This is a genomic window from Glycomyces sp. L485, assembly GCF_022548875.1.
Lineage (GTDB): Bacteria > Actinomycetota > Actinomycetes > Mycobacteriales > Micromonosporaceae > Glycomyces.
In genome coordinates, this window is sequence record NZ_JAKZEW010000014.1 from 269 (window position 1) to 86,786 (window position 86,518).

Here is an 86,518-nt window from a genome sequence, read left to right on the forward strand (position 1 = left end):
GTGACTGGAAAGGCCCCGCCTGTCGGCGGGGCCTTCTCGCTTGCTCAGAAGCTCTAGACGTAGGGGCCCGCCAGGGGCTCTCCTGCGTGCTGGCGGTACCAGAGCCCCCGGTAACACCGCCATGGTTCGGGGCGCAGTTCGGTAGGGGCGAAGATCTGCTCCAGAAGGCTTCTCGCCTCAAGGAAGAAGTCCAGACGCTCGTCCGGGGCCGCCACGTGCTGCGAATCGTCCACCGGCGTCGCCGCGGGGAGGATCGTCAGCGACGGCCACATCGTCGTCTGCTCCGCCATCGGCAGCAGCCAGGCCCGCATCTCGTCGAGCGGTTCGCTTCCCACCGTGTAGGTGAACGACGTCCGATGGCCGGCCGCCCTTGCCGCGGACAGGATCCCCGCCAGGCGTTCCGACGGGTGAAATGCCGCTTCGGCGATCGGGTCGGCCGCCGCGCTCTCCTGCATCCCGGCCGTTTCCGGGTCCGCGTGGTGCTCCTCGAACGACTCGGTCGTCAAGAACAGCAGGACCGGGCCGACCTTCTCGGCCAGTTCCGCGAACGCCGACTCGCTGTGCAGTGCGGGAGTCAGCACGCCGAGCGTGGTCTCCTCCGGCAGGCCCTCCGCCGTCATCGCCTCGCGGACCGCGATGAGGTTCTCGACCACCACGGGCTCGTCGTGCTCGAGGGTCGCCGAGAGCATCACTTCTTCGATCTGGTGGTGCGTCCCATCGTCTGCCAGGTCGGAAGACAAGGCCTGCAACAGGTCCCGGTAGCTCTTCACGAGATCGCCGGCATCCTTGCCGCTTGGCACCACGAGCGTCGCCGCCGTGCCGTCGGCGCGCAGATACCCGCGCACCTCTTCGCCCGGCTCGGCCTCGATGATCTCGGCCACCGGCGTGCCGTCGACGCAGAGCTCGCTCAGTCCGTGCTGCGGAGAGGAGGGATCGACGTGCGCGCGCAGGCTGAACGGCGATGTGGCCCTGTCGGCCGGCAGCACCGTCATGAACTCCTCGTCTTCAGAGCTGATGCGCAGCCGCATCCCCTCTGTGTTGTTGCCGCGCAATCCATACAGGTTCAGCGCGATCAACAACAGTTCGCTCCACTGGAGGTCGTGGCGCACGGCCAGTCGACGCCAGCGGCGTACAGTCGACGAGATCGGGCCGGCAGGTTCTGCTGGCTGTGTTGGCTCTTCCATCACAAATTCCGATCTTTCTTCTCGTCCCCACCGCTGTCCTCCACCGTACAAGAGACTTTGCCGTACAGGTGGACGCGGTCCGCCTCTATGCTAGGTCCGTCTGGACGCAAAAGCACCCGTCGTGAGCACCAGCACTCTATTCGAGCCGCCGCCGGAATGGCGTCCCAGCGGGTCTTGACAATTGTTTCTAGCATCGAATCGGTGCACCCGGGGTGATCTGGAGTCGCGTATGCGGAACGGTGTGGCGCGAGGGCGTGTCCTCAAGGCCGTCGCCAAGACCTGGCCGGGCGTCGTCATGAACGCGGTGGAGGCCCGCGCCCGCGAGTATATCGACGCCGGTCGCTTCGAGGAGGCCGCGGCGGTCCTGGAGCGCGCGGCGGAACGCTATGGGGTGGAGTCGGTCCCGCGGCTGCCCCTCGCCTGGTCGCTGTACAAGGCCGGGCGAGCCGAGCGCGCGCGAGAATGGGCGATGCGCGCCGTCGAGGCCGAACCGGAGAACCCCGACGCGCACTGGGTGCACGCCAACGTGCTGTTCGAACTGGACCGTAGAGATCAGGCTGCCTCGGCCCTGTGGAAAGCCGTGGAACTCTCGCCCGACAGCGGCGGCTATTACATGGAACTCGCCTGGGTCAGCCTTGGGCATCAGGATTTCACCGCGACGCGCGAACTGGTGGAGAAGGCGCTCGACTTGGCGCCCGAAGAATCATGGGTGCATTGCACGGCCGGGCGCATCTTCGACCACCATCTGCGTCACCGGCGCGCGCAGTTCCATTACGAGCGCGCGCTCGAACTCGACCCCGAGAACACCGAGGTCCGCTATGAGCTCGCCGCGATACTGCAGGCCCGCGGGCGGATCAGCGCGGGCGTCCGCCGCGTCTACGAGACCGCCCCTGGGCCGGGCGCCGATGACGACCACGCGGCCGCCTACGACGCGGTGCTGCTGCGATGGTCGTGGCGCTGGTACGAGTGGGCGCTGCGTTCGGCGTTCGTCCTCGGCATCGCCGACTGGATCCTCCCCACGCCGAGACCGGTCGCCCTGACCCTGACGGGGCTGCTCGTCGGCGGCTTCACCGTGCAGTGGATCCGGATGTTCCACTCACTGCCGGCCCGATGCCGGCGCGATCTGCTCGCGCCGGGGCGGCGCGGACACTGGTTCGCATCCCTCGCTCGGACCTGCGCGGTGCTCGGAGGGGTGTCGGCGATGCTCCTGCTCGAGCCGACGGCCTTGCAGCACTTGGGCGTGCTCGCCGTCGTCGTGCTCGGCTACGTCGACTGGTACCGCAGGACGGCCCGCATCGCCGCGGACTGACCATCGCCACTAGCCGCACGGCAAGGTAGAATGCTGCGATGGAAATCGAGCGGCGAGACCCCTTGGCCGGACCAGGTGTCGTGTGCTCGGTCGACCCGCTCGCCAGCGGGATCGGCCGCGACGTGCTGGCATCCGGCGGCAACGCCACCGACGCCGCGATCGCCGCCGGCGCAGCCCTGACCGTCGTCGCCCCGCATCTGTGCGGCCTGGGCGGCGACCTGTTCGCGCTCGTCCACCGACCGGGCGAGGCGGCGCCCGCAGGCCTCAACGCCTCCGGCCGCGCCGGATCCGGCGCCGACCCCGAAGCGCTGCGCCGGGAAGGCCGCGAGGTCATGCCGTTTCGCGGCGATATCCGGTCAACACCGGTCCCCGGGTGCGTCGACGGCTGGTTCGCCCTCCACGAGCGCTTCGGCACGATACCCATGGACGAGCTCCTGGCGCCCGCGATCGGCCTGGCCGCCGACGGATGGCCCGCGACCGCCATGCTCGCCCGGGCCGGCGCCGCCCTCGAAGGCGTCGAGGGCGCCGAGGACCTGGTCGGGCTCGAACCCGGTGCCACCGCCACCCGCGAGCGCACCGCCGCCGCGCTGCGAGCGATCGCCTGCGACGGGCGGGACGGCCTCTACCTCGGCGACTTCGGCAAGGGGCTCATGGAGATGGGCGGCGGACTGTTCACCGAGGCCGACCTCGCCGAGCCGCAGGCGGACTGGGAAGCGCCGCTCGCCGTCGACGCGTTCGGCCACCGGATCTGGGCGGCCGCGCCGAACTCCCAGGGCTACCTCCTGCTGCTCTCGCTCGCCGTCGCCGACCGCCTCGCCCTGCCCGCCGATCCGGCCGATCCGCTGTGGGCGCACTACCTCGTCGAGGCCTCCCGCCTCGCCGGGTACGACCGCCCCGACCGGCTCTGCGAAGGCGCCGACGTCTCCGACCTGCTCGGGGCAGCCGACGAACGCGCCGCCCGCGTCAGCGCCGACACCCGCGTCGATGTGCCGTCCCACCAGAGCGCCGGCGGCACGACTTACATGGCCGTCCTCGACGGCGCGGGCATGGCAGTCTCCTACATCCAGTCCAACGCCGCCGGATTCGGGACCGGCCTGTTCGAGCCGCGCACCGGCATCGGACTCCAGAACCGCGGCACCGGCTTCAGCCTCGTCCCGGGACACCCGGCCGAGCTCGCGCCCGGCAGACGGCCCCCGCACACGCTCGTGCCCGCCCTGGCCACCCGGCCCGACGGCTCGCTGCGCCTCGTCGCCGGCACCATGGGCGGCGACGCCCAGCCGCAGATCGTCGCCCAGCTCATCGCCAGGGTCCTCCACTCCGGACAGGGAGTCGAGGCCGCGGTGTCGGCCCCGCGCTGGCGCCTCCACCCCGGCGAGACGGGCTTCGGGGCCTGGGACGGCGTCCACGACATCGATGTGGAGATCGAATCCGGGGCACCGGACGCGTGGAGGCTCGGGCTGTCGCAGCGCGGGCACGCCGCGGTTTCGACGGCTGCGGGCACCTCCTTCGGGCACGCGCACCTCATCGAGGTCGACGAGGAAGGGCGGGCCGAGGGCGCGGCCGATCCGCGCGCCGAGACCGGGACGGTCGCGACTGTCAGGGGTCCCCAGTAACGTCTGGACCGGGATCGCCGTCGAAAGGACCCCCACCCATGCCGGAGTCGCTCAGCCTCGCCGAGGCCCGCCGCATCGCCGTGGCCGCCCAGCTGCGGCCCAAGTCGGCGCGGTACAAGACCGTGCTCGAACGGCTCGGATGCATCCAGCTCGACACGATCTCGGCGGTCAGGCGCGCGCACGAGCTGGCGCTGCTCGCCCGAGACCTCGACGTCGACGAGGCCGCGCGGAGCCTCGACAAGCGGCGCAGGCCCGTCGCGTTCGAGTACTGGGCGCACGCCATGTCGCTGCTCCCGGTCTCGGCCTGGCCGTACATGGCGCGGCGCCGCCGCAGCTGGCGGGAACGCTACAGCGCCGAGCCCGCGCTCGACGCCCAGGCCGAAAAGGAGGTGAGGGCCCTCCTCGAAGCGCGCGGCGCGATCACCGTCTCGGACTTCCCGAACGGCGCGATGCACCGCGGTGGCGGCCGGGCCGCGAACATGGGCGACAGCTGGAACCACCGCACCGACCACAAGCACGCGATCGAGCGGATGCTGTGGTTCGGCGAGGTCGCCTGCACCCACCGCATCGGCTTCAAGCGCGTCTACCAGCTCGCCGAGAACGCGATCCCCGAGCAGCACCTGTGGGACGCCGACGACCAGGAGTGTCTGCGCCACATGGTCGCCGGCGCGCTGCGCAACCTCGGTGTAGCCACCACCAAGGACATCGCCGACTACTTCCGGATCGCGGTCGCCGACGCCCAGCGGACCCTGCGGGAGATGGAGATCGGGCAGGTCGCCGTCGAAGGCTGGCGCTCGAAGGCCTGGATCGACCCGGAGGCGCGGCGCCCGCGCTCGCCCGGTGCTGACCGGCCGGTCGCCGTGTCGATGTTCGACCAGCTGGTGTGGCTGCGCGAGCGCATGGAGCGGCTGTGGGGCCACGACTGGAAGATCGAGATCTACGTCCCGGCCCCCAAGCGCACTTTCGGCTACTACTGCCTGCCGATCTTCGTCGGCGATGACCTGCCGGGTCGGGTCGCCTTGCGGCGCAGCAACGGCGACCTCGTCGTCGAAGCGGTGCAATGGGACGACGAGCGGGCCGACCGGGAGCATCTTCACGCGGCCGTCGATCGCGTCGCCTCCTGGGTCGGCGCGGAGACGCGCTGGGAGCATGCGTAGTTCTGCTCGGTGACCGCGTCGGCGGCGGTCGCCTAGGCGCCTCCGGGCGATCCGAAGCCGTCCATGCCCTGGTCGGATTCGTTGGCGGCGTCGACGCCGACGGTGATGGTCCCGACGTAGCCGGCCATGGGGTCGGACTCGTCGTCGGCACTCAGCGCCAGGAGCCCGTCGACGACGCCGCCCCCGGTGTAGACGCCGTCCTCGTCGAGCAGGATGTGGCCGCCGGTGTGCTGGGAGTACGGCTCGAGCTCGTACAGAGCGAGCACGATGTCGTCCTCGAAGAAGAACTGGCCGGTGTGGACCGTGCTGCCGCCCTCGTACCGGTCGTCGTCCACGGTCCCGCCTACGTGGACCTTCGTGTGGATGTGCGTGACGCGCCCGGAGTACCAGCCGGGGACGATGGTGGTGAACTCGGCCAGGCCGTCGGCGCCGGTGGTCACGAAGCCCCGTAGGAAGGTGTCGTCGTCGCCGATGCCGTCCTCGGCGGGGACGTTCCCGCCGGGGCTGTTGTCGGTGTAGCTCGAGTAGTAGCCCCACTGGTCGCAGTGCCAGATCTCGACGGCCGCGTCGTCGATCGGCTCGCAGCTGGAAGCGTCGACCACGGTGACCCGCAAGGTCAGGGGCGCGCCGGGCTTGCCCTCGGTGACGTCGGCTCTCTTCGGCGCGTCCTCCAGGTAGTAGGGCCCCTCGGTCATCTCCGTCGTGAGCACGCAGATGTCGCTCGTGGCGCCGCCGTTGGTGGACGTGTCGGACGTGTCGGTCTCCGAGCCGGGGCCGCAGGCGCCGGTCAACCCGATTCCGGCGGCCCCGGCCACGGCCCCGCCGGTGGTGAGGAGGCGGCGTCGGTTCAGCAGTGTCTGTTGCATGGCCCGGACGCTACGGAGCGTCCCGGTGACGGGGCCCGGAAAAGGATGAGAAATCCCCTGGAATGCGTGAGGGGCCTCCCCCGACGCGGGAGAGGCCCCTCACTGACCGGGGGGAGTCAGGACGCTAGCTGGTGACCAGCGTCAGGTTCCAGGCGCTGAGCGCCGGTCCGATGGGTTGGAAGTAGGTCGTGCCGCCCCAGGTGCAGTTCCCCGAGCCGCCCGAGGTCATGCCCTGGGCGCTGTTGCCGGTGATGAACGAGCCGCCCGAGTCGCCGGGCTCGGCGCACACGCTGGTGCGGGTGAGTCCGTTGACCGAGCCCTGCGAGTAGTTGACGGTCTGGTTCAGCGCCTGCACGGTGCCGCAGTGCCAGCCGGTGGTCGATCCGGACCGGCAGATCGAGGAGCCGGGGGCCGCCTGGTTGGCGTTGTAGACGTAGCGCGAACCGCTGTACATGTTCACGATGTTGTAGAGGGTCTCGCTGCTGCCGACCTCCACCCACGCGCGGTCCGCGCCCGGGAAGACCGAGTTGCGGAAGACGCCCGGGGCGGCCTCGCCGCCGGTGACGGAGTCGCCGGCCCGACCGCAGTGGCCCGCGGTCACGAAGCCGGGCGTGCTGCCCTGGCGGACGGCGAAGCCGACCGAGCAGCGCGAGCGGTTCTCGATGATGTAGGCGTCGCCGCCGCGCACGTAGTACGTCTCGGGTGCTTTGACGTCGGTGTCGACGGTGATCATGTCGGTGTCGATGCCGGCGGCCTCTGCCAGGTCGGTCGCGGCGTGGGATTCGGCGGCCTCGATGACGATCCTGTTGGTCTCGACGTCGACGTAGTGGCCGTAGACGTCCTCGGCCTGGACCGAGTCGAGTTCGGCCACGGCCGCTTCGAGCTCGGCCAGGTCGTGCTCGACCAGGACCGGGGTCGCGCCTTCGGCGGCGAGGTCGTCGGCGTCGGCCTTGGAGGTGGTGGCGACCATGATCTCCTCGGCGTCCTCGGAGACCCACAGGCCGGCGTAGGTCTCGTCGAATTCCTCGGGGACTTCGGCGAGGAGGTCGGAGGCGACGGCCTCGACGGCGAGGCGGTCGTAGGCCTCGGTCGCGGTGATGCCGAAGGTCTCCGACATCGCGTCGATCACGGCGGGACTGACTTTGCCGAGCAGTTCGGACCGGGCTTCGTCGGCCTTGAGCTCGAGCGGGTCGGCGTTCGCCGCCGACGAGCCGAGGGCGAGCGCGAGGGTGGTGGCTAGTGCGGTTGCGGCGGTGACCGCCAGTGCGCGTTGACGTTTCATTTTCAAATGCCTTTCGGGTGAGGGCAAAAGACAACTACCGGGGGTAGATGTCATGGCGGTCACAGGTGAGTGATGCCATATGAGGAGATTAGATCCAAATCGCGCAAACCAGAAGACGTCAATAATTCAGTGAATATCCATACAGGTGTTACTTTGTTTCTTATATATGAAGCGCAGTGGTATTAGCGAGATTAGCGGTCATATTGGGACTAACTGGAGTGTCTGAATGGAACCAGAGTTTCGCACGGTGTCAGTGAGGCTTGTCTGTTCGGTTCGTAGAACGGCAGGAGTCGGGTATCGGTCACCGAGGTGTCATCGCCGACTTTTCGGCCGAGCCGGAGATTCAATGTCCCGGAGTCGATCAACTCGGCCGAGGCCGAAGACCCCGCTTCGGAATGCAGCAGAGCCTTTAGGCGTCGTCAGAGGAAAGCGTCGGCGGGGCGGCCCGCTGGGCGAGCAATTCGGCGCCCGGCCGATGACGTCTTCCACGTTGGATACCGCGGTCCCCCCTCCTCGGGAGGGTCGGCGAGCGCCTTGACGAGGAAGGTGATCATGCCCTCGTCCATGACCTCGCAGGCCCACTTCTCGAGTTCGCGGCCGATCATCTCGATCGGCTGTCACGACGGCTGGTCGACGGCCTGGCTGCTGCGGGCGCTGCGAGACAACGGCGGCGGCCGGCTCCACTCCTTCGACCGGAGCGGCCGCGCACGGGGGAACATCCCGGACGCACTCGCCGAGAGCCGCTGGAGTCTCACGACCGGGGACGCGCGGGCGGCCGTCGGGGAGATGCCGCGCCGGATCGACTACCTGTTCCTCGACGGGTCGCCTTCGGCTCGCTTCGCGAAGTGGTACTTGCCGAACCTGGTGGCGCCGCTCGTCTCCGGTACGCCGGTGAGCTTCCGCAACGTGTTCCGCCACCGGGTCCCGCTCCCGCTCAGCGGGGCCTCGCTGATCTTGAAGTGGCTGCGCCACAACCACATGGACTACTTCACCGCGGCACGGGCGAGGCAGCCGGTGATCCACCGGCAGCTCAACCGGGTCCGCTGGGCCCTGGGCTTCAACGACCCCGTCCACACCGGCGACCACGACCCGATGATCTTCTTCCAGGCGGCTTTACGCGGGTTCAGGCGGTGAGGCCGAGGGGGTCGAAGACGAGGTCGGCGCGGTCGCGGACCTTGCGGATGCGCCGGGCGTTCGACTCGTCGACCGTCTCGATCCAGGCGCGCGCCTCCTCGGGCGCCTTCCCGAAGCGCACATGCCTGGCGGCGAGCCGCTTTAGTCGCGTCGCCTCCTCGACGTCGCAGTACCAGACCTCGGTCAGTTCGTCCCGCACCGCGGGCCACGGTTCGTCGAGGTCCAGCAGGTAGTTGCCTTCGGTGATGACCACGTCGGCTTCGGGGAGGACCGGGATCGACCCGGCGACCGGCTCTTCAAGGCGCCGATCGAAGGCGGGCGCGTACACGATCCGGTCGCGCTCGCGGCCGATGCGTCCCAGCAGGTCCCGGTAGCCGTCGCCGTCGAAGGTGTCGATCGCGCCCTTCCGGTGGGCCCGACCGAGCCGCTCCAGCTCGGCCTGCGCGAGATGGAAGCCGTCCATCGGCACCCACACCGCCCGGCGGCCGGCCGGGTCGAGGGAGCGGGCGAGCCATTCGGCGGCGGTCGACTTGCCGGCGCCGGGGCAGCCGGTGATCCCGATGAGCACCCGTTCGCCGCGCGAAGCGAGCGCTCGCACCCGGTCCGGCAGCGCCTCGCCTCCTGGTTCACCGCTGGTTTCCACGCAGCCGAACCTAGCCGAGCCGGACCGTGTCCAACGCGGCGCCCTCGGACGGACTTGCGCCAGGTCCGGTCCGTCACTCGCGGAGATCATGTGAAAACTTTCACAAGTGCAGGGATTTGAACATGTTCAGACGTAGTTTCAAGGGATGTCGGTCCACCAGGTCCTCGCCCAACTCTCCGATGCGGCCCCGTCGATGCTCGCCTCCGCCGAGCCGGCGGGACTGCTCCCGGCGCGCCAGCAGATGGCGCTGTCCCTGGGCTGGCACATCATCCTCGCCTGCTTCGGCGTCGCCTTCCCCGCCATGATCTTCGTGATGCACCTGCGCGGCATCCAGAAGAAGGACCCCGTCGCGCTCGAACTCGCCAAGCGGTGGGCCAAAGTCTCGGCGGTGCTGTTCGCCATCGGCGCCGTATCGGGGACGGTCCTCAGCTTCGAGATGGGCCTGCTGTGGCCCGGCCTCATGGGCGCCTTCGGCGACGTGCTCGGACTGCCCTTCGCCTTCGAAGGCCTCGCCTTCTTCCTCGAAGCGATCTTCCTCGGCATCTACCTCTACGGCTGGGGCCGCATACCGCCGAAGCGGCACGTGCTCATGGTGCTGCCCATGGCGGTCACCGGCGTCATCGGCACCTACTGCGTCCTGGCCGTCAACGCCTGGATGAACGTCCCGACCGGCTTCCGCATCGTCGACGGCGAGGTCACCGACGTCGAACCCTGGGCGGTCCTGTTCAACTCCCACGCCTTCGCCCAGTCCGGACACATGTGGTTGGCGGCCTACATGGTCGCCGGCTTCTCCATCGCCGGCGTCTACGCCGTCGGCCTGCTGCGCGGACGCCGCGACCGGCACCACCGGCTCGGCTTCCTGGTGCCGTTCGCCTTCGCCACGATCGCCGCCCTCGCCCAGCCCTTCGTGGGCCACCTCCTCGGCGAAGGCCTGGACGAGCGCCAGCCGGCCAAGCTCGCCGCGTTCGAACTCGCCGAGACCACCACCGACGGCGCCTCCCCGCTGCGCATCGGCGGCGTCATCATCGACGGCGAAGTCAAAGGCGCCCTTGACATCCCCTACCTCGGTTCGCTCATCGCGCAGGGCTCGGCCACCGAGCCGGTGCCCGGCCTCGATACGATCCCGGTCGAGGACCAGCCGCCGGTCAACCTCACGCACTGGGCCTTCCAGACCATGATCGGCGTCGGGATGCTCCTCATGCTCGCCGTCCTGCTCTACTGGTTCATGCGCTGGCGCGGCCGCGACCTGCTCGACAACCGCTGGTTCCTGCGGTTCGCCGCCCTCGGCGGCCCCCTGGCGGTGCTGGCGCTCCAATCAGGATGGGTCGCCACCGAGGTCGGCCGCCAACCGTGGATCGTCCACGGCGTCATGCGAACGACCGACGCCGTCGGCGACTACACCTCCGGCCTCTGGTGGCTCCTCGCCGCATCCACAGTGCTATACGGCGCCATGACGATCGGCGCGGTGATCGTGTTGCGGTCGATGGCCAGGCGCTGGCGGGCGGGCGCGGGCGACCTGCCGAGCCCGTACGGACCGCGGCCGGCCGAGGCGGTGGAGCGATGACCCTGGAGACCGCGGTCGCGGCCGCCCTGTTCGTCGGTGTCATCGCCTACGCGGTGCTCGGCGGCGCCGACTTCGGGTCGGGCTTCTTCGACCTCACCGCCGGAGGCAGCCGCCGCGGCGCGCAGCTGCGCACCTTGATCGACCACAGCATCGGGCCGGTCTGGGAGGCCAACCACGTCTGGCTCATCTACGTGCTCGTCACGTGGTGGACGGCGTTCCCCATGTCCTTCGCTGCCGCGATGACGACGCTCATCCTGCCGTTCCTGCTGGCGCTGCTCGGCATCGTGCTGCGCGGCGCGAGCTTCGCGTTCCGCAAGCACGCCGAGACGCTGGGCCAGGCCCGGCTGTTCGGCGCGGTCTTCGCAGTCTCCTCGGTGCTCGCGCCGTTCTTCCTCGGCACGGTCGCGGGCGCCCTCGCCTCGGGCCGGGTGCCGGCCGACGGCCACGGCGACCTGTGGTCGTCCTGGCTGAACCCGACCTCGCTGTTCGGCGGTGTCATCGCCGTCGGCACCTGCGCGTTCCTGGCGGGCGCCTTCCTGACCGCCGACGCCGCCCGAGGCGGCCAGAGCGGCCTGGCCGACCGGCTTCGGACCCGGTCCCTGCTGGTCGGTCTCGTCACCGGCGCGGTGGTGTTCGCGGCCCTGGTGCCGCTGCAGCGCGACGCCCCGACGCTGAGCGCCGGCCTCACCGGCAGGGCGGCCCCGCTCATCGTCCTCTCGGCTGTCGGCGGCGCCGCGACCCTGCTGCTGTTGGCTCGCCGACGATACGGTCCGGCGCGCCTGACCGCCGTCCTCGCCGTGTCCTCAGTGGTGTCCGGGTGGGGGCTCGGCCAGTTTCCGTGGATCCTGGTCGACCAGGTGACGATCGCCGAAACCGCGGGAGCGAGGGCCACTCTGCAGGGACTGCTGGTCGCCGTCGCGATCGCCGCCGCGGTGGTGGGCCCGGCCCTGCTCTACCTCTTTCGCCTCACCCAGTCCAAGGAGTGGGCCCACCAGAGCTGAGGCGGCCTATCGGATCCCGGCCACGATCGCGTCGAGGGTGGCGAAGTCGATCGCCGCGGGATCGTCGGTCACGAGCCCGACTCCGACGACCCAGCCGTCGGCGGAGCGGAGTTCCAACGACGTCAGCTCCGTCCCCCCGTCCTCCACGGTGCGGTGGATCAGCTCGGTCGACTCGTCCAAGGGCGAGTACTCGCAGTCGGCGGCGTACGAGCACTGCGCATAGTGCTCGGCGGCGATCCCGTCCGCCGCCCCGTCCTCGGGCGCCTCGATGGGGGTCACCTGGAGGAAGAGCGTGGCGCTCGTGCCGTTCAGGGTCACCTCCGCGGCTGCGACACGGGTGTCGTCCTGCCCGTAGTGGTAGTCCTCGCCCGTGTCCGTGAACTCGATCGAGTCGGGCGAGGTGAAGGGCGAGCCGCCGAGAGTCGACGAAGCGGCTTCGACGAAGTCGTAGATGAGCTCGTCGTCGGTCGGCGCCGCCCGCCGGTCGGTGTCCTCGGACTCCTCGATGTACGGAACGTCCTGGGCGACCGGGATCGCCGCCGCGAGAGAGCTGAGCTGCTCGGGCGTCGTGCTCAGGGAACCCGGTCCGTACTCGACCGCCATCTGGACGTGGACGATCGTGCCGTCCTGGAGGGCCAGCAGAGCGCTGTTGACCGGGACGAGCTCGCCCTCGGGCCGCTCGTCGTCGTCGATGACGATCCTGCGCTGCTCCTCGACGAGCAGCAGCGATCCTTCGGGGACCTCCTCGCGACCGCACGCCAAGTCGAGGGCCTCGCATCTGGAGAGCTCCTCCAGGCGCGCCTCCACATCGCCGTCGAGCGGGTCGTGCACGTCGACTCCGAGCGTGACGCGCTCTCCGCTGTCGGGGAAGACCACGACCTCGGCGAACCGGTATCCGCCGAACCGTTCGTCGTAGTGGAACCCGTCGTGGTTCACCTCGCCTTGGACGCACGAATCGGCGACGCTGCCTCCGATGGAGGCCATGTATTCGGTCAGCGCCGTGTCGTAGGCCGCGGCGACTCCGGCCTGCCACCCGGTCGGCTCGTCGCTCGGAGGAGGGCACACCTCGACGGGCCCCACGGGCCCGACGTCGTCCGGTGCGCCGTCCGTGGTCGCGTCCGCCGCGCCCCCTTGAGCGAACACCAAGGGGGCGATGGCGAACAGTGCCACGGCGGCGATCGCCGCCAGTGATCCGGACCCGGCCTGCGCGACGCGTCGCCGCCGTACTCTGCGCCGACCGGCGGCGACGATGTCGTCGGTGCCCGCGCACGCGACCGACACGGGTTCCGCCAGTGCGTCCTTGAACAACTCGCGCATTTCGTCTGGCTTCATGATCGGGCTCCTTGGCCTGCGAGATCGGCGTTCTCGTACAGGTCGCGCAGCGTCTGCAGCCCCCGCGCGGTCTGACTCTTGACGGTGCCGGTCGAGCAGCGGAGTATCCGCGCGGTCTCGTCGACCGACAGGTCCTCCCAGTAGCGGAGGACCAGCGTCGCGCGCTGCCTGGGCGGCAGCTTCGCGAGGATGGAGACGGCCGTCAGGCGGTCGTCGGGGGTGCTCGGTCCGGCCGGGCCGTCGGGCGGCACGGCGTAGGAGCGTTCGCGTCGGAACCAGCCCCGCCGCGACATGTCGATCAGCGAGTTGGCGATGATCCGACGGGTGTAGGCGTCGGCAGTCTCCTGCCGCGTCTTGGACCACCGGCCGTACAACTTGATCAGCGAGGTCTGCACGGCGTCCTCGGCCGTGTGCCAGTCGCCGCACATCAGGTAGGCCGTCCGCAGCAGCGCGCCGCGTCGGGCCTCCACGTATTCGCGGAACTCGGCTTCCAGCTGTGGGGTCATGGGGGCCTTTCGTCGCGTCTCCGTCTCCGTGTCTACGGAATCGGACCCCCGCGCGGTTGCATGCCGGTCCGATCAGGCCGGGTCGCAGAGCCGCCAGTACTGCTTCTTGTCCTTGTCGCGCACCACCACGTCGATCGCGGCGAGTTCGGCGCGCAGTTCCTCCAGGTCGTCGCCCTTCGACTTCTCCAGGGCGTGCTGCCGGGTCTTGAGCAGTGGGTCGGCCCCGGACGGGAGTCCTTCGGAGTCGGGTACCCAGCGGCGGTACTCGCCTTCGTGGGGATCGCCGTCGGGGTGCCAGGCGTAGCCGTGCCTCCGCAGCGCCGTGGCCACCTTGTCGCGGTCGAGGTCGAACGCTATGCGCGCTAGCTCCTGGTGGCGGCGGCCGAGGACCACGAGCTGCCGGTCCTCGACGAACACCGCCGCGGCGTCGGACGCCTCGACGGTGCGCCGGTAGTCGCCGCGCTCCAGGCCCAGCCGTCGCGAGTCGACGGTCATGGTGAGCTGGTCGGCGACGGCGATGAAGGCGAGGACGAGCCCGGCGACGGCGCCGAGCCCGGTCGCCGCCGTCAGGCGGAGGAGGTCGGGGAGCCGCGTGAACAGTTCGACGGGGCCCTGAAAGGGGAACCAGGACAGGTCCACGATCCAGTCGGACGCGAGGTCGAGTCCCCAACCGGCGGCGGCGCCGAGCATCGGGAACGCCACCAGCAGGACCGGTCCGATCCACTTGGGATCGGCCACGATCGTCCGGTCGCCGTTCGCTTCCATGACGCTCCTTCACCTCCGGTGGGGGCCAACGGCTTCACTGTAACGAGAGCCTCGCCGCCCCGAGAACGCCGTACTTCGGTACTAGTACCGGGGTCTTCAATGTGTACGTGGAGCGGCCGCGTGGCCGTCCACGCCCACCTGACGAACGGCCCCGACGACCTGCGCATGGCGGTTTACCTGGTGCGGGACGAGCGCATCCGGGAGCACTGGGACACGCTCCAGCCGGTGCCCGAGGAGTCGGCGAACGACAACACGATGTTCTAGACCCCGACGGGTCGGCCGCGGCGGCGGAGCCTCAGGCTCCGCCGCCGCGCCTCGTCTCGCCGGACCTGCGCCGACCCGACGAGGTTTTGGCAGAACTGGTCCGGGGGAGCGTCGGTTCGCCTTAGACTCGTGTGAAACCGGTCAACATGTCCCGATTCGACCCAGGGAGCGCCGATGGCATATACGCCCGACCCGGCATCAGAGCCCGTCCCGCAGCGGACCAACGGTCATGCGGTCACCGCGCTGGTCCTCGGCATCCTAGCCCTGGTCCTGGCGTTCATTCCCCTCGTCAACGTCGTGTCGTTCGTACTCGGTCCGCTCGCGATCATCTTCGGCATCGTGGGACTGGTCGCCGGCCGCAGGCGCGGCACCGGCAAGGGCATGTCGATCGCCGGCATCGTCATGGGCGCGCTCGCGCTCGTCATAGGCATCGTCATGTACGTGCTGGTGTTCAACGTCGCCAGCGAGGCGTGTGAGGACGAAGGCTACTCGGGGAACGTCGAGGAATGCCTCGAGGAGCTCCAGTCCGAACTGCCGGATTCCGACAACGGTTGACCCGGCGCTCGCGTGCTAGAACGGCCATTCCATGTCCTGGGGTCTGACCGAATTGAGTTCCCCGCGTATGTTGCGGGCTTCGACGGTGTGGCCGATGCGGGCGAGACATTCGGCCAGCAGCTCCAAGGCCAGGCAGAATTCCTCCAGGAACTCCCGGTCCAGCCGATGGAGTTTCCGCAGTAGCGTGACCGAGCGCCGCGCCGCCGGTGCGGCGGCGCGCCAGTCGCCCGCATCGTGCCGCAGGACTGCGCAATTGAGCAGTGCGAACGCAAGCAGCCCTTCGACGTCCACCGAGGGGTCGATCCGGTGGAGCCGCTCGGCGATGCCCACTGCCCGCTCGATCAGGTCCAAGGCGTCGTCCTGGCGCCCCTCGGACCAGACGGCCTTGGCCTCCTCGACAAGGTCGAAGGCCTCGACCGGGTCGGTCGAGTCGGCCGCGCCGGTGTTCGCGTCCGCGTCGAACGAGCGCTGGAACAGCTCGCCGTGCAGTTTGAGCGTCATGGTGTGCTTGCCGCCCATCGTGCCGTGCTCGCCAGGTTCCGACAGCGCCGCCGACACCTGTTCGAGGTTCAGTTCGGCGACTCGTCTGAGAGAGGTGAACAGGCCGGGGTTCCGGGGTTCGAGCATCTCGCAGATCTCGACGACCTTGGTCAGAGGCCCGTGGGCCTCCTCGAAGCGGTCGGCCTCGCCCGCGATCGCGCCGAGGTTGAACAGCAGTCTGCTGAGGACGACCAGGCTCTCATCGTCGTCCTCGTCGCGGTCGCGTTCGATCCGGTCGCACAGGTCGCGGACGATCTCGATCGCCTCGTCGAGGTTCCCTTGGGCGCGCAAGGCGAGGGCTCGGGTCATCGCCAGGTTCGCCACTGTCCCCAGATGTTCGGTCTCCCCTTCCGGCAGGTCGATGACCAGCGACTCGCCCTCGTCGGCCAGTCCGCGGGCCTCCCCGGTGCGGCCCGCGGCATGCAGCAGCGCCGACCTGACCGAGAGGACCCGGGCGAGGTCGGCCGGGACCAGCGGACCGTCGGGTGCTTGGAACCTCCGGCAGAGCCGCTCCGACTCGTCGATGGCCTCGAGCGCCTCCTCGAAGTGGAGCTGCATCGCATGCGACTGGGCGAGAACGCCGAGTGCCGCGCACAGCGGCGGGCCGTGCCGCTGCGGGTCCTCGTCGGCGAGCGGGCGGAGGTACGAGACGGCCGCGGTACCGGCCTTGTTGGCGCCCTTCGCGTCCGCGATCTGGAGCCGCCGTTGGGCCATCTCCGCGAGCAGATAGGCGCGGCCGGTCGCGGACTGCGTGGATTCGGCCAGGCGGCGATCGGCGATCGCGGAGATGATCGCTTCGGCGCCGGGGACGAGGTCGAGACCCAACTTGCTCGGCAGGTGCTCGGCCACCTGCTCCAATACCTCGGTTTCGAGCCCGGGCGCGGTCGCGACCGCGTGGAGCGACGCCCCGCCGCCCAGGACTCCCAGCGCCGGATCGGATTCGAGGACTCGAGCGAGCGTCCGGTTCAGGTGCGGCCAGCGGGTCGCCGCGGCGGTGAGGAAGATGAGCGTCTGGGCGGTGTGCGGGAACGGCTCTGCGCCCGGTTCACGGCGCACGAGGTCCACTGGGGCGACCGCAGCCCAGGGATTGGTGTAGAACGACACGCCGTGCCCGGGCGTCAGCAGGCCGAGGAAGTCCTCGGCGAGCCGGTCGGGGTAGAGCGGTTCGAGGCTGTGCCGGTCGTCGGCCGGCGGGTAGATCGCCCGGTGGTCGTCGAGCAGCTGGTCGAGGTTGTCCCCGATGCCGGCCCGGTGCAGCGCGGCCTGCGCGTCCCGGTAGTTCGGATGCGGTCCGGTGAGGACGGCGGTGAACACGGCCTGGGTGAGCGCCCGGTAGCCGCTGCGGAAGTCGCGTTCGGCGAGGCGCAGCCGCTCCCAGTTGCGGATCTCGCGTGCCAGCAGGAACGCCGCGACCTCGTCGACCTCCTCCGGTGGGCGGTCGGTCTCGCCTTCGGCGGGCACCGCAGCCAAGGCGGCCATGTGGACCGACAGGATCGAGGCGTACTGCTCGGCGTCGATGGTGCGCGGCACCGGCGCGGTCTGCTCGAGCGGCATCTCGAAGAGGGAGGCGAACTGCGCCTTCGCCGCCTCGAACAGGCCGGCGCGCCCGCCGGACGCGTTGATCGGCTCCAGGCCCAGGTCCGCGTAGTCCACGTCGAGCTCGTCGAGTTCGCCGCGCAGCGCCCACCAGCCGCGCAGGGTGCGGGAGACCAGCAGCAGACGGACGCCGTCGCCGGGGTCGCTTGCGGCCGTGGCGCACAGCGCGTGGAGCGACCGGTGGCTCCAGCGGTCGGCGTAGTCGGCCACGACCAGGTGGCGGCCGCCGGTGGAGCCGACCGCGAAGACGGGGGCGCCGCGTTCGGCCGGATCGTGGGCGTGCCGAGCATGCCAGGTGCGCCAGCCGGCGCGGGCCGAGTCCCGGGTGAACTCCAGCGCCAGTCGGGTCTTGCCGTGCCCGCCCGGGGCGTGGAGGAGCATGACGCGGGATGGAACGGCGGCGTCCCTCCATCGGCGGAGCCGCTGCATCTCCGTCTCGCGCCCGGTGAACTCGATGAAGCGGTGCCGGGCGTGGAGCAGACGGCTGGGCTGGCTGCGCAGCGTCGCCGGATCGGTCCGGTGCCCGGCGTCCGCCTCCTCCAGCCAGTAGGGCGGCTCGCCTTCGTACATCGACACGTCGCCGAACACCGGGGCGATGATCCGCCCCGCGTTGTTGTACTGGCTGACCGGTTGCGTGAAGGTCACTGCTCGGGCTCCTTGTCCTCGGGCTCGGCGCCGACGTTGACGTCGCCGATGATCGGCGCGATGACTCGGCTTTGGTCGTTCGCCCGGATGTCCTGGCGGATCACCGGGCCCGGGGCGCTTCCCTTCTCAGGTGCGGGCTTGTCGCGTCGGCTCCGCCGCAAGAGCCAGGCGAGCGACCGCTTCAACGCTCGCCAAGCCGCGCCCGCGACGCGTTTGGCGAGCGCGTCGGTCACCGGGTCCGGGACGCTCACGGTTCTTCGTCCCCTCTGCTGCGGGGCCGGTTGACCACGACCTGGGCGTGGCGGACGACCGTCTCGCCGCGGAGGTAGCCCCTCGCCCAGACCTCCAGAACGGCGCCGGGTTCGGCGTCGGACCGGTCCTCCACCCGCACCACCTCGTGGAGGGAGGGGTCCACGGGCCCGTCGCCGCGGATCGGACGGACACCGTGGAGGGCGAGCAGTTCGAGCAGTTCGTCGCGCACCGAATCGGCGGCGTCCGGATCGGGGCCGGTGTACGCGTCGAGCCGGTCGACGATCGCGGAGATGCCGAGCACCAGGGGCAGTTGGTGCAGTCCTTTCTGGGCTTCCTTGAGACTGCGGGACAGCTCCCCGATGAGCGACTGCTGGCGGTTGCTCTCCAGCCGGTGCTGGCGCAGCTGATCTTCGAAGCTCGCCACGAGTCGGCGCAGGTCCTCGCCTGATGCGGCCTTCCGGTTCTCGTTCATGCCGGTCCGGCCTCCAGTTCGCACAGCAGCCGGCGGCTCGCCGCCTTGGCCTCGCGGGTCATGTTCTCGGGCCGATGGAGCTGGTAGCGCCCGAGGAAGCGGTCGTTGATCACATCGAACACTCCGATGTACATGGTCCCGTCGACGTCGAAGCACATGCCGATCCGCAGCGGCGCGCCCTCGGGAAGGCCGGCCGGGAGCGCGATGAGGTCGATCTCGGTCGCATCGACCTCGGTGAGGGCCTCCGAATCGCCTTCCGTGACCTCGAACCGAAGCTCTTTCTGATCGGCGACGACCGTGCCGAACACCTCCACCTTCTCGCAGGGGATCGGCGTGTTGCGGGGGATGATCACCGTGTTCGCCATGACGCCGAAGTCGTTGCGGGCCACGGTGCCCATGCCGTGCGAGGTGACGTCCCGGAACGCCCCCGTCAGGGGTCCGGCCGGTTCGAGCGCGCCGGCCTGGGACGGGAGCCGGTCGGCCAGGAGCGCCGCGCCGAGCGCCACGGCCTCGTCGGGGTTGACCTCCATCGACGGCCTCCGGCCCGAGAGCCGCTCGACCATGTCGGCGACCATCGGCATCCGACTCGACCCGCCAACCAGCAGGACCTTGTCGATCCCGGCCCAGTCGAGCCCGGACTGGGCGAGCACGTCCTCGACGACGTCCTCGGTGCGGGCAAGCAGGCCCGCGGTGAGCTCCTCGAACCGGCGCCGCGTCACCGGCACCTGGTGGAGGCGCTCGGGGCCGGCGACGCGGATGACCGTCCGCTCCGCCTGCGAGAGCCGCCGCTTGGCGTCCTCGCAGGCCGCCCGCAGCCGCGCCTCGCACTGGCCGCCGTCGCGCAGCTCCGGGCCTCCCGTCGCGGTGACCTCCAAGGCGGCGTAGGTGATGAGGATGTTGTCGAAGTCGAACCCGCCGAGCGAGCGGTTCCCGTCGGTGGCGATCACCTCCAGTTCGCCGTCACCGACCCGCATGACCGTGACGTCGAAGGTGCCGCCGCCGAGGTCGTAGACCAGGAACGTGCCCGACTCGCGCTTCAGCAGCCCGTAGGCTATCCCGGCCGCCGTGGGCTCGTTGAGGATGCGCAGCGGATGCAGCCCGGCGATCTCGGCGGCGTCCTTCGTGGCCTTCCTCGCGGCGTCGCCGAAGTACGCCGGAACGGTGACCACCGCCTCCCGGACCTCGTCGCCGAGCGCTTGGCGGGCCCCGGCCGCCAAGTGCGCCAGGATGATCGCCGAGATCTCCTCGGGCCGGTACTCCCGGCCGTCCTCGTCGATGTGGACCGGCTCGGGCATCCCCATGCGGCGCTTGACCAACTCCACGTAGTCCTCGGGGCCCACCGCAGCCATGTTCTTGGCCGGCGCCCCGACCACCGGCCTGCCGTCCTCGAAGTAGACCGCCGAAGGCGTCAGCCGCGAATCGGGGCCGTCGACGATCTCGGCGGCGCCGCCGCGGACGGCCGCGACCGCCGAGTACGTCGTTCCCAGGTCTATGCCGACGCGCATCAATACACTCCCCGTTCGGTGCCGCCGGACCCCGCGAGGTCGAGCGCCGAGGAGGACTTCCCGCGGGTGATGATCGCGTTGACCTCCCACTGGACCTTTCTGCGGTCGTTGACGACCCAGGACATGTAGGCGATCGCGATGCCGATCGCCAAGAGGCCGAGCACCACGAAGCCCGGCTGCCCGTTCCCGGCGCACACGAACGACAGGATCGCCACCAGGGCGCCGATCCCTCCGGCCTTGAACAGCTCGAAGCCCGGGTATTCCGGCCAGTACTTCTCCTCTTCGCAGCTTTTGAGGTAGACCTCCTTCTCGCGGGCCGCCGCCCGCAGTTCGGCGTCGTCGGTGACCTTCGGGATCCGGGCGAGCAGACGCCGCATCGCGGAGATCTCCTCGGTGCTGGTGACGATGTAGCCGCCGGCGATCTGGATCTTCGGGACCTCCTCCACGCGGCACAGCAGCGCGATCGCCAGGTAGCGGCCGGCCACCTCCTTCACCCCGCCGCCGGTCGACTCGTAGAGGCGGTCGAGGATCTTGATCGCGTCCTGGTAGCGCCCGGTGCTGATGTAGGCGTTGGCGATGCCCATGTCGGCCTCGTCGGCCGCGCCCGGCATCACCCGCACCTGCTCGTAGACCCGCACCGCGTCGCCCCACTTGCCCTGCGACTCCAGGACGTCGGCGACGAGGAAGTGCCGCTCGGGGTTGCCCTGGTCGAGCAGCGCCGCCTCCTGCGACTCGTACAGCGCGTTGTCGAGCCGGTTGAGCCCGATGCTGGCCCTGGCGAGCGTCTCCCACACCTCGCCGGTCTCGCCGATCTCCTTGCGGGCCTCACGGGCGGCGTACGCGGCAGAGTGGTAGTCGTTGCGCCCCAAGTACTCCATGGCGCGGCTCAGCCAGTCACCGCCTCCCGCCGCCGTGGGCCGGGGCTCGGGGCGCAACGCCCCCTCAGCGTTCAGCCTGCGGTCGTACTCGGCCCGCTTGGCGTTGTCGAGCAGGACCTTCCTGGCTTCGGCCAGGCGCTCGACCATCGTCTCGGCCTCCTGGCGCCGACTCAGGTCAGCGCTGTTGACCTTCTTGTTCCAGAGGCGGAACTTCTGCTTGACAGCGGTCTCGATCTCTTCTTTCGGCGCGGTCCGGCTCACACCGACCGCGAGGTAAAGATCTTCCATCGGAGTGTTTCCTCCATTCGAGGGAAATCGAAGTTTCCGAAACAGGATCGCATGAATTCACGCAGTCCCGATAAAGGCAAAACATGACATACACCGGCAATATCGGCTCATTCCTTCGAGTTGCCTGTTGCCACTTCTATTGACCATGGCAACGCGGCCGATGGAGACTTAAAGGCAGTTCGGAGCGACCCCTCGTCGATCACTCGCGAAGCATTCGAAGAACTCCAGAAGGACCCCGCATTGGATCACCCACCGCACGAATTCGGAGCCGCAGTCCGGCGCCGCCGACTCGATATCGGCCTGTCGCTCGCCCAACTCGCCGGCAAAGTCCACTATTCCAGGGGGCACCTGAGCAAAATCGAGACCGGAAAGCGCATTCCGTCTCCGCAATTGGCTTCACTGATCGACACCGCACTCAAAGCCGGCGGCGAGATAGCCGGACTGCTCGACAACGACACCGACGGAGACGACCTCGACTGCTACTGCGACCTCCCCATCGACCAGGGCGAGGCCGCCATCGGCAACGTCGACCTCCCGCCCGACCTCGCCGGAGCCACCGCCGTCCACGGCGACGCCATCGCGATCGCCTTCGAGCACAGCCTCGTCCAGGTCCGCAAGCTCGGCCAGACCACCAGCCCCGGCGCGATCTTCCCGATCCTCGACGGCTCCCTGCGCTCACTGCGGGCCCTGCTCAACAACACCTCCGGCCCCGGACGCCCACGACTGCTCATGGTCGCCGCCCGATACGCCGAATACTTCGGCTGGATGAAACAAGAAGGCGGCAGCGACGCCGAAGCCCTCGCCTGGACCGTCCGCGCCGTCCGCCTCAGCAAAGACAGCGGCAATCCCGACATGCACGCCTACTCCCTGGTCCGCCAGGCACTCATCCGCCTCTACCGCGGCGACGGCCCCGGGACCGTCGGACTGGCTCTCCAAGCCCAGGCCGACCAGCAGATACCCGCCCGGATCCTCGGCCTCGCCGCCCTGCGCGAAGGACAAGGACACGCCCTCAACCGCGACTACGAGCGCTTCCGAGACGCCATGACCCGCGCCGCCGAACTGCTGAAGGCGCCCGGACGCGAACCCACCGACGCCCTGTACGGCTCCTACACCGTCGGCGACCCGGCCAAGACCGCCGAAGGCTGGTCCCTATACCACCTGGGCAGGCCCGCCGACGGCGCGGCGATCCTCGCACAGGAACTGCCCCGACTGCCCCGCTACGCCGCCCGTTCCTACGGCCGCTACGCAGCCCGCTGCGCACTCCAGTTCGTCGTGTGCGGAGAGCTCGACCGGGCCTGCGTGATCGTCGAGGAGCTGCTCCCGCGCATCACCGACGTCGTCTCGGCCACCATCCTGTCCGACCTCCGCGAGCTCAGCCGCCAGCTTGCCCGAAGACGCGAGGACCGCCGCGTCCGCGGCCTCCTGCCAGACCTCACCGCAGCCATCCACCACCAGTCCAGCATGATCGGAGCGACCGCGAATGAATGACCTCAAGGTCTTCGTGAACTTCCGCAACGGCGACGGCCAACAGGCCGCCGCCCACCTCTACGACGCGCTCGTCGACCGGTACGAACCCGAGCAGATCTTCCGCTCCAGCGAGACGATCCCGGCCGGGGACGACTACATCAAGGCCCTCACCGCAGCCCCCGCGACCAGCGAGACCACCCTCTCCCTCATAGGCCCGCGCTGGCTGCTCGCCGAGGACTCGCGGGGCAGACCGCGCCTGGCCGACCCCGACGACTGGGTCCGCCGGGAGATCCGCACCGCCCTGGAAGCGGGCAGGCGCGTCATCCCGGTGCTCCTCGACGACGCCCGCCCGCTCAACGGGGACGAATTGCCCGACGACATCGCGGCGCTGGCGCGCAACCAGTATCTGCGTTGGTATTCGAGGGACACGAGTGGCAGTTTCCGGACCATTGCCGAACGGCTCGAAAGCCTTGTTCCCGGTCTGCGGAAGAGTCCCGCCGCACAGGAAAGCGGCGTCGCCCAGTACAACAGCCCTTCGAATGGGGGAATCGTGATGGCGCCGATGTTCGGCGACAACAAGACGAATTGGCCGCCCCGGACCGAAAAATGATCTTGAAGGAATCGGTCGGCCGCATCAAGCGGACTCCGCGCAAGATCACCGCGAACCGAGTATCAATCGCACACGAAAGGCATGATCATGAAATGCAATAAATGCTATCGACCCCTGCACGACTGCCAATCCTGCAACGGCAAGGGCGGAAGCGGCGGGGCCTTCGGCAGGGTGAACTGCTCCAGGTGCGACGGAGGCCAGGTCTGCCCGACCCACGGCAAGCACTGGAAGTAGTCCCGCCCGGGACCGAGTCGCTCCTCAACGCGCTGGGCGGCAAGCCCTTTTCAGTTCCTGAAGGGTTCGATTGGTGGTTGATGCCCGACCGGGGAGAGCGTTCGAGCGGCGCTGGAGGCTCTGGCGGTCGCGGCTCCTCACTGGCTGGCTCAGGCTGTGGACCTGGTCGAGTTCGACCACCGCTACGGGCGGCGGATCGATTCGTGGCGCGGCCCGTCCTCCTAGGCCGTGAAGGACCGCCTCGCGCAGGTCTATGGCCAGGACGCGCTGCGGCTATGCGCCGCCGCCGATCCCGACGCCCTGGTCTGGCTGCGCGAGATCGAAGCGGTTGACGTCCGGCGTGTCCGACATCGGTGCCAACAGCGGATCTTCTACGGCCCCTTGGCTTCAGCGTCGCTGCGGCCCGATCATGAATCCCGTGTCTGCTTTGCTATGCGCCACAAACCCTACCCGCCGACCGGACCGGCGGGCCTCCGCTCCACGCGAACAGCGCGTCGGCCGGCGTCCGCCGCTTCCTTGGCAGGAGCAGCAGATCCCCTGCGGTGCCCGCGATGTCGGCCAAGGCTCGCCTGAGACCGGGACCTGAACCTCAGTGCGTCCCGCTGGGTCACCGCGGTTGCAGTGCCTCGTCGATGTCGGCCAAGAGGCGACGTTCAGAACGGACACCGTGCAGGACCCGTTCGAGGATGCCGCTGCGCAGGATCAGGATGACGGGCAGGTGATCACCGACTCCCCAGGCAGCTGCGGCCTTCGGGCATGCGGCGGTGTCGGCGGTGACGATCGTGAGCCGGCTTCCGAGTTGCCGGTCGACCGCGAGCAGGACTGGTCCGAGGACCATGCTGCCGAGATCGTCGACGGTCCCGAACACGATCATCAGCGGGCCCGTGAAGTCTTTCGCGTGCTGGTTGTAGTCGGCGTCGGTGACGTTGACGATCATGCCGCACCGGTTCCCCGACGCCACTCCAGCAGAGTTCGCCAACGGTTGTCGCCGTAGAAGTAGCTCTTGAAGGCCTCGGTCATGAGCTCGCGGCTGCACGCGAAGTCCACGTGGTAGTGCCGTTCGTCGGAGCCTTCACGGAATTCCATTTCGAACAGGCCCTCATCGTTGATGTGGGCCTGCAGGTAGTACATCCGCTTCTGCTTCAGAATTGCGAACAGCGGGCCGTCCTGGGCCAGTGAATCAAGATAGGCATCGACATCGTCCCATTCGGGATGCTCGATTACCGTTCCGTCGTACTTCTTGAGCATCATGCCGTAAGTTCATTCCCTCCGTGAGGAACCGTCGCACGAATTCGACTGTATCGCCGACCGTGAAGCGAGTGCGATCCTCGGTGCCCGGGTCCACCAGTTCCGCGGTACCGCCGTGCCATTCGACGCGGCGCACTTGTCCACGGAAATTCTCGGCCTCGACCCAGCCGTCGCCGACCTGGTCGGCGACTCTGATCTCCCGGTCCAGTCGCGCCGCGTCCGCGAGCATGCGGTGACCTGCCTTACTCGCGCGCAAGCCGCTCCGAGGGTTCTCATAGCGCATCCTGACGAACGGCTGCACTTCTCGCCGGTAGTTCATCGGATCCAGCTTGCCCGTGAACCGGGCCTTCGCCTCTGCTTCGCTCTCGTCACCGGAGAATTCACAGGCCCAGGCAGGGAACACATCGAAGACGCGCTGCTCCCAGTCCAACGTGTGGGAGTCCGTAGCGGCGGGCAGCGCGCTGGCCACACAGTCGAAGCCGCGGCCGGGGAGGCGGAAGCCCGTGGCGACCCCGAACGGCGTCGCGTTGAACAATGCCGCTTCATGGCGGCGGGTGAAGTGCAGCACCGCACCGGCGGCCTCATCGGAGAAGCCGTTGGAGCAGGCGACCTGAAAGGCATAGCCGTCGTTGGAGGCCAGGGCGATCGCACGCTGGAACCGATTGCGCGCCGCGGGGAACGTCCAGGCGCGATCCACTCCCGGGAGCGGCCGCACATCGGGGAAATTGAGGACTTCGGCGGCTATGGTCATCGCATTCCTTTTCGGCTAGTCGTACTTCGAGGTGTAACCGCTGCTGTGATCAGGAGCGGCGTCTGAATAACTCCAAGGCAATTCGGCTCCACTCTTGGAGTTCGGCCCCCTGCCCATCGGCACCAGGTTATCCGCATTGCCGTCCGCGCCATTGTGCCAGTCTCGGCGCTTATCGTATTTTTGCGCATGTCCCTCGGTCACCCAGTGCTCCACTACCGACATCTTATGTTCATAGGTCAGATAGGTGTTGCCCCTCTCGTCGTAGTAGGGGACTATCTTGCCAAGCCCGTTGTTCGCAGTCGAGTCGTCTCTCCAGGTCAACTCGTTCCTGGGAACGCGCTTCCCCGAGGGGTCGACGATGGCGTCCCGACTGTCGATCGACAACTGCACCGTGGTGGGCGGATCGCCCCGTGTGATCGACGTGGGCTTGCCGGTGGACGTGCTCGATCAGCCAACCCACGCCCGCCGAGGCGAGGGTGCCGATGGGGTCGATGACCGCCCCGACGGTCTCCATCGCGACGCCGAGCCCGGCGACTGAGGCGTTGATCCAAGAGCCGGAGTCGATGGTCATCGCGAGGCCGGTATAGGACTCGATGATGCCGCCCCCGGCGACGTTCGCGCCGGGTTGGGACGGGACGTCCGATTCGGTGGCGACGAGGTCACTCATGAGAGCCCTTCCTGCTCTTACAGTTCGTTCTGGAGCTGATCGTGCTCCTGGGCGGCTGCCTTATCGGCCGCGTCATAGTCTTCGGCGGTGTCGCGCAGTGCTTGGGCGAGTAGTTCGAGGTTCTCCTGCGCCATCTCGACCAGTTCTCGCTGGTCGGCTTGGCGTCCGGCGAGGACCGGGGGCAGGAACTGGCAAATGATGCCGTACGCCTCGTTGTCCTGCTCGACTGAGTCCATGGCTGGCAGGATGGCGCCGAACCGTTCCCGGAGAATGTCGATGTGAGAGGCGTGGGTGACGAGGTCTTCGGTCACCACGTCGATGCCGTCGGCCATGTCAGTCGACGTTGAGACCGGAAGACCCCTGGGGCCCAAGCGGACCGATCTTCACCGTCTGGCAGGGCTTGTGCAGGTTCCGGGGGCGCGCAGAGGGGGTCCTGGGTGAGACGGTTTGGGGTGCATAGCAAAACAGTGAGGTGTATCAAGGATGTTAGACAGGGATCCTGATCTGAGAGGATTCCGATCATGTCCGCGAAGCGCGGGAAGTTCAGCCCGCAGTTCAAGGCCGAGGCTGTGCAGATGGTCGTCCAGACCGGTCGAACAGTCGCCGAGGTCGCCCGCGATCTCGGGATCAACTCGACCACCCTGGACAACTGGGTCAACCCGGCCCCCACCGCATCACCACCGAGGACCGGCTCAGAACACTCACGAGAGACAGCAACGGCCCCAAGCAATTCGAGGACTAATTCTTTGACGGCTCCCCGGCTGGGCGGCCGTCGTCACGTAGATCGCCGAGGAGCGTCGCCAGGAGGCTCTCCTCCATGACCGCGCGACCCGCCGTGTCCATGAGGTCGCTGAGCCCCTGATCCCAAGGAGCCTCGGTGCGTTTGCCGCGCAAGGCGATCCCAGGGGCGCCCTTCCGGTAGTCCGCGGCCGACATGCGCCAAGGCTCGGCGTTGCCGAACCGTTCGAGCCCGCGCCTGACGATCCGGACGCCGGTCCAGTCGAAATCGGCCCGCCACAGCACTCGCGTGCCGTCCGCGGCTTCCAGCAAGCGGTACAGGGCCGCGGACGGCACGCCCTCCGTGCACACCAACGGCGGGCAGTCGGCTCCGAGCGCATCGGCGGCGGCGCGCAGGATCGACGGATTCTCCACGACCCGGACGACCGGCGCGGCGACGGTGAAGGGCTCAATCCGCAACTGCTGGAGCGTGAGCCGAAACGGAACGCCACCGGCCGAGCGCATCCACTCGCCGACGACTCCGCCCTCGACCGGAACGTTCAGGACGAGTACCTGGCTGGCGATGTCGTCCGAGACGATGCCTCCCCACTCCAGGAGCTCTCGTTCGGCTTCGGCGTCCTCAGGATGGTCGATGTCCCGCCATGCGGCCAAAGCGCGCAGCAGCATGGTGCGGCGGCGTCCAGAGGCCAGCGCCTTGGTGTCGCCGAGGAGCCGCTCACTGAGGACCGGCAGCGGCTCGTCTTCTGCGGGAAGGGCTTCCAACATCCGAACGACGGGCCCGAGGCTCTCCCCGTCGGCGGCGAGAGCAGCGAGGGTCCCGTTCGCGCGCAGCGATTCGAGCCAGACTGCGAACCAGTCGAAGCGGGCCAGCGGCGAGGCGCCCGCCTCCGACAAGAGCCGCTCGATGCCGTCGGCTCGTTCGAGTCGCCGTCGGCGCGCGGCCCCGATCTCGACGCCCAGCTCGGAGCGGATGAGCTGAGCCAGTTCGACGTCGAACGCCTCCCGGACGTAGTCGCGGAGCACCGACACCGGCACCCGCAGGGTCTTCACCGAAGCGCGCCGGTGGCTCCCGGTGATGCCGCTGACGAGGTGGCGCTCCGCGGTGCTGGGGGCGCTGATCGAGAAACTGCGCTGCTCGCGTTCCATCGCAGCCGCGGCCGCCTCCAGCAGTCGCCGCCATTCGGGGCCCGGACCGGTCACGACGGCGCGTTCCTGGTGCCGGGCGATCCGAGCGAGGCCGCCAGGGAACCGTCGTAGTCGTAGGCCTCGGTGTTCTCTGCGCCGTTCCAGACCATCAGCATCGCCGAGACCATCGCGGTCGCTTCGTCGTGGCTGAGCGAGTAGTGGGCGGCGCCCGCGACTTCCGGCACGGTCGCCCACAGGTCGAATCCGGTCATGATCAACCGCAGGTCGAACTTGGCGGCCAGGCTCATCAACTCGCCGCGTCCCTTCTCGTCGACTCCGGCGAACGCCTCGTCGAGCCCGATCATGCGCGGAGCGTGTTCCGCGGCCGAGCTGAAGACGGCGTTGGCCGCCGCGAACAGCGGCAGATGCAGCGCCACCGACTGCTCGCCGCCCGACAGCTGAGAGTGGACGCGCTTGGTGAGCCGCTGCCGGCTCCCGTCCGGGCGCACGAGCGTGAACTCGAACTTCCTCCACTTGCGGTAGTCGAGGACGTCGGCCAGCAGGTCCCGGTAGGTCGTCTCGGACTTCGATCGGGCGCGTTCCTGCTTGATCCGGTCGGCGAAGTACCTCCGGATCTGCGGCATCATCGTGGACAGCTTCGCCGGGGCGGCGTTGAACAGGGAGAACAGCTCCCGTTCGGCCGGGTCGAGGTCCTTCAGCAGCCACGACACGCCGATGCGCAGTCCCGATGAGGTCCGGCGCTCGCGCATGGCGAGGTCCATCTCCTCGACCAGGTCCTTCGATTCGAGGACGCGCTGGTGGATCTGCCCGGTCAGCGAGGTCAGCAGCGCGTCCTCGAGCACATGCTGCTCCTTTTCGGTCAGCAGCTGCTCTTGTTCTTCGCGTTGCTCGTGCAGCCATGCCCCGTACCGGCCGATGGCGCGTCTGCCTTCGTCGGTGTCGACCTCGACGGCGATGATCCCGCTCGCGTTGTCCCACCGGATGTGATGGTCGAGACCGGTCGCGGGAAGCTGCGCCATGATCTCCTGCAGGGCGTTGTTGACCCGCGTGACGGCGGCCTTGGCGCTGTTCTCGGTGGCCTGCACCTCGGCCGTCGCCGACCGCAGGTTCTCCAGCAGCGATGTCACCGCGCCCGGCAGTACGTCGGACCCGGGATCGGCCTCGGCGCCGGGCCAGCGGTGTCCGGTGCGGCAGCCGATGACGCCGAGCAGGTCGTCGTCGCAGAACGGCCGCAGATCGGCGCTCGCCACGCGTGCCTCGCCGATCGCGGCGACGGTCCGCGCTCGGGCGTTCTCGACGGCGTCCTCGGCGCGGACATCGTCTTTCACGGCCGCTTCACGGCGCTCGCCTGCGGCCTTCGCCTCCCGCTCGGCCTGTCCGGTCTCGCTTTCGAGGGTGTTGATCTGCTCGAAGATGGTCGCCGCGTCGGCGTCGAGGCTCCGTTCGATCGATTCGAGCCGGGCCCGCAGCCCCCGGTGCGACTCCTCGGCATCAGCGGCCTTCGAGGACATCTCCGCGGCGGCCGAGGCGAGCCGTCCGACCCTTGCGCGCTGTTCGCCGAGCCGTTCACGAAGGTCGGTGCGGTCCTTGAGGGCGAACCGCAGATCCCGGACGGACCCTTCGAACTGCGCCAAGGCGGATCGGACGGTCTCGATGTCGCTGTGGAGCAGGGCGCAACGCCGTTCGATCTCCTGGAGGCGCTGCGCCGCCGCGTGCTGCCGCGCCACCGCCTCGTCGAGCCTGGTGCGGGCGGTCTCCAGGTCGTCCTGGCGGGCCGAGCACATCAGTTCTTTGCCGGCGACATCGCGCAACGCCTTGAGCAGTTCGACGCCCCCGGGCATCGCTTGCAGGGCACCGTCGAGCTCGAGCGCCTCGGCTTCGCACCCTCTGACACCGTCGCCCAGCGCCCGGGCTTCGCCGCGCAGCCGGTCCAGGTCCGCCTCCAACTCCCGCATCCGCTGCTCACGGCGGCGTCGGCGGGCGGTCGCGCCGATGTATTCCGGGGCGTCCTTGGCGGCCCGTCCGGCCACCGACCCGTGGGCGAACCGCCCGTCCAGGTCCACGATCGAATAGGCGGCTCGATCGTCCCCGGCCTCCGCGCTGCGCACGGCGATCGAGCCGAGTACCGGCGAGACGACCGAGGGCTCGGCGTCGTCCTCGCACTCCAGGTAGTCGGCGAGCGTGCGCTGTTGAGGCCGGTCGGGTTCGGGCAGGGCCCGCAGTGTCTGGTCGGAGGCGTCGCCGATGCCGCCGACCCAGGCGTCGAGGATGCCCGCGGCCTCCAGCGCTGCCTCGACCGCGGCCGCGTCCCGGTCGCTCACGCTCTGCTGGAATCGCACCAGCTTCCACAGCGGAGCACCGTCCCGGCCGGCCCTGCCGTCGTCGCGCCAGCGCGGCGCCTCGGGAGCGTCCTGGTGTTCGTCGCGGACCGACTCCCACGCCGCCTGCGTCCGGGCGACGGTTTCCTCTACACCGGACAGGTGGACCGACAGTTCATGTCTGCGGCGCTGGATGTCCTCGCGGGCCGCACGGGTGCGCTCGGTCGCCCGCTCCCGCAGGCTCGGCGCGGACTCGGCTTCGACCGCCGCTACCCAGCCGGCGATCTCCTCGCCCAGGTCCGTTCGCAGCGCTTCGCGGTGCTCGCCGGCCCAGAGCCGCAGCTGCTCTTCCAGCGTCTCGCGTTCGGCATCGACCGACCCGTGCGCTGCCGTCAGCGCTGCGAGCGCTGACTCGAGGGCCACTTCGGCGGCCGAGGCCGACTCTTCGGCGTGCCCGCGCCTGGCGGCCTCGGCGTCGAGCGCCGAGACCGCTTCGCCGACCAGGCGCATGTCCGTGCGGCGCTGCTCGGCGGCAGCGGCCGCGCTGCGGCGCAGGACTTCGGCGTCGTCGTGGAACTCCCATGCCGTGCCCGAGCGTTCCGCGTGCGCGCCGGCCTCACGGACCAGCCGTTCGACCTCATTGGAGACCCGCTCGGACGCCTCGGTGAGCCGTTCGGCCTCGCCTTCGGCCTCCTCCAGGTTCTGGGCGCTGCTCTCGGCGACGCCCGCGAGCGTCGCCGCCTGCTCTTCGGCCGCTCCGACCGACTTGCGCAGGTCTTCCAGTTCCAGACGGGAGCGGTAGGCGTCGGAGTCCTTGAGTCCTTGGAGCGCATTGCCCAGTTCAGTGACCCGTTCGGCCGCCGCCTCGGCGGCCTCGGTCCGCTGTTCGAGCGCCGAGCGGGCCTCCCCGGCGGCCCGCTCGGCGTCGGCCTCCTGCTGCAGCGAGGACTCGACGGCCGACATCCGAGCGTCCACTCCCGTCACCGCGAGTCTGGCCTGCGCCCTGGCGTATGTGCCGTAGAGGGTCAGGAACCTGGCGACCTGCTCGTCGGCGGCGCGCAGGCTGGCCAGCGTCCGCGAGACCTCCTCCATGTCCTCGAAGGACTTGGCGGCGTCGACGATGAGCCGCTCGTCGAGCGGGCGCAGCCCCTCCGCCAGAGTGTCGGAGAGCGACTCGGGGTCGAGCTCCTTGGCCAGCTGGGGCCTGCGCAGCGTGAGGATCAGTTCGAGCATCTGCTCGTAGCGTTCGGTCTCGAGCCCGAACAGGGCCGTGTTGACCCGTTCGCGGTACTCGCGGACCGCGTCGGTCACCGTCCCCTCCGGCAGCTGCGCGATGAGCTCCTTGCGGTTGAGCAACCGGTCGTCGGCGCCGATGAGGCCGAAGTCGACACCGAGGCGCCCCTCGACCACGAAATGCCATCGTTTCACCGCGTCCTGGTGCTTGCTCGCGCGCAGCCCGATCCCGATGGTGACGTGCCGTTCGCCGTCGGAGAACTCCATCCACACGTAGCCGAGGCCGTTCTCCTTGCCGCGGAACAGCAGATTGGACTTCATGGTCCGGTCCTGGGAGGCGAAGGGGTTGAGCCTCCTGGGGGAGATGTTGCCGTCCAGCAGGAACGGGAACAGCAGCTCCAGGGCCTTGGTCTTGCCCGAGCCGTTGGGGCCGCGCAGGACCAGCCAGCCGTCGGCGAAGACGAACTCCTCGTCCGCGTAGTCCCACAGCCCGATGATGCCGGCTCTGGTCGGGGCGAAGCGTGTCATGCGGGAGTCCTTCATGCGTGTCGTGAGGTCTTGCGGAAGACGGTGTTGCGGTAGCGGCCTGCCAGAGGCTCCAGCACGATGCCGCCTTCGACGCGGCGGACGAGGCGGAACCTCTCGAGCAGGTCGATCGCGTCGCGCAGCAGCCGCATCGGGGCCTCGTGGTGGTCGCGCCCGAAGTTCTTCGCGAAACGGGTCAGGATCTGTCCGAACGCGTCGTGTACGAACTGGTCGCTCAAGAACGGACGGGAGACCCTGCCGTCGAACGGTCCGGTCGCCGGCGCGGGGTCGCCTTCGGCCGCGAAGCGCGTCTCGTCGGGGATCGCCTCGTCGAGCGCCCGCCGCATCGCCGCCTCGGTCTCCGCCGACACTTCCCGCTCCTCGGTCTCGGTGTCGGGGTCGGTGAATTCGTCACCGCAGGCGACGAGCAGCAGCAGCGCCGCGTTCGCGACCGCGCCTTCGCGCGGGAACGCCTCCACACTCGTGCGGGCCGTGTCCACCAGCAGCACGCCTTCGCGGCGGCGCTCGAAGACCAACCCGGTCAGTCGCTGCAGATCCTCGCCGATCGCGCTGCCGCGCAGGTGGTTCACCACCGTCTCCGGATACTCGGCGAAGTAGGCGACCGGTTGCTCGGCGACGGCCCGGCGGGCGGCCTGACCGGCCCGTTCGGTGAGCACCGACTGGGAGTCCGAGGCGACGCGCTCGCCCAGCAGATCGGCCACCCCCGACACCGCTTGGAGCATGACGCGCGAGCGCCACAGCGCGAACAGGGCGTCGCGGTCGACGTCGAACAGCGCGTCCTGCTCGTCGGGGTCGGACACCCAGGCTTCGGAGGAGCCGTCGGCGGCGTGGAGCACACCGCGGTCCTCCAGCCAGCCCACCACGTCGACGAAGGCCCGCCGGTGGTCGTGGCGGTCGTCGTCGAAGCCGAGCGTCCCGATGCGGTTCGCGTCGCCCTTCAACAGCTCTGCGAGCTCGCCGACGGTGGTCTGGACGCCGCAGCGCGCGAGCAGGGCGGTGATGAGCGACAGGAAGGCATAGCGGCGGCGGTCGAACTCCCGCCCGGTGCGAGTCCGCGCCGGCTGCCGGGTATCGAGGCGGTCCTTGATCCGCAGGAGCCGAGCGGTGTCGCCCCGCACCACCAGCTGGTATCCGAACGCCTCATTCAGATCCCGGGCCAGTGTCTCGGAGAACTGCCGCACCCTCCCTATCGCCTTGCGGTCGGGATGGGAGGCGGTCACGAACGGGTGCTTCAGCAGTGTCCTGACCGCCTGCTGGTAGTCGGCGAGCTGGTAGTCGGAGACGTCCTGGGCGTAGCGGCTCACCGCGTCGCCTCCGAACGCTCGACCGACAGCGAGACTCCGGCGATGCGCATCGTCCCGGCCTTGCTCGCGACCACCGCGTCGACCTCTGAAGGTGACAGTGATAGCCGGATGCCGTTCGCGGTGGCCGAGACGGTGTGCCGCAGCGGGCCGCGCCGTTCGGCCACGGCCTTGTCGATCAGGCTCAGCAGCAGCTGCAGCTGGCCCTCGTCCAGCACGGTTGCCTCGAACCCGGCGCGCGCCTCGTCGGCCATCGCCAGCGCCGACTCCCGCTCCCGGCGCACGGTCTCCATCTGGTGTTCCTGGAGCCGGCGGCGGTTCGCATCGTCGCGCTTGACCTTCGCGCCCCTGGTGTCCCGGTTCCCGGTCGAGCGGCCGCTCTCGACGAGCGTCTTCGACAGTTCGACCGCCTCGGTCTTCCACCACGAAGCGGCGGTGGAGTGGATCTCGGGTTCCTCGTAGGGCCGGTTGACGTGCAGTGGGCCGCTCAGGTCGAACGCGACGTCGAACAGCGCGTGCGCGGCTTCAAGCGACGGCGTGTTCACGAACCAGCCGGCCAGGTGCCGAAGCTGCGATTCGCGGCTGACCCCGCCCCTGCGAGCGTCGGCCAGCTGCCGGACCATGCCGGTGATGTCGGAGATCGCGTTGAAGGTGGCGTGCGAGAGCCGGTCGACTTCGCTGCCGAGGTCGACCGAAGGCGGGGCGAGCCATGCCTTCACGCCCTCCCAGCGGCGGCGCCAGTCGGCGAGCCGGTCGGCGAAGGTGGCGAACGGCCGGTCGTCGAGCTCGGCGGCGGTCTCCACCAGACGCTCCACTCCGGACTCCTCCACTGCCGAGGCGGCCTCGAACAACAGCGGCGAATACCGCTGCAACTCGTTGTGGAAATCCCTCAAGTGGGTGATGAGCGCGTCCTTGTGCGCCTGGAAGATCGCGGTGTCGACCTCGGTGGTCCGCGTCAGGTCGCCGAGCATTGTGTAGAACCGGGCGGCCCGCTCGGCGACGTCGTTCAAGGACCGGTCGATGCGCCCGAACCGACGCAGCACGGTATCGCCGTCGCCGCCGCGGTTGGCCTCGGCCAGCTGCCCCAGGTCCTCCAGCAGGTCCTGGAAGACCGTGCGCGACAAGGAGGCTTCCTCCATGGTCGCGCCCAGTACCGACTCCACGGCGGTGAAGGCCCGGTGGCCGGCCTCGGTGAACTGGTAGACCGAATGCCTGCGCCGGTACTCGGCCAGTGTCGCCGCCCGTGCGGCGTCCTGGGTCCGGTCGAGCACGCCCCACTCGTCCAGCGAGTCCAGCCGGGCGGCGAGCTCCACCTCATCGCCGCGCGGGCAGCCCCCGTCGCGCTCGGCGAGCGCGTCGAGCGCCCGCGCCACGGCCTCGGTGGAGAGCACGACCTGGTAGTTCGCGCGGGCCATGTCGATGGCGCGCAACACCCACAGGTAGTCGTGGCGCTGGTCGGCGGTGATGAAGCTGAACAGCCGCATACGGTCGTCGAGGCCGACCGCGTCCAGGCCGAAGGTGTGGATCTGGGGATCGGTCACGGCTGTCTCGAAGTCTTCCCGTCACGGAATGGAGGCGAACTTCAATAACGGTAGCAGCGGCGGCGGGACGATCGCATCGCCGACAGCGCCGGTGAGCAGGCGCATGCTACCTGATCAGGGCCGTGCCGACCGATTTTCCCGAAGACCTCTGTGAACTCCGCGAGACCACGAATAATCGGGCTCAAGGAGGTGCGAGGCAATGGGCCGAGCCAGAGATCTGATGGACAAGCTGACCGACACGGCGATCGAAGGGCACGACATCGACGCGGCGGTCGACCTCTACGACGACAACGCCGTGCTCTCGACCCCGGACGCGGGGGAGATCAAGGGCCGCAGACAGATAAGCCAGTACTGGCACCAGTTCATCGACGGCTTCCCGGACAGCCACTACGAGCCGATCAGCAAGATCGAGTCCGACAATAAGGCCGTCGACGAGGGCTACTTCATCGGCACCCACACCGGGCCGATAAAGATGCCTTCGGGCGAGACGATCAAGGCGACCGGAAAGAAGGTCAAACTCCGCAGCTGCGACGTGGCGACTGTCAGTGATGGCAAGATCACCGAACACCATCTCTACTTCGATGAGGCGGAGTTCATGAACCAGCTGGGGCTGACCCGCTAGCACCGCGTCTGCCGCAGCTCGATCGAACAGTGGCGGGGCGTTTCGTACCTAGACGAAACGCCCCGCCGCTTCGTCTGCCCGCTCCGGTCGGCCACGGCGCTCACCGGCGGCGCCTCCGCCCCCGAGCCCTCAAGGAACGCGGCGGCAGCCTGGCGCGGCTGTGCCCGTAATAGGCCTCATCGTGCGGCAAGCCCCGCCGCAACCGCGTCGCGTTGCCCGCCTCCAGTGCGGCGTGCCCGTTTCAGCGCCGTGGAGTCGGTGCATCGAACTTCTAGAGGTAGGGGTCGTTCTCCTCGTCGTACGCGGTTCCCCAGACGTCCTCGTCCTCAGTCAGCCAGGTGCCGGTGGACTGCTCCTCGCCGCCTTGACCGGTGCCGCCTCGACCCGCGCCGCCGCCCATCATGCCGCTGGCTCCGGCCCGGCCCGCAGTGGCGCCGCTTCCCGCCGCACCGGCTCGTCCGCCTGCCGCTCCGGTGCCGCGGCCTGCCCCCATGCCTCCACTGCCGCCGACCATGCCGCCCATCCCGCCGGCACCGGGACCGGCCCCGAGGCCGGTGCCGCCGAGACCGGCCGCGCCGCCCATGCTGGACGCGCCGCCGAGACCGGTGCCTCCGCCGAGAGCGCTGCCTCCGGAGGCGAGACCACCGGAGAGGTCGTCGGAATCGTCGCCTGCGGTGGACCAGGGGTTGTGGCTGTCCAGGCCGGTGCCACCGGTGCCTGTCGATCCGGCGCCCGACAGGGTCGATCCGCCACCCGAGAGGGAGGCAGGGGCGGTGGGGGCGTTCATACCGCCCGTGCCGCCGGTGCCGGTGACGTCGGGTGCGCCTCCGTAGGAGCCGGAGTCGAGTCCGCCTGAGGGAGCGAATTCGGTGTTGCCGTCGTTGAAGGTGGTCTTCTCGGGCGGCTCGTAGTCGGGGTTGATCGTCGAGACCTCGGTGGAGGCGGAGTACTGGCGGTCGGTGATCTCGCCGTTGACCTCGGCGGCGCGGGCCTGGTAGTCCTCTTGGCCGATGTTGCCGGTGTTCTGGGCGTACGCGTCGGTGTCCTCCTCGGCGCGCTGTGTGGCCATCGCCTCGGCCTCGGCCGGTTCCATCCCGGCGGCGGTGTATTCGTTGTACCAGGAGGTGTACTGCTGTTCGCGGTACCCGTGGATCTCGTCGATGACGTCCGGCTCGAACCCGGCCAGTTCGATCGCGTGCGAGGTCTCGTTGTCCTTGTGGATCTCGCAGGTGTCGAAGAACGGCGCCCTGATGTGGATCTGGTGGAAGTTGCAGGAGGTGTTCTCCAGCCAGAACTTCGGGGCGGGGTAGACGATCGCCTGCTCGCCCTGCTGGGCGTAGATCGCATCGGACTTCTCGCGCAGCAGCCCGATGATCCCGTCGGAATCGGACTCGCCGATGTCCTTCACGAGCGTGGCGACGTTCCGCATGACCGTAGAGATCTCATCCTCGAACGCGTCGTAGTCCGAACCGGTCCAGTCGTTCGCGAGCTCCTCCAGGCCGGTTTTCAGCGCCGCTCTGATCTCGATGAGAGGAACTCGAATATCCATCCAGTGTTCGGCGATCCTGTCCAAGGCAAAATCCGGCGCGTTGGCTGGTCGGATGGAGGCGACGATCGTGTTGATGTCCTGGTCGTTCGGCAGTGGTATGTCGTCCCGTTCAGTCGTCAGACCGTAGGTCCCGTCTGCTTTGGGCACGGCTGACATGAGGTTGACCCAGGCAGGCTCGGCGGGGTCCTGCTCGTGGTTCGGGCAGTCGCCGTTCTCACACCAGGCGTTGACCAGCAATGACTGGCCGCCCTGATCGGATACTGATCCGGCGTCGGTCTCGCCGTAAGGGGTGGCAGTGAACTCGGGCTCTTCGCCTGTCATGGCTACTGCTCGCTTTCGATCTTAGAGAGAACGCCGATCTGTGTTTGGGGCATGTAGTCGTCGACTACCCAGTTGACCAATTCATCCTCGGTGAACGGGTACGCCGCCTCCTGACTGGACTCCAGGCCAGGGTCATGGCTGACATACATGGAGATGTAGAGAATCCAGTCCCCGGTACGTCCTTGGGCGAGAATGTACTTGGCCTGATCGTCGCTGGAGGCTTCGTAGAAACTTTCGTCCCATTCGCCCCCGAGCTGGCCAGTCTCATCGCTGACGTGGTTTGTGCCCCAGTTCATCTCTTTGTCGAACTCGTGATCGTCTAGGCGATCGGCGTAGTTCTCGGAGGCGATCTCTTCGGTCTCCCAAGGGACCACGCCCATCTGGACTGTGGCATGGCCGGTGTGTTCAACGCTGAGGTCGTCATCGCCGATAATGACCGTGGCGAGGTTGAGGGTGCCCGCTGAGCAGGTGAGGGCTTCGCCGTCGCGGCCTTCGCCCATGGCGGCGTCGATCAGGCCGTCGCCGCCGATAGATTCGGCTCCCAGGTAGTCCTGGAGGGGTTGGAGGTCGTCCAGGGCCCAGCAGCCTTTCCAGTCCTCCATCGTGGCGACCATGCCGGTCCCGGTCTCAGCAGCTGAAGTGCTGCCTTCGGGGGTTTCGCCGCCGGAGCAGCCTGTTAGGAGTATCGACGCAGCCCCGGCGATCGCGGCTATTTTGGGAAGGGTCGAGGTACGCGTGTTCATGGTGTGGTCCTTCATTACAGCTGCGGTTCGGGGCCTTCGAGATTACTGTCGACCGCGTCCATGTCGGCAGCGGCGACCTCGTCGGACTCATCGGACAGGTCGCCGGAGTCGTTGAGGGTGTTGATGACACCGTTCAACGCCTCGCGCAGTCCTTGCAGACTGTTCCAGACGCCTTCGTGGAACGCGGTGTAGTTCGTGCGGGCCGCATCGGCGCCGTCCATCGTGCCGAATGCGGGCATCTTGCCGAGCTTGCCGCTGCTTTCCAGCTGCGGAACCACTTCTTCTTCAAGCTTCTCCAGTTGAGCCTGGACGATGTCACGATAAGCGCGCAGGGCCTCGGAATCCAGTTGTCTTGCCATGGGGTGGGGAATCCTCCTGGGACAGGCAGGTTTAGGACAATGATCCGCATAGTAACCGTTCCCCGTCTCCTCGTGTGGCCCAAGTCCTCCCGCTAGGTCGGAGTCATTCAGCTTCCTTCGTCGTGTCCGAGACCGTGCCGTGTCGAATCCTGGGCGCTCGGCGCGGTAGCGATGACTCGTTGAGGTGGACAGTCCTCGCCGTTCGTACCGCCGCCTCTCCTGCCCGTGGCCGCAGCTTCGGTTACGAGTCACGACGAACCCGTCACGGGCGCCGCGCGGCCCCGGTCACCAGCGCGCTGCCCATCGACAGGCCGTAACCTGCGGCCCGTACCTTCGTTGAAACCGGTGAAGGCATCACGATCGGAGCGAATGTGGGAACGACCTCCGCCGCAGAGGACGCGTTCGAGGCGGCGTTCATACCGGACGACCCGCCCCGCGCTGGCCTGGTCGCCTTCTACCGGCTTGACAAAGGGCCGCTGCCCACGGCACCCGGCGATCCGGGCACGGTGTCCGTGGTGACCGACGCATCCGGGAAGCGCCGAACCGTCCCGGCAGCCCTGTGCTGGCCCGAACGGGCCTGCGAGTTCCTTCTGGCCTCACCAGGCCGCACCGACTCGGCGCGCTTCTGGGCGCTCGCGGCCCGCAAGGCGCTTGAGCTCGTCTCCCGCGGACTCATCGCCCCCGGGCTTGACGCCGGCGGCGCCGGCGCATGGCGGATCGCCGGGATCGACGGAGCCGACGCCGACTGGCTCCACCGCCTCGCCGCCGCGATGCCCGTCCCCGCCTATGCCGCGTCCGCCGACGGCCGCCTGCCCGACCCGTACCGGCTGCTGCGGGCCTTCCTCGACGCGGTCGCCGACTCCTGGACCCGCAGCCCGGCGGTGACGGCGCTGGCGGGCGAGCACGCGCTGACCGACGAGGCGCCGATCGACGCTCCCGAGTTCGCCGCCGCGGCGGCCCGGATCGCGGTCGGCCGCGACGCGGGCCGCGGACTGGCCCTCGCCGTCGAACCGGCCGACCCCGCCCGCATGCGGGCGATGCTGTACGACCGCGCCGACCCGTCCCGCCTCGTCGAGCACGGCAAAGCCGGGATCGGCGACGCCGACTTCAAGGCGGGCCTGTCCTCGATCGCGCGCATCACCGGTTGGCCGCGCCTGGCCCAGCTCGCCAGGAAGCGAGGCCGCTTCGAGGTCGCCCTTGACGCCGACGACCTCGGCTTCCTCCTGTTCGAACAAGGTGCGGAAGCCCTAAGCGATCTCGGCGTCGAGGTCCGCTGGGACGCCACGGTCGACCGCGGCCTCACCGCTTCGCTCGCCGTCGAAGGCCCCGAACAGCCCGAGACCGAGAGCCTGTTCGGTCTCGACGGCCTGCTGTCGTTCCGCTGGCAGGCGGCCCTCGGGGACCGGGAGCTGACCGAGGCCGAACTCGACCGGATCGCCGACGCCCACTCAGCGCTGGTCGACCTGGGTGACCGGTGGGTGCTGGTCGACGACGCGCTCCGCGAGCGACTGCGCCGACGCCTTGACCGGCCCGCGCCGCTGGAGGCGCTGCGCGCCGCGCTCACCGGGACCGTCGAGGTCGGCGGCGAAAGAGTCCCGGTCGCGGTGACCGGTCCGCTGAGGACACTGCGCGACCGGCTGCGGGAGGGCGACCGTGCCGAGTCGGTCCGCCAGCCCTCCCAGCTCGCCGGGCACCTGCGCGACTACCAGTTGCGCGGACTGTCCTGGCTCACCGGCCTGGCGCGGCTCGGGCTCGGCGCGTGCCTGGCCGACGACATGGGCCTCGGCAAGACCATCACGCTCATCGCCCACCACCTGAACCGGCAGGCCGACGGTGCGAGCGCCGGTCCGACGCTGGTGGTCTGCCCGGCCTCGCTCATGGCGAACTGGGCAGCCGAGATCGCCCGCTTCGCCCCCGACGCGGCAGTGCGCCGCTTTCACGGGCCCGGCCGCACCCTCGAGAACATCGAGAAGAACGAGTTCGTCCTCACCACCTACGCCACCATGCGCCGCGATGCCGAGGCTCTCAGCCACATCGAGTGGGGCCTGGTGTGCGCCGACGAGGCCCAGCACGCCAAGAACCCCGCCTCCGCGACTGCGAAGGGCCTGCGCGCCATCGGATCCGGAGCCCGCGTCGCGCTCACGGGCACCCCGGTGGAGAACAACCTGACCGACCTGTGGTCCATCCTCGACTGGACCACACCTGGGCTGCTCGGCAGTCTGGAGGGCTTCCGCACCTCCTACGGCCGTGCCGCCGAGCGCGGCGACGCCGAGACCGCCTCCCGGCTCGGGGCGCTGGTGCGCCCGTTCATGCTCCGCCGCCTCAAGACCGACCCCGGCATCGCGCCCGAGCTCCCGGCGAAGACCATCACCGATCAGCACGTCGCCCTCTCCAAAGAGCAGGTGGCGCTGTACAAGCGGGTGCTCGACGACACCATGGCCGCGATCCGCGCCGCCGAAGGCATCGAACGGCGCGGCCTCGTGCTCGCCATGCTCACCCGCCTCAAGCAGGTCTGCAACCACCCCGCCCAGTACTCCGGCTCGACCGATCCGGCCTCCGCCAGATCCGGGAAGCTGGACCTACTCGACGAACTGCTCGACACCATCACCGCCGAAGGCGAACACGCACTCGTCTTCACCCAGTACGCCCAGATGGGCAAGCTCCTCGCCGCTCACTTGGAGCGCCACGGCATCGCCGCCGAGTTCCTCTATGGCAAGACCTCGGTCAAACGCCGCGAGCAGATGGTCGCCGACTTCCAGGACGGCAGGACGCCGGTGCTCGTCCTCTCGCTCAAGGCCGCCGGGGTCGGCCTCAACCTCACCCGCGCGACGCACGTGATCCACTTCGACCGCTGGTGGAACCCGGCCGCAGAGGATCAAGCCACCGACCGGGCCTACCGCATCGGCCAGACCCGGGCCGTCCAAGTCCACCGCCTGATCTGCGAGGGCACCCTCGAAGAGCGCATCGCCGGGCTCCTCGAGCAGAAGCGCGACCTGGCCGAAGCGGTCGTCGGCTCCGGCGAGGCAGCCCTGACCGAGCTGACCGACGACCAGCTTCACGACCTGGTGCGCCTGGAGGAGCGATGAACGAGTTCGCCGATCGATTCGCTGAGTACGTCGAGGCGTTCTTGTACGACACCGACTCCGGCCGCATCGCCCGAGGCCGCTCATACGCGCGCTCGGGAGCCGTAGGCGAGTTCGAAGTGGACGAAGGCTTCGCCGCGGTCCAGGTACGAGGCAGTCGCGGACGCCGCTACAGCGTCGCACTCCGGGTGACGGAGTTCGGGGACATCTCGGGACGCTGTGACTGCCCCGACGGGTCCTGGATCTGCAAGCACATCGTCGCCGCACTGTTCGGACTGATCGACGAGATCGACCGCAACGGCCGCCTCCTGCGAGTCCTGCACGGCATGGAGTTTCCCGAATCCGCCGACATCGATCCCGCCCCCGAAGACTCCGGTCGCACCCGATGGGCCGCCGAAGCCTACGAGAATGGACCGACCCCGGCCGAGGCTTTCGCGCGCACCCCGGCCGCGTTGCCCGAACCGCCGCCGGTCCCGGCCGAACCCGAGCAGCCGTGCTTCCACCTCGGCCCGTACGACCCGGGACGCTTCACCGACGAGATCGACGCCGACGGGCTCGACCTCCAAGCCGCCGTCGCCGCCAACAGCGCTTACCTCGCCCTCGACGCGGCCGAACACGAGCGCGAGATCCACCCCCGCCCGGACGACCCGAAACTCGACGCTGCCAGGGTCGCGTCCTTCACCGGCGGTCTGATCTCCGAACTGGCCGCGATCGCCGGATGCCCGACAGCCGAGATGCACGACCACGCCCGCGCCTGGTACTGGGGCGGAGCCGAAGGCGTCGCGGTACTGACCGGACAGTGGAAACCCGAACCGGCGGCCAGCAAGGCCGCTGACGAACGCCTCGCCGGCCTGTTCGGCACGTCGAACCGCCGCCTCAACCGCTGGACGATTCCGAGCCTGAACTGCCAGCTCCGCCTGGCCGAGGACGGCCGCTGGCACCCCTACACCAAGACCGGCAACCGCTGGGCCCCCGCCGGACCACCCGCAGCCGACCTCGAAACGGCCGCAGAAGCCCTGCAACGTCAGTGAAGATCGAAGAAGGATGCGAGGAAGGCGATGAGATCCCCGTCAACGGCGAGGAATTCACTCTTGACCTCTACCTGTACGTGGACTTCCACCTCTGGGGAGAGGACGCCGACGAGAACGCGGAAGAACTTGTCACCGAATTGTTCGGAATGATCTTCACCCGACTCGCGGCGCAGATAGACCGCGGGTAATCAAGTGTCTGGTTGTGCGGGTACCCGTGAGGGCGGGACGTGTACGTCCCGCGGCGGTTGGAACGCCCGCTCGGTGCGAGTGCGCTGAAGATCGTGCGAGTCAGGCCACCGGCGCGGAAGGTGTCGGGCCCGGTCGAGACCGGGCCGGTCAGCGCTTCAGTGTGCGTGCGTGCTGCTGTGCCCGCAGCGCCGCGAACATCGGCTTCCTAGATGGGGACTCCGCCAGGCCGCCGTAGAGGACCGCGGTGACGGCGGCCGATGCCGCGGCGTCGTCTGCCGCGGAGATGCCGGCGGCGAGGATGTCGAGAATTTCGTCTGCCGCGGCCGCCACGAGCTCGGGATCGGCCGTCTTGGCCGCGTTGGAGAACCCGAAAGCGAGGTCGTTGTCGCCGATGACGCGGCGGGCGGCGCAGGTATGCACGCGTTGCCCGTACCCTGTGCCGTCGATCCAGGTCTCGACCTTGTATACGAGTTGGCCCGCCGACTGGTCCCACAGCAGGTCGCCCTTGAGGAGGGCCGACAAGGCGGGGAGCTGCTGCTGCGCGTGCTCGGGTTTGGCTTCGAGGACGGCCGCAGCGTCGTCCTTGGAAAGATAGCTGTTGGACATGTATCAACCGTAACCGGCCGAGACGGAGATTCCGCACCGATCGGATCGCGACTTCGAAATATCGTCGCGGCAGCAGGCGCTCACCCGGCCGAGGCGGAGGTCCTGGAGAGGCGGCGATGCCCTCGAAGATCGTCTCGATCCACCGTCGCGTCGAGTCGCTCGCGGTGAAACATGCTGCCTTACCTCCGAGCCGCGGCTACGCACCAGGCGGCCGATCGCACGCTGCCGCAGATGTCTAGGCTTGCTGCCGTCCAGAAGCTGTCCGGCTCCGGCCGCAAGGAGGATTCTCCTCGATGAACTCAGTCCAGCTGACGATTTCGCTGCGGAACCATCGCCCCTCCGTCAAGCGGACCGTCGTCGTACCGTCCGATGCCTCGCTGTACCTGCTCCACCGGGTGATCGAGCTCGCCTTCGACTGGGACGGCGATCACCTCTACCTTTTCGAGACCCGCCGCGGCAGGTGGGGCGACCCGATGCTGGACGACGTGATCGACGACGAGGCCGCGTCGGTCGCGACCCTCGCGACCAGGGAGGGCGCGGCATTCACCTACGTGTTCGACCTGGGAGACAAGTGGGTCCATGACATCAACGTGGACGGCCTCGCCGAAGGCCGCCGCCTCGCCTGCCTGTCCGCTTCAGGGCCGAACCCGATCCAGTACCACGGCGACGAACCGGTCCCGTTCGACCTCGACGAGTTGAACCGGTGGCTTGCCGAGATCGACCTGACCGAGTTCGAACCCAAGCCCGCCGAAGCGGCCGAACCCGAGTGGAATCTCCCGGCCGAGTCCGCCGCTCGCTTCGCCCCGGAAGTGCGCGCACTGCCCGTGATAGCCGCCTTCACCGACCTCGCGCGCTGGGCCGCACCGGGCCGGTCCACCACCCCGGTCGGCTACCTGAAACGGGCTGAGGTCCCTGCCGCCCACGAGGTGCTCGGGCTGCCCGCTCCTCAACCGAAGTTTCACTCGGCGCGCAACCTCACCCGCTTCAACGGCTGGTGGCAGACCGCCATCGAGACCGGATTCATCGACATCGGCACCTCCACGGCAGTGGACGGACCAGCACCGAAAGAACTCGAGGACGACCAGTCAGCCGTGGGACTCTGGCTCGACCTCGTCCGCCGCTCACTGTTCTCATGGCGGGCCGAACACGGCCTGTTCCACAGCGAGCCCTTCGACAACTACGGCTCGAAACTCCATGCCCGCCGCCTGCTCGACCAGGCGGCTGCGGCCGACGAACCGCTGCCCGTAGCCGAGTTCGACGGCGGCGACAAGGAGTACAATCGCGAACTCCTCGCCCAGCTGAGCGACCTGGGGCTGCTGGCATCGGACGACCGAAACCGCTGGCAGCTCAGCGAGCTCGGCCGAGCCGCCGTCAGCGCGTTCGCCTACCCTGTTGCGTGGCTGCTCCGCGACCAAGGCGAGGACCCCGACGACGATGCTTGAGCCCTCGATTGAGGCGACCCACACCGCACTTTCTCGGCGGAACCCATAACCGCACGCCGGTTCGATCGTCATACAAGCAGACAGGAGAGGAGACCCATGGGCAGGAACAACCGGCAGCGTCGCCAAGCGAAGGCCAGAGCCCGCAGACAACGAGCGCAGCAGCACGAAACCGTCGACTCGATCCCCCACCAGCCCCGCCCAGGCAGCGCCGAGCAGCGTGCCGAAGCCCGCTACGCCGTCCAAGCGGGGCTCCGGAACGGCTCCTGCGACTGCGGCGAGTGCGGTGCCGTCACCTGGGAAGTCATCGCCCGAGAACTGGCCGCGCGTGTCAAGACACCAGGGTGGCGGGAAGCGGTGGGCCATGCATTCGTCGACCTCGGCGAACAGGTCATGTCCCAGCTGTGGAAGCACGGCTGGATGCCCCGGGACCTGCAGTGCGTGTTCGACAAGCGCCTGAACCGGGAAGCGGCCGGGATCGCGACGGCCCTCGCGTGCGGACAACTCCGCCAGTTCTCCGACGCGCGGCTCAGCGGCCTGTGGCGCGCCCAATACGCGGCGATGTCCGACGCCTCCCCGATCGAGGACCTGCGCACGCTCCTGTCCGAAGCCGAGCCGAAGACACTGCCGGGCCGGTGGGAGCTCCTGCTCGAAGTGCTGGACCTCCTGTCCCACCTGCCGGTGATCCCCTTTGTGCAACCCGAGCCGGGCGCCGCGAAGGTCGAAGCCGCGATGAGCCGGACCGCCGAGGGCTCGCGCGTCTACGAGAAGGTGCGGGCGCTGCTGGCGAAGGCCGAGTCGACCGACTCCGACGCCGAAGCCGAGGCGTTTACCGCCAAGGCCCAGCAGCTGATCACGCGCTACTCCATCGACGAGGCCCGGCTTGACGCCGAGGGCGACCGCAGGAGCGAGCCGGCTGCGGTCCGCGTCCCGGTCGAGCGGCCCTACGAAGGCCCGAAGGCCGAACTGCTCGACTACATCGCCGCGGCCAACCAGTGCCGGGCGGTCTACAGCCCGAAGCTCGGGTTCTCGACGATGTTCGGCGAGGCATCGTCGCTGCGCTCGGTGGAACTGCTGTTCAACTCGCTGCTGGTGCAGGCGCAATCGGCGCTGACCCGAGAGGGCTCGCGCCGCGACTCGTACGGACGATCCCGCACCCGCTCGTTCCGGCAGTCGTTCCTGGCCTCCTACGCGGTCCGCATCGGGGAGCGCCTGCGCGAATCGGTCGACGCCACCGCCCGCGAAGCCGGGGCCGAAGCGGGCACCGACCTGGTGCCGCTGCTGGAAGTGCGCATGGAGGCCGCCGACGCCAAGGCCGAGGAGGAGTTCCCCACCATGTACGCCCGCCAGGCGACCAGAGTCACCGACTACGAGGGCCACATCGCCGGCCGGGCCGCGGCCGACCGCGCCAGACTCCAAGGCGCCGAAGCCATCGCGAGTGAATCGCCCCGGCGGTGACACGGGATCCGCTCCGTCGATGAACGGTCCGGTCTCAGCCGGCTCGCCGCCGTCCAGGTCCCCGGCCAGTCGCAGCAGCCGCTACAGCGTCGAACTCCGAGTGCCGAGGCCGGAGCGAGCCCCGGTCACCGCGACCAATCCGATTCCGCCCACACGCCTGACCCGGTTGGCCTAGCCTCTAGCGATCGAGGGCTCGGTCGGCGGGGACGCGGCCGAGCTGCGTAGAAGCGCCTTCGCGGAAGCGCGCGGGCACGCGGCATCGGGAGCGGAGGAGCGCATGGACTTCGAGACGACGGTGGAGGCCATAGGCACGGCCGTGGACGCGGCGGGAGTGGCGATCATCGTGGTCGGGGCCCTGGCGGTGACGGTGCAGTTCGCTCTGGGGCTGACCGCCCGAATGGAGATCGCCTCGGGCTATCGCCGCTACCGTCAGGGCCTGGGTCGGGTCATCCTGCTCGGCCTGGAGTTCCTGGTGGCCGGTGACATCATCAAGACGGTCGCGGTCTCTCCGACCTTCGTCAGTGTCGGCGTGCTCGCGGTCATCGTCCTGGTCAGGACGTTCCTGAGCTTCTCGCTCGAAGTCGAGTTGGAAGGCCGCTGGCCCTGGCAGGGCAGGCGGAACGACTGACGAACCCGGATCGGCATCGACACGCGGCCGACCCGATCCGAAGCGGCCACAGCCCGCGAGCCCCTGCGACCGGGAGGCGGCCGGGGGCGAGCTCGAGGCTCAGGGCGGATCGCCCGTCTTCTGCCGGTCGCGAGACAATGGCCGTGTGAGTTCGATGAAACGTCGCCGTCGCAGGCGAAAAGAATCGCAATCGCAGCCCGACCCGGCTGTCGTGGCCGCACTGATGCTCGATGAGACCCTCGCCGCGTTCGCGGAATTCTCCACCTGGTCGACCCCGAACGAAGCGGAAGCAGGGGGATTCTCAGTCCTGGGACCGCTCCTGCTGAACGGAGAGTCGGAACCGGTCGTGCTCCAGCTGATCGACTCGGCGCTGGCCGAACCGAAGCCCGGCGCGGTCACGTTCCTGGGAATCCTCGCCTCACTGGGGAGGCGACACACGCAGGTCCGCGAACGTGCGACGAACGGCATCGCGACGCTGAAGGCCGCCGGGGAGCCGGCGCCGCCGTGGATCGACGTCCTCGCGTCGGATGTCGAGGGGATCGAGTGCCGCCGGATCTCCCATCCCCTGCTGGACCTGGTGATGTTGACGGCCGAATGGACCCGAGGCGACGTCCGCGAGGGCGCGACGGTACTCCTCGACGACACCGAGGACGCCGTGCAGGCCGGAGTAGGCTCCGCCGACGAAGCCGATGCCATCGCGACGCAGTTCATGGCGGAGGTCAAGCAGCACGGCTTCGAAACCGAGGCGATCTCCGTGTCGCCGGGAGTCTTCCGCGCGGAGGCGCTGGAACCATTGCGCACCTTCGTCGAGGAGACGGTGGAGAACCTCGAAGGTGTCACCGATCTCGGAGAGGAGGAGTTCACCGACTTCATCGGAGCGGTGATGCTCATGCTGAGACTCGAGCAGTTCCCCGAGCCGACCGAAGCGGATGAGGCCGCCGTCGACAGCTTCTACGCCCCACCGACCCTCGGCGACCTGGAGGTCGCGATCGGCCGACTGGGCGAGAACCTCCTCGGAACCGGGGATCCGGTCAGCTACCTCACGACGATGCCTCCGCGCCCCGAGTTGCCTCCGGCGCGGCAGCCCGGCTCCGGCCCCGCACCGGTCTACCGGCTGCGAGTGGACCTGCGGCATGCCAAACCGCCGATCTGGCGGCGTCTGGAGGTCACCGGCGACACGACGCTGGAGACGCTGCACGAGGTGCTGCAGGTCGCCTTCGACTGGAACAACTCGCACCTGAACTGCTTCACCACCGACTACGGCGAGTACGGCGCGTCCACGTTCTTCGGCGGCGGAGACTCCCTTGAGGACGCTTCGCAGGTGACCGTGGAGCAGGTGCTCGGCGGCGTCGGCGACAAGATCTCCTATATGTACGACTTCGGCGACAGCCACGATCACCTCATCAAGGTCGAGGCGATCCTCGATCCGGCACCGGGCAACGCCTATCCCCGCTGCACCGGCGGGCGGCGCATCCCCCCGCCCGAGGACACCATGGGCTTCGGTCTGTGGAGCGAACAGGTCGAGGCCCTCGCCGATCCGAAACACGAGCACCACCAGGATGCGCTGGGCATGCTGGGGCTTGAGCCGGGCGACGCCGAAGGCGAGGAACGCAGGCAGTACTACCTCCAGATCCTCACCGCCCCCTTCGACGCGGCCGAGATCGACAAGTGCCTGGAGGACCTCCGCTGATCCGACCTTGCCTCGCCTTACTCGCCCGCGGTGGGGATGGCGCGCTCGTCGAGCCTGCGCTGGAACGCAGGCCGACGGGCGTACCGGGCCCGTAGCTCGACCAGGCGGGGCAGGACGGCGTCCTGGTGTCCGTCGCGCTGCGCGAGCGTCCACAGGTCCTCGACGATCTGCGCGGCCTCGTCGTACTCGCCCGACCGGCCGACCTCCACGAGCTGCCCGACCCGCTCCCACGCGGCCTCGGGGTCGCGCGCGAGCGCCCGGAACCTGCGGTCGCGCTCGATCCGCGCCCGCTTCGCCTCCTCGGCGGCGTGGGCGTCGGCTTCGGCCGCGGCAATGAATCGTTCGCGCTTCAGGCGCTGTTCGCGGTGCTCGGCGGCGGCATCGAGGAGTTCCCCGACGGTGCGCAGCCGGTCCGGGTCGCTGACCGCGCCCGACCGCTCACCCGCCGCGAGACGGGCCAGTTCCATGCGGACGGCCTCACCCTCACCGGCAGCCACCCTGGCGAGCAGGTTGTCCTTGTCGCTTTCGGACAGACTGCGAATCGCCTCCTCCGCATCCTGACCTGTGGAGCCGGTGCGTTCCGGGCTGTTCCCGGCTGCGACGGCCAGCAGGTCGCGGTCGAGCCGCAGGAAATCCGCCAGCGCCCGCTGCGGCCCGGTCAAGCGACCGAGCCCGGCCGGGACGGGCGGCTCGAGCCGGTCTTCGTCCTCGGGCGGGAAGGCCGCCTCGTCGACTTCCCAGCGGCCGTATGCGGCGAGCCAGGCCAGGTAGAGCCCGCGCAGGTCGCCGGTGGCGATCTCGTTGCGCACCCTGGCTATGACCGTCAGCGCGACCCCGAGGTCGCCTTCGTCCCAGACGTCTTCCCACTCGCCGCCGTCCTCGAAACCGGGGGAGAAGTCGAAGACGACAGTGCCTTTGCCCCGGCTGATCGAGCAGCCGGGGTCGGCGAAGTACTGCTCGCACAGCTTCATGTCGACCAGCCGCGAGGGCAGCTTCACCATGACCTGCCGCGAGCCCCAGTTGGCGAAGTAGAGGTGTGCGTCGTAGTAGCGCGACAGGAGCCGCCGGGGATCGCCGGAGAAGTCACCGTAGTGGTATTCGTTGACGAAGCCGGTCGCGCTGATCTTCGCCCGCGTCGAGGTCTTGCGGACCTCCGCCTGCTCCTCGGCTGTCAGCGGCCGGTCGACCGCCAGGAACTCGTAGTACTGGTAGGTGCTCATGCGTTCCCGCTCCACTGTCGATAGGCCGCGACCCATTCGGCTCCGACTGGAGGAGGATCGGGCAGCGGCAGGTCGCTCATGGCAATGCGTTGGCGATGCCCCGCAGCGACACAGACGGCGAGCGCCTCCTCGATGAGCGCTTCGAGCTCGGATCGATTCACGCCCAGAGTCTAAAGGGCCGCAGCGCGATGAACCGGTCGAGGCAGCGGCTGGGGACCGATCGAAGGGGATTCAGCGGCGACGAGAAGGATCCCGTGGGTCGACGGCCTATGCCTGAGGTCGCCGGGCGCTGAAGGCGAGCATGTACGGGATCGCATGTTCACGGGGTTCGTGGACGTGCGCAAGCAAGAGTCCGGCATCGAGCGTTCCGTTGATCAGGTCGCTCAGCGGCAAGTGACGCATCCCCACTTGGCGGCGGACGCCGCCGTCGCTCCACCATGGTGCGGCCTCGTGCCTGCCCGTCTCTCGGTAGACGGGATGGATGATGCGGGCTCCGTCGTCCCTGTTCTGGACGTGCGGGCCGTTGAAACAGGGATGAACTCCGTAGAAGACGAACGGTCACCGGGCTGAAGTACCCGCGCCGCCTCCTTCATCACCTGCGCCCAATCGTCGACATCGGTCGAGGCCCACAAGGAGACCATCGTTGGGAACGTCGCATCAGTCACTTCAGGCCCAGGCCGTCGGCGAGCGTGACGATGCCGTCAATGAGAAGCGGGCCGCTGACGAGCTCGGGATCCTCGTGGCCGAAGGCATCGATCTCCACCGCTGTGACTTCGACTCCGAGGCCTTCCGCGGCGGTCGCGACCTCGATGCTCTGTTCGGCGGGCACCACCTGGTCGTCCGGGGCATATGCGACCAGTACCGGCACCGAGCTTTCGCTCAGGTACTCGGTGACCGGATAGCGGTCTTTCAACAACATGCCGACGGGCACGAACGGCATGTGCGAGCGGCCCGCGTCGGCCATGCTCGTGAACGGCGAGCGCAGCACGATGCAGGCCGGTTCGACCTCGGTCGCCAGTCTAGTGGCGACGCCGGTGCCGAGGCTCTCGCCGAACAGCACGATCCGGTCCGGCTCGAATCCGGCCTCGTCGGTCAGATAGATCCACGCGGCCCGCGCGTCCGCGTACAGGCCGTCCTCGGTCGGTGAGCCGGGGTTGCCGCCGTAGCCGCGATAGTCGAACAGCAGCACGGTGAACCCCTCCCCGGCGAGTGCGCCGGCGAGCGGCATCCCTCCGGTCCGGTTGCCGGCGTTGCCGGGCGCGACGAGGACCGCTGCCGAGCGGTCGGCGCCGACCGGGTCGATCCGCCACGCGGACAGCTCCAGCCCGTCTTCGGTGCGAAGCAGCACTTCGACCGCGTCGTCGGGAACGGTCGGTGAGGAGGTGTTCGGGAGGTAGATGAATGAGCGCTGCGCGAACCACAGGGTGCCGAGCAGCGCCGAGACCACGAGCACGAGCGCCAGCGCGATGATCAGAGCGAGTCGGGGCATCCCGTTCCAGGTCATGACGCGGCTGTTTCTCCGGGGTGGTTCGGGGGTATCTGCTTTCGGGGTCTCCGACAGCTTACCGCCCTTTCGCCTCTCCGACATTTTTCACGCTATCGGCTGTCCCGCAGGAGTCTGGCGCGCCAGGACTTGAGAGCGTCTTCGTAGCCGAGCGCCTTCCAAGTGGCCTTGCCGACCAGGAACCGCAGTGCCTTCGCGGACAGGCCGACCAGTGCGGCGAACATCTTCTGCAGCGAGTACTTCAGGTCGTGGTACGACTGATCGTGAATGGCCACATAGAACACCCAGAACATGGCCCAGGGGAGGAGAACGGCCAGCGGAAGCAGATTCGGGAGGATCCCTGCCCAGTCGACCGGCGGAGCGTCGACGAGCGAGGACCACGCGTAGGAGGCCGCGACCATGACGCTTGATCCGAGGCCGTACCTCGCCCATCGCGACCGTTTCGTCTTGCCGCTTGCGACGAGAACGGCGCTGCCGGCCGACACCGTTGTCAGCAGCGCGACGAACGGGAGCGCCACTTCGCCGCCTCGGCTCAGCATCGCTCCGAGTGCGCCGCCGAGGCCGGCCGCGACTATGAACGAGGCGTTCCACGGAGTCCAGAACCGGTAGCCGTCGGCCAGGGCGTCCACTCGTGAACCGTGGCGTTCCGCGCGGGTCTTCCCGGCTTCATAGGGTCTGTCGATCGGGTGCACGTATGACAGCAGCACGGACAGGTGCGGCTTGGCGACCAGCTCTTCGGTGTGGTACCACCGGCGCATCAGGTCGATACGGCAGTAGCTGGCTGCGTCGAGGACCCAGGGCACCAGCACGAACATGACGCCGAGGAAGTAGTAGAAGGCCACCGCGGTGCCGCCGACGGCGGTGGTCAATGGAGCACCGGCCATGGTGACCGCCAGCCCTCCGCGGACCGCGTAGCCGAGTCCGGCCGCGAGCCAGATCATCACTACCCGCGGCGTCGGCGACGTGATCAGCTCGGTGGGCGCTTTCGAACGCAGCCACTCGTAGCAGACGCTGATCAGTGCCACGGTGCCGAGCAGCCAGAACGCCTCGGGCAGCAAGAAGAAGCCGACCGCCGCCGCGATGAGGAGCCGGACCAGCGCTACCGCCAGGCTCCAGTGGACGTATTGGCGGCTCGTCGCCGGATCGCTTCCCTGCGGAAGGCGGCCGCGCGCGTGGCTTTCGATGTGCCGCTGGTCCAGCGAGGTGTCCCTGACGTCGTTGTACTGGTATCGCGCTTGGTAGATCAGGAATTCCAGCACGACCAGGAGGATGAGGAAGTCGAGCCATCGCGTGAAGTCGCCGACGAGCAACGCCACCGGAATGTAGAGGACCGGCGCGTTGAACAACTTGGACCAGTCTTCGGGCCGCGGGAAGCCCAGGTAGGAGAGGATCGACCGCTGCCTGGACCGTTTCCGGAACTCCTCGACCGTAGGGAGGTAGTCGCGGTTGCCGGCTCTCGCCGATGCGGCCAGGACCGCCTTCATGAACAGGCTGCGACCGCCCAGGCCGGCGGCGATGTACTCGTAGACCACGAGTGCGAACAGCGGACCGTAGAAGGCCGCCATGAGGATCTGCACCCATTGCTCGACGTTGAGCCCGATGAAGAAGGTGATGCCCAGGAACGCCACGGAGGCCGAGACGACGACCAGTCTCGCCAGGAGCCGGTGGCTGATTCTCCCGCGTCTGAGGCTGGTGAGTTCGGTGGTCAGTGTCATGTACATGCCTGGACCGGGCGCGGTTCCGGGCATTTCCTCGAACGGCCGGTGAACGTATTCGCGCAGTTGCCGTTCGACGGCTCGCAGGTAGTAGTTGCGGACGGTTGCCAGGGCGCCGAGCATCAGCAGGAACGCCGCTGTCGCCGTGGGAATCAGCGGCGCGCCGGCCAGGACGAGTGGCGGCAGCTGTTGGCATTCGCTGGGGTCCAGGTCCGGCTGGAAGTTGCAGGTCTGCATGAGCATCGCGCCGAGCAGGCCGATGAGTGTGATGACCAGGCCGACGCCGGCGGACTGGACGGTGAGCAGGGTCCGGTCGTCTTCGCGGCCGGACTGGTAGTCGGCGAGCAGCAGCTGGAAATGCCGGTCGGAATCGGGATCGGGTGCAGAATCTTCGCTCATGAGGGGTGTCAATCGTGGATTCGCGCTAGTAGTCCGATGAGGACAAAACGGCGGGACGTTCTCTCCTGTTCGAGGATTCGCTTGTCCGCACAGGGGTTCGCGTGGGGCGAACCAGCAGCCTAAGGCGTCTTCATCCTATCAGCACAGAGTGATTGTCGCCACAATCTCGACCTTCGAGCAGCGGCCGACGCCGCCGAAGCGCTGTGGCGTCGCATGATCGCCCGCAACCGGCACAGGCGGGGCTGGAAGTCGTGCAGACAGTCCAACATGCGCCATCTTCAGCGGGCCGGTACGAAACCGAGATGCTCATCCGGCCGGGGCCGATCGTGGGATGCGTCAGCGCCAAGGCCACCGGAATGCCGACGTCTCAATGCTCGATCAAGCCACCCACCGGGACGGGAGCAACGTGGCCGGTTACCGGCCGCGTGTGCGCCAGGGCGAGGCCGACATCGACCAGTCCTGAGCGGCGCAGGTCGGCGACCTCGCGGATCGGGGTCCAGACCGACTCGGCGATGTCACCGTTCGGCTCGGGCCGGAGCTGCCCGCCGGCGATGCGAACCTGGTAGAAGACGCCGACATTCTGGTGCTCGATGCCGCCACCCGCGGCTGCCGCGGGAATCACCCTCGAGTCCACGCCCAGCAGTCGTTCGACCACCGCATAGCAACCGGTCTCCTCCGCTACCTCCCGAACCACCGCGTCGAACGGATCCTCCGCATGCTCGACCCTGCCGCCCGGCAAGGTCCAGTGGTTCTCGCCCGTCGCTGGGACACACCGGGCGAGCAGCACCCGATCGTCCTCGACGCACACGGCATACGCCGCCAGCCGGAAACTCATTCCCGCCACCTCCCACCGGACCCTATCGCAACCTCCGAGATCCACCCATCGGCATAAATGCGCAGTGGAGCCACATTGATATCGCATACCTTGGCGCACTGGAGGTTTCGGCACCGCTTGACGAATAGGAGGGAACCCGCAAGACGTTGCCCGACGCGCCGACCAACAGCGCGGGCTCCTCGGTGCCCACTTCGCGACTCGGCCAGGGTGGTCCAGAGCTGACCGTTCCAGCCGACGTACTGCCGCCGCCGTGAACGAGAAGGGACACCGTCCACTACGGACGGCGTCCTGTCCTGGGCTTTCTACATGATCCCCAAGGCGATGGCGACGACGCCGACCGCGGTCATGAGAAGGGCAGATCCAGGGTGCATCCAGATGGACGCCCGGATGTCGTGCTTGCGCCAGACGAACCAGACGCCGGGGAGCAGGAAGACGATCTTCGACAGGACCGTCCAAGGAGCCCAGAAGTGGTACACGGAGAACAAGACCGTGTTGAACAGCGGCGCCCACTTGCCCAGCTGGGGCAGGCGGGGAAGCAGGAAGCCCCGGAAGTAGTACTCCTCGATGAGCGGCAGGGTGAATCCGGTGAAGGGCAGGCAGATCAGCATGGTGATCAGGATGAACTGCCGCGAGTACGCGTCGAGGTAGGCGGTGGCGGAGCCGCCGGCGCCCTCATACGGGATCCAGGTGAAGAACGTGTCGAACATGAAGGAGTCCAGCGGAATGAGCGAGAGCGCCACCACGGTCATGTACACCAGGAAGCCGATGCCGATGGCTGTGATCTTCCCCCGGGAGAACGGCTTCTCCCGGTAATGCGCCACTCCGCCGCGCATCGTGTAGCGGCCGGTGCGCTTCTTTCCCAGCCACAGCAGGCCGAACTGGAGCGGGAAGAGCACGATGGCGAGTGCGATGGCCCAGGCCAGGAAGATCGGGTAGCCGACGGCCCGGGTGAAGGGTGCGGCGATCAACGCGTAGACGGCGACGATGAGGGCGCCGGGGACGAGATGGAGGGCGATGGACAGGGGAACCGAGTGACGGTCGGCGAGCAGCTTCTCGACGAATCGGTTCGGCCGGGAGGTCTTCGCGGTGGCCGCGGGGTTCTGCGTGTCGTTCATGACGAGAATGTTCGGGGAAGCCCCTGTCAAAGCCCTGACATGGCGCTGTCACGGCGACAACCTGGAGCCCACAGTGGTCCTTGACTGTCTCGACCGCGCCGGTTGCGGTTAGCGCCAACGAATCTCAACCGATCGGCGGTATCGAATTGCGGGAGAACGCGGGGCGAGCAGTGAGCGGATAACATGCGGTGTGGCCGGTGTACTGATCACCGGAGCGAGTCGCGGCATCGGATTTGCGCTGGCTCGCGAGTATCTGCAGCGGGGTGCCCGGGTATTCGCCGGCGTCCGCGACCCTGACCGCGCCTCGGCCTTGCACGACCTGGACACAGGCGAGCTCGTGGTCGTGCCTCTCGACGTCAGATCACAGCGCGACATCGAGGACGCCGCGGGTCTCGTCGCGTCCTGCGGAGGACTGGATCGCCTCGTCAACAATGCAGGCGTCCTTGAGTCGAGCTCCGGGCTCGCTGAGGTCGACGGCCCGCGGACGCTCGAGGTGTTGCGCGTCAACACTCTCGGCCCGGTGCTGATGGCCCAGCGGTTCCTCCACCTGCTGCGGCCGGACGCTCGACTGGTGAACCTCACGATGCCGACCAGACCGATCGGCACTCTCACCCGCACCGAGAACCACGCGTTCGTCGCCAGCCGCTACGCGCTCAACGCGCTGACGAAGATGATCGCCGTTGAAGTCGCCGACACCGGACCGATCGTGGCGGCCCTGTGGCCCGGATATCTGCAGACCGACATGACCGGCCATGCCGAGGCGGCGACTCCGCTGGAGGAGGCGATCCCCGGCGTGGTCGACCTCATCGAGCGACTCGGCCCTGCCGATCACGGATCATGCCTGCTGCCCGACGGCGCACACGCCCCCTGGTAATCGAATGGCGTGGCGCTGAACGATGGTGCCGCGCGTTCCGATTCGGACGCAGTCAGCAACGGAGCAGCTCGAGAGCGGCCGCATCCCCGACGAGTTGATCAAGCGGCACCTCACAGGCCCCGTGGGAACTCATGGTCCCGATTCTGCCACCGGGAACGCCCGCAGCGCCCACCTGCCTCGTCCTTCCCACCCCTGTCGAGCAGGCGTTCCGAACTCGGTTGCGGCCCGGCGTTGCGGTGGTGTCTGATCGGGGCATGGCGATCACGTTGAGGCAGCCCGCAGTCGACGATCTGAGTGAAGCCGCCGGCGTGCTGCGCCAGTGGCAGTACGACGGGGCGCCGATGCAACTGCACCCGGGAGACCTGGGCTGGTTCTGGCGGTTCGGCGCGGAGGAGACCGCCGCGGCGATCCGGACGTGGAGCCGAGACGGACGCATCCTCGCCGTCGGACTGCTGGACGGCGCGAGGCTGCTTCGGATGACGATCGCGCCGGACGCACACCGGGACGAGGAGCTGGCGCATCGGCTGGTCGAGGACATGACCGACCCCGAACGCGGCGTACTGCCCGAGGGGAGGGCGAACGTCGAGGCGCCGAAGGGCGCACTGGTCCGAGATCTGCTGCCCAAGTACGGCTGGAACACCGACGAGCCGTGGACACCGCTGCGCCGCGGCCTCACTGAGCCGGTGCAGGATCCGGGTGTGCGGATCGAAGTGGTCGGGCCGGAGCAGGTGCATGCGCGGGCCGCCGTGCAGCGGGCCTCGTTCGAGGCTTCGACGTTCACCGAGGAGCGCTGGCACGCGATGGCGGCCGGGCCGCTGTACGCCGACGCCCGGTGCCTGGTCGCGTACGACGACCAGGGCGAGGCGGTGGCAGTGGTGACGGTCTGGTCGGCCGGTCCGGACAGACCCGGGCTGATCGAGCCGATGGGCGTGCACCGGGACCATCGCGGTCACGGCTACGGCAAGGCGATCACCGTCGCCGCAGCGGCCGAACTCCAACAGCTGGGCTCGTCGAGCGCGATCGTCTGCACCCCGAGCTCCCTAGTCGGCGCCGTCGCCACCTACAAGTCCGCCGGCTTCCAGCCCTTCCCCGAGATCTGCGATCTATACCGAGACGGCTGACTGCGGCCTCCCACCTGGATCGCTCTGTCGTGCAAAGCGTGAAGCGGGACGGGTCTGAACTAGCCGCTCTTCCAGGTGAAACCGGCTCGGTCGAAACGACCTGGATCGGCCACGCTGCACTGATGGTGTGGCGAACCTGGGGTACGGCGGCGTCGGGCACCTGGACCCCAACTTCGGCGGCGACGAGCCCGAGCAACCGGCCTCGGACGCTCCCGGGCCTGCCGCGTTCGCCGACCCCGATCGCCCCGCCGCCGTCAGCGGTTGTGGATGTCGACGCCGGAACCGTCATGGAACCTGATACGCAGATAGACCGCGCTGAGTCCGCGCGTCACGGTCCCCTCGTATTCGAACCGGGTCGAGGGGACGTCGATCACGGTATCGAGATGCTCAGGTCACCCCGCCGCAGTGCGCGAGGGTGCTGATCGGTTCCGGCCGTCGCGATGCGGTCGGCGACGAACCCGAACCGGTCATGGGAGAGCACCCAGATGCCGCTTCGGTGCGGGCCGGTGCCTAGCAGGCGCGCGGCTTCGCACTCCTTGCCGTGTCCGAACGCGACCAGTCCGGGCGGGCGGCCTTCGAACCTGCGTATCTCGTTCCAGTACGGCACGCCGCCGGTGACGATGCCGACCGGGCTCACGATCTTCAGGGCCGCCCAGCCCACGATGGTCGTGGCTTTCCATGCGACCGACGGGTGCCCGCGGATCTCGGATCGGTAGTTGCCGCGGCCGGTCGCCGCGAGCGTCCGCAGCCGCTCACCCTCCCTGAGCCACTGCCCGACCACCAGGCTTCGCGCGTCTTCGCGCAGATCGTACTCACGGTTGGACATGGACGCCTCAGAATTCGCTCAGGAGCTTGTTCAACGCTTCCGCCTGCTCTTGGTCGCAGGCGGCGTAGTCGTCACGGCACGCGCCGATACGCATCGCGTGGCCGTCGAAGGCCGCCACGATCTCGGAGACCGCATCGTCGAGGCCCTCGGCGGTGGACATGTAGTGGCCCTCCAGTTCTATCGCACCTGGCACGCCCCAGGCCATCTCCTCAGCCATCGTTTCGGCCGACTGGGAGTGGATCGGGTCGGCCTGCCCTTTGAGGCCTTCGAGCGCGGACTGCAGGCCGTCCAACTCGTCCAGGTCGACTGCGATCGAACCGTCGGTGCTGCCGGCCGAGGGAATCGACGCCGTCATCGCCTCGAGCTGATCGGCGGCCGCTTGCGGCACGTTCCCCGCCAGGCTCGTACCCGCGCCGATGGCCGCCTTGAGGAGAACGCCCTTCCACAGTGAGTAGTTCAGGCCGTCGCGGACACCGAGGACCTGACCCGAGGTGACATGGAACGGGCCTTTCCGGTTGAGCCCCTGGTCGACGAGGACACGCATGATCTTGCCGAAGATTCCCGTCGCCTTCTGGATCTTGTTCATGACCCGCAGGAACATCGAGGTCGCCTTGTAGAACGCCGAGAGGGCGAACGTGGCGACGCTCGCGGCGAACGACTACGGCCCTGCCGCCAGCGCGATGAGCCCGCGGGTGATCAGCCATGAGACCAGCTCGGCGAGCATCCTGCACCAGCTCACGATCTGCTGCACGTTGGACGCCTCGTGACCGGCGGCGGCGATCGCCGCCGCCAGCGCCTCCACCTGCTCGATCGCGGCGTCTGCATCCGCGCCCTGCCATTGGTTGAGGTTGGCGCTGAGGGTGGAGCTCGTGTCGGACGCGAGGGTTCCGAGCGAGCTCGACACCTCGCCCCAAGCATCTTCCACGCGCTGCATGTCCTCGGGGGAACCGGAGACGAGTTCGATAGCGTCGTTGAACGGCTCCACGAGCTCCAGGACGATGCCGAGCCCGGCCGACGACAGCGCGAAAACCGGGTCCTTCATCGCGAACAGTGCTTCGGTCCCGAGTCCGAGGATCTCCCCTGGAATGGCGGCGGCCGATGATAGCCGGTCGTCGCCGGCGATCGTACCCCAGATGTTCTGGGCCAGACTCGAGGCAAAGCGGCGGCGTGGAGGAGGCCGATGATCAGGTTGCACAGGGCAGCCAGGGCTTGGGGTGCTGAGCCGCTTCGGGTGGTGCAGGCGTCTTCGGTGAAGGTGCGGTCGCGGACGTGGTGGCTGGAGTTCTGTAGGGTAAGGAGAACGGCGCATTTTCCCTGTTCAAGGGCATGTTTCTGGTCTCCTTCCCTCCGAACCGGACGTGCGCGCTTTCCGCGCATCTCGGCTCTCCAGTAACAGCTGGTGTCAGAGACTCGCTGTCAGTACTCCGGTCTGTCGGATGTGGCGGTAGCAGCCAGAGCAGAGCATGACGATGATGCGGCGTAGCCGTTTCATCGTCTTGGCCCATCCTAGGTGCTGTCCGAACTGGTCGAGGGCTTTCAGCGACCGCGCTTGGTGCACGATCGTCTTCTCCGCCTGTTCGCAGGTCTCGCAGACACGTTTGCGCAGCCGCCGGATCAGCTCCGGATCGATGAGCTCACGCCGGGTCCCGCCGTTGCGATATCGTCTGGCTGGTTGCCAGCAGATCCGCTGGTCGGTGTAGGTGACAATGGCAGACACGGAACCCCTTGGGCGAGAACTGAAGACGTAAGCAACTCCAGTTTCTACCAGGGGGTTTCGTTGTACCCCAACGACTCTCGATCACGCTCCCTACTGACCACCTTGCCGGGAATACCTCACTGATCTGTTGTCCAACTCAAGCAGATTCTTCGATGTGCAGTGCCCTGTCAATCTGCTGACCAGAAGGCGAGCTCGCCCCCAGCCATGCAAACGATGCGTTCTTTTCTTGGGCCGACGATATTCCATGATTCGAAGTCGGGATCAGGTTCCACCATGAGTTCGATTGAGCCTCCGAACTCCAAGTAGAGACGGCCTCCCGTGATTTCAACGGCAGCAATGCGCTCGCCTGTCAGTGCATGCTTGAGAATATCCACAGTCTTCGGATCCTCGGAACTGAGGGTCCCTGCTTCAGGAAGAGATCCTGATGCGCGGAAATCCGACTCAGAAGTGATGATCCAGCCATTGCTAGTGGTAATGATGATGGGAAATCCATCAGAGACTTTCTGTACCACTGAGTCGACAATATCGATGTCAATCATTCTTCCCATCCCTGTGGAGTATCGTATGCGCCGTCGTCATTGATAGGGATATGTGTCTCGGATTTCGGCCCCGGCTTTCCATTCAAACCGATCGGTTGCCCGTGCTCATTATAGAATCGAACATATCCATTCGGATACCTGGGAGTCGGGTCCATGACGCGCAGCATGTCGGCGTTGCCCGTGGTGTTCGGATTCTGGTACACGGTGCCCTTGCCATTGTCGGCCTCGCGAGACGTCCAGCCGTCCGGGACACCGGCGGGTCTGGCGTCCGTGGTCGGCTGATCCGACGTGTCCGAATCGGCGGTCGCGTCCGTGTCGGTTTCGGACGTCTCGGTACTGGAACCGCCGTCACCCTCGGATTTCTGGCTGCGACCTTGATCGAACTCGGCTCGGACCGCTTGTTGGGCGCTGCCGGTGCCTTGGCCGGCGTTGACCCTGCCGTGGCTCTGTGATGGCCTGCCGGAGCCGCCGTCGCCTCCGTCGCCGGGGCGGCCGGTGGTACCGTCCCCGCCGCCGCTGGTCCCTCCGGTCCTTCGTAGCGCGAAGGTCACGCCGAGCAGCAGGAGGAGTTTCAGGGTTCGTCTCATGCTTGGCGGCCCTTAGTCGTTGAGGAGCTTGGAGAGCGCGTCGATGCTGGTGATCAGGGAGGAGATGAGCTGCATGATGATGCCGGCCCACTTGACCACCGCGGCCACGATCTGCGCGGCGATCACCGGGATGGTCACCACGAAGATCGCCTCCACGGCCCAGACCACGACGTGGGCGACGAGGTCGGCGATCAGGTCTCGTACGAGGTCGCGGGTCATCTGCACGAGCGCGCCGGCGCCCTCGGTGGCCGCGCCGATCGCCGAGGCCACCGCGCCGAGCCCGCCGATGCCTTCGACGTTGTGGCCCATCATGTTGTAGTAGGCGTCCGAGGCCGCGCCTGACCATTCGTCGAGGTCGTTGTTGACCATCGTCCCCAGGTCTGCGGACATCGCGAACAGCTCCTCGGCCATGTTGTACCAGGTCTGCGCGTGCGACATGACCACGTCGGGCTTGCCGGTGAGCCAGTCGAGCATCTCCCGCAGTGGCTCGAAGTACTCCATGGCCCAGCCCAGCCCGTTGGCGAGCAGCGCCGAGAACGGGTCCATGACGGTGCCCACGGCCTCCAGGCCCAGGCCGACGCCCGCCAGCGTCCCTTGTACCCACGAACCGCTCTCGATGGCGGTGGCCAGGCCCTCGATGCCGTCGGCGAGGCTTGAGCCGGTCCACGGCTGCCGAGTCGACTGGACGTTGGCGATCAGCGAACTGTCGGACATAGCGGTGGCCTATCCGTTCATTTGCGAGGAGAAGTCGTCGAAGCTGAGTGCGGAGTCGTTGTCGGACTCCTCATAGGCGTCGGCTGCCGCGCGGATGCTCTCGGCGGCGAGGGCGATGTTCTCCTCGCCGAAGTCGACCAGGCCGTCCTGGCGCACGTGCCGTCCTTCTAGGATCCCGGCGATCCAGCCGCACAGCTGCCCGTACGCCTCGTCGTCTTGGGCGATGTGGGAGCTGGCCGACCTGATCGACTCGAAACGCGCCCTGAACTGCTCCAGGTTGGCCGCGTGCGATCGCAACTGCTCGGGATCGACCACGTATCCGGTCATCAGTGCTGCCCTCCCTGCTCCGGGGCCTGGCCGAACTGTCGGGCAAGGCCCGACATGAACGCCTGGCCGGCCGGTGAGTCCTCGCCGACGGTCGCCTCCACGATTTCCTGCGAACGCTCCGCCAGCGCCGCTTTCGCGGCCTGGATCGCCCGCAGCACGGCCCGGGCCGACTCCTCTTCGGGGATGCGCCTGACCCGGCTGCTGAGGACCAGGTCGACCAGGCTGCCGGTGTGGTCGACGGTGGCCTCCGCGATCTGGTCCGGATCGCTCGCGCTCACTCGGACGGCCTGCACCTGCGCGGCCAGCGCCTGGGTGTCGGCCGCCATCTTGTCGGTGCGTTCCTTCCAGTTCGCCAGGCGCGCTCGCGCCGATGCCGGATCGAGGGGCGGGAAGTCCATCACACGCTCCAGAGGGCTCGTTCGTCTTCGTGGCCGTCGCTGGAAACCGGTGGGGTAGTCTCCGATCCGACGTGCCTCCTGAGGGGAACACGGCCACGTTGCCGTGATGTGAGGCTCAATCATGTTACAAGGCAAATGCTTTCAGGAGGAAGCATGGATGCGCCTCGAGTGGGCCTCCGGCAACCTTCAGAACGTGTCGGACAAGCTCAACGAGGTATTCGATGCGGAGTATCTGGAGAAGAACAGTCCCGCTCTCGGGCTTCCAGGTCGGCCCTGGCGTCAGACGGCGAACGACGCGGCCCAGGAGGCTAGCGGCTGTCCGGAGCCTTTGGAGTCGCCTTGGCGGCGGTGTGCGCATTGGCGGTCGCGATCGCGACCGTCGTATTGAGCGCCGCGTCGGCCGCTGCCGCGGACACCACCTACTACGTGAGCGCTGCCGGCGATGACGGCAATGCCGGAACCAGCGCCGAGCAGCCCTGGCGGACGCTGGACAAAGTGAACAGCACGTCATTCGGCGCCGGCGACAAGATCCTCCTGCGGTCCGGCGACACCTGGACCGGGCAGCTCTGGCCCAAGGGCTCCGGATCCGTCGGCTCCCCGATCACCATCGACAGCTACGGAACCGGCGTCAAACCCCGGATCGTCGGCGCCGGGCTCGTCGCCGAGGCCGTGCGCCTGTTCAACCAGGAGTACTGGGAGATCCGCAACCTCGACGTCTCGAACACGGCGCCGTCGACCAGTACACCGGGGGAGAACCTCGGCGGCTTCCGCGGCATCGGCGTCCACAGCGGCAGCCTTCGATCGATACATCGATAATCTTGACTTAAGTTGTCGTTCCGTTTAGGATTCTGATACCGATTCCTGTTACCGATCACACAAACCTCGCCACCGTGACCGGCCTCGTCGTCGGCCCACGCCGCCTTCCATATCGCCCGACTCCTCGAGAGGAACCCCCCCCAGATGAAACGCTCGAGTGTGAGCCGCCGGAGACTGTTCCAGACCGCCGGTGCGGCCGCGATCGCCTCCGCCGTCCCGATCGCAGGCGGGAGCGCGGCGTCCGCCGCGCTCGCGCCCGCCCGGCCCGACTTCGGCGTCGCGGCCCATCCGTTCGAGCTCGGCGAGGTCAGACTGACCTCCGGCCGGTGGATGGACAACCAGGAACGCACCCTCAACTACCTGCGGTTCGTCGATGTCGACCGGCTGCTCTACAACTTCCGCGCCACCCACGGCCTGTCGACGGGCGGCGCAAACTCCAACGGCGGCTGGGACGCCCCGAACTTCCCGTTCCGGTCCCACTTCCAGGGCCACTTCCTGACCGCCTGGGCGCAGGCGTGGGCCGTGCTCGGCGACACCACATGCCGCGACAAGGCGAACCAAATGGTCGACGAGCTCGCCGCGTGCCAGGCCAACAACGCCGCCGCCGGGTTCAACACCGGATACCTCTCCGGTTTCCCCGAATCGGAGTTCACGAGCCTGGAGTCGGGGTCGCTCTCGAACGGCAACGTGCCGTACTACTGCCTCCACAAGACCCTCGCCGGACTGCTGGACGCGTGGCGGTACATCGGCAACACCCAGGCCCGCGACGTGCTGCTCGCATTCGCCGGCTGGGTCGACTGGCGCACCGGGCGGTTGAGCGAGAGCCAGATGCAGTCGGTCCTGGCCACCGAGTTCGGCGGCATGAACGCGGTCCTGGCCGACCTTTACCAGCAGACCGGGGACGAGCGCTGGTTGGCCGCGGCGCAGCGGTTCGACCACGCCGCGGTATTCGACCCACTGGCGGTGAACGAGGACCGGCTGAGCGGACTCCACGCGAACACGCAGGTGCCCAAGTGGGTCGGCGCGGCCCGCGAGTACAAGGCGACCGGCACCACGAGGTACCTGGACATCGCCGCGAACGCCTGGGGCATGGTGGTCGACGCGCACACGTACGCCATCGGCGGCAACAGCCAGGCCGAGCACTTCCGGGCGCCGAACGCCATCGCCGGGCATCTGGTGGACGACACCTGCGAGGGCTGCAACACCTACAACATGTTGAAGCTGACCCGGGAGCTGTGGTTGCTGGACCCGGAGGACGCGGCGTACTTCGACTTCTACGAGCAGGCCATGCTGGGCCACATGATCGGCTGGCAGAACCCGGCCGACTCCCACGGGCACATCACCTATTTCACGCCGCTGGAGCCGGGAGGCCGCCGCGGCGTGGGCCCGGCCTGGGGCGGAGGGACCTGGAGCACCGACTACGACTCGTTCTGGTGCTGCCAGGGCACGGCGCTGGAGACCTTCACGAAGCTGATGGACTCGGTCTACGCCCACGACGACACGACCTTGTTCGTCAACCTGTTCACGCCGTCGGTGCTGGAGTGGGCCGACCGGGGCATCACGGTCACGCAGACCACGGACTACCCGGTCGGCGACACGACGACCCTCGCGGTCACCGGCGCCGCCGAGGGCACGTGGACCATGCGCGTCCGCATTCCGGGCTGGGCCGAAGGCGCGACGATCAGCGTCAACGGCGAGGCGCAGGGCATCGCCACCGACCCGGGTACCTACGCGAACCTCACCCGCGCCTGGGTCTCCGGCGACACCGTGGCGGTGCGTCTGCCGATGAGCGTGGTCATGCGGGCGGCCAACGACGACGCGAACGTCTCGGCGGCCGTCTACGGTCCGGTGGTCCTCTCGGGCGACTACGGCGACACCTCGCTCAGCGAGCTGCCCACCTTGGACGTGGCGTCGATCGAGCGGACCGGCTCGACCTCGCTCGCGTTCACCGCCACCGCGAACGGGTCCGCGGTCAACCTGGGGCCGTTCTACGACGCCCACGGCCACAACTACACCGTCTACTGGGACGCGCCTGGCGAGGGCGGGCAGGCGGTCGAGGCAAACTTCCGGCTGTTCAACGCCGCCAGCGGCCTCGTACTGGGCATCGAGGACATGTCGACCGCCGACGGAGGTCTCGCGATGCAGTGGGGCGACACCGGCACGCTCGACCACAACTGGGTGCCGGTGGTCGACGGCTCGTACTTGAAACTGCGCAATCTCAACAGCGGCAAGGTCCTCGGCGTCGAGGACATGTCCACGGCCGACGGCGCGAGCATCCTGCAGTGGTCGGACAACGGCACCGACGACCACCTGTGGATCATCGACGACGCCGGCGACGGCACGCACGAGATCCGCAACTTCCACACCGCCAAGCTGCTCGGTATCGAGAACGATTCGACCTCGCAAGGCGCCTATGCGGTCCAGTCACCCGACGACGGCAGCGCCGACAACCGGTGGCGGTTCGTGCCGGACGGGGCGCGTCGCCTGCAGAATCTGCACAGCGGGCTCGTCCTGGGGATCAACGACATGTCGACCTCCAACGGGGGCCTGGCGATCCAGTGGGGCGACAACGGCACGGCCGACCACCTGTGGACCGCCGAGGTCGACTCCGGATTCTTCAAACTGCGCAACAGCCACAGCGGCAAGGTCCTCGGTGTCGAGGACATGTCGACCGACGACGGCGCGCGCATCCTGCAATGGGACGACAACGGCACCGACGACCATCTGTGGCGGTTGCGCTACGGCGCCGACGGCTACTTCCGGATCGAGAACGCCAACAGCGGCAAGGTCCTCGGCGTCGACGGCACGTCCACCTCCGAAGGAGCGCAGATCGTGCAATGGGGGGACAACGGCACCGACGGCCACCTCTGGCGCTTCATCTAGCCGCAGCGGTACGGACGAGAAGGGCTTCTGGAGGCTCGACCGCGATGCGGCGGGCCACCGCCGGGGCCTCATGGGGGTCGCTGTTCGCCATGTCGATCGTGACGCTCGTCCCGGTGTTCATCGTGTTCCTGCTCGGCCAGCGATACCTCGTCAAGGCATCGCCACCACCGGTCTGAAATAGCCCGACGCCGCCCGCTCCGGATCTCCGGAGGGGGCCGCTTCTCACATTACATATCTACATATTCGGATCAAGCAATCGCCATGCGACGAAAGGAGTGCGGGATGATGTCGTCCGTACCCAGAAAACGACCGAGGAGATGGGGCGCGCTGCTGGCGACCCTGGCCATCGCGGCCACCTCCCTGACCGGAGTAGTCCTCGCCTCGGGGCCCGCGACCGCCCAGACCCAACCGGTCTCGAAAGTCGACACGACCACTTACGACAAGGAAGTCCTGCTGGTCGACGGCAAGCCGTTCTATCACAGCGGGGTCCAGTTCCGATACGAGCACCAGCGGTACCAGAAGGGCTGGACCGACGCCGAGCTCAAGCCGATCTTGCAGATGATCGCCGAGGACGGCTTCAACGTCGTCAACATCCCGATCTGGTGGTCCCAGGTCGAGCCCTCGAAGAACAACTTCGACTGGACCGACCTGGAGAAGTACATCGACTGGTGCGAGGAGTACGGGCTCAAACTGGAACTGCTGTGGTTCAGCCACGAGTCGACCGGCCACTCCATCCCCATGCGCGTCCCCGACTACGCCTGGAACGACTACCAGCTCGTCGTCGACGAGAACGGCGACCCGCTCCAGAGCGGCGACAACTTCCTGTTCGACAAGACCGACCCGAACCTGCTCGAGCGCGAGAAGTTCGTGCTCGGCGAGGTGATGGACCACCTCGCGGCCTACGACACCGCGCACACGACCGTCGGCATGCAGGTCACCAACGAGCCCAACGTGGCCCAGCTCCAGTGGGGCGTCTCCTCGGACCGCAGCTACTCCGACTACAGCAACGCGCTGTGGAACGACGGCGGCTACACCGACGCCGCCCAGTTCCGGCGCGATGTGCTGCTGGACTACCTGACCGAGCTCGGCCAGGTCGTCAAGGACTCCGACTACCCGATCTACACCCGCGTCAACACCGTCGGCGACGCCCGACCGGTCGCCGAGAACGAGCAGCTGCGCGCCCAGGGGCAGAACACGATCGACTTCATCGGTTATGACCCGTACACAACGAACATCGACACCTTCTACGACTACGGCCGAACCTCGACGTGGGCGCAGGGCCAGAACCTCCCGATGGTCATGGAGACCTTCGCGGGCAGCGGCAACGCGCACGTCATGAAGTTCAACTCGATCGCCGGAGGCGCGGTGCACAACCTCTACGCCGCCACCGACGGCTACTCGGACACCGGCAGCTCCAACTTCGGCCTGTACGACTTCGACCCGGACACCCACGAGGTCACCCGCAAGCAGGTCTCCTACGAGATCCGCGACCTCAACCACACCATCAACAAGATCAGCGTCGACCTGGCGACCAAGGCGCCGGTCGAGGCCGGAGGCTCCCACCTCCAGACGTACAACCGCACCGCGTCCGCCTCGGTCGACGTGACAAAACCGCTGGCCGACGTGAACGTGAACTACGCGACCTCCACCGGCGGCCAGGGCATCGCGGTCCAGCGCAGCGCCACCGAATTCGCGCTGATCAGCATCGACAACGGCGGGACCTACTCGTTCCCCGAGGAATACGGGGACGTGAGCTCCGTCGAGGTCGGCTTCTACGACGCGAACGACGACTGGGTGAGCGAAGGCAGCCGGTCCCACGACGTGAGCGGTGGGAACATCGACATCACCGTCAACGAGGGCGAAGCCGTCCGCGTGGTGTTCGCGAACACCGATCCCTCCACCACCACCGAGATCGTGGCCCGGCACTCCGACAAGTGCCTGGACGTCGTCTCGGCCTCCACCGACAACGGGGCCGACGCCATCCAGTGGGACTGCCACGGCGGCGACAACCAGCAGTGGCGCCTGGAGAACGCCGGTGACGGCTACTTCCAGATCGTGGCCTCGCACTCCGGCAAGTGCCTGGACGTCGTGGACGCCTCGACCGACAACAACGCCCGGATCGAGCAGTGGGGTTGCAGCGACGGCCTTCACCAGCAGTGGGAGCTGCGCGATACCGGTGACGGCTACGTCGAGATCGTGGCCCGCCACTCGGGCAAGTGCCTGGACGTCGTCTCGGCCTCCACCGACGACGGCGCCCGACTCCAGCAATACGACTGCTGGGACGGTACCAACCAGCACTGGAGCCTCTAGCTCTGTGATGTCCAGGGACCTTGTTCCGCCTGGTGATGGCGGTTCGCCTGACAGGTGAAGGCCTCCGGTCGTGAAGTGGAGCTGTCTAGTGCACCGCTTCACGACCAGGAGGCCTTCATGTTCCACGCTAACGCAGCCCTGACCCCGCGCGCCCGGCTCCGGCTGGCCGAAGCAGCGGCGAAGATGCCTTTCGATACTTGCAGCGCGGCAGTGGTCGCGCTTTGATTCCTTCGCTCGAGGCCACTTTCATCTGCGCTTCGGCTCGGCCATGGCGATGACCGGGTGCTGTCCCGACAGGCTGACCTGACGGCTCTCGAGGAGCTTCCAATCTGATCGCTCGGCTTCGAAGCGACGCAGGAACTCCGGCGGTACCAGGCACACGAGCCGCCCGTCTTCGGCGATGATGCGCCGCCACGCTGCCAGGAGTGCGGGGAAGTGCTGCAGTGTGGCGACTTGGCGTCCCCAGGCCGGATTGGTCACGATCCGGTCGACGCTGCCGGTGGGCATCGGCGGCCGCGCGGCATCAGACTTCGCGAACGCGATGCCGGTGAGATGCTGCGCGTTGCGCGCTGAGGCGGCGAGTGCATCCGGATCCACTACTTGTCTCACAGTTCGGTCTCGTAGTCCACTTCGTCGTTGGCGCCGGGCTCGACCCCGCCCAAGGCGGGGTGACCAACGCTCTCTGCTCGAAGGCGCTACTCCAACCCGAGGCTCGGCCGGACCGGTCATTGGAGTTCGGCGAGGATGACTTCCATCGAGGCGTTGAACGCCGCGACCGCCTGGCTCCGGTACTCGGGCCGCAGCTCGCCGCTCACGTCGGTGGTGATGTAGTCGAACTCCGCGATCACGGTAATGTCCTCCGCCACGGTCTCGAAGCGGAAGTTGTACTGGTAGCCGTGGATGCCGTCCGCGCACGGCTCGTCCGCGCACGGCAAGGTCTCCGCGGGAAGATGCTCGGCCTGGTCAAGGGTCAGCAACTCCTCGGGGGCGCCGGGGTCGTACTCCGGGAAGTCCACCTGGTCGAGCTGTTCGTCGGGGACCATTCCATACTCGAAGTAGGCCCGCCCGAACGATGCGGACTCGCCCGCCACGTCGTAGTACTCCCCGTCCGGCTCGATGCGGCACGAGGGCGAGTTCCAACCGGTCTGCTCGGGGTATTCCACGGTGTATTCGACAGCACCACCTCCCGGAAGCGCCGCCGCCGCGACAAGCGCCTCGCAGACAGCGGCGACAGCGATCTCCTCCGGCTGCTCTGTCGGTGACGCCGGGGTGGTCGGCGATTCCGAGGTGTCCTCGTCGGGGTCCTCCGCAGCGCAGCCCCCCAACAGAAGCACGACGGCCGCCACCGCCGCAACGATTCTCATTCCCCACTCAACTCCGTCTCATATTCCGGTCCGCCGGTGTCGTTGCCGCCGGGCGTCGTGTCCTGGACTTAGGAAGGCGCTCCCGGGATCGGCCTCGACCAGCCACTGCGGTCGGTGTCCTGCGACCAGTCGCCGGCGTGACTCAGAGCTGAACCTTCGTCCCAGTCCTCCATGACCGCGTCGAAAGCGGCTCTGCGATCTCCTCCGAGGCGTAGGCCTCAGCGGCAGCCTTGATCTGCTCGCCTGCCGTGTAGAGGCGCCCGCACGCGGTCTTCAAGTACTCCCGGTACTCCTCGACCAGTTCCTTGACTTTCGGGTCCGCGAATCCCTCCGAGACATCATCTATGACACGAGCTTCTACTCCACCCTCGAGGCGACGGAGCAGTCGCATTGTGCGCCAGTAACACTACTTGGATAAGCTGAGACTCATTCATGACGGTTGATGCGCAGTTGGAGGTCAGGGTGTTCGGAGAAGACCAGATCGCACAGCAGCTGGCGGACGCGCGTGCGACCCTGCAGAACGCGATCGCCTCCCCTGAAGACAGCCAGGTCGAACCAGTGACCGCCGAGGCGGCGGACGGCCGCCTGCGGGTGACGGTCGGAACCGAAGGCCGCATCGAACGGTTCGAACTCGACCCCAGGGTCCTCAAGGAAGGTTCCGAGTATGTCGCCGAGCAGCTCAAGCTGGCAGTGAACGAGGCACTTGACCAACGGGCCGAAGCGCTCGGGACCGATGAACCGGTGCCCGATCTGGAGGCGGTCAACGACTCGGTCGCCGAGATCCAAGACCGGTCCCTGCGCCAGTTCCAGGCCATGAGCGCCTCGATCAGCGAGGTCATGGGCAAACTCCACGGGGGGCGATAGACGTGCCCGGTTTCGACATCGACCCTGAGTCGATGCGGCAGGCCGCCGACAATCTCGACGCCTCCGCCGAGGAAGTGCAGGGCCTGCTCGACCAGTTCACCGGGGCGTTGGAACAGTTCGCCGACGCCTTCGGCGGCGACGAGATCGGCATGCTGGTGGGCATCGCCCACCAGGCCTGCACAGACGGGCTCACCGAGTGCTTCTCGACCAATATCGAGGAACTGAGCGACTACGCGCAATCCCTGCGCGAGATGGCCGACAACCACCAGACCGTCGACGACGAGACCACCGCGATCTTCAACAGCCTCCTCGACGAGCTCGGCGGCTGACCCCGCTGCCCCACTCTCCCTTCCCGACTCTGCAACCAGAAGAAACACCTCATGGGCATCCAATTGCCTGAAGAGTTGACCGGCCTGCTGAGCATGATCGGCTACGACTTCCCCGAATCCGACGAGGAATCGATCTTCAACCTCGCAGGCGCGTGGACAGGTATGGCCGACCAGATCTCCGGCAAGGTCGAATCATTGAACACGGCGGCGAAGACGCTGCTGGAGAACAACGTCGGCGCCGAAATCGACGCATTCGCCTCGGAGTGGGGCGACGCCGAGTCGGCGGTGCGTAACATCGCCGACGCCGCCGATCCGACCAACATCATCAACATTGGTTTGACGATCGCCGCAGGCGTGGTGCTGGCACTCAAGCTCCAGGTGATCGCCCAGTTGGTGATATTGGCCTTCCAGATCGCTCAGGCGATCGCGACCGCGGCGGTCACCTTCGGTGCGTCCCTGGTCCAGATCCCGATCTTCAAGACCATCACCGGCATCATCGTCGACCAACTCATCGGCATGGCGATCGAGATGGTGCTCAATGGCTAGAGCTCGCAAGAATCCCCCACGCCAAGCAAAAGCCGCAGGCGGGAAGGTTGTCGCGAAAGTTCTTGACGACGCCAAGGTATTTCGCACAGCCAAGGGCGGCGGCAAGAAACCTGACATCGACAAGCCGAAGGACACCGATGTCACGCCGAGCCAGACGCCGAAGCGGAAGACCGACGATGAGCTTCGGCAGGACGCTCAGACTATCCATGACACCGTCAAGGCCGACAGACGCCGTCACAACGGAACGACGGTGGCGACAGCCCAGGACGCGGACGGCAAGCTGTATTACTCGGTCAGCGGGAACCGTACCGCGCCTGCAATGGAAGCTAAGGCGCAAGAGCTTGGATACGAGCGGATCTTCGGCAAGAAATACACCAGCGTCGATCCAAAGCAAACCCACGCCGAGCAGATCATGTTGAACGCGACCGACCAGGGCCGTCTGAAACCGCCGCTTCGCCTATCGCCGTCGCGGCAGCCATGCGACCGAAGCAACTCAAGCCCAGACTCGAAACAGTTCTGTGAGGACCGCACCGACAACTACGATGGCGCCGACCTGGCGGGATGGTAGCAGGGGAGAATACTGCCATGTTCTATTGGAACGAAGAGATGGACCAGTTCGAAGCCACGATCGGCGCCATCAGCGCCGCTGGGCGGCTCAAGCTGGCGGTCGATGCCATCACCTGGACGCTGGAGAACATGTCGCTGCCGATCGAGGACGGTTCCGCTCAGTCGTTCATCTCGGCCGGGCTCGAACTGGCTCGACGGGCAATGAGGCAAGGGATCGTGTACCCGGCAATGTCGCCGGAGTATGAGGCTGAATTCGACCGGCTCCTCGAAGATGTTACCGAGGACGGTGTCGGCAGTCTTGTGATGGCCGTCGGCACGCTCTTCAGCGCTGGAGACGACGTCATGCACCCCCAGGTCGCCTTCAACATTCTCTGGTCGTGCTATGAGGCGGTTCTGCTGCGAGAATTCGACGTTCCGACCCCTGAACTCGAGGCCGACAGCGGCCGCTGTCTAGCTGTGATCGACTACCAGAAGGCACTGATCGAGCAAGCCAGGTAGCGAGAGATGGAGGCACTGCGGGGCCTCGCTGCCGCTGTGTACCTGGCGTCACAGCACAGCATCCGCAGTGTTCATGGAAGAGAATCTGACCGAGCCAACGCCTCAGTAGTGTCTAGGATTCACGTTGAGTCATTCGTTGAGTACGGCGGGCGTGGTCCATGCGGTCCGCTTCAGGTCCTGTTGCCGTGGAGCTCTTCGGCGAGGAGCGGCGCCACCACCCGCAGTGTTTCGGCAGCCGACAGGTGTATTCGGGCGTCATCGGCGATCGGGCCTCCCGCCGCGATCGTCGCCCCTCTTGCTCTCAGGTCCGCGAATGCCGGATCTCCGGCGAGGGCGCTCCAGGCGTCGAGCGGAAACCAAACCAACGCTGCGATGTCGGGATCATCTGGTCGGAAGGCGGGCTCCTCGTCGAGGAACTCGGCATGGAAGATTCCGGAATACGTGAACGGTCCCGCTGGCAGACCTGGCCGAAACGGCCTGGTGGCGTCTCTGTTCCGTCGCCGTTGCAAGGCGAATGGTCCGGGCTGGTTCGTCGAGCGCGTCCGCCGAAGCTCATCGCTGTCGCCGTCATGCAGGTAGGTCTCGGTTGACGAGGTGAGCCGGAGCGGCACCCCCAGCTCTTCTAGGCCCTCGCGCCGAGCACAGGCCCATATATCTTCGCCCGGTTCCTGGCCGCCGCCGACACCGCCGACGAACCAGTCCGTTCCGCTGGCCTCTCGGGCGCTGATGTCTTCGGCGCTCAAGGTTGTGAGCAACTTGCCATCGCGTACCAGCAAGATGCCGGCGCAGAACGGACGTCCACTGGTGAGACGACGCACTTCCAGAGTGCCGAGGGAGCCTTCCTGCCACAGCTGCTCTTCATCCGGTTCCGAGCGTTCGAGCGCCATTCCGCATTCCTCTCATCGGCCGGCTGCAACGGGTTCGGGTGCGGCCTGAACGGTCAGGTGTTGTGGGAGGTGACCGTGGAGATCTTGAGTCAGTTGATCATCGAGAGCGCACGTGCGTCCTCCCATAAGCCATCATGAGCTTCGGTGACGCCTCGAAGCCCTGGCGGACGTACATCGGGATCGCGCGGCTGCCGGAGTGCACGGTCACCTGCATCAAACCCGCTTCCTCGGCGTGCGTCATCACCGCCTGGACAAGGCGGCTCCCCAATCCGCTCCCGCGTTCCTCGGATACCAGGTATACGGACTGCAGGTCGCCGACGGCTCGTTCCAGTGACATCGGTGTCGGGACCCGCGCGGTCACCGCCAGCCAGGCCATGCCGATGACCGTGCCTTCGCGGACCGCCACCAGGCAATGATGCGAGTCGGCATTGAGTCTCGACCACCTGACGAAGTACCGCACGAACTCGTCTTCGGGGACGAGCGGCTCGGGCGTGTGCTCCAGTTCCCACCGCCAGCGGAGTCCGGCGACCGCCTCCAGCTCGTCGGCGCGAACAGGGCGGATTTCCACGTCTGTCATGAGGAATCCAGCCTGGTTACCAGTTCCGATAGTGAGCGAAGATCGCACTGAGCTGGTCGGCCACGAACCGGCGCTTGGCCTGTTCATCGTCCGTTTTCGGGAGCGCCCCGAGACGATCGGCCAACTCGAAGAATCCCAGGCCGGGCAGGTGAGTGTCGCCCCTGTGGACGAGTGCCGAGATCATGAACGGCAGACCCGTCGTGGCGTCATGGTGGGCGTTGACGTCGTCGCAGAGCCGTCCGATCTGGCCGGGGAAGTTGCCGCCGTGCTTGAACGGGCTCCCGAGTTCCCGGTTCAAGGCTCCGTAGGTGAGCGTCTCGCCGCGGGCCGAATATTCGCGGAGCACGGCCAAGCCTGCTTCGGTGAGTTCAAGGGGTGTGGACATGATCGGCATTCTCCCAGAGAACGTTGGACTGGGAACCAGCCACATCGCTCAATCGTCAGCGCATCGGCTTGTTCAGTCGCGCTCTCGCGGTATCGATTCTGCGAGAAGGTCGAAGACTTCTCCGTACATCGCCGCCGCCTGCTCGGACAACGCCTCGGTATCGGCCGCGTTGTAGAAGTTGACGTGGAACTCCACGTACAGATTGCCGTAGACCGCCCAGAACTCGAAGTATTCCGCCTGAACGGTCGTTTCGTCCCCGGCGGCGCAACCCGTAGCATCCTCCGCGCAGTCGACCGGAACCTCACGCTGGCCCTGATCCTTGAGGTGGAGGAGCCAGTCCCGGGGGTCGAGTTCTGTTGGAGCGGCGGCCAACTGTTGAAAAGAATCGGGGTTGGAAGCCGAGATCGCTTCCGGGGCGATCTCCACATCGACCTGGAACCAGAAGAAGGGCTCACCGGCTTCTGCCATGGCGTACTCGTTCTCGGCCTGGAAGGTGCACCTGGGCGCGATCGAAGCTCCGAACTCGTTGATGTGCTCGTAGGTGGATGCCGGCCCGACGTGTTCGGGCGGCGCGAGGATCTCGGTCACGTCGTCGCACTGGCCTTCGGGCCAGGAGCTGCGCGATACCGGTGACGGCTACGTCGAGATCGTGGCCCGCCACTCGGGCAAGTGCCTGGACGTCGTCTCGGCCTCCACCGACGACGGCGCGGTGAAGGAGGAGCGACTAACGACGAACTACCGCCCAAGGACACTAGCCCCGCTCCACCTCCTCCGCGAACCGCCCGAAGACTGAGCCGAAGATCTCGGATGCGAGCGCTTCGGCATCGTCGTCGGCGGCGTCTCCCCAGAGGTTGACGTCCGCGTAGAGGTAGAGGTTGACATAGGACCCCTCCAGCACGAACTCCTCGCCCTCGGCGCCGATCTCGGCACCGTCTTCGCATCCCTCATTGAATGAGGCCCGGCAGGTGAAAGTCGCCTCGGATGCCTCATGATCGGTGATGAATCCCGCCCAGTCTGAGACGGAGAGCTCCGCCGGGGGGACTTCGAGCGTCTGCCAATCGTAGTCGTTGCCTGTGACGTCCTCCTCGGCGCGCTTGAAGTTCAGCTTCAGATGCGCGGTGCCGCCCAGCGTGGACATGTCGCTGTACCCAGAGGAGACCGGGGAGATCCTGCACTCGTATCCGAGGACCGGATCGAGCCGCCCGGCATCGCCGTCCTCCTGGTAGACCTCGTAGGTGAGGACTTCTGCGTGTGGCAATGGAAGCGTCTCGATGATCGAATCGCAGAACGCCTCGGGCATGGACTCACCGAACAGCGGCTCAGATGGCGACGGTTCGACCGTCTGTGGCTCAGACGTAGCCGCCTGTGATCCGTCTTCCGACGGATCGTTGGAAGCGGTGCAGGAGGTGCCTACCGCTAGCAGCGCGGCAGCCGCGAGAGCCGACCAGGCCCTGGTTCGGTCCATTGTTCGACTCCTCAGTACCTGGACGAATTCTCTTCGGTGTAGTAGACGGTGCCGTCACCGGTCAGCGCACCATCGTACGGATTGTCGTCGGCGCCCTCTGCGCGCTCGGTGTCCTCTGCCGCCGCTTCCACGTCGATCCCGGGTTCGGCGGTCCCGACGCCGTCTCGCCCCCAGCTTTCCATGGTGCGGTCGAAGGACCCGGCGGATGTGTCGTCGGCGTCGGCGTAAGCTTCGGCCGCTGCTTTGATCTCCTCGAAGGCGAGGTAGTAGCGGGCCGCGGTGGTCTTGAAGAAGCCGTGAAGCTCTTCGCACATCGCCGCCAGGTCTTCGTCTCCCGTAGTCGGATCCCCGTTCTTGTCGGCCAAGTGCGGAGCCGCATCGAGCAGATCGGAGAAGTTGCTGAGCAGGTCCTCGTACGCCACTGCGGCCGCCTCGCAATGTTCGGCGAGCGTGAGGACATTGCTGATGTTGACGTCGTATCCGTCTGCGGCCCCCTTGTCTGCGACGCCGCCGGAGGAGTTCTCGGTGAGGTCGTACAGTTCCAGATCGAAGCTGCTGGCGTCATTGACCGCCCCACGAGCGGAAGAGACTCCTGCGGAGTACTCCTGTTCGTGGGTTTCGAGATTCTCGTTGAGGGAGTCGATCCTGTCGGAGAGATTGACGACGAGCTCCTCCATCTGCTCGGGGAACGAGGAGGTCTTCCACTCTCCGAACAGGTTCTCGCCGAGGAAGCCCAGCAACGAGACCGCGCCGCCGGTCGCAGCCGCGGGAGCCGCACCGGGACCGGTTCCGGCACCGTACAGGGCGATGCTCGCTCCGATACCCTGCACGGCCTTCCAGCCGGGGACGAGGTCGGTCGAGTCCTCGGACATCGAATGATCGTCGAGTTTGACCGTGGTCTGCTCGATCCAGTAGATCCCGTTGTTCCGGCCTTTCTCGATGATCGCGGCTCGCTGGCTGATTAGGTTCGCCAGCGCTGTCGCGATCAGGGAGTGGTTGATCAGCGTCGGGCCCGTCGAGGTGCAGAAGTTCCCCTTCACGTGCTCTGCCGCCAGGCCCGACCACTCGACCCACCAGTCTCGGCTGTCGCTGTCCTTGGACCAGATCTTGGCGACCGTACCGGAAAGGTCGCTGCTTCCCGCCAGGTCATTGTGTTCGCCCTGGGTGATGTCGACACCACCGTAGTCGGACAGGGTGGCAGCGCGAAGGGCTTCAGCGGCTTCGTAGGCGGCCTCGAGCTTCGACACGTCGTGGCCGTCGAACTTCGGCAGCTTGTTCTTGATCGTGAGTCGCTCTCCCCAGGCCCAGTCTTCGATATCGGACATCAACTGTCCGATCGGGCAGTCGATGTTGAACGGCATCTCTACGACCCGCGGCGGGTCGTAGGCGTAGTCGTACATCAGTTGGTTGTCGCCGGGCATGAGGCCGGTCGCGCCGTCGCAGCTGACCGAGCCGAGATCACCGTCCTGGCCGTTCATGACCCAGTCGATGAAGGCGCAGTGCGCCTTGTGGTGCTGGACTTCGAGCGTCATGTATGGCGAGACGTCCGGCGCTCCGTACGGGCCGCTGCTGCGTGCGAGGAACGTCTTGACCGGTTCGCGCCGGTCGATCTGCTCGACGGCCTCGCGTCTCCAGCGCCGTGTGAGCGCCCGCTCGAACTGGTTCAGCTTGCTTTGGAGGGTGGCTGAATGATCAGTCTCGGTGATGTAGTCGTCGAGAGATCGGCTCATCGAGGTCGACTTCCTGCTTTGGATGGTGGGGTAGATTCGGGCACACTCTGTGAGGGAATGCGTTCGCCCATTCCATACCGTACAGGTATTCCGGAATCAAAGGGGTACAAGACTGCCCGTGGGTGCCTTGAGATCAGGCGATACTCAGCGCGAACGGTTCAGCTGTTCAGCGACCGTCGTGGGCTGCGCTTGCGTACTACGAACTCCGACAGGTGCTGAACTTGGGACTCATAGAACCCCAGCGCCGAGGAGGCGCGGAGCCACGACGGCTCGGAGGCTTCCTAGGCTTCGCGGCGGATTCGGTACAGGCGCACCGCCGCCGTCAAGATGCGCGACTCGCGGTTCTCATACCCCAGCCAGTCCAAGTGCCCGGGCTGGGCGACGAACACCGGCTCGGGCCTGCCGTTGAAGAGCGCGGTGCCGATCCGGCGCGGCTCCACGTCCCGGAAGTCCGCCAGGACCGTGTCCGAGAGCCTCGACCACACCAGTTCCACCGCGAGGCCGTCGACCTCCACGCAACCCAGCAGCGTCATGAATGGGGGCCGGACCGGCCGCCGCGCCGGATCAGCGCTTGGCGCGGCGGCCGGTCCCGCCGGGAGGCGGTCGTGTCGAGCGTTCAATCGACGGCCTTCCCGGCGCTCGGGCGCAATCGGGACACCAGGCGCGGTCGTGGAGGTGACCGCCCGGTGTGTATCGCCACCCGGCCGCCTCGGCCCGGCGCGCCATCTCCCCGTAGCCCGAGGCGGAGAGACGCAGTACGCGCGGGCAGCGGCAGCATGACACCGTGACGCGGCGCCCGGACCCCACCAAGTCCAGGCCGTCACCGGTGTCGGTGTGCGGCGGATCGAAGACGACGGCCCGGTAGGCGCCGCTTCGGCTGGGATTCGACGCGGCCGCGGCTGCGGGAGGAGCCGGCATCTGGTCAGCCGCGGCCGCGTCATCGGGAGCGGGCGGCGCGCCGTCGCCGCCCGGTCCCGGACCGCCGTCGCCACCATCGACGGCGGAGCCCTTGTTGATATGCGGGAGCCGAAGCGCGAAGACGCTGCGCGCCAGCAGCGCGGAGAACCCGCTCACGACCGGGCCTCCTCGGAGGGACGGGCGCGGAGCACGCGGTCGATCGTCCCGAACGCCAGGTCCTTGACCTCCTGTTTCCACTCGTTCGTATTCGAGGACCACAGGAGCCCCTGCCAGCGGATGAGGCGCTGAGCGGGATCTAGAGGCAAACAGACGACCGCGATTTCCGGGCCCTCGTCGTGGTGCAGGCGCACGCCGACGCGGTGGCCGCCGGCGCTGGCCCGGAGGACGAAGGTCGCGCCGGACGCGTTGGCGAAGGTGCCGTAGACCTTGCCGGGTTCCAGCGGTGGCCGCTCTCGTGTCATCGCGTTGCTCCCTGATGCCGTAGTGCTGTCGCTTATGGATCTCAGTCGGTGGCGACCGGCTGATGCGACAAGCCTAAGAGCAGGGAAAACAGCGACACAAGCATTGATTCTGGCAGGCGGGTCCGTCAGGCGGACGGGTTCGCCAGGCGGGATGGACACGGGGTGGCGGACAAAATGTCCACGCGGAATGTCCCGAGTGGTGCCCGGGATCTGGTCGGAGGAGTCGGCTACGCGTCGTCTGCGTCTGCGTCTGCGTCTGCGTCTGCGTCGGTGGCGTTGCGGGCGTCGGCGGCGAGGACGCTCAAGTCCATCTCGCCGTCTCGGACGCCGCCGACGAACGCCTCCCACTCCTCGGGGGTGTATATCAGGATCGTGCCGCTGGGGTCGTCGGCGCGGCGCATGGCCACGAGACAGTCTGGGGCGAAACCGATCTCGAGTTCGCCCGGGGTGCCGTCCTCGGCGTCGGGGCGCACCCAGCGGGCGGCGTCGACGTCGAACCGCCCTTTGAGGGGATGCTCGCGGGCCTGCTCATTCATGCCGCTCCTCGGGGTGCTTGGGGGAGTGGCGACGGGCGGCGGGTTCTCGGGTTCCGCCGCCGTCGCAATCGGAGGCGGTGCTGTCGGGTGAGCCGAGGCCCGCTCGCCTCCACGCCGGACCGACGTGCTCCCTACTGGGCGGGGGAGTCCTTCACCCAGGCCAGCAGGGCTTCATAGCTGCTGGTGCTGACTGTGAGGATGGGGCGGTCGTCGGCGAGCTTGCTGTCCGAGACCTGCGGATACTCGCCGTTGAGGCGCACCTCGACACAGCTGTTGTTCTGACCGCCGCCGCGAGAACGCTCGCGTAGTGGCTGCACCAGTCGTTCGCCCTCGACGCTTCCGCGAGCATCGCGATGCGGTCGACCAGACCGTGCGGTGTCCGGTAGAAACGGAGCAACGCGAGCACGGTGCCGACCTTGAGGTCCCGGTACTTCCCCGATTCCAAGCGGCTCAAAGTCTTCGGCGAGCAGATGTCGGGGGAATCTCGGTCTTCTCGTATCCCTTGGGACGCCTGGGTCGAGCCCGGGTCCGTTCTGAGAGGAGCTGACGGGCCAGCTCCATGAGCGGGGGCGGGCCGGGGATCCCGTCGTCGCTTTCTGTCATGGAGTCGAATTGTAGAGAGCGTGAGCAGTTCGTTACAAGATCATCCTGTGTGTCGCACGCGTGTCGGATTGTGTCAGATATCCGACCAAGTGTCAGAGTGTCTGTGCCCGTGTGGGTCTCGGGCTTGGTGAATGCAGCCGCTCTTCCTCGCTGTTGGAATGAGTCACCTGGCAGCGATGGGTATCGCTACCTTGAACGGTTCCAAGGTCATCGGTAGATGTCAGCCGGGGTGACGAGGTTCAACTGAGTGTCGTTCTCAGCGTGCTTCCGGAGTCGTTCGGTGAAGCCGCTGCGGGAGAACAGGTACCGGACCGGCGAATCCACCCGGCGCTCGATATGCGGGATAAGGCGATCGAGCAGATTGAGCTCGTCGAAGTCCACCTCGAAGTTCGTCCACTTGCACATGCCGACCACCGCGGCACGGCCGTCGTGGTCGACACCGGCCACGTCGATCTCCCGCATCTCGACCCGCCTGCCCTCCCCGGTGGGAACCTTGCCCCACCAGCGGCCGACCTTGTACAAGCCCGTCTCCCGCCGGAGGGTGTAGTCCTGGCAGATCTCCTCCCAGGTCTCGGACACGAAGTGGTCGAAGGCCGGGAGCACGGAATGCTCCAAGTAGTTGCGCGCCAACAGGTCGGTGCCGAGCCTGCCGCTGCTGGGGTCCACGAAGCGGAAGTGGAAGCGCATGAACTGGTCGGCGATGCGGTAGGCGGTCTTCTTGGAACCGATCGGTGCGGTGATCGGCTTCATCTCCTCGACCAGACCGAGGCGTTCGAGCACTCGCAGGGCCTTGGAGATCGCGGAAGGTTCGAGGCCGGTCCGGTCGGCGATCGCCGAGTTCCGGTTGTGCCCTTGGGCGATCGATTTGAGGATTGCGATGTAGTGGGCGGGGTTCGCAAGCGACTGACGCAGCAGCAGTTCTCCCTCGTTCCGGAGGAAACCGGTCGGTCTGAGCACCTCGCTGAGAAGGTGCTCGGCGACGGGCGCGTCATCGGTGAACCTGTCAAGGTAGTAAGGGATCCCGCCGCAGACGGAGTAGGTCCTGATCCGGTCTTCGAAGCTGTAGGCGGGGTGGAAGAGCGCTGCGTCCGGGACTCCGAACGGCTCAAGTTTGAGCTGGCCGGTGCGCCGCCCGTACATGGTCCCGGCGAGCACTTCGTCTTCGAAGAACGAGACTTCACTGCCCGAGACGATGAAGGTGATCGGCAGGTGGCGGCCTGATTTGCGCCACCAGATGTTGATCAGGCTCTCCAAGCCTTTCGACTGCCTCGCCAGGAATTGGAACTCGTCCAGGACCACTAGCGTTCGCTGGGCTCCCACGAATTCGGAGAGCCGGTCGAGCGCGGCCCTCCAAGAGGGAAGCGGCTCGGCCGTGGCAGGGTCGGCGCCCTCGGCGAGCGCCAGCTCCGCGGCGAACGCGGCGAGCTGGTCGGTCTCCGTGGTCTCGGAGCCCTCGAACACCAGCGACCGCACCTCGTCCGCGAGCCGGTTCAGCAGCTCGGTCTTGCCGACGCGCCGGCGTCCGTAGACGACCAGGAAATCCGCACGGTCGGACTGGACGCGCTCACGGAGCAGTTGCAGCTCATACGTCCGGTTGAGAAACCTCATCCCCACAGCTTACAAAAGATTTTCTGTTGGAGGCAAATAATACGACTGCTGGTGAGGCAGCGCGGCGCATGTCTACTCGTCCGGAAGGCTGCCGACCACCGCCCTCGGTCCGCAACCCAATAGGGACGAACACAAACGAGCCGAACGAAGTGAAGACCCGGTCAGGTGAATGGCTTACGAGGGAGCACTTAGAATTCCCATGACCTGACGTCAGGTCCTGGCGAGCCGATCCTCGATATTCTCATGCACGTTTGGAAGATATTCTTCTTCCATCCACGATTCCAGTGACCGACGTGAGTCTTCCGGGATCAGACAGTTCGGTGCATTCAAACTCAGCCTGATGATATAGAAGTCCGCCAGTCCAGATGCCCGGACGTCAGTCCCCCTGCTATCGGAGCTCGTATCATCCATCCACACGTCCAGCCAACCGCCGATAGGACGCTGTTCAGGCGGATCATCGAAGAACTCCTGATGTCCGGACCCCGGAACATCGTAGTACGAGAGGGCCGCGAGTTGATCACTACGATACGGACGCAACGAGATTGCTATCGTCGCTTCCCGCGAGTCCATGGAAGAATCGTCTTCGCACTCTACCTCGACTGAGAAGACGCACTCCTTTGACCCGACCAGTCCCGAAGGGTCCTCCTGGATCTCAGGATTCTGTTCGCTAATCTGAGCGGTCACAGCTTCGTACGCTAGTGTCGAGCAGATCGTTTCCCAGCCATCCATCTCCATTTTCCACTGGCTCATATCAGTCGGTTCAGGCACGCCTTCCGATGGCGGCTCATCGTCACTGGTGCATGCCGCCGTCGCGGCGATCGCAATCCCGACGAGAACCCCGACCGCAACGCGGCGACCTTCGGTCAAGACTTCCAATGATTTCCGCATCTACCCGCCGCTTCCAGGTATGAACTCCGGGCTTCCGACCAAACTCTGGAATGGAGTGCTCTCATTCCAGAACTTGGCCGAGTCGGACGAGGCTTCTTCCATACGTTGATCACGCGCATCATATGCCGCTTGTTTGAGGCTGGCAGCGATGTTCGCCGCAGCGTTCGCGTCCTGGGGCGCGTCGAACTTCACGACGATCTCGGCGCCGGCCGCGAAGGTTGCGAGAAGGCCGAGCGCGAAGCCGGTCGCGTTCAACGTCCACGGTATGCCCGACCAGACCAGCCCAAGGGCACCTACCGCGATCGAGAAACCCGTGAGTTCCTTGGCTTCCACGGTGAATGACGCTAGGCCGCTCGACGCGGCGACCTCTTGTGCCTGGTCGATCGCGTAGTCGAGAGCCAGGTGGCTATTGACGGACAGGGCCAACTGCGACGCCGCCGCTTCAGTCAGGTTGCGGGAAAGCTCGGCCTTGTTCCTGCAAGCCGTCTGAAGCTTCCCGTACCGGTCCTCGGCCGCAGTGGCCGCGTCATCCTTCCAGGAGTTCTGGAACATGTCGTTGATCTTGTTGTAGCCGTGCCATCCGCTACCGCCAGGCCTGTATTCCGACCCGCCGGACCAGGAGTCGAACCTCTGGAAGATTTTCTCCGTGTTCACAGTTGTCCAGTAGGCCTTGTTGAGCTGGCCGTCCAGCAGGACGGTCTCCTCGAAGGTCAATGTCAGGTCAGCGATGAGCGCTTCCGCCGATGCCAGTGCCTGGTCTCGAAGAGCCTGTTCCGTACTTTCCTTAGCATCCTCGGGAACCGGGCACCGCAGGTAGCCAGACCAGCGGAGTCCTACCGGTGTGTACCGGGTGACGTGGTCGTTCTGGTACTGCGTGGTCTCGTACTGGGACGAGATCCCAGAGAGGATGGAGCTCGCGTGATCGGGCCAGGTCTCAGCTGCCAGCCGGCGCGCCTCCATCATCGAGAACGGGTCGTGGAACCACTCGAGTCGTTCCAGGAGCCGACCTCGGGTCGGAAATCCGGCTACATCTTCCGGAGGGTTGCCAGGGCCGATCTCGTCTGAGCCCGCAACTTCTTCCACTTCCCGCTCGACGGTCTCCTGCTCGACCTCGCGTCTGGAGTCCGGGTCGTTGGCATACTCGTCGTACATGCCGGGCAGGTCGTCGTACGGGTTGTATTCACCGCTGTCACTCATCTGGTCTTCACCTCCTTGCCTTCACGCTCAGACGGGATCGCTGCCGCCCTCGATGTGCTGGCGGCCTTGCTCGTCTCGGATGTCGTCGCTGTCGTACTCCTCCTGGCGCACCTCGCCGGTCTGTTCGGTCTCGTAGGCGGGATCCGAGGGCTCGACTCCCCGGAACTCGTCGCCATCCGAATAGGTCAGGTCGTCGTACTCGGTCGCGTTCGCCGTTACTTGGAGCTCATCCGCTCGCTCGTCATAGCGCGTTTCGGCATCGACATATCCATCGGGAGCCGCGTTGTCGGCCATCGTCTCCGAGGTCTGGTCAAACAGAGTGCCGAAGTTGGAACTTTCAAGTTCGTTTTCTGTCTCCGCCATCTCGGTGACGGTGATGTCCTCTTGCTCCTCGATGGCCTCGCACACCGCTACAAGAGCCGGGCCGAACCCCCTGAGGTTGATCACGGTCTCGTAGGTCGCGTCGCGCAGCAGCAGATACATGCCGTTCCAGGTATCGAGGAACTCGTCAGTGAAGGCTGATTCTCGCACCGCACCAGCGGTCTCGATCGCTTGAAGCTGGTCTTCATAGAACTCGACCAGGTCAGGGCAGACGTCCTTTGCAACGCTGTAGATCGCCTCGAGATCGTATTCCTTGCTCATCTCAGCGCTGCTCGCCCCCTCTCGCCAGGAGATCCGGGTACCAGCACGTCCGAGACGCAGGGTGATTGCGATGTTTCAAGAAGGGGGTGATCGTCATGTTCAGGTGTCGGCTTTCATGACATTCATGAGGGTAAGGGCTCTAACGGGTAGTCACTATATCAGTGACGCGACACTACTGTGGGACATGAAGAGTGATGCGAGCCGCTCCGAGGAGGCCTGGAAATGTGGGACGGCTAGCCCCAGTTATTCTGCGGCCAAACGTCCTTGATGGATTCCGATAGCGAAAGGTGCCCGTTCACCTGCGAAGATACGTGTGCTTAGGACGTATTGCCGCGGTTGAAGGAGCACCGTTCGGGTGAGTGCGCCGTGTGGTGCGGATGTTCATCCTCAGCTGAGCTGGGAATTGACTCAGGAGGGGGTCGTTGGCCCTGATGGCTGAACTCGATCTGGAAACGGGGGGACCGTAGTATGCCGGGAAGCCCCGGCAGCCCTACCGGCCGCCGAAACCAGATAGCCAGGCCTCCAAGAAATCCGAGGCGATTCAGAATCGAGGCTAGTTCTTTGACGGATCCCTGGCTTCTGAGTCGGCGACCACTGAATAGCTGAGGTTAAAGACTCCTGGCATACGCGGCGATGCGGGCGTTTCTGGTGTGGATGAACTCCATGCTCGTCTCCATGTAGCGACGGTACGTTGCCAGGTCCCGAGGCACTGACGGCATCGCGAAGTCGTCGAACGGCATCGCGAACCGGACCCGGTCGCCGTCGAGCAGGTCTTGGAGGAGGAAGTGGTCGATGAACCCTTCGAATGTTTCGAACAGGGCGAAGAAGTCAGCGTACCGGGCGAGAACGTCGCTGAGTGGACTCCGCTGGCCTGCGTAGTGGCGCCGGACGCACTCGACTGTGAGGTCGAACCGGTCGGCGATCCGTGGGTGGAAGCCGCGGGCGCCATTGATCGTCTGCTTGGTTCCGACCCTGTTGCCCGGCCAGATCATCATTCCAGCGATCGTGTAGCCCAGGTTCCAGAATGCCTCGAACTCGCCGTCGTCGAGCTTGGCGACGATGGCTTCCGCCTTGTGCGGGAACGTGGGGATGACGGCGTCGCTGCTGAGCCAGAACTGTCCTTTGTCTGACTTGTGGACGAGGTAACTCCCAGGCCTTCCATCGGCGAGGTCGAAGCGTGTTCCGTCTGGAAGTTCTTTGCTCCAGAGCGCTCGGTGGTAGCGGTGCAGTGTGTCGCTGTACGCGTCGGGGTCTTTGCCCGGGGGAGTGTCGGTCTGGAAGTCATACGTCGTGTCGATCATGCCCGTACACCTCTCCGATTGAGCGCGCTCAGCATACCGAGGAGGGCAGGGAGCGGTCAAAGAACTCGCCTCAGTTATTCTGCGGCCCAACGTTCTTGATGGAACCTGAGGGCGAAAGGTGCCCGTTCACCTGCGAAGATGCTTGTGCTTGGCCGCTCGCTGCTTTATACCGGCCCCACCCGCCGACCCGCCGCTGAGAGGAGGAACCGCGGCTGCCACCAGGCGAGCAACACCGCTGGCGCCACCGGAACGCACCCCGGCCCGGCATCTCCTCCCTTGGTCGAGGACAAACCGGGAGAACCCAGACCATCACTCAAACCACACAGGACACAGACGAATCGAGGCTATTAATCCGGAACTGTCAGGTTGGGTTGTGGGTCCTA

General features: G+C 67.3%; 90 protein-coding genes. 31 read left to right on the top strand and 59 right to left on the bottom strand.

Annotation, left to right across the window (positions count from 1 at the left end; all coding sequences use genetic code 11):
- Positions 1-53: 53 nt before the first annotated feature.
- Positions 54-1,079, bottom strand: coding sequence for a hypothetical protein (locus tag L0U85_RS09230; RefSeq protein ID WP_241377469.1), 1,026 nt, complete (start codon positions 1,077-1,079; stop codon positions 54-56).
- Between the two features lie 334 nt (positions 1,080-1,413).
- Between L0U85_RS09230 and L0U85_RS09235 the strand changes: the two genes are divergently transcribed.
- Genes L0U85_RS09235 through L0U85_RS09245 form a run of 3 tightly spaced genes read left to right on the top strand, consistent with a single transcriptional unit; the run spans position 1,414 to position 5,263 of the window.
- Entirely contained in the window at positions 1,414-2,493 is a 1,080-nt protein-coding gene (locus L0U85_RS09235) for a tetratricopeptide repeat protein (protein WP_241377470.1), read from the top strand.
- Between the two features lie 38 nt (positions 2,494-2,531).
- Positions 2,532-4,106, top strand: a complete 1,575-nt coding sequence (locus tag L0U85_RS09240) for a gamma-glutamyltransferase (protein WP_241377471.1) — start codon at positions 2,532-2,534, stop codon at positions 4,104-4,106.
- 38 nt (positions 4,107-4,144) lie between these two features.
- A complete protein-coding gene (locus L0U85_RS09245; protein ID WP_241377472.1) occupies positions 4,145-5,263 on the top strand; it encodes a crosslink repair DNA glycosylase YcaQ family protein in 1,119 nt (372 codons plus the stop codon).
- Between the two features lie 32 nt (positions 5,264-5,295).
- On the opposite strand, the gene L0U85_RS09250 is transcribed toward L0U85_RS09245, so the two are convergent.
- Together L0U85_RS09250 and L0U85_RS09255 are read right to left on the bottom strand one after the other, a co-directional pair.
- On the bottom strand, positions 5,296-6,129 hold the full coding sequence (locus L0U85_RS09250; protein ID WP_241377473.1) for an intradiol ring-cleavage dioxygenase: 834 nt from the start codon (positions 6,127-6,129) through the stop codon (positions 5,296-5,298).
- A gap of 124 nt (positions 6,130-6,253) precedes the next feature.
- Positions 6,254-7,411, bottom strand: a complete 1,158-nt coding sequence (locus L0U85_RS09255; RefSeq protein ID WP_241377474.1) for a S1 family peptidase — start codon at positions 7,409-7,411, stop codon at positions 6,254-6,256.
- 552 nt (positions 7,412-7,963) lie between these two features.
- Between L0U85_RS09255 and L0U85_RS09260 the strand changes: the two genes are divergently transcribed.
- On the top strand, positions 7,964-8,545 hold the full coding sequence (locus L0U85_RS09260) for a class I SAM-dependent methyltransferase (RefSeq protein WP_241377475.1): 582 nt from the start codon (positions 7,964-7,966) through the stop codon (positions 8,543-8,545).
- On the opposite strand, the gene L0U85_RS09265 is transcribed toward L0U85_RS09260, so the two are convergent.
- Positions 8,535-9,188 carry a nucleoside/nucleotide kinase family protein gene (locus L0U85_RS09265; protein WP_241377476.1) on the bottom strand — a complete coding sequence of 218 codons (654 nt, stop codon included), beginning with the start codon at positions 9,186-9,188 and terminating at the stop codon, positions 8,535-8,537. The genes L0U85_RS09260 and L0U85_RS09265 overlap by 11 nt on opposite strands.
- A gap of 145 nt (positions 9,189-9,333) precedes the next feature.
- Here L0U85_RS09265 and L0U85_RS09270 point away from each other — a divergent pair, with 145 nt between their 5' ends.
- Together L0U85_RS09270 and L0U85_RS09275 are read left to right on the top strand one after the other, a co-directional pair.
- Positions 9,334-10,752, top strand: coding sequence for a cytochrome ubiquinol oxidase subunit I (locus L0U85_RS09270; RefSeq protein WP_241377477.1), 1,419 nt, complete (start codon positions 9,334-9,336; stop codon positions 10,750-10,752).
- Entirely contained in the window at positions 10,749-11,753 is a 1,005-nt protein-coding gene (locus tag L0U85_RS09275) for a cytochrome d ubiquinol oxidase subunit II (protein WP_241377478.1), read from the top strand. Before L0U85_RS09270 ends, L0U85_RS09275 begins: the two co-directional genes overlap by 4 nt.
- A gap of 6 nt (positions 11,754-11,759) precedes the next feature.
- Here the strand turns inward: L0U85_RS09275 and L0U85_RS09280 are convergent, their stop codons facing one another.
- The 3 genes from L0U85_RS09280 to L0U85_RS09290 all read right to left on the bottom strand — a co-directional run bounded on the left by L0U85_RS09280 (position 11,760) and on the right by L0U85_RS09290 (position 14,356).
- Positions 11,760-13,085 carry a hypothetical protein gene (locus tag L0U85_RS09280; RefSeq protein ID WP_241377479.1) on the bottom strand — a complete coding sequence of 442 codons (1,326 nt, stop codon included), beginning with the start codon at positions 13,083-13,085 and terminating at the stop codon, positions 11,760-11,762.
- On the bottom strand, positions 13,082-13,591 hold the full coding sequence (locus tag L0U85_RS09285) for a SigE family RNA polymerase sigma factor (RefSeq protein WP_241377480.1): 510 nt from the start codon (positions 13,589-13,591) through the stop codon (positions 13,082-13,084). Before L0U85_RS09285 ends, L0U85_RS09280 begins: the two co-directional genes overlap by 4 nt.
- Before the next feature lie 72 nt (positions 13,592-13,663).
- Positions 13,664-14,356, bottom strand: a complete 693-nt coding sequence (locus L0U85_RS09290; protein WP_241377481.1) for a hypothetical protein — start codon at positions 14,354-14,356, stop codon at positions 13,664-13,666.
- A 120-nt stretch (positions 14,357-14,476) separates the two neighbouring features.
- Here L0U85_RS09290 and L0U85_RS09295 point away from each other — a divergent pair, with 120 nt between their 5' ends.
- Positions 14,477-14,620: a hypothetical protein gene (locus tag L0U85_RS09295; RefSeq protein ID WP_241377482.1), complete on the top strand. Its 144-nt coding sequence runs from the start codon at positions 14,477-14,479 to the stop codon at positions 14,618-14,620.
- Positions 14,621-14,794: 174 nt separating this feature from the next.
- Entirely contained in the window at positions 14,795-15,175 is a 381-nt protein-coding gene (locus tag L0U85_RS09300) for a DUF4190 domain-containing protein (protein ID WP_241377483.1), read from the top strand.
- A 15-nt stretch (positions 15,176-15,190) separates the two neighbouring features.
- Here L0U85_RS09300 and L0U85_RS09305 read toward each other — a convergent pair whose 3' ends face one another.
- From L0U85_RS09305 to L0U85_RS09325, 5 genes are read right to left on the bottom strand one after another with little or no spacing between them, the layout of a single operon-like run.
- Positions 15,191-17,956, bottom strand: coding sequence for a hypothetical protein (locus L0U85_RS09305; RefSeq protein ID WP_241377484.1), 2,766 nt, complete (start codon positions 17,954-17,956; stop codon positions 15,191-15,193).
- Complete coding sequence (locus tag L0U85_RS09310) at positions 17,953-18,207, bottom strand: hypothetical protein (RefSeq protein WP_241377485.1); 255 nt, start codon at positions 18,205-18,207, stop codon at positions 17,953-17,955. Before L0U85_RS09310 ends, L0U85_RS09305 begins: the two co-directional genes overlap by 4 nt.
- Positions 18,204-18,680, bottom strand: coding sequence for a nucleotide exchange factor GrpE (grpE, locus tag L0U85_RS09315; protein WP_241377486.1), 477 nt, complete (start codon positions 18,678-18,680; stop codon positions 18,204-18,206). Before grpE ends, L0U85_RS09310 begins: the two co-directional genes overlap by 4 nt.
- Positions 18,677-20,185: an Hsp70 family protein gene (locus L0U85_RS09320; RefSeq protein WP_241377487.1), complete on the bottom strand. Its 1,509-nt coding sequence runs from the start codon at positions 20,183-20,185 to the stop codon at positions 18,677-18,679. The genes grpE and L0U85_RS09320 overlap by 4 nt, the downstream gene beginning before the upstream one ends.
- Positions 20,185-21,351: a tetratricopeptide repeat protein gene (locus L0U85_RS09325; protein WP_241377488.1), complete on the bottom strand. Its 1,167-nt coding sequence runs from the start codon at positions 21,349-21,351 to the stop codon at positions 20,185-20,187. The genes L0U85_RS09320 and L0U85_RS09325 overlap by 1 nt, the downstream gene beginning before the upstream one ends.
- Positions 21,352-21,591: 240 nt before the next feature.
- On the opposite strand from L0U85_RS09325, the gene L0U85_RS09330 reads away from it, so the two are divergent.
- Positions 21,592-22,839: a helix-turn-helix transcriptional regulator gene (locus tag L0U85_RS09330; protein ID WP_241377489.1), complete on the top strand. Its 1,248-nt coding sequence runs from the start codon at positions 21,592-21,594 to the stop codon at positions 22,837-22,839.
- Positions 22,832-23,428, top strand: a complete 597-nt coding sequence (locus L0U85_RS09335) for a toll/interleukin-1 receptor domain-containing protein (protein ID WP_241377490.1) — start codon at positions 22,832-22,834, stop codon at positions 23,426-23,428. Before L0U85_RS09330 ends, L0U85_RS09335 begins: the two co-directional genes overlap by 8 nt.
- 841 nt (positions 23,429-24,269) lie before the next feature.
- Here L0U85_RS09335 and L0U85_RS09340 read toward each other — a convergent pair.
- Genes L0U85_RS09340 through L0U85_RS09355 form a run of 4 tightly spaced genes read right to left on the bottom strand, consistent with a single transcriptional unit; the run spans position 24,270 to position 25,982 of the window.
- Complete coding sequence (locus tag L0U85_RS09340; protein ID WP_241377491.1) at positions 24,270-24,599, bottom strand: hypothetical protein; 330 nt, start codon at positions 24,597-24,599, stop codon at positions 24,270-24,272.
- On the bottom strand, positions 24,596-24,913 hold the full coding sequence (locus L0U85_RS09345) for a hypothetical protein (RefSeq protein WP_241377492.1): 318 nt from the start codon (positions 24,911-24,913) through the stop codon (positions 24,596-24,598). The genes L0U85_RS09340 and L0U85_RS09345 overlap by 4 nt, the downstream gene beginning before the upstream one ends.
- The gene (locus tag L0U85_RS09350; protein WP_241377493.1) at positions 24,843-25,661 is read right to left on the bottom strand and encodes a hypothetical protein; all 819 of its coding nucleotides are present in this window, start codon (positions 25,659-25,661) and stop codon (positions 24,843-24,845) included. The genes L0U85_RS09345 and L0U85_RS09350 overlap by 71 nt, the downstream gene beginning before the upstream one ends.
- A gap of 15 nt (positions 25,662-25,676) precedes the next feature.
- On the bottom strand, positions 25,677-25,982 hold the full coding sequence (locus L0U85_RS09355; protein WP_241377494.1) for a hypothetical protein: 306 nt from the start codon (positions 25,980-25,982) through the stop codon (positions 25,677-25,679).
- Positions 25,983-26,019: 37 nt separating this feature from the next.
- On the opposite strand from L0U85_RS09355, the gene L0U85_RS09360 reads away from it, so the two are divergent.
- On the top strand, positions 26,020-26,199 hold the full coding sequence (locus L0U85_RS09360; RefSeq protein ID WP_241377495.1) for a hypothetical protein: 180 nt from the start codon (positions 26,020-26,022) through the stop codon (positions 26,197-26,199).
- Positions 26,200-26,345: 146 nt separating this feature from the next.
- On the opposite strand, the gene L0U85_RS09365 is transcribed toward L0U85_RS09360, so the two are convergent.
- The 5 genes from L0U85_RS09365 to L0U85_RS09385 form a co-directional block, all read right to left on the bottom strand.
- Complete coding sequence (locus L0U85_RS09365; RefSeq protein ID WP_241377496.1) at positions 26,346-26,660, bottom strand: type VII secretion target; 315 nt, start codon at positions 26,658-26,660, stop codon at positions 26,346-26,348.
- A gap of 406 nt (positions 26,661-27,066) precedes the next feature.
- Positions 27,067-28,266 (bottom strand): DUF2399 domain-containing protein, encoded by a 1,200-nt coding sequence (locus tag L0U85_RS09370; protein WP_241377497.1) that lies wholly within the window; start codon positions 28,264-28,266, stop codon positions 27,067-27,069.
- Entirely contained in the window at positions 28,263-32,291 is a 4,029-nt protein-coding gene (locus L0U85_RS09375; RefSeq protein WP_241377498.1) for a TIGR02680 family protein, read from the bottom strand. The genes L0U85_RS09370 and L0U85_RS09375 overlap by 4 nt, the downstream gene beginning before the upstream one ends.
- Positions 32,292-32,302: 11 nt before the next feature.
- Positions 32,303-33,613, bottom strand: coding sequence for a TIGR02678 family protein (locus L0U85_RS09380; protein WP_241377499.1), 1,311 nt, complete (start codon positions 33,611-33,613; stop codon positions 32,303-32,305).
- Entirely contained in the window at positions 33,610-35,151 is a 1,542-nt protein-coding gene (locus L0U85_RS09385; protein ID WP_241377500.1) for a TIGR02677 family protein, read from the bottom strand. Before L0U85_RS09385 ends, L0U85_RS09380 begins: the two co-directional genes overlap by 4 nt.
- A 199-nt stretch (positions 35,152-35,350) precedes the next feature.
- On the opposite strand from L0U85_RS09385, the gene L0U85_RS09390 reads away from it, so the two are divergent.
- Complete coding sequence (locus L0U85_RS09390; protein WP_241377501.1) at positions 35,351-35,773, top strand: ester cyclase; 423 nt, start codon at positions 35,351-35,353, stop codon at positions 35,771-35,773.
- Between the two features lie 271 nt (positions 35,774-36,044).
- On the opposite strand, the gene L0U85_RS09395 is transcribed toward L0U85_RS09390, so the two are convergent.
- From L0U85_RS09395 to L0U85_RS09405, 3 genes are read right to left on the bottom strand one after another with little or no spacing between them, the layout of a single operon-like run.
- Positions 36,045-37,643: a hypothetical protein gene (locus L0U85_RS09395; RefSeq protein ID WP_241377556.1), complete on the bottom strand. Its 1,599-nt coding sequence runs from the start codon at positions 37,641-37,643 to the stop codon at positions 36,045-36,047.
- Positions 37,644-37,645: 2 nt separating this feature from the next.
- Complete coding sequence (locus L0U85_RS09400; RefSeq protein WP_241377502.1) at positions 37,646-38,386, bottom strand: hypothetical protein; 741 nt, start codon at positions 38,384-38,386, stop codon at positions 37,646-37,648.
- A gap of 14 nt (positions 38,387-38,400) precedes the next feature.
- Positions 38,401-38,745, bottom strand: coding sequence for a hypothetical protein (locus L0U85_RS09405; RefSeq protein WP_241377503.1), 345 nt, complete (start codon positions 38,743-38,745; stop codon positions 38,401-38,403).
- Positions 38,746-39,116: 371 nt separating this feature from the next.
- On the opposite strand from L0U85_RS09405, the gene L0U85_RS09410 reads away from it, so the two are divergent.
- Genes L0U85_RS09410 through L0U85_RS09420 form a run of 3 tightly spaced genes read left to right on the top strand, consistent with a single transcriptional unit; the run spans position 39,117 to position 43,047 of the window.
- The gene (locus tag L0U85_RS09410; protein ID WP_241377504.1) at positions 39,117-41,831 is read left to right on the top strand and encodes a DEAD/DEAH box helicase; all 2,715 of its coding nucleotides are present in this window, start codon (positions 39,117-39,119) and stop codon (positions 41,829-41,831) included.
- On the top strand, positions 41,828-42,859 hold the full coding sequence (locus L0U85_RS09415) for an SWIM zinc finger family protein (RefSeq protein WP_241377505.1): 1,032 nt from the start codon (positions 41,828-41,830) through the stop codon (positions 42,857-42,859). The genes L0U85_RS09410 and L0U85_RS09415 overlap by 4 nt, the downstream gene beginning before the upstream one ends.
- Positions 42,856-43,047 (top strand): hypothetical protein, encoded by a 192-nt coding sequence (locus tag L0U85_RS09420; RefSeq protein ID WP_241377506.1) that lies wholly within the window; start codon positions 42,856-42,858, stop codon positions 43,045-43,047. The genes L0U85_RS09415 and L0U85_RS09420 overlap by 4 nt, the downstream gene beginning before the upstream one ends.
- 148 nt (positions 43,048-43,195) lie before the next feature.
- On the opposite strand, the gene L0U85_RS09425 is transcribed toward L0U85_RS09420, so the two are convergent.
- On the bottom strand, positions 43,196-43,654 hold the full coding sequence (locus tag L0U85_RS09425) for a hypothetical protein (protein WP_241377507.1): 459 nt from the start codon (positions 43,652-43,654) through the stop codon (positions 43,196-43,198).
- 293 nt (positions 43,655-43,947) lie between these two features.
- Between L0U85_RS09425 and L0U85_RS09430 the strand changes: the two genes are divergently transcribed.
- The 4 genes from L0U85_RS09430 (at position 43,948) to L0U85_RS09445 (ending at position 48,869) form a co-directional block, all read left to right on the top strand.
- Positions 43,948-45,096 carry a plasmid pRiA4b ORF-3 family protein gene (locus tag L0U85_RS09430; protein WP_241377508.1) on the top strand — a complete coding sequence of 383 codons (1,149 nt, stop codon included), beginning with the start codon at positions 43,948-43,950 and terminating at the stop codon, positions 45,094-45,096.
- Between the two features lie 96 nt (positions 45,097-45,192).
- Positions 45,193-46,551, top strand: coding sequence for a DUF2786 domain-containing protein (locus L0U85_RS09435; protein WP_241377509.1), 1,359 nt, complete (start codon positions 45,193-45,195; stop codon positions 46,549-46,551).
- Between the two features lie 277 nt (positions 46,552-46,828).
- Complete coding sequence (locus L0U85_RS09440; protein WP_241377510.1) at positions 46,829-47,179, top strand: DUF1622 domain-containing protein; 351 nt, start codon at positions 46,829-46,831, stop codon at positions 47,177-47,179.
- Between the two features lie 154 nt (positions 47,180-47,333).
- Complete coding sequence (locus L0U85_RS09445; RefSeq protein WP_241377555.1) at positions 47,334-48,869, top strand: plasmid pRiA4b ORF-3 family protein; 1,536 nt, start codon at positions 47,334-47,336, stop codon at positions 48,867-48,869.
- Between the two features lie 17 nt (positions 48,870-48,886).
- On the opposite strand, the gene L0U85_RS09450 is transcribed toward L0U85_RS09445, so the two are convergent.
- The 6 genes from L0U85_RS09450 to L0U85_RS09475 form a co-directional block, all read right to left on the bottom strand.
- The gene (locus L0U85_RS09450) at positions 48,887-50,089 is read right to left on the bottom strand and encodes a hypothetical protein (protein ID WP_241377511.1); all 1,203 of its coding nucleotides are present in this window, start codon (positions 50,087-50,089) and stop codon (positions 48,887-48,889) included.
- Complete coding sequence (locus L0U85_RS09455) at positions 50,086-50,250, bottom strand: hypothetical protein (protein ID WP_241377512.1); 165 nt, start codon at positions 50,248-50,250, stop codon at positions 50,086-50,088. The genes L0U85_RS09450 and L0U85_RS09455 overlap by 4 nt, the downstream gene beginning before the upstream one ends.
- Before the next feature lie 500 nt (positions 50,251-50,750).
- Entirely contained in the window at positions 50,751-51,593 is an 843-nt protein-coding gene (locus tag L0U85_RS09460; protein WP_241377513.1) for an alpha/beta fold hydrolase, read from the bottom strand.
- A gap of 92 nt (positions 51,594-51,685) precedes the next feature.
- Entirely contained in the window at positions 51,686-53,707 is a 2,022-nt protein-coding gene (locus tag L0U85_RS09465) for a hypothetical protein (RefSeq protein WP_241377514.1), read from the bottom strand.
- Positions 53,708-54,074: 367 nt separating this feature from the next.
- Positions 54,075-54,542: an NUDIX domain-containing protein gene (locus L0U85_RS09470; RefSeq protein WP_241377515.1), complete on the bottom strand. Its 468-nt coding sequence runs from the start codon at positions 54,540-54,542 to the stop codon at positions 54,075-54,077.
- A gap of 302 nt (positions 54,543-54,844) precedes the next feature.
- The gene (locus L0U85_RS09475; RefSeq protein ID WP_241377516.1) at positions 54,845-55,657 is read right to left on the bottom strand and encodes a CPBP family intramembrane glutamic endopeptidase; all 813 of its coding nucleotides are present in this window, start codon (positions 55,655-55,657) and stop codon (positions 54,845-54,847) included.
- A 190-nt stretch (positions 55,658-55,847) separates the two neighbouring features.
- Here L0U85_RS09475 and L0U85_RS09480 point away from each other — a divergent pair, with 190 nt between their 5' ends.
- Positions 55,848-56,531 carry an SDR family NAD(P)-dependent oxidoreductase gene (locus tag L0U85_RS09480; RefSeq protein ID WP_241377517.1) on the top strand — a complete coding sequence of 228 codons (684 nt, stop codon included), beginning with the start codon at positions 55,848-55,850 and terminating at the stop codon, positions 56,529-56,531.
- A gap of 254 nt (positions 56,532-56,785) precedes the next feature.
- Positions 56,786-57,652 carry a GNAT family N-acetyltransferase gene (locus tag L0U85_RS09485; protein WP_241377518.1) on the top strand — a complete coding sequence of 289 codons (867 nt, stop codon included), beginning with the start codon at positions 56,786-56,788 and terminating at the stop codon, positions 57,650-57,652.
- 370 nt (positions 57,653-58,022) lie between these two features.
- Here the strand turns inward: L0U85_RS09485 and L0U85_RS09490 are convergent, their stop codons facing one another.
- The 9 genes from L0U85_RS09490 to L0U85_RS09530 all read right to left on the bottom strand — a co-directional run bounded on the left by L0U85_RS09490 (position 58,023) and on the right by L0U85_RS09530 (position 62,760).
- A complete protein-coding gene (locus L0U85_RS09490) occupies positions 58,023-58,478 on the bottom strand; it encodes a hypothetical protein (protein ID WP_241377519.1) in 456 nt (151 codons plus the stop codon).
- A gap of 7 nt (positions 58,479-58,485) precedes the next feature.
- Entirely contained in the window at positions 58,486-59,079 is a 594-nt protein-coding gene (locus L0U85_RS09495; RefSeq protein ID WP_241377520.1) for a hypothetical protein, read from the bottom strand.
- Positions 59,080-59,136: 57 nt separating this feature from the next.
- On the bottom strand, positions 59,137-59,520 hold the full coding sequence (locus L0U85_RS09500; protein WP_241377521.1) for a hypothetical protein: 384 nt from the start codon (positions 59,518-59,520) through the stop codon (positions 59,137-59,139).
- A 360-nt stretch (positions 59,521-59,880) separates the two neighbouring features.
- Positions 59,881-60,195 carry a hypothetical protein gene (locus L0U85_RS09505; RefSeq protein WP_241377522.1) on the bottom strand — a complete coding sequence of 105 codons (315 nt, stop codon included), beginning with the start codon at positions 60,193-60,195 and terminating at the stop codon, positions 59,881-59,883.
- Positions 60,196-60,362: 167 nt separating this feature from the next.
- On the bottom strand, positions 60,363-60,734 hold the full coding sequence (locus L0U85_RS09510) for a DUF6188 family protein (protein ID WP_241377523.1): 372 nt from the start codon (positions 60,732-60,734) through the stop codon (positions 60,363-60,365).
- Positions 60,731-61,321, bottom strand: a complete 591-nt coding sequence (locus L0U85_RS09515) for a hypothetical protein (protein ID WP_241377524.1) — start codon at positions 61,319-61,321, stop codon at positions 60,731-60,733. The genes L0U85_RS09510 and L0U85_RS09515 overlap by 4 nt, the downstream gene beginning before the upstream one ends.
- A gap of 12 nt (positions 61,322-61,333) precedes the next feature.
- Positions 61,334-62,035 (bottom strand): hypothetical protein, encoded by a 702-nt coding sequence (locus L0U85_RS09520; RefSeq protein ID WP_241377525.1) that lies wholly within the window; start codon positions 62,033-62,035, stop codon positions 61,334-61,336.
- A 9-nt stretch (positions 62,036-62,044) separates the two neighbouring features.
- On the bottom strand, positions 62,045-62,362 hold the full coding sequence (locus L0U85_RS09525; RefSeq protein WP_241377526.1) for a hypothetical protein: 318 nt from the start codon (positions 62,360-62,362) through the stop codon (positions 62,045-62,047).
- Positions 62,362-62,760 carry a hypothetical protein gene (locus L0U85_RS09530; protein ID WP_241377527.1) on the bottom strand — a complete coding sequence of 133 codons (399 nt, stop codon included), beginning with the start codon at positions 62,758-62,760 and terminating at the stop codon, positions 62,362-62,364. Before L0U85_RS09530 ends, L0U85_RS09525 begins: the two co-directional genes overlap by 1 nt.
- 339 nt (positions 62,761-63,099) lie before the next feature.
- Between L0U85_RS09530 and L0U85_RS09535 the strand changes: the two genes are divergently transcribed.
- From L0U85_RS09535 to L0U85_RS09545, 4 genes are all read left to right on the top strand, one after another.
- On the top strand, positions 63,100-63,576 hold the full coding sequence (locus L0U85_RS09535; RefSeq protein ID WP_241377528.1) for a hypothetical protein: 477 nt from the start codon (positions 63,100-63,102) through the stop codon (positions 63,574-63,576).
- A 144-nt stretch (positions 63,577-63,720) separates the two neighbouring features.
- A complete protein-coding gene (locus L0U85_RS09540) occupies positions 63,721-66,459 on the top strand; it encodes a beta-L-arabinofuranosidase domain-containing protein (RefSeq protein WP_241377529.1) in 2,739 nt (912 codons plus the stop codon).
- Between the two features lie 44 nt (positions 66,460-66,503).
- A complete protein-coding gene (locus L0U85_RS20630) occupies positions 66,504-66,635 on the top strand; it encodes a hypothetical protein (protein WP_277605603.1) in 132 nt (43 codons plus the stop codon).
- A 106-nt stretch (positions 66,636-66,741) separates the two neighbouring features.
- The gene (locus tag L0U85_RS09545; protein WP_241377530.1) at positions 66,742-68,769 is read left to right on the top strand and encodes an RICIN domain-containing protein; all 2,028 of its coding nucleotides are present in this window, start codon (positions 66,742-66,744) and stop codon (positions 68,767-68,769) included.
- 246 nt (positions 68,770-69,015) lie between these two features.
- Here L0U85_RS09545 and L0U85_RS09550 read toward each other — a convergent pair whose 3' ends face one another.
- The 3 genes from L0U85_RS09550 to L0U85_RS09560 all read right to left on the bottom strand — a co-directional run bounded on the left by L0U85_RS09550 (position 69,016) and on the right by L0U85_RS09560 (position 70,524).
- Positions 69,016-69,378, bottom strand: coding sequence for a hypothetical protein (locus L0U85_RS09550; protein WP_241377531.1), 363 nt, complete (start codon positions 69,376-69,378; stop codon positions 69,016-69,018).
- A 116-nt stretch (positions 69,379-69,494) separates the two neighbouring features.
- Complete coding sequence (locus L0U85_RS09555) at positions 69,495-70,133, bottom strand: hypothetical protein (RefSeq protein WP_241377532.1); 639 nt, start codon at positions 70,131-70,133, stop codon at positions 69,495-69,497.
- Positions 70,134-70,275: 142 nt separating this feature from the next.
- A complete protein-coding gene (locus L0U85_RS09560; RefSeq protein WP_241377533.1) occupies positions 70,276-70,524 on the bottom strand; it encodes a hypothetical protein in 249 nt (82 codons plus the stop codon).
- A gap of 41 nt (positions 70,525-70,565) precedes the next feature.
- Between L0U85_RS09560 and L0U85_RS09565 the strand changes: the two genes are divergently transcribed.
- The 5 genes from L0U85_RS09565 to L0U85_RS09585 are packed head-to-tail and all read left to right on the top strand — an operon-like array spanning position 70,566 to position 72,937.
- Complete coding sequence (locus L0U85_RS09565) at positions 70,566-70,997, top strand: YbaB/EbfC family nucleoid-associated protein (RefSeq protein ID WP_241377534.1); 432 nt, start codon at positions 70,566-70,568, stop codon at positions 70,995-70,997.
- 2 nt (positions 70,998-70,999) lie between these two features.
- The gene (locus L0U85_RS09570) at positions 71,000-71,326 is read left to right on the top strand and encodes a WXG100 family type VII secretion target (protein ID WP_241377535.1); all 327 of its coding nucleotides are present in this window, start codon (positions 71,000-71,002) and stop codon (positions 71,324-71,326) included.
- A 51-nt stretch (positions 71,327-71,377) separates the two neighbouring features.
- The gene (locus L0U85_RS09575) at positions 71,378-71,872 is read left to right on the top strand and encodes a hypothetical protein (RefSeq protein WP_241377536.1); all 495 of its coding nucleotides are present in this window, start codon (positions 71,378-71,380) and stop codon (positions 71,870-71,872) included.
- Entirely contained in the window at positions 71,865-72,440 is a 576-nt protein-coding gene (locus tag L0U85_RS09580; protein WP_241377537.1) for a hypothetical protein, read from the top strand. The genes L0U85_RS09575 and L0U85_RS09580 overlap by 8 nt, the downstream gene beginning before the upstream one ends.
- Positions 72,441-72,457: 17 nt before the next feature.
- Positions 72,458-72,937, top strand: coding sequence for a hypothetical protein (locus L0U85_RS09585; RefSeq protein ID WP_241377538.1), 480 nt, complete (start codon positions 72,458-72,460; stop codon positions 72,935-72,937).
- Between the two features lie 170 nt (positions 72,938-73,107).
- Here the strand turns inward: L0U85_RS09585 and L0U85_RS09590 are convergent, their stop codons facing one another.
- The 4 genes from L0U85_RS09590 to L0U85_RS09605 form a co-directional block, all read right to left on the bottom strand.
- Positions 73,108-73,824 carry an NUDIX hydrolase gene (locus L0U85_RS09590; RefSeq protein ID WP_241377539.1) on the bottom strand — a complete coding sequence of 239 codons (717 nt, stop codon included), beginning with the start codon at positions 73,822-73,824 and terminating at the stop codon, positions 73,108-73,110.
- A gap of 97 nt (positions 73,825-73,921) precedes the next feature.
- Positions 73,922-74,401 carry a GNAT family N-acetyltransferase gene (locus L0U85_RS09595; RefSeq protein WP_241377540.1) on the bottom strand — a complete coding sequence of 160 codons (480 nt, stop codon included), beginning with the start codon at positions 74,399-74,401 and terminating at the stop codon, positions 73,922-73,924.
- A gap of 16 nt (positions 74,402-74,417) precedes the next feature.
- Positions 74,418-74,786, bottom strand: coding sequence for a hypothetical protein (locus L0U85_RS09600; protein ID WP_241377541.1), 369 nt, complete (start codon positions 74,784-74,786; stop codon positions 74,418-74,420).
- Between the two features lie 72 nt (positions 74,787-74,858).
- Positions 74,859-75,374 carry a hypothetical protein gene (locus L0U85_RS09605; protein WP_241377542.1) on the bottom strand — a complete coding sequence of 172 codons (516 nt, stop codon included), beginning with the start codon at positions 75,372-75,374 and terminating at the stop codon, positions 74,859-74,861.
- Between L0U85_RS09605 and L0U85_RS21265 the strand changes: the two genes are divergently transcribed.
- Positions 75,328-75,579, top strand: coding sequence for an RICIN domain-containing protein (locus L0U85_RS21265; protein ID WP_347177407.1), 252 nt, complete (start codon positions 75,328-75,330; stop codon positions 75,577-75,579). The genes L0U85_RS09605 and L0U85_RS21265 overlap by 47 nt on opposite strands.
- On the opposite strand, the gene L0U85_RS09610 is transcribed toward L0U85_RS21265, so the two are convergent.
- From L0U85_RS09610 to L0U85_RS09665, 12 genes are all read right to left on the bottom strand, one after another.
- On the bottom strand, positions 75,538-76,251 hold the full coding sequence (locus L0U85_RS09610; protein ID WP_347177408.1) for a hypothetical protein: 714 nt from the start codon (positions 76,249-76,251) through the stop codon (positions 75,538-75,540). The genes L0U85_RS21265 and L0U85_RS09610 overlap by 42 nt on opposite strands.
- An 11-nt stretch (positions 76,252-76,262) precedes the next feature.
- Entirely contained in the window at positions 76,263-77,981 is a 1,719-nt protein-coding gene (locus L0U85_RS09615) for a hypothetical protein (RefSeq protein WP_241377544.1), read from the bottom strand.
- Positions 77,982-78,262: 281 nt separating this feature from the next.
- Positions 78,263-78,514: a hypothetical protein gene (locus L0U85_RS09620; protein ID WP_241377545.1), complete on the bottom strand. Its 252-nt coding sequence runs from the start codon at positions 78,512-78,514 to the stop codon at positions 78,263-78,265.
- Between the two features lie 31 nt (positions 78,515-78,545).
- On the bottom strand, positions 78,546-79,055 hold the full coding sequence (locus tag L0U85_RS09625; protein ID WP_241377546.1) for a hypothetical protein: 510 nt from the start codon (positions 79,053-79,055) through the stop codon (positions 78,546-78,548).
- Positions 79,052-79,360 carry a hypothetical protein gene (locus tag L0U85_RS09630; RefSeq protein WP_241377547.1) on the bottom strand — a complete coding sequence of 103 codons (309 nt, stop codon included), beginning with the start codon at positions 79,358-79,360 and terminating at the stop codon, positions 79,052-79,054. The genes L0U85_RS09625 and L0U85_RS09630 overlap by 4 nt, the downstream gene beginning before the upstream one ends.
- A 227-nt stretch (positions 79,361-79,587) precedes the next feature.
- Positions 79,588-79,896, bottom strand: a complete 309-nt coding sequence (locus L0U85_RS09635; protein ID WP_241377548.1) for a DUF397 domain-containing protein — start codon at positions 79,894-79,896, stop codon at positions 79,588-79,590.
- Positions 79,897-80,027: 131 nt separating this feature from the next.
- Complete coding sequence (locus L0U85_RS09640) at positions 80,028-80,213, bottom strand: DUF397 domain-containing protein (protein WP_241377549.1); 186 nt, start codon at positions 80,211-80,213, stop codon at positions 80,028-80,030.
- Between the two features lie 493 nt (positions 80,214-80,706).
- Entirely contained in the window at positions 80,707-82,107 is a 1,401-nt protein-coding gene (locus L0U85_RS09645; RefSeq protein WP_241377550.1) for an ATP-binding protein, read from the bottom strand.
- Between the two features lie 210 nt (positions 82,108-82,317).
- Complete coding sequence (locus L0U85_RS09650) at positions 82,318-82,974, bottom strand: hypothetical protein (protein ID WP_241377551.1); 657 nt, start codon at positions 82,972-82,974, stop codon at positions 82,318-82,320.
- Between the two features lie 21 nt (positions 82,975-82,995).
- Positions 82,996-84,192, bottom strand: coding sequence for a hypothetical protein (locus L0U85_RS09655; RefSeq protein ID WP_241377552.1), 1,197 nt, complete (start codon positions 84,190-84,192; stop codon positions 82,996-82,998).
- Between the two features lie 27 nt (positions 84,193-84,219).
- A complete protein-coding gene (locus L0U85_RS09660) occupies positions 84,220-84,834 on the bottom strand; it encodes a hypothetical protein (RefSeq protein WP_241377553.1) in 615 nt (204 codons plus the stop codon).
- A gap of 608 nt (positions 84,835-85,442) precedes the next feature.
- Positions 85,443-86,135, bottom strand: coding sequence for a hypothetical protein (locus L0U85_RS09665; RefSeq protein WP_241377554.1), 693 nt, complete (start codon positions 86,133-86,135; stop codon positions 85,443-85,445).
- Positions 86,136-86,518: the final 383 nt, after the last annotated feature.

Coding starts and splice junctions, on each gene's coding strand:
- L0U85_RS09320 (WP_241377487.1), bottom strand. CDS start 20,185: ATGCGCGTCGGCATAGACCTGGGAACGACGTACTCGGCGGTCGCGGCC.
- L0U85_RS09485 (WP_241377518.1), top strand. CDS start 56,786: ATGGCGATCACGTTGAGGCAGCCCGCAGTCGACGATCTGAGTGAAGCC.
- L0U85_RS09500 (WP_241377521.1), bottom strand. CDS start 59,520: ATGAAGGACCCGGTTTTCGCGCTGTCGTCGGCCGGGCTCGGCATCGTC.
- L0U85_RS09430 (WP_241377508.1), top strand. CDS start 43,948: ATGAACTCAGTCCAGCTGACGATTTCGCTGCGGAACCATCGCCCCTCC.
- L0U85_RS09465 (WP_241377514.1), bottom strand. CDS start 53,707: ATGAGCGAAGATTCTGCACCCGATCCCGATTCCGACCGGCATTTCCAG.
- L0U85_RS09655 (WP_241377552.1), bottom strand. CDS start 84,192: ATGAGTGACAGCGGTGAATACAACCCGTACGACGACCTGCCCGGCATG.
- L0U85_RS09510 (WP_241377523.1), bottom strand. CDS start 60,734: ATGATTGACATCGATATTGTCGACTCAGTGGTACAGAAAGTCTCTGAT.
- L0U85_RS09260 (WP_241377475.1), top strand. CDS start 7,964: ATGCCCTCGTCCATGACCTCGCAGGCCCACTTCTCGAGTTCGCGGCCG.
- L0U85_RS09235 (WP_241377470.1), top strand. CDS start 1,414: ATGCGGAACGGTGTGGCGCGAGGGCGTGTCCTCAAGGCCGTCGCCAAG.
- L0U85_RS09365 (WP_241377496.1), bottom strand. CDS start 26,660: ATGGCCGACGGCATCGACGTGGTGACCGAAGACCTCGTCACCCACGCC.
- L0U85_RS09325 (WP_241377488.1), bottom strand. CDS start 21,351: ATGGAAGATCTTTACCTCGCGGTCGGTGTGAGCCGGACCGCGCCGAAA.
- L0U85_RS09555 (WP_241377532.1), bottom strand. CDS start 70,133: ATGAGAATCGTTGCGGCGGTGGCGGCCGTCGTGCTTCTGTTGGGGGGC.
- L0U85_RS09525 (WP_241377526.1), bottom strand. CDS start 62,362: ATGACCGGATACGTGGTCGATCCCGAGCAGTTGCGATCGCACGCGGCC.
- L0U85_RS09280 (WP_241377479.1), bottom strand. CDS start 13,085: ATGAAGCCAGACGAAATGCGCGAGTTGTTCAAGGACGCACTGGCGGAA.
- L0U85_RS09440 (WP_241377510.1), top strand. CDS start 46,829: ATGGACTTCGAGACGACGGTGGAGGCCATAGGCACGGCCGTGGACGCG.
- L0U85_RS09395 (WP_241377556.1), bottom strand. CDS start 37,643: ATGACAGGCGAAGAGCCCGAGTTCACTGCCACCCCTTACGGCGAGACC.
- L0U85_RS09360 (WP_241377495.1), top strand. CDS start 26,020: ATGGCGTCCCGACTGTCGATCGACAACTGCACCGTGGTGGGCGGATCG.
- L0U85_RS09340 (WP_241377491.1), bottom strand. CDS start 24,599: ATGATCGTCAACGTCACCGACGCCGACTACAACCAGCACGCGAAAGAC.
- L0U85_RS09345 (WP_241377492.1), bottom strand. CDS start 24,913: ATGATGCTCAAGAAGTACGACGGAACGGTAATCGAGCATCCCGAATGG.
- L0U85_RS09460 (WP_241377513.1), bottom strand. CDS start 51,593: ATGACCTGGAACGGGATGCCCCGACTCGCTCTGATCATCGCGCTGGCG.
- L0U85_RS09565 (WP_241377534.1), top strand. CDS start 70,566: ATGACGGTTGATGCGCAGTTGGAGGTCAGGGTGTTCGGAGAAGACCAG.
- L0U85_RS09595 (WP_241377540.1), bottom strand. CDS start 74,401: ATGACAGACGTGGAAATCCGCCCTGTTCGCGCCGACGAGCTGGAGGCG.
- L0U85_RS09250 (WP_241377473.1), bottom strand. CDS start 6,129: ATGCAACAGACACTGCTGAACCGACGCCGCCTCCTCACCACCGGCGGG.
- L0U85_RS09590 (WP_241377539.1), bottom strand. CDS start 73,824: ATGGCGCTCGAACGCTCGGAACCGGATGAAGAGCAGCTGTGGCAGGAA.
- L0U85_RS09645 (WP_241377550.1), bottom strand. CDS start 82,107: ATGAGGTTTCTCAACCGGACGTATGAGCTGCAACTGCTCCGTGAGCGC.
- L0U85_RS09585 (WP_241377538.1), top strand. CDS start 72,458: ATGTTCTATTGGAACGAAGAGATGGACCAGTTCGAAGCCACGATCGGC.
- L0U85_RS09245 (WP_241377472.1), top strand. CDS start 4,145: ATGCCGGAGTCGCTCAGCCTCGCCGAGGCCCGCCGCATCGCCGTGGCC.
- L0U85_RS09540 (WP_241377529.1), top strand. CDS start 63,721: ATGAAACGCTCGAGTGTGAGCCGCCGGAGACTGTTCCAGACCGCCGGT.
- L0U85_RS09445 (WP_241377555.1), top strand. CDS start 47,334: ATGAAACGTCGCCGTCGCAGGCGAAAAGAATCGCAATCGCAGCCCGAC.
- L0U85_RS09400 (WP_241377502.1), bottom strand. CDS start 38,386: ATGAACACGCGTACCTCGACCCTTCCCAAAATAGCCGCGATCGCCGGG.
- grpE (WP_241377486.1), bottom strand. CDS start 18,680: ATGAACGAGAACCGGAAGGCCGCATCAGGCGAGGACCTGCGCCGACTC.
- L0U85_RS09580 (WP_241377537.1), top strand. CDS start 71,865: ATGGCTAGAGCTCGCAAGAATCCCCCACGCCAAGCAAAAGCCGCAGGC.
- L0U85_RS09350 (WP_241377493.1), bottom strand. CDS start 25,661: ATGACCATAGCCGCCGAAGTCCTCAATTTCCCCGATGTGCGGCCGCTC.
- L0U85_RS09450 (WP_241377511.1), bottom strand. CDS start 50,089: ATGAGCACCTACCAGTACTACGAGTTCCTGGCGGTCGACCGGCCGCTG.
- L0U85_RS09300 (WP_241377483.1), top strand. CDS start 14,795: ATGGCATATACGCCCGACCCGGCATCAGAGCCCGTCCCGCAGCGGACC.
- L0U85_RS09495 (WP_241377520.1), bottom strand. CDS start 59,079: ATGTTCCTGCGGGTCATGAACAAGATCCAGAAGGCGACGGGAATCTTC.
- L0U85_RS09630 (WP_241377547.1), bottom strand. CDS start 79,360: ATGACACGAGAGCGGCCACCGCTGGAACCCGGCAAGGTCTACGGCACC.
- L0U85_RS09520 (WP_241377525.1), bottom strand. CDS start 62,035: ATGTCCGACAGTTCGCTGATCGCCAACGTCCAGTCGACTCGGCAGCCG.
- L0U85_RS09335 (WP_241377490.1), top strand. CDS start 22,832: ATGAATGACCTCAAGGTCTTCGTGAACTTCCGCAACGGCGACGGCCAA.
- L0U85_RS09615 (WP_241377544.1), bottom strand. CDS start 77,981: ATGAGCCGATCTCTCGACGACTACATCACCGAGACTGATCATTCAGCC.
- L0U85_RS09425 (WP_241377507.1), bottom strand. CDS start 43,654: ATGTCCAACAGCTATCTTTCCAAGGACGACGCTGCGGCCGTCCTCGAA.
- L0U85_RS09405 (WP_241377503.1), bottom strand. CDS start 38,745: ATGGCAAGACAACTGGATTCCGAGGCCCTGCGCGCTTATCGTGACATC.
- L0U85_RS09290 (WP_241377481.1), bottom strand. CDS start 14,356: ATGGAAGCGAACGGCGACCGGACGATCGTGGCCGATCCCAAGTGGATC.
- L0U85_RS09665 (WP_241377554.1), bottom strand. CDS start 86,135: ATGATCGACACGACGTATGACTTCCAGACCGACACTCCCCCGGGCAAA.
- L0U85_RS09255 (WP_241377474.1), bottom strand. CDS start 7,411: ATGAAACGTCAACGCGCACTGGCGGTCACCGCCGCAACCGCACTAGCC.
- L0U85_RS09475 (WP_241377516.1), bottom strand. CDS start 55,657: ATGAACGACACGCAGAACCCCGCGGCCACCGCGAAGACCTCCCGGCCG.
- L0U85_RS09635 (WP_241377548.1), bottom strand. CDS start 79,896: ATGAATGAGCAGGCCCGCGAGCATCCCCTCAAAGGGCGGTTCGACGTC.
- L0U85_RS09600 (WP_241377541.1), bottom strand. CDS start 74,786: ATGTCCACACCCCTTGAACTCACCGAAGCAGGCTTGGCCGTGCTCCGC.
- L0U85_RS09390 (WP_241377501.1), top strand. CDS start 35,351: ATGGGCCGAGCCAGAGATCTGATGGACAAGCTGACCGACACGGCGATC.
- L0U85_RS09545 (WP_241377530.1), top strand. CDS start 66,742: ATGATGTCGTCCGTACCCAGAAAACGACCGAGGAGATGGGGCGCGCTG.
- L0U85_RS09375 (WP_241377498.1), bottom strand. CDS start 32,291: ATGACACGCTTCGCCCCGACCAGAGCCGGCATCATCGGGCTGTGGGAC.
- L0U85_RS09275 (WP_241377478.1), top strand. CDS start 10,749: ATGACCCTGGAGACCGCGGTCGCGGCCGCCCTGTTCGTCGGTGTCATC.
- L0U85_RS09285 (WP_241377480.1), bottom strand. CDS start 13,591: ATGACCCCACAGCTGGAAGCCGAGTTCCGCGAATACGTGGAGGCCCGA.
- L0U85_RS09470 (WP_241377515.1), bottom strand. CDS start 54,542: ATGAGTTTCCGGCTGGCGGCGTATGCCGTGTGCGTCGAGGACGATCGG.
- L0U85_RS09240 (WP_241377471.1), top strand. CDS start 2,532: ATGGAAATCGAGCGGCGAGACCCCTTGGCCGGACCAGGTGTCGTGTGC.
- L0U85_RS09575 (WP_241377536.1), top strand. CDS start 71,378: ATGGGCATCCAATTGCCTGAAGAGTTGACCGGCCTGCTGAGCATGATC.
- L0U85_RS09560 (WP_241377533.1), bottom strand. CDS start 70,524: ATGCGACTGCTCCGTCGCCTCGAGGGTGGAGTAGAAGCTCGTGTCATA.
- L0U85_RS09620 (WP_241377545.1), bottom strand. CDS start 78,514: ATGACGCTGCTGGGTTGCGTGGAGGTCGACGGCCTCGCGGTGGAACTG.
- L0U85_RS09515 (WP_241377524.1), bottom strand. CDS start 61,321: ATGAGACGAACCCTGAAACTCCTCCTGCTGCTCGGCGTGACCTTCGCG.
- L0U85_RS09610 (WP_347177408.1), bottom strand. CDS start 76,251: ATGGACCGAACCAGGGCCTGGTCGGCTCTCGCGGCTGCCGCGCTGCTA.
- L0U85_RS09415 (WP_241377505.1), top strand. CDS start 41,828: ATGAACGAGTTCGCCGATCGATTCGCTGAGTACGTCGAGGCGTTCTTG.
- L0U85_RS09530 (WP_241377527.1), bottom strand. CDS start 62,760: ATGGACTTCCCGCCCCTCGATCCGGCATCGGCGCGAGCGCGCCTGGCG.
- L0U85_RS09660 (WP_241377553.1), bottom strand. CDS start 84,834: ATGAGCAAGGAATACGATCTCGAGGCGATCTACAGCGTTGCAAAGGAC.
- L0U85_RS09270 (WP_241377477.1), top strand. CDS start 9,334: ATGTCGGTCCACCAGGTCCTCGCCCAACTCTCCGATGCGGCCCCGTCG.
- L0U85_RS09490 (WP_241377519.1), bottom strand. CDS start 58,478: ATGTCCAACCGTGAGTACGATCTGCGCGAAGACGCGCGAAGCCTGGTG.
- L0U85_RS20630 (WP_277605603.1), top strand. CDS start 66,504: ATGCGGCGGGCCACCGCCGGGGCCTCATGGGGGTCGCTGTTCGCCATG.
- L0U85_RS09435 (WP_241377509.1), top strand. CDS start 45,193: ATGGGCAGGAACAACCGGCAGCGTCGCCAAGCGAAGGCCAGAGCCCGC.